Here is a 115,343-nt window from a genome sequence, read left to right as displayed (position 1 = left end):
GACCGTCAACGGCGCCCCCTACCAGGTCAAGGGCCTCACCTGGGGACCGCCCGCCGCCGAGGCCGCCGAGAAGCTGCCCGACGTCGCCTCGATGGGCGTCAACACCATCCGCACCTGGGGCACCGACGCCAGCAGCAAGCCCCTTCTGGACGCCGCCGCCGACAACGGCCTGCGCGTCATCGCCGGCTTCTGGCTCCAGCCCGGCGGCGGCCCCGGCTCCGGCGGCTGCGTCGACTACCTCACCGACACCGCGTACAAGAACGAGATGCTCACCGAGTTCCCCAAGTGGGTCGACACCTACAAGAGCCACCCCGGTGTGCTGATGTGGAACGTGGGCAACGAGTCCGTCCTCGGCCTCCAGAACTGCTACAGCGGCGACACCCTGGAGAAGCAGCGCGACGCCTACACCAGCTTCGTCAACGACGTCGCCCGGAAGATCCACGAGGTCGACCCGAACCACCCCGTCACCTCCACCGACGCCTGGACCGGCGCCTGGCCCTACTACCAGCGCAACGCTCCCGACCTCGACCTGTACGCCGTCAACGCCTACAAGGACGTCTGCGGCGTCCGCTCCGCCTGGGAGCAGGGCGGCTACGACAAGCCCTACATCGTCACCGAGGCCGGCCCGGCGGGGGAGTGGGAGGTCCCCGACGACGCCAACGGCCGGCCCGAGGAGCCCACCGACCAGGAGAAGGCCGAGGGGTACACCGACGCCTGGAACTGCGTCACCGGCCACGACGGCGTCGCCCTCGGCGCGACCCTCTTCCACTACGGCGAGGAGGACGACTTCGGCGGCGTCTGGTTCAACCTGCTGCCCGGCGGCGAGAAGCGCCTCTCCTACTACGCCGTCAAGCGCGCCTACGGCGGCGACACCTCCGGCGACAACACCCCGCCGGTCGTCTCCGCCCTCGACGTCGACGGCGACGCCACCGCCGTCCCCGGCGGCCGCGAACTGACCGTCGAGGCCCCGGCCACCGACCCCGACGGCGACGCGCTGGAGTACCAGGCGTACGCCAGCAGCATGTACATCGACGAGAACAAGGCCCTGATCCCGCTGGAGACCACCGACCACGGCAACGGCCGGCTCACCGTCACCACCCCCGACCGGCCCGGCGTCTGGAAGCTGTACGTCAAGGTCCGCGACGGCCACGGCAACATCGGCATCGAGACCCGTTCGCTCGGCATCGTCGCCCCGCCCGTCGACGGCACCAACGTCGCCCTCGGCAAGGAGGCCACCGCCTCCTCCTTCCAGGAGTCGTACGGCGACTGCCCGTGCCCCGCCTCCAACGCGGTGGACGGCAACGCCACCAGCCGCTGGGCCAGTGACTGGGCCGACCCCCAGTGGCTCAGCGTCGACCTCGGCGAGCGCACCGCCTTCCACCACGTCCAGCTCCTGTGGGAAGCCTCGTACGCCAAGGCGTACACGATCCAGGTCTCCGACGACGGCGAGAACTGGACCACCGTCCACGAGGTCACCGACGGCAACGGCGGCATCGACGACATCGAGGTCGAGGCCACCGGACGGTACGTGCGGATGCACGGCACCGAACGCGGCACCGGCTGGGGCTACTCGCTCCACGAGTTCGGCGTCTACACCTCCTGACGGCGGATCCACCGACAGCGGCCCGGGCCCCGGAGTCCTGACCCGGGACCCGGGCCGCGCCCCGTTCCTCCTCGCCGCCCGCACCGGCCCTCCCTCTCGTCGGTGCGGGCGGCAGGGGCGTCAGGCAGACTCCCGCACCACCAGCTCCGGATCGAAGACCGCCGAGGTCACCGGGGTCCCCGGGGCCTCGATGCGCTGCCGCAGCAGCCGCGCCATCTCCGCCGCCATGTCCTCCACCGGCTGGCGCACCGTCGTCAGCGGCGGCCGGCACGCCGTCGCCGCCGGACTGTCGTCGAACCCCACCACCGCCACGTCCTCCGGCACCCGCCGCCCCTGCTCCAGCAGGACCCGGCACGCCCCCTCCGCCATCAGGTCGTTGGCGGCGAAGACCGCGTCGAGGTCCGGATGGTCCGCCAGCAGCCGCGCCATCGCCTCCGCCCCGCTCCGCGCCGTGAATCCCCCCTCGGCCACCGGCACGTACGGTTGGCCTCCCCGCGCCATCGCGTCCCGGAACCCGGCCAGCCGCTCCTGCCCCGCCGGTACGTCCAGCGGCCCCGCGATCGTCGCCGGGCGCCGCCTGCCCAGCCCGAGCAGCCGCTCCGCCGCCAGCCGGCCCCCGTCCCGGTGGTCCAGGTCCACGTAGCTCAGCGGCACCGGACGCGCCGGACGGGCGAAGAGCACCGCGGCGAGCCCCGCCTCCGCCAGCATCGGCGGCAGCGGGTCCTCCGCGTGCGTCGACACCACCAGCGCCCCGTCCGCACTGCCCTGCCGCAGATACGCCACCACCTCGGCCCGCGCCGCCGCCGTCTCGGCGAACATCAGCACCGGGTGCATGCCGTGCGGACGCAGATAGCCGATCACCCCGCTCACCACCCGCCCGAAGAACGGGTCCCCGAACGCCCGGGCCGCGAAGGCGTCCTGCTCCTCGGGCGAGTCCCCGCCCGCCCCGGAGACCACCAGGGCGATCGTCTCGGCCCTCCGCGTCACCAGCGACCGGGCCGCACGGTTGGGCCGGTACCCCGTCGCAGTCACCGCCGCGCGGACCGCCTCCTGGATGGCCGGGTCGACGTTCCGCACCCCGTTGACCACGCGCGAGACCGTCGCCCGCGACACCCCGGCGACCCGCGCCACGTCCTCCAGCGTCGGCGCCGACGAGGAGGACACTTGCGCATCTTGGCTCATGAACGCACTGTACAACAGGGGGAGAGCGCTCTCAGGGCAGCTCGTCGGCGCCCTCCCCGGACGGCTCCGGACGTACCGTCAGCGGGTCTCCACCGTCCCCGTCAGCCGGAGGTCCCCCGCCGAACGCCCCGCCCGCACCGTGAACACCCCGGGCTCGCGCCGCCATCCGTGCTCCTCCACCGACCAGTGCTCCACGGCGCGCGTCCCCACCTGCACCACCGCCTCCACCGCCGCACCGGGCTCCGCCTCCACCGCCGCGTACCCGGCCAGCCACCGCACCGGCCGCTCCAGCGCCGACTCCGGCCGCTCCAGATACACCTGCACGACCTCCCGGCCCGGCCGCTCCCCGGTGTTGCGCACCCGCACCCGTACCGTGAACGCGCCGTCGTCCCCGGCCGGGCCGGCCTCCATCGACTCGTACGCCCACCGCGTGTACCCGAGTCCGTGGCCGAACCAGAACGCGGGCTCCGTCCCCGCGCGCAGCCAGGCGCGGTGGCCGAGGTGCAGCCCCTCCTCGTACACCAGGCGGCCGCCCGTCGGCCGGGTCTCGCGCACCGGGGTCCCCTCCAGCGACGCGGGCCAGGTCGTGGGCAGCCGGCCCCCCGGCTCCGCCGCACCGGTCAGTACGTCGGCGAGCCCGGCGCCCGCCTCCTGGCCCCCGAACCAGGTCAGCAGGAGCGCCGGAGCCGCTCCGCGCCAGGGCAGTTCCACCGGGCCGCCCGCGTTGACGCAGACCACCGTGCGTGGCTGGGCGCCCAGCACCGCGCGCACCAGCGCGTCCTGACTGCCCGGCAGCGCCAGCGTGCTGCGGTCCCGGCCCTCCGACTCGCTCTCCTCCGTCGTCCCGGCCACCAGCACCGCCACGTCGGCCGCCGCCGCGGCCCGCGCCGCCGCTGCCACCGCCTCGGCGGGGTCCCCCTCCGGCGGTGCCGCGCACAGCATGACCGCCCGCCCGTCGTCCCCGCCCAGCTCCCGGCGGGCCACCACCTCCACCGGGCGCCCCGCAGCCAGCCGCACCCGACCCGTCCGCAGCGGCGGCTTGACGTGCACCGCCGTCGGGTCGTCCGTGTCACGGGCGAACACCCCCTCCACCACGGCCCGGCCGTCCACCGTCAGCGACATCCGGCCCCACCCTGCGACCCCGAAGGTCCACACCCCCGCCTCCTCCGGCACCAGCCGGGCCGCCACCTCCACCGTGTGGGCCCCCGCGACCAGGCGTGGCTCCAGGATGCGGCCCGAGAGCCGGTGCTCCTCGTACAGCTCGCCACCGGCCGCGTCCAGCATCCGTACCCGCACGCCCGGTTCGTCCGTCCCCGGACGGCGGGCCAGCGGCGGGTCGAGCGGAACCGGCTCCTCCAGCACCCCCGGCCCCGGCACCGCCACGACGCGCACCCCGGGCAGCGCCGCGCGCAGCCCCTCCAGCGGGGACACCACCCGCTCCGGGAAGACCTCCGCGCTGCCGCCGCCCTGCACCCGGGGGCGTACCGCGTGCGGCCCGATCACCGCCACCGTGCGCAGCCGTCCGGGGCGCAGCGGCAGCGTCCCGTCGTTGCGCAGCAGGACCGCCGAGGAGGCCGCCACCCGCCGCGCCACCGCCCGGGCGCCGGGCGGGGGAGGGGGCGGCGCCGACGGCGCGGAGTCCTCCAGCGCCCCGACCCGCGAGGCCAGCCGCAGCAGCCGCGTCACCTTCTCGTCCACCGCCGACTCCGGCACCAGGCCCTCCCGCACCGCCGCCACCAGCGCCTCCCCCCACGGCCCGTCCGGCCCCGGCATCACCAGGTCCAGTCCGCCCGCCGCCCCTTCCAGCGGCTCCCGCACCGCCCCCCAGTCCGACACCACCACCCCGTCGAAACCCCACTCCGCCTTCAGCGGCTCCCGCAGCAGCCCGTTCGCCGCCATCGCCACCCCGCCGACCCGGTTGTACGCCGACATCACCACCCACACGCCGGCCTCGACGGCCGCCTCGAACGGCGCCAGGTACACCTCCCGCAGCGCCCGCTCGCCGACCCGTACGTCCACCGTCAGCCGCTCGGTCTCCGCGTCGTTGGCCACGAAGTGCTTGGCGGTGGCGGCCACCCCGCCTCCCTGTACGCCCCGGACCAGGGCCGCGCCCACGATCCCGGCCAGCCACGGGTCCTCCGAGAAGCACTCGAAATGCCTGCCGCCCAGCGGCGAGCGGTGCAGGTTCAGCGTCGGCGCCAGCACCACGTCGACCCCCTTGCGCCGCGCCTCGGCCGCCAGCACCGCCCCCACCTCGCCGACCAGCGCCTCGTCCCAGAGCGCCGCCAGCGCCGTCGGCGACGGCAGCAGGAGCGAGGTCAGCCGCTCGTCCCAGGCCGTACCGCGGACCCCGGCCGGACCGTCCGACAGCGTCATCGCCCGGAGCCCGAGCGCCGTCTCCGCGCCGGTCCGCCAGGTGTCGGCGCCGGTCAGCAGCCGGACCTTCCGCTCCAGGCCGAGCTTCTCCACCAGCCGCGCCGCCTCGTGGTCCGTCAGCATCCGCCACCGCCCCCACATCGATGGGAGAGCGCTCTCCCGTGAGGCTCAAGCGTCCAGCGCCCGCCGTCCCCTGTCAACCGGGCCCCGCACGTCAACGCCGCGTGTCCACCCCATGAACTCACTCGCCGCCCACCCGGCACGTGCGCGATCATCGAAGGCGACCGGAGCCTCACTCCGCCTGCGCCCCGCCCCCGTCCGCGCCGCGCCCCGGCGGGGCGGCGGCCCAGCACGTCAGCGGAAGGACAGGACGACACCCCATGCCCACGGCACACCCCGCCACCCCGGAGCGCCCCCACGCCACCCGGGAGCACACCGCATGACCACCACCCCGGCCCCCCACCCCCTGGACAACCCCGGCCACTCCTCCCTCAACGGCCCCCACGCCCACTTCGCCGAACGGCGTGGCCGCGTCGCCCGCTACCCCGTCGACGTCTCCCCGTGGCTGGCCCTCCCCGACGACGCCGGGCCCGAGGACTGGGCCGACCTCGCCGCCCTCGCCGGACCCGGCGGCGAACTCGCCCTCGCCGCCATCGACCCCGCCCTGCCCCCGGGCTGGGAGGCGACCTTCAGCATCCCCGGCGTCCAGATGACCGGCGAGGCCGTCCAGGGCGCCCACGACGAGGAGGCCGTCCGTCTCGGCCCCGCCGACGTCCCCGAGATGCTCGACCTCGTCGCCCGCACCCGCCCCGGTCCTTTCCTGGACCGCACCCACGAACTCGGCACCTATCTCGGCATCCGCCGCGAGGGTGTCCTCGTCGCCATGGCCGGCGAACGCCTCCACCCGCCGGGCTGGACCGAGATCAGCGCCGTCTGCACCGACCCCGCCCACCGCGGCCAGGGCCTCGCCCGCCGCCTCGTCGACGCCGTCGCCGCCGGCATCCGCGACCGGGGTGAGATCCCCTGCCTGCACGGCTCCGCCTCCAACACCGGCGCGATCCGCCTCTACGAGCAGATGGGCTTCGTCCTGCGCCGCACGACCGTCTTCCGGGGCGTCCGCGCCCCCGCGACCGTGCCGGGCGCGACCCGCACGCCGACGACCACCGGCTGACCGGCGCCGGGCCGCCCCGCGCCGCCCCGTTCGCCACCCGCCGTCCGCCGCGGGGGAGGGGCGGCGCCCGTCACGGACACCGGTTCACCCGTCCCACCCGGCCGCCGCCCGCACCGAGGCCACCGAGTCCGCCTGGTCCACCGGCTTGTCCTCCCGGTACCGCACCAGCCGCGCGAACCGCAGCGTCACCCCGGCCGCGTACCGCGAGGAGCGCTGGAGCCCGTCGAACGCCACCTCGACCACCAGCTCCGGCCGGACCTTCACCACGTGCCCGTCGTCGCTCTCCGCCAGCTCGCCCAGCCGCTCCGTCTGCCAGGCCAGCACCTCGTCCGTCATCCCCTTGAACGTCTTGCCGAGCATCACCAGCGAACCGTCCGGCTCCCGCGCCCCCAGATGCAGGTTCGACAGCTTCCCCGCGCGCCGCCCGTGGCCCCACTCCGCGCCCAGCACCACCAGATCCGCCGTCCGCACCGGCTTCACCTTCCGCCAGGCGGCACCCCGCCGCCCCGCCGCGTACACCGAGTCCAGCCCCTTCACCACCACCCCCTCGTGCCCGCGAGCCAGCGCCTCCGCCAGAAACCCCTCCGCCCCCTCCACCGCGCCCCCGGCCTCCGGATCGGCCACCACCGACCGCCGCACCCGCGCCACCTCCGGCACCAGCGCCGCCAGCGACCCAGCCCGCTCGGCATACCCCAGATCGAGCAACTCCCGCCCCTCGACCGCCAGTACGTCGAAGAAGGCCACCGACACCGGCAGCGTCTCGGCCGCCGTCCCCACGTCCAGCCGCGACCCCACCCGGCCCGCCGTCTCCTGGAACGACCGCGGCCGCCCCTCCCCGTCGAGCGCCAGCACCTCCCCGTCCAGGACGAACCTCTCCGCCGGCAGCGTCCGCGCCAGCTCCACCACCTCCGGCAGCCGCACCGTGATGTCGTCCAGCGTCCGCGTGTAGACCGACACCCGCTCCCCGACCCGGTGCACCTGCACCCGGATGCCGTCGAGCTTCTCCTCCACCGCGCACGGTCCCAGCGCCGCCACCGCCTCCGCGACCGACCCGGACGAGGACGCCAGCATCGGCTGCACCGGACGGCCCACCACCAGCCCGAACCCCGACAGGGCCTCCTCGCCGCCCGCCAGCACCGCCGCCGCGACCTCCTCCAGCGACCCGCTCAGCATCACCGCGCGCCGCACCCCGGCCACCGGCACCCCCGACGCCCGCGCCACCGCCTCCACCGCCACCGCGTCCAGCGCCCCCTGTCGTACCTCACCCGTCACCAGCCCGTACAGGAACCGCTGCTCCGCCTCGGTCGCCGCACCCCAGAGCCCCTCCACCAGCCGCCGCCGCCCGGCCTGCGACCCCGCCCCCTTCACCGCCGCCAGCTCGGTGAACGCCGCGTCCACCTGCCCCACCGTCAGCGAGGCCCGCTCCGCCGGAGCCACCGGCTCCCGCAGCACCCGCCACCCCACGCCCAGCCGGCCCTGCGGCAGCCGCCCCGACAGATACGCGATCACCACCGGCAGCTCCGCGGGCTCGGTCCGCGCGAACAGCTCCGCCAGCAGCTCCGTCTTCCGCGACCGCGACGACGTCGCCGCGACCCGCGCCGACACCTCGGCCAGCTCCTCCAGCACCATGCCCCCCATCGTCGGACCACCCCGCCCCGCCCGCACCCGCGTACCCGCCCGCAACTCACCCGAACGGACCCGCCACCGCACCGCGCGGCCGCTCCCCGAGTGGCCCGCCCTCCGCACGCGGGCGAGGCTGATCCTCCGGAACCGCGATGCGGAGGACACCTGATGGCCGAGACCGACGTGCTGCCACCCCTGCGAGACGCGGACGCCGTGGTCTTCGACGTCGACGGGGTGGTGACCGACTCGGCCCGCGTCCACGCCACCGCCTGGAAGGCCGCCTTCGACGCCTACCTCCGCGCCCACCCGCCCGCCGACCCGGACCAGCGCCGCCCCTTCGACGCCGAGACGGACTACCTGCGCTACGTCGACGGCAAGCCCCGCCTCGACGGCGCCGCCTCCTTCCTCGCCTCCCGGGGCCTGGACACCGGCCCCGACGCCGTCGAGGAGGTGGCCGCCGCCAAGGAGAAGGTCTTCGTCGGCCACCTGCGCTCCGGGGACATCGAGCCCTACCCCGGCACCGTCCGGCTGCTGCACGCCCTGCACCGCGACGGCGTCCCCCTCGCGGCAGCCTCCTCGTCCCGGCACGCCACCGAACTCCTCCGGCGGGCCGGCGTCGCCGATCTCTTCGCCGCCATCGTCGACGGCGGCGAATCCCGCCGCCTCGGGCTGCCCGGCAAGCCCGACCCGGCCCTCTTCCTGCACGCCGCCGAACGGCTGGAGCGGCCCCCCGCACGGACCGCCGTCGTCGAGGACGCCCTCGCCGGAGTCGAGGCGGGCCACCGCGGCGGCTTCGCCACCGTCATCGGCGTCGACCGCCTGGACGACGGCACCCACGGCCCCGCCCTGCGCGAACACGGCGCCGACACCGTCGTCCGCGACCTCGCCGAACTCCTGGCCCCCGACGCCCCGCCGCCGCACCCCGCCCACACCGCCGACAGCCCGCGCGAGGAGGCATCATGACGTCCTGGACCTGGGAGTACGACGAGTGGGTCCCCGCCGACGAACAGCTCAGGGAATCCCTCTGCACCCTCGGCAACGGCTACTTCGCCACCCGCGGCGCCTTTCCCGAGTGCGACGCCGACGACATCCACTACCCCGGCACCTACGCCGCCGGCGTCTTCAACCGCCTCACCTCGCACGTCTCAGGCCGCGACGTCGAGAACGAGGACATGGTCAACCTGCCCAACTGGCTCCCGCTCCGCGTGCGCCGCGTCGACGGGGAGAACAGCACCTGGTTCACCCCCGGCACGGCACGCGTCGTCGAGCACAGCCAGACCCTCCGCCTCGACGCCGGCGTCCTGGAACGCCGCACCCGCTACGAGGACCCCGACGGCCGCCTCCTGCTCGTCCGCCAGACCCGCCTGGTCAGCATGGAGAACCCGCACCTCGCCGCCCTGCGCACCGAGCTGACCGCCGAGAACTGGGAGGGTGAGGTCGAGGTCGAGGCGGCCCTCGACGGCACCGTCACCAACTCCGGCGTCGCCCGTTACCGCGACCTCGACGGCCGGCACCTCACCGCCCTGCGCACCGGCGCCGGGAACTCCGGCGACGTCGCCTGGCTGACCTGCTCCACCACCAACTCCGACATCGAGATCGCCCTCGCCGCCCGCTACGCCCTGCCGCCCGGCACGCAGGTCGAGCACGCCGACACCGAGGGCCGCAGCGTCCGCCGCTTCCGCCTGGACCTGCGCTCCGGCCACAGCCAGGTCGTCGACAAGATCGTCGCCCTGTACACCGGCCACGACCGGGCCATCGCCGACCCCCGCGACGCCGCCGTGGAGCACGCCCGCACCGCCCCCGCCTTCGACCAGCTCGTCGCCGACCAGCGTGCCGCCTGGCGCGACCTGTGGCGCCGCGCCGAACTGGACGTGCCCAACAAGGCCGGCCTCATCCTCCGCCTGCACCTCTTCCAGGTCCTGCAGACCCTCTCCCCGCACACCGCCGAACTCGACGCCGGCGTACCCGCCCGGGGCCTGCACGGCGAGGCGTACCGCGGCCACATCTTCTGGGACGAGCTCTTCGTCCTGCGCTACCTCAACCTCCACTTCCCCGAGGTCTCCCGCGCCCTGCTGACCTACCGCCACCGCCGGCTGGAACACGCCGTCGCGGCCGCCGAGGCGATCGGCCTCGCCGGGGCCATGTACCCCTGGCAGAGCGGCAGCGACGGCCGCGAGGAGACCCAGCAGCTCCACCTCAACCCCCGCTCCGGACGCTGGCTGGAGGACCACTCCCACCTCCAGCGCCACGTCGGCTCCGCCATCGCCTACAACGTCATCAAGTACTACGAGGCCTCCGGCGACGCCCACTTCCACCACACCAAGGGCGCCGAGATGCTGCTCCAGATCGCCCGGTTCTGGGTCCGTTCCGCCACCTGGGACCCCGACCTGAGCCGCTACCGCATCCTCGGCGTCATGGGCCCCGACGAGTACCACGAGGCGTACCCCGGAGCTGAACGCCCCGGCCTCGACGACAACGCGTACACCAACATCACCGCCACCTGGGTCATCACCCGCGCCCTGGAACTCCTCCGCAACCTCCCCGCCCCCCGCCGCGCCGAACTGGCCCTGCACACCGGCTTCGACGCCGAGGAGGAGGAGCACTGGGAGGAGGTCTCCCGCAACCTCCACATCCCCTTCCACTCCGGGGTCATCAGCCAGTTCGACGGATACGGCGAGCTCCAGGAGCTCGACTGGGACGGCTACCGCGCCAAGTACGGGGACATCCGCCGCCTCGACCGCATCCTGGAGGCCGAGGGCGACACCGTCGACCGCTACCAGGCGTCGAAACAGGCCGACGTCCTCATGCTCGGCTACCTCTTCTCCCCCTCCGAGCTGGCCGAACTCTTCGCCCGCCTCGGCTACACCTTCGACGACGCCCTCTGGGGCCGCACCGTCGAGTACTACCTGCGCCGCACCAGCCACGGCTCGACCCTCAGCGGCCTGGTCCACGGCTGGGTCCTGGCCCGGGTACGCCGCACCGACGCCTGGACCTTCGTCCTGGAGGCCCTGCGCGGCGACATCGCCGACCTCCAGGGCGGCACCACCGGCGAGGGCATCCACCTCGGCGCCATGGCCGGCACCCTCGACCTGGTCCAGAGCGGCCTCACCGGCCTGGAGACCCGCCCGGGCGGCCTGGCCCTGGACCCCGTCCCCCTCCCCGAGCTGTCCCACTACCGCTTCTCCCTGCGCTACCAGGGCCACTGGGGCGTCCACATCCAGGCCAGCCCAGGAACCCTGGACATCGCGGTCCCCGCCTCCGACCGCTTCCCGATCACCATCACCCTGCCCCAGGACAGCTTCGAACTGGCACCGGGGGAGTCCCGCCGCGTGCTCCTGGACCACTGACGCACGGGCACACCCGGAGGTGGGGAACATGCGCGGTCTGCTGCTCGTCGTCCTGGCACTCGCCGTCGGGGGCTGCGTCTGCGTGGTCTGGGCGGCCCGCGGCGGCCCCCGCTGGGTACGCGTCGTCTCCCGGCTGACCCTGGGCGCGGCCGAACTCGTCCGCCACCTGGACAAGAACCGCAACCGGAACCGGTCCGTCAGCGGCGACGATCAGCCCCGGCGGGCCCCTGCCGAGGTCCGTTCAGTCCCCGTCCGGATGGACCTTCGGGCCGGGAAGTTCCACCCCGGTGCAGTCGCGGCGTTCGGCCTGGTCGGCCGTGAACGCGCCGAGGAGGTGCCGCACCTGGCTCATCGGCAGGGCCGGTCCGTCGTTGTTCCGGGTGTAGCTGGTGGCGAGGAAGCTGGCGGGTTCTCCGGCGCACCGGGCCCTGGCACGCCCGAAGTCCGGGCCGAGCAGGGCGTCGTGGGGGCTGAGGTCCTCGGGGATCTCGACGTTGGCCGACAGCAGCCGCTCGAAGGGCTCCTCCGCCCAGTCGCCGTACCAGCCCGAGAGGTGGAGAGCCGTCTCTCCCGTCCCGGAGTCGACCAGCGCACACCGGGTGATCGAGGCGTCCGGGGCCGTCGGCGCGAGTACCTTCCACGCCTTGCCGGACGGGCTCCTCGGCAGGTTCCGGCCGGCGAGCCAGCCACACATCGTCCCCTTGGCACGGCCAGGGGACAGCTCCCGGGGCGGTTCGACCCGCTCCGGCAGCGGCAGCGGACCGGCGCCGCACCCGGTCTCGGCGTCGGCGGTGTTGGCGATCCGCACGGCGGTACGCAACGACTCCGGCGAGGCGTCGCTCTCGACGCCGTGCGTGTACACCTTGGTGACGAGGCGCTGCTTGCGCCCCTCGGAGTCCCGCCCCAGCTCCGGGCACTCCTGGACGATCACCGGACCGAACTTCCCGTAGAACCCCGGAACCGAGGCGGGGTACACGTCCTGGACATCCCTCGGGACCGTGAACTCCATCCCCAGCGGCCCCAGCGGCGCGCCGGTGTCGATCTCCGCCTCGACGTCGAGGACGAAGTGCCGGCCGTCGCTCTCGTCGACCCCGCACGTCAGCCGGGTCCGCCCCGAGCCGAAGGTGTCCTCGCTCGCCCGGAGCTGCTCGGCCGGCAGGAGTCCGGCGAGTTCCCCGCCGGAGAGGCTGCCCCCGCACAAGGTCGCCGCGTACCACCACGGCTGCCACAGCGGCTTGGCCAGCCACCCGGCGCCCGCGAGCAGCGCGAGCACCACCACCCCGACCGCGAACGCCCGCTTCCCGGGTATCCGCCGCCGTCCCCGTATCTCCGCCTCGACCTGCAGTTTCCCGCTCCCCCCGTGCTGCTTCCCGGCCGGACGGCAGCCTACGGCACGGGCCGTTCGGGCCGAACGGCCGTCAGATCCGGGCGGTGCCGGGCGAGGTGAGAGGCACGCCCTGGACACCTAGGTACGCGACGGAGGCCGGTCGTCCGCCCGGAGTGCCGCGGCGGCGTCGTGGAAGGCCCGGCGCACGCCGGTGACCGACTCGCCGGTCCGTGTCGGGTGGACCCGGTTGGTGAGCAGGACGGCGTAGCGGCCGGTTTCCGGGTCGACCCAGAGACTGGTGCCGGTGAAGCCCGTGTGGCCGTACGACTTCGGGCCGAAGGCCTGTCCGGCGGGGGAGCCGGCCGGGTCGCGGCCCTGCCAGGCCAGTGCGCGCCGTTCGTTCAGGTGGTCCGTGTGGGCGGCCGTCATCAGGGCGAAGGTGTCCGGCCGCAGCAGGCCCCGGCCGCAGGCCGCGAGCGCGGTGCCCAGCCTTTCCATGTCCGTGAGGGTCGAGAACAGCCCCGCGTGTCCGCCCACCCCGCCGAGGACGACCGCGTTCTCGTCGTGGACCTCGCCCACCACGAGCCGCCCCCGCCAGGGGCAGTACTCGGTGGCCACCGCGCGGGCCCGGCGCCCGGCGTCCGGCCGGAAGACCGTGTCCCGCAGGCCGAGCGGGGCGCAGACCAGCTCCTCCACCAGAACGTCGAGCGGCCGGCCGGCCGCCGCCTCGGCGATCAGGCCCAGGATGATGAGCCCCTGCGAGGAGTACTGGACACGGGTGCCGGGCTTCGCGGTCAGGGGCAGCAGGCGTACGGCCTCCAGCAGGGAGGCGCGGGTGGGGTGGTCGCGGTAGAGCGGCACCTGTCCCGGTATGCCCGAGGTGTGCGTGAGAAGCTGGCGCACCGTCAGCTCCGCCTTGTCGCCGCCCCGGTACTCCGCGAGGTGGGCGCCGACGGTGGAGTCGAGGTCCAGCGCGCCCCGTTCGACGAGGGCCATGACCACGAGTCCCGCGACCGGCTTCGTCACCGAGGCGAGGTCCCACACGTCGGTGCCGTCCAGCGGCGGGCCCTCCCAGCTGCGGGTTCCGGTCCAGCCCCGGTCCAGCGGCCCCCGGGCGTCCCCGACGGACCAGGCGGCGCCCGAGAAGACCCGCTGCTCCCGTGCGCCGGCGAGGAGTTCGGCCAGTGCGCTCATGACCGCTTCCCCCGCCCCTCGGCCGGCACCGCGCCGAGCACCGGTGTGCGGGCGCCGAGTTGGGTGGAGACGGTACGCGCGGCGGCCCGCACCATCGGCCCGTACACCTGCGTGCTCTCGGGGTCGAGGGTGAAGGTCAGGCCGGAGATGCCGATCGCGCCCACGACCTCCCCCCGGGCGTCCACAACGGGGGCCGCGACCGACCGTACGTCCGGCTCGTCGTACTCGTCGTCCACGGCGTACCCGCACAGCGCCGCCCGCGCCAGCACGGCTCGCAACGCCGCCGGGTCGGTGGGTGCCTGCGGGGTACGGGCCTCCAGCTCCGGTACGCCGAGGACGGCTTCGGCCTCCTCCGCGGGCAGGGCCGACAGCATGGCGAGCCCCACGCCGCAGGCGTGGAGCGGGGTGCTGTGGCCGGGCCGGGTGCTCACCCGGTACTCCCGGGCCGGCTCCGACTGCTCCAGGTACACGGCGTCGCCGGCGTGCCGCACGGCGTAGAAGGCGACATGGCCGGTGCGGGCGCGGAGGTCGGCGAGGACGGGGCGGATCAGCTCGATGGCGCGGCTGTCGTTCAGGGCCGCCGCGGCCAGACCCAGCAGGCGGGGACCGGGGCGGTAGCTGCCGCCCTCGGCGGGTTCCGCGAAGCCGTACTCGGTCATCGTTCTGAGGTGCCGGTGGACGGTGGGTTTGGTCAGCCCGGTGCGGCGCGCGATGTCCCCCAACCGGTGCGGACCGCCTGGGAGGACGAGGGCTTCCAGCACCTCCATCGCCTTGTCGACAGGGCCTTTCACGAGTTCCTGGTCCACCGACCGGGTGTTGACCGCTTTCACCATGTCGCTTAGCTTAACCCAACCGCATTCCATCTGACGGAACGGAGGTGTTTTTCAATGGAACGATCTCTGCGCGAGAGCCTCACCGGCCACAGCGGCCCCAGCCGCCGTCACGTCCTGCGGACCGGGGGCCTGCTGCTCGGCGCGCTCAGCGCTCCGGCGCTCCTCGGCGCCTGCTCCACGACCACCGGCGCGGACCGGGCCGGCAACGTCCTGCGGGTCTCCCAGCCGGGCGACCCCAAGACGCTGGACCCGCAGAAGCAGGGCGACATGGTCTCGATGAACGTCCTGATCAACATGTTCGACACCCTCACCACCCGCGGCCGGGACAACAAGCTGCACCCCAGGCTCGCCCTCTCCTGGAAGGCGACCGACGCGCGGACGTGGCGGTTCACGCTCCGCCCGGGGGTGACCTTCCACAACGGGGAGACGTGTGACGCGCGGGCCGTCGCCTTCAGCATCGAGCGCCTGCTCGACCCGGCCACCAAGTCGCCCATCGTCGAACTGCGCTTCGTCGAGGGCGTCACGGTCGTCGACCGGCTCACCGTGGACCTGCACACCACCGTGCACGACCCCATCCTGCCCGCCAAACTCTCCCTATTCGGCGGCGTGGTGGTGCCACCGCGCCACCTCGCCGAGGTGGGCGACGCCCAGTTCGCCGCGGACCCGGTGGGCACCGGCCCCTTCACCTTCGCCGGCTGGCAGCGCGACCACGAACTGCGCCTGCGCGCCTACGACGACCACTGGAACGGACGCCCGGCCGTCGACGGGGTGGTCTTCAGCCCCGCGCCCAACCCCTCGTCCTCCCTGGCCGCTCTCCAGAGCGGAGGCGTCGACCTCGTCGCCGGGCTCACGCCGGACGCCGCCCAGCAACTCGACGGCTACGGCGGCGTCTCACTCGACGGTCACACCGGCATCCGCACCGCCTACCTCTCCCTGAACACCCTGGAACGCGGACCGCTCCAGGACAGTCGCGTACGCCGGGCGCTCAACCACGCGGTCGACGTCCCTCTGCTGATCAAGGCCGTCCTCGGCGGCAAGGCCACCGAGACCCCCGCCCTCGTCCCGCGCGGCGCCTTCGGATTCGACCCCACCGTCAAGCCCTTCACCCGCTCGGTCAGCACGGCGCGCGAGCTGCTCGCCGAAGCCGGCTTCCCCCAGGGCTTCTCGACCACACTCACCGCCTCCAACGTCGACGCCAACGTCGCGGAGGCCCTGTCGGGACTGCTCGCCAGGGCAGGGGTGGACGCCCGCGTCAACCTGATCGACCCCGGCACCTACTCCGCCCGGCTCACCTCCGACAACCGGGGCGCCCTCGGCCCCGTCTACCTCGCCGCCAGCACCGTCTGGACGATGGACGGAGCCAGCATGGTCCAGTCCAACGTGCGCAGCGACCGCCGCCAGAGCCGCTGGCACTCCAAGGAGGCCGACCGGCTCGTCGACATCGAGGAACTGTCCGAGGACCCGGCCGAGCGCGAGCGGGCCTTCTCCGACCTCCAACGCCTGATGCGCGAGGAGGCCCCGTTCGTCTTCCTCTACCAGATCGACAACATCTTCGCCCGCAACGAGCGGCCCCGCTGGACCCCCGGATCGGCGGGCGTCCTCGCCATGGAGAGCGCGGAGGTGTCCCGATGAGCGCCACCACCCTCGACACACCACCCACCCCGACGCAGACACCCGCGCGCCGAGCCGACCGGGCGGGGGCGCTGCGCGGAGTCGCCCGGCGCCTCGCCACCGCCCTGTTCGTCCTCCTCTGCACGGCGACCGTCGCCTTCTTCCTCGTACGCCTCTCCGGCGACCCCGTGAAGATCCTGCTGCCGCCGGACGCCACCGCCGAACAGGAGCAGGTGCTGCGCCACTCGCTCGGCCTGGACCAGCCCCTCTTCGCCCAGTACCTCGACTACCTCCGGGGACTGATCCGGTTCGACTTCGGTGACTCCCTCGTCTACGGACAGCCCGTCGGCGAGATCCTCGCCGACCGGCTCCCGGCCACCGTCGAACTGGCCGCCGCCGCCCTCGCCGTGACCCTCGTGGTGGCGATCCCGGCCGGCATCCTCGCCGCCATGCGCCGCGGCCGGGGCACCGACCACACCGTGATGACCGGCGTCCTGCTCGGCCAGTCCGCCCCGCCCTTCTGGGTCGGCATCCTGCTCATCCTGGTCTTCGCCGTCTGGCTCAGGATCCTGCCCGCCTCCGGGTACGGCACCCTCGCCAACCTGATCCTGCCCGCCGTCACCCTCGCCGTGTACTCCGTCGCCGTCGTCGCCCGCCTGCTGCGCTCCTCGCTGATCGACGTCCTCTCCTCCGACCACATCCGCAGCGCCCGCGCCAAGGGCTTCGGGCCGTTCCAGCTGGTGCTCCGGCACGGGCTGCGCAACGCGTCCCTGCCGGTGGTGACCGTCATCGGCCTCGAAGTGGGCAACCTGCTCGGCGGCGCGATCCTCACCGAACGCGTCTTCTCCTGGCCGGGCGTCGGACAGCTCACCATCGAGGCGATCTCCAACCGCGACTTCCCCCTCGTCCAGGCCACCGTCCTCTTCTTCGCCGCCACTTTCGTCGTGGTGAACCTGCTCGTCGACCTCTCCTACAGCTTCCTCGACCCGAGGGTGAGGACGTCACGATGACCGTCATACCCCCCGCCGCGGCCGACCGGGCCCCGGCGAAGAAACCCCCCGGCGGCCCGCGCTCCGTCGTCCTGCGCGCCCTGCTGCGCAACAAGCTCGCCGTACTGGCCCTGGCCGTCCTCGCCCTGCTGCTCGTCGCCGCCCTGTTCGCCCCGCTGATCGCCCCCTACGACCCCAACACGCAGGACCTGCTGATCCGGCTGCGGCCCCCGGCCTGGCAGGACGGCGGCACCGGCGCCCACCTGCTCGGCACCGACCAGCTCGGCCGCGACATGCTCTCGCGCGTCATCCACGGCGCCCGCGTCTCCCTGCTCGTCGGCGCCGGAGCCGCGCTGCTGGCCGGCGTGATCGGCACCGCCGTGGGCCTGGCCGCCGGCTACTTCGGCGGCTGGGCCGACCGCACCCTCATGCGCCTGGCGGACGTCCAGCTCGCCTTCCCCTCGCTGCTGCTGGCCCTGGCCGTCGTGGGCTTCCTCGGCTCCGGCCTGTGGCTGGTGGTCCTGGTGCTCGGCTTCACCGGCTGGGTCTCCTACGCCCGGGTCGTGCGCTCCGAGGTGATGTCGCTGCGCACCCGGGACTTCATCACCGAGGCTCGCGCGATCGGCGTCACCGACGTCACCATCATGCGCCGCCACCTGCTGCCCAACGTCATGGCGCCGCTGGCCACCATCGGCACCTTGCACGTCGCCGCCGCCATCGTCGCCGAGGCCTCCCTGAGCTACCTCGGCCTCGGTGTCCCCAAGGAGACGGTCACCTGGGGCGCCATGCTCGCCGACGGCCAGCTCTACCTGGGCACCTCCTGGTGGGTCGCCGTCTTCCCCGGCATCGCGCTGATGCTCACCTCCCTCGCCATCAACATCACCGGCGACGCCCTGCGGGACGTCGCGGACCCGAAGGCCTACCGCCGATGACCACCGAACGAGCGACCACCGACCCGCACCCCGCCGACGCGCGGCCGCTGCTGGAGATCGACCGCCTCAGCGTCGACTTCCGCCTGGAGAGCTCCGTCGTCCACGCCGTCCAGGACGTCTCCCTGCACGTGCACGCCGGCGAGACCCTCGCCGTCGTGGGGGAGTCCGGCAGCGGCAAGAGCGCCACCGCCCTCTCCGTGCTGCGCCTCAACCCGAGCCCGCCCTGCGTCTACACCGGCGGCCAGATCCGCTTCGACGGCCGCGACCTGCTGACACTCTCCGAGAAGGAGCTGGGCCGGGTACGCGGCCGGGACATCGCCATGGTCTTCCAGGACCCGATGACCTGCCTGGACCCGCTCCAGCGCGTCGGCACCCAGGTGGCCGAGGTGCTCCGCCTCCACACCGGCCAGTCCCGCGCCGAGGCCAGAAAGGCCGCCCTGGCCGCCCTGGACGAGGTCGGCATCCCCGACCCGGAGGTGCGCTACCGCCAGTACCCGCACGAACTCTCCGGCGGCCTGCGCCAGCGCGTGATGATCGCGACCGCGCTGGTGACCCGCCCCCGCGTGGTGATCGCCGACGAACCGACCACCGCCCTCGACGTCACCGTGCAGCGCCAGATCCTGGACCTCCTCGTCAGCCTCCAGGACAAGCACGACATGGCCGTCGTCCTGATCACCCACGACCTCGCCGTGGTCGCCGAGACCGCCGACCGGGTCGCGGTCATGAACAAGGGCCGGGTCGTCGAGACCGGCGACGTCCTCGACGTCTTCGACCGTCCCGCCGACGCCTACACCCGCAGGCTCCTGGCAGCCACCCCGCGACTGGAGGCGGCATGACCACCGCGACAACCGCACCCGAGACCGGGCAGCCCCTTCTCGAACTGGACGGACTGCGCAAGGAGTTCGGCACCCGGCACACCAACGTCGCCGTCGCCGGAGTCTCGCTCCGGGTACACGAGGGCGAGACTCTGGCGCTGGTCGGAGAGTCGGGCTGCGGCAAGACCACCCTCACCCGCATGCTGCTCGGACTCCTCGACCCCACCGCCGGCAGCGTCCGCTTCGACGGACAGGACCTCGCCACCCTCACCGCGTCCCAACTACGTGCCGTACGCCGGCAGATGCAGGTCGTCCTCCAGGACCCCTACTCCAGCATGAACCCCCGCATGCGCATCACCGACATCGTCGCCGAGCCCCTCGTCACCCACGAGCCCGAGGCCCGCGGCCGGCGCGCCCGCGCCCGCAACCGGGAACGGGTGGGCGAACTCCTCGAAGCCGTCGGCCTGGACGCCGCCATCCAGGACCGCTACCCGCACGAGTTCTCGGGCGGCCAGCGCCAGCGCGTCTCCATCGCCCGCGCCCTCGCGCTCCGCCCCCGCCTGCTCGTGCTCGACGAGCCCACCAGCGCCCTCGACGTCTCCGTCCAGGCGACCGTCCTCGACCTGCTGGCCGACCTCCAGCGACAGCTCGGCCTGACCTACGTGTTCGTCTCGCACAACCTCGCCGTGGTGGCGCAGGTCGCGGACCGGGTCGCGGTCATGAGCCGGGGAAGCCTGGTCGAGGTGGGGGAGGCTACGACCGTACTGCGCACGCCGCAGCACCCCTACACGCGCCGGCTGCTGGACGCCGTACCGGTGCTCGACCCGCGCGAGGGCCGCCGGGCCGCACGGCGCGCCGCCGCCCAGACCGGCGAGGCCGGCCGATGACCCGCGGCCCGCTACAGACGGGACAGCACGAGCCCTGCCCCGCCGAGCAGCGCCACGTCGTCGACGGCGGCCGTACCGACCAGGACCCGCGGCTGCTCGGCGCCGGCGAAGGCGACCGCCTCGCGCAGCCGCTCCTCCACCAGGGTGCGGAAACGCTCACCGCCCTCCCGCGCCTCACCGTGCAGGATGAACAGGCCCGGCGCGAAGAGCTGCTGCACGTTCACCAGCCCCAGGGCGAGATTGTGCGCGTACTCCTCCACCACCTGCCCGGCAAGGGCGTCCTCGCTCCGCACCAGCTCCTCCAGAGACGCCTGCGCGAGCCCCGCGGCACGCGTCCGCGAGCGCAGCCAGCCGGTCGTGGCAAGCGTCTTCCAGCAGCCCCGGCTCCCGCACGTACAGCGCTCACCGCTGGCCGACACGGTCATGTGCGCGCCGCTGCGCCCGCCGGGCGGCGCCATCACCTCGCCGTCGTAGAGGACGCCCACGCCCAGCACCTCGCCGGTCGAGACCGAGGCGAAGGTACGCCGGCCCCGGCCCGCGCCGAACCAGCGGTCGCCGAGCACCTGCAGCCTCGCCCGCTGCTCCACCCGCACCACGGTCCCGGTGAGCGCGCCGAGCCGCTCCGCGACCGGATAGCCGTGCAGCGCCGGCACGTCGTTGACCTCCAGGATCAGCCCGGCCAGGGGGTCCACGAGCCCCGCGGCGGCCACCCCGACGCCCTGGAGGTCGTGGGCGGCGAGGAGCTCGGCGGCGGCGGCCAGCGCCCGGCCGATGTCCTCGCCCGTCGCCCCGGCCGCGTCGAACGCCACCTCGGTGCGGTCCAGCACCTGCCCCGTCATGGAGACCACGGCGGCCCTGACCAGCCCGGGAACCAGCTCGACGGCGCCCAGCCGCCGTGGCGCCGGGGGAGTGGAGGGTTGCGGCGCGGCCTCGGGGACCAGTCGCAACAGAGAACTTTTGTGGACCATGAGCCGACTCTGCCACGGCCCTGTTTCGGAGAGGTAGCACCGTGAGCCAATCGAGACTGACCGAACTCACCTGGCGCGAGGTACGCCGCGCCGGAGAGAACGGCATCGCCCTGCTGCCCATCGGTTCGCAGGAGCAGCACGCCGCGCACCTGCCGATGGGTACCGACACCCTGCTGGTCGAGGCGGTCGTGGACCGGGCCCTGGCCCTCCTCGACCGCGAAACCCCGGCGCCCGAGGTGGTACGGCTGCCCGCGCTGCCCTTCGGGCACAGCCCGCACCACCTCTTCGCCGCCGCCGTCTCGCTCTCCGCGCAGACCCTCGGCGCGGTGCTGGACGACGTCCTCGACTCCCTCGTGACCAGCGGCTACCACCGGATCATGGTGGTCAACGGCCACGGCGGCAACGACGAGATCATGCGGCTCGCCGTGAAGCGCCTCGCACTACGCGCCGAGGTGTCCGCCGCCGCCTGCTCGTACTGGACCGTCACCGACGGCGACCCCGGGACCGGACGGGAGGCGGAGGTCACCCCCGGCCACGCCGGCTGGTTCGAGACCTCCCTCATGCTGGCCGCCCACCCCGGCCTGGTGCGCACACCCGTGCCCGCCCGGACCCCGGTGGAGCCCCCGCCCCTCTTCGACCACCCGCCGCACCCCGGCCTGACCGTCGAGCGCCACGGCGAGTGGGAGCGGGTCGACGGCTCCACCGACGACGCCTCCGGCGCCGACCCCGACCGGGGCAGCCGGCTCCTGGACGGCCGGGCCCGGGGGCTGGCCCGCGCGATCCACGCCTTCGACCAGGCCACCAGGTCATCCCCACGAACCGAGGAGAAGATATGAAGATCACCGACGTCGACGTGTGGGTCGTCAACCTGCCACTCGTCAACCCCTTCACCAGTTCCTTCGAGACCAAGACCGGCGAGACCCGCACCGTGGTGCGCATCCGCACCGACGCCGGCACGGAGGGCTGGGGCGAGACGATGTGGGGCGCCCCGGTCGCCGCGATCGTCCGGCAGATGATCCCGGACCTGATCGGGACCAGCCCCTTCGCCCGCGAGAGCTTCTTCCGCAAGCAGCACATGGTCCCCTTCTTCTACGGCTACCTGGGCTACGCGGCGACAGCCGCCGTCGACGTCGCCTGCTGGGACGCGATGGGCAAGGCCACCGGCCAGTCCGTCACCGACCTGCTCGGCGGCGCCGTACGGGACGAGGTCCCCCTCACCGCGCTGATCACCCGCGCCGACGCCCCCGGCGCGACCTCCGCCGGCCTGCCCGCCGCCATGGCCGAGCACGCGGTACGCGTCGTCACCGAGGGCGGATTCACCGCCGTCAAGCTCAAGGGCACCCGCGACTGGGAGGGCGACGTCGCCATCCTGCGAGCCGTCCGCGCCGCCCTGCCCGAGGTCAACCTGCGCGTCGACCCGAACGCCGCCTGGTCCGTCCCCGACTCGGTCCGCGCCGGCATCGCCCTGGAGGAACTGGACCTCGAGTACCTGGAGGACCCGTGCACCGGCATCGAGGGCATGAGCCAGGTGAAGGCCAAGGTCCGCATCCCGCTCTGCACCAACATGTGCGTCGTCCGCTTCGAGGAGTTCGCCCCGGCGGTGCGGCTGAACGCGGTGGACGTCATCCACGGTGACGTCTACAAGTGGGGCGGCATAGCCGCGACCAAGGCGCTCGCCGCGCACTGCGAGACCTTCGGCCTCGGCATGAACCTGCACAGCGGCGGCGAACTCGGCATCGCCACCGCCGCCCACCTGGCGGTGGTGGCCAGCACCCCGGTCCTCTCCCGGGCCATCGACAGCATGTACTACCTGCACGCCGACGACATCATCGAGCCGCTGCACCTGGAGAACGGCCGGCTGCGCGTGCCCTCGGGACCGGGGCTCGGCGTGCGCGTCGACGAGGACAAGCTCCGCCACTACGCCGGAGTCAACGAGCGCGAGGGGGACCTGACCGGATGAGCGAGCACCACGGCATACAGGCCGTCCGTACCGGCGGAGCGCCCCGCCCCGCGGGCGCCTACTCGCAGGGGGTGGTGGCGGGCGGCTTCCTGTTCACCGCCGGTTTCGGACCCCAGGACCCCGGCACCGGCGAGATTCCGGAAGGCGTCGCGGACCAGACCCGGCAGGTGCTGCGCAACGTCGGCGCGGTCCTCGCCGAACACGGGCTCTCCCTCCGGGACGCCGTCAAGGTCACGGCGCACCTCCAGCACCTCAAGCGGGACTTCGCCGCCTACGACGCCGCCTACCAGGAGTTCTTCGAGGAACCCTGCCCCGTGCGGACCACCGTCGGCTCCGACCTGATGGACATCCTCGTGGAGATCGACGTGGTGGCGCTCCTGCCCGGCACGCGCACTCCCGGGTGACCTCCCCGTGCCCGCCCGGCCCCCGGGGCCCGGCGGGCACGCGCGGCGAACGGGTCCGGGCTCCCGCTCTCAGCGGCCGCCCAGCGCCCGCCGCAACACCGCCACCTGCTCGGCCGCCGCCCGGCGGGAGAGCGCGACCCGGGGGAGGGCCCCGTCGAAGCCGTGGAAGGCGCCGGGCCACAGGCGGAACTCGGCCGGTACGCCCGCCTCGGCCAGCCGCAGCGCGTACCGCGCGCACTCGTCGCGGAAGACCTCCAGCTCACCGACGTCCACGTAAGCGGCGGGGAGCCCGGACAGGTCGGCCGCGCGGGCCGGCGCGGCGTACGGCGGGACCGCCTCGGTACCGGCGAGCGGGCCCAGCAACGCGGACCAGCCGAAGAGGTTGTCGGCGCGCGGCCAGGCGACCGCCCGGCTGAACTCCCTGCTGGAGGGCGTGGTGTTCCGGTCGTCCAGCATCGGGCAGAGCAGGAGCTGGAAGGCGAGCGCGGGGCCGCCGCGGTCCCGGGCGAGCAGGGCGGTGGCGGCGGCGAGGCCACCGCCCGCGCTGATCCCGCCCACCGCGAGGCGGTGCGGGTCGATGCCGAGTGCCCGCGCCCGCCCCGCCGTCCACCGCAGCGCGCGGTAGCAGTCCTCGACGGGCACGGGGTGGGGGTGCTCGGGCGCCAGCCGGTACTCCACGGACACCACCACGCACCCCACCTCCCGCGCGTAGGCGGAGACCCGGGCGTCGTCCGCCTCCGGTGTGCCGAGCACCATGCCCCCGCCGTGGAACCAGACCAGGCACGGCGCGGGCACCGGAGCGTTGGCCTCCGGCCGGTAGATCCGCACCCGCAGCGCCTCGGGCCCCGGCAGCCGGTGGTCGCGGACGCGGACGCCCTCGACGGGGCGCGTGGCGTCGGACTCCGCGCGGGCGGCGCGCAGTTCGGCCAGACTCGCACGGCTCAGCCGGTCGAGGAGGGTGGGCCGGGGCGGGCCGGCGGCAAGGGCCGCCGAGATCTCCGGGTCGAGGCGGGGGTCCAGGGACATGGGCGTGGCCTTTCTCGAACGGAGCGGTGGCCTGGGCACGCCGGCGGCGGACCGGCGTGCCCCGGCCGGTGCCGTCAGCCGCGGGCGACCGCGAGGGAGCCGGCGAGCCGTTCCCCCGCCTCGTAGACCATGTACGGCACACCCCGGTCGGTGCCGAAACTGGGGGAGGCGGCGCGGCCGTTCTCCGGGGCGGCGCTGCCGGAGTCGTAGAAGACGCCGAGGTGGGCGCGGCGGGAGAAGTCGTTGCCGACCTCGCTGATCAGCATGTTCCCGCCGTTCTCCTTACCGGTGTGGTAGACGACGTAGGCGCTGCCTCCCCGGGTCAGCAGGTGGGGGCCGCTGAGGTTGTTCACGCCCACGTCCGAGTGACGGATCAGCGGCTGCTGGGCGAAGCTCCAGACGCGGCCGTCGGCGGACCAGCCCCAGCCGATGTCCCGGTGGTTCGACTGGTTGTTGATCATGAACAGCATCACGTACCGGGCGCCGCGTGCGGGCAGGTCGTGGCGGAAGACGCGGGCGTAGGAGGTCTCGTTGGTGCCCGCGGGAAGCATGTCCTTGGTGAGGACGGTGCGGTCGTAGGTGAAGGTGATGCCGTCCTTGGAGCGGGCGAGGCGGGTCGTGTGGTTCTCGCCGTGGAAGTACAGCCACAGCTCGCGCACGTCCTCGTTCCACAGGACGTGCGGCGAGGAGACGTGGCTGACCTTGTAGTGGGGCTGCCAGTCGTTGGTGACCAGCGGGTTGGCGTGGTACTCCGTGAACGGCCCCTCCAGAGAGTCGCCGTAGGCCAGGCAGATGCCGCCGGGCGCGTCGTGCGGCGCGTAGTAGAGGTAGTAGCGCCCCAGCGGGGAGGAGAGCCGGTCGTAGACGCCCCGGATGCACGGGAAGATGATCTCGCCGGTGGGGTTGTACTTCAGCTGCGAGGGCGTGAGGAGCGGCTTGAGGTGGCGGTAGTCCGGGAAGCCGCCGGGGGCCGCGGCGGCGCTGCCCGCCCACGCGCCGCTCATGCCGAGCCCGGCGGCGGCCGCCGTCCCGGCCACCGCGCCGCGCAGGAAGATGCGGCGGCCGGGCAGGGCCGGGCCGTCCCCGGTGTTCTGGTGCTGTGTCATGTCCTTCTCCGTCCCGAAGAGGTCGACGTTCACAGGTAGGTGGCGGCGGTGACGCAGAGACCGCCGAGGGCCACGGCCCACACGTAGGGCAGGGTCCGCAGCATCACCTGCTGCGGGGTGGTCCCGGCGTACTGCGCGCTCCACACGGTCTGGGTGCTGGTGGGGTCGGCGACGCCGAACACCTGGTTGTAGGAGGTGGCGAGGCCGAGCACGGCCACGGCCGGGTAGATGCCGGCGGCGATGAGGACGCCGGCGATGCCCGCGCCGAGGCCGTAGACGTTCAGCGGCCCCCGGTAGAGGCAGAGCGGTACGAGCAGGGTGAAGACCAGCACGAACAGCACCGGGTTCTGCGGGCTGACGGCCTTGACCAGCGGCTCCAGCGACTCGACCGCGCCGGGCAGCTTCACCGCGGCGAGCAGGATGCCGATGGCGACGAACAGGACGATCGGCGCGGCCGCGACCTCGAAGGAGCCGTACAGCGTGCGCAGCAGCCGCTTGTTCATGTCGCGCGGCTTGGTCGTCGTGACCAGGGCGAACAGCACACCCGCCAGCATCGAGGGGAGGATCGCCACCTCCAGGCCCAGGGCGAGGACCAGCGGCACGACCGGGGTCAGGAGCGCGTACCAGGGCGCGTCGCCGAGCTGCTCACGGCGCGAGGCGGGCTTCGCGGAGGCCGACTTGAGGGACCAGGCGTGCTCCACGCCCCGCCTGCGGGTCTCCACGAGCACGAAGAGGACGGCGGCGGCCAGCGCGAACGGGAAGAGCTTCAGCATGAACCCGCGCACCGTCGGCACCGGCAGTTCGAGCGCGGTGGAGAAGAACTGCCAGATCGGCAGCTCGAACGGCATGCCGGCGGCGATGCCCATCAGGATCGTCCCGGCGGCGGTCACCTTGGGGATGCCGACGGCGATCATGGCGGGGATGCCGATGATGCCGGCGAGCATCGCGGCGGGCGCGGACCCGGTGACCGTACCGACGAGGGTGGAGACCGCGAGGACGCCGAGGGCGACCACGACCGGGCGGTCACCGCCGAACTCCACGATCTTGCGCACCAGCGTCCCCGCGATGCCGGTCTCGTCCAGGAGCCGGCCCAGCCAGGAGCCGAGCAGGATCGCGATCATCGTGGCCGCGAGGGCCGGCGCGCCCTCCTGGAGCACCGTGTCCAGAACGCTGTTCTCACCGGTCAGCGGTGCGCCGGCGACGAAGGCGATGACGACGCCGAGGAGGACGAGCGCGAAGGCGGTGGGCAGTTTACGGGTGAGCATCGCGGCGACACCGGCCGCCATGACGAGAAGGATGACGACGCCCATGGCGTTACTTCTTTCTTCCGTGCGGGGAACCCTGCGGGCGGCCGGGGGGCGGTTCGACGGCGAGAGCCAGGGCCGCCGTCAGCAGCAGAGGGCTGCGGCCCAGTCCGCAGACGGCGCGGGCGTGGCTGTGGGCGGCGATCTCGTCGGCGCCGGCGACGTGGCCGTGGACGGTGTGGCGCCCGGCGCGCAGCACCACGTGGCCCAGAGCCCGCTTGAGCGACTTCTTCGCCGGGCCGTGGTGCAGCTGTTGGTGCACCGCCTCGTGCGCGACGGCCGCCGCCCGCACCGACCCGGCCGGGTACCAGTGCCGCCACCCGAGCCGGTCGACCAGCTCCTCGGCGAGGGCCAGCGTGTCGGTGAACAGCTCCACGGTGGGCACCGGCCGCGAGGAGTAACGGGCCAGCAGCCCGCGCGCCAGCCCGTCCTCGCTCTCCACGATCCGTGCCGACGCCTTGACCGGCGGCAGGGCCGCGCCGAACGCGTCGGCCGTACGGGCCCAGTGACGCAGCAGCTCCGCATCGCGTCCCGCGTGCGTCGGCGTGTTCACGAGCAGCCGGACGCCGAACTCGACGTCGTCCAGCTCCGCCAGCTCCCCGGCGGCCGCCAGGCCCGGCCGGTCCGGAAGGACGGCGCTCATGCGCGCACCTCCACCACGGCGACGACCGGCTCGTCCGCGGCCCGCGCCCGCAACTCGCTGCGGGCGAGCGCCAGCAGCGGGTCCGGGTCGAGCACACCGGACAGGTCGGCGATGCGCGAGCCGAGCAGCAGCCGCAGCGCGGGCGCGCGGATCCCGCCGTCCCCGTACGACGTGGCCTCCTTCACCAGCCGCGCCAGCGTCTCCGGGGCCTGGCCCACGGTGGTCTCCGCGACCCGGGCGTCCGGCGCGTGCAGCCGGACCACGCCGTCGGCGTCCACCACCCGCACCGGGTGCCGGTCCGCGCGGAAACGACGGTGCACCTCGGTCCCGTACACCGTGTGCGCGGGCGTCCCCGCGAGCACGCGCACCGCGGCGGGGTCGGCGTGCAGGCTCTCGGCGGCGGCCCGCAGCCGGTCCGCCTCACCGGCCCGGTGGGCGCGGTCCTGGGTGCGCAGTTCGGTGGCGCCGGTCGCCACCGCCCGGACGGTGTGGGTCTGCGGGTCGACCGTGACCTCCACCTCCACCCCCTCGGCGGCGGCCCCCTGCGCGATGACGGCGGCCTCCGCCTCCGCGCGTACGGCGAGGATCTGCTCCTGGCCGGCGCCGGGGACGATGCGCTCGACCTGTTCCCTGATGAGGGCCAGGGCCACGCCGATGGGGCTGATCACCTCGTTGTGGCGGGCGATCCTGCCCGGCAGGCCGGTGACGGCCGCCAGGTGCGGGGTGACCGTGGCCGCGCCGCCGCCCCCGCCGACGAGGAGGGCGGTGTCCTTGTCGAGGCGGTAGTCGCGCATCATCTCCTCGGCCACCGCCCGCACCTGGTCCGTCCCCGCGTCCAGCAGCCGCGCCGCCGCCGTGGCGACGTCGGTGCCGAGGACGGCGGCCAGCGGAGCGAGCGCCGCCTCGGCCGCCGCCGGGTCGCAGCGGGCGAAGTCCCCTTCGGGCACCCGGCCCAGCGCGTTGGCCGCGCAGGTCATGGTGATCGCGTAGCGGCCTCCGGCGGCGTCGAGCACCGCGTAGTCGGCCGGGTCGTCCGCCATCGGCCGGATCAGGGTCAGCCGGGCGTCGCGCAGCTCCTCCGGCTCGGCGAAGCAGGCGTAGGGGAGCCCCGCGATGTGCGCGCTGCGCGGTCCCACGCCGACGACCTTCCGGCCGTCGACACGGACCATCGAACCCCCGCCGACGCCGACGGTCCGCACGTCCAGCGCCGAGAGGTACGACGGGCGGCCCAGCATCGTCGCGTGCCGGACGGCGACCTTGCCGCGCCGGACCACGCTGATGTCGGTGGAGGTGCCGCCGGTCTCCAGGAAGAGTCCCTCGCTGACGCGTTCCTGCATCAGGGCCCCGGCGACGCCCGCCGCCGGGCCCGAGAGCACCGTCAGCAGCGGTCTGCGGCGCATCTCGTCCAGCGACATCACACCGCCGTCGCAGCGCATCACCATCAGCGGGGCGCTCACGCCCGCCTTGGTGATGGAGGCGTCGACCAGGTCGGCGGTGGCGAGCATGCGCGGCAGGATCGCCGCGTTCACCACAGCGGTCCGGGTGCGCTTGTGGAGCCCGTAGAGAGAGGTGATCTCGTGCGCCGCCGTCGTCGGCAGGCCGCGCGCCCGGGCGGCGGCCGCGACCGCGTCCTCGCCCTCCGGCCGGTCCACGCTGAACGGCTGGCTGGCGACGACGACCTGCGCCCCCTCCCGGGTGACCGCGTCGAGCGCCGCCGCCACGGCGGCCGTGTCGTCCGGGTCGTCCACGTGGGCGTAGGCGAGCGGCAGCCGCTTGCCGGGCGTCAGTTCCAGCTTGCGGAAGGCCGCCAGCCTGCGGGTCAGTGCCCCGCCGGGGCCGGTGCCGACGCCGATCAGGCCGACGGTGGCCACATCGCCCTCCAGCAGGGCGTTGGTAGCCTGTGTCGTGCCGTGGGCGAGGAAGGTCACGTCCTCGGGTGTGTGGCCGGTCTGTTCCAGCAGACGGCCGAGAGCTTCGACGATGCCGTGCGCGACACCGTCCTCGTGGTGGTGGCTGGTCGGTACTTTCACCTGCCCCAGCAGGTCGAGGCTGGTGGCGTCTACGGCCACGGCGTCGGTGAAGGTTCCGCCCACGTCTATGCCGACGCGGATGCGGTGGGTGTTCATGGCTGGGCACCTCCTTGTGCGGATGGCAGGGCGAGGGCGGTGGGTGCGGGTCTCGTGAGAGACCCGGCCCCGGGCCGGGCGGGCACAGGTGGAGCTGTGCCCGCCCGGCGCTCCGCGCCCGCCCCGGTGGGCCGTGCGGTGAAGCGGGGTGTTGCCGTGGTGCGGCGGGTTCAGTAGCCGCGCACGTCCGGCCAGTGGCGCTGCACGCCGTCGCGGTCCAGCAGGGCGGCGAAGACCTCGAACCGCTTGTCCTCGGCCTGGACCTGACGCGGTTCCACGTCCTCGGCGACGCAGTGGGCGGCCAGGGCACCGGCGACCTCGCCGATGTTCCATTCCACCGGGTGGAGCCGGTAGCAGCCGTTGGTGATGTGGGTCGTCCCGATGTTCTTCCCGGCCGGCAGCAGGTTGCGGACGCGGCGCGGGACGAGCGCGCCGAGCGGGATCTCGAAGGGCACCGAGCCGATGTCGACGTAGTTGTCGCCGCCGGTCGAGGGATGCAGGTCGATGCGGTAGTTGCCGACGCCCACGGAGTCCCGGTACCGGGTGCCGCCGTACGGGCCGACGAGGTCGATCGAGACGTCGTGCTCGGTGACGGTGGTGACCGCCTTGATCCGGCGCGACTCGCGCACGTACGGCGCCTTGGCCAGGCCGTCCGGGGTGCCGGTGACGTCCGGGCGCAGCCGCAGCCCCGGGAAGCCCCGGCCGCCGTCGGCGCGGGGCGCCTCGGTCTGGAGCCAGTACAGGACCGACAGCGAGAGCTGGCGTGCCTCCGCCAGTGCCTCGGCCGAGGTCTGTTCACCGCCGCCGATCAGCGGCTTCAGCCAGTAGTCGTTCAGCGGCCAGTTGACCAGCGTGATGTCGGAGTCGAAGGCGCCGGGCCTGTGCAGCTTGCGGGCGAGGATGCGCCGGAACCCGAACAGCTCCTTGTCGCCGGCGTCGGCGGACTGGTCGGCGTCGACGTCCAGCGGGTCCAGCTCCGGGTTGGGGACGAAGGTGCGCGGCACCGCCTGAAGGCTGCGCGGATCGGGGGCGAGGAAGCCGAGCAGCGGCCCGGGCCAGAACTCCGGCCGGTAGGACCGCCAGAAGTCGTAGTCGGCCGGGCGCTCGATGGTGTGGTCCTCGCCCTCGTGGTGCGAGAGCGCGAAACACACCGTGATGCCTTGCTGGTTGAGGGGCTGGGCCTCCTCGGGGGCGTGCGGTTCGCCGAACTCGCTCCGTGCCTCGGCGCCGGTCACGTGCTCCACCCCGGCCAGCTCCAGCAGTTCGCCGGTCTCGGTGGCGTCGACGACGTACCGAGGCCGGAAGGTGCGCCGGTCGCCGGAGCGGATGTCCGCCACCGTCACCGACCGCACGGTGTCGTCGTCGCCCGCCTCGGCGGCGACCGGCCGGTGCTCGGTCAGCAGCGTCAGCAGACCGGCGGAACGGTAGGGCGCGATCATGGCCTCCAGGACCGCGAGCGCCACCCGCGGCTCGTGGCAGAGCTTGCTGACCCGTCCCGCGCCCGGGTTGAGGTTGCGCAGGGCCAGGGCCTCGGAGCGCATCGGGTACCACTGCCGGTAGTAGTCCCGGACGGCCTCGCGCATCCTGCGGTACGAGGCGGTGGTGCCGAACTCCTCGACCCACGGGTGCTCGTCGGGCGGGACCGCCTGCGAGGTGAGCTGGCCGCCTATCCAGTCCGTCTCCTCGGTGAGGACGACGGTGCGTCCCGCCCGGCAGGCGGCGAGGGCGGCGGCCACGCCGCCGAGTCCGGCTCCCACGACGAGGATCTCGGGTTGGGATGTCACGGTTCTCCTTGAAGTGCTGTGCGTAGGTGTCGCGTCGGTGCGCCGCCCGCTCCTCACCCGGGCGGAGTGGCCGGTCAGGGGTGTCCGGGGGCCGGGCCCGCCGTCGCGCCGGTACGGAAGGCGCAGGCCACCAGGGGTTCGGTGGCCTCCTCCCCGGCCACCAGCGCGGCGAGCAGCCGGACGGCGGCCGCACCGAGCTGGGGCCGGGGCACGTCGAAGCCGGTGGGGACCGGATCGCCCGCCAGGTCCGGCGGCGGGCTGCCGAGGAGGGCGAGGGAGGCGTCGCGGGGGCAGTCGACGCCCGCGTCGCGAGCGGCGTCGCACAGGGCGCGCCAGGCGTCGCCGGTGTCGGTCTCCTCCGCGACGAAGGCGGTCACGCCCTCGTCGAGCCAGCCCCGCAGCCGCTCGGCGGTCAGCTCGCGCCGGGGATCGGCGGAACGGAAGACGGCGGCGGGCCCACCGGACAGCCCCGCCTCCTCCAGCCCCTTGAGGAAGCCGTGCTCGCGGTCGGTGGAGGCCGGGGCGTCGTCGTCCTCGCGTACGAGCACGATGTTCCGGTGCCCGAGCGCGGCGAGCCGTGCCACGACCGTCCGGCTGGCGCTGATGTAGTCCGCGCCGACCCAGGCCAGCCCCTCCAGCTCGTCCCGCCGCCCGAGGTGGACGACGGGGAAGCCGTCGGCGACCAGCCGCAGCAGCTCGTCGGCGGGGGCGTGGCGTCCCAGGAAGAGACAACCGTCGGCCAGCCGCACCCGGTTGAGGGCCTGGGGCCCGGCCGCGCCGGCGCCGCCCGTGCTGGAGCCGGTGAAGAGCACGAGGTCGAAGCCGCGGGCCGCCGCCTCCTGCTCGACGCCGACCAGGAACGGGTAGTACGAGTGCTGCACGTCGGTCGGGAAGGTCGAGGTGAAGCTGAAGACCCCGAGCAGGTTGTTCCGCGCGGCGGCCAGCCGGCTGGCCGCCGGGTCCGGGACGTAGCCCAGGGCCCGTACCGCGTCGAGCACCTTCTGCCGCGTCTCCTCGGAGATCGCCACGCCCTGCTTGCGGGCCCCCAGCACCAGCGAGACGGTCGCCTGCGAGACCCCGGCCAGCCGTGCCACCTCGGCCTGGCGCGGCCGTGACGTACGACCGGCGGGGGAGGGCGTCCGCCCCCGGCGAGCCCGCTTCCTGGCTTCTTCCACGGTGTTCCTCCGGATCGCTAATGCGTATTAGTAATGCGCATTAGCGAGTACTGTGAACCCGTGTTCGGCACCGGTCAAGGGATCGCGCAAGACTTCTTTTCGGCCGCGATGGCCGAAGCGGCGTCAACCTTCGTGGGCGGCGGGCGGTCTTCCCGGGTGACGTTCGGGACGAGCGGGGACGAGGAGGAGATGGTGGCTCTGCAGACCTCAGTGACCTGGGTCGACGTACGGGAGAGGTTCCCCGAGATCGGGATGCCGGTCGCGGCGGCGATCACCGGGCGGTACCCGGCGGAGGGCGACGACGGTGACAGGGCGTCGGGCGAGGAGTTCTGGCTGGTGAGACCGATGTACTACACCGACTGGTACGAGACGCGGGACGGCGTCACCCGCCACCACTGCTTCGTCGACTCCGACGAGGTCGTCCGCCTCCCCTACGACCGGGACAGCGACGACAGCGTGACGCACTGGGCGGAACTCCCCACGCTACCCGGCACCGAGACCCACTTCCTCGGCGGGCAGCACGTGGAGCCGGCGCTACGCCGCGCCTGGCAGAAGCCCGCCGGCGCCTGAGCCGTGTCGCCGCACGGCAACGGGTGCGGCCCCGTCAGCTCATGACGGGGCCGCACCTTTTGATGCCGGTCGGAGAGTTCGCTACCCGCAGTGGATCTCCGCCTGCGTCCGGGCCCGAAGGTCCTCGACGGAGACGTCCGGTGCCAGTTCGATCAGGCGCAGGCCCTCGGCGGTGACGTCCAGGACGCACAGGTCGGTGATGATCCGGTCGACGACGCCCTTGCCGGTGAGGGGCAGGGAACACTCGTCGACGATCTTGAAGCTGCCGTCCCTGGCCACATGCTCCATCAGGACGACCACCCTCCTGGCGCCGTGCACCAGGTCCATCGCGCCGCCCATCCCCTTGACCATCTTCCCGGGGATCATCCAGTTCGCGATGTCGCCCCGCGCCGACACCTGCATGGCGCCCAGAATCGCGGCGTCGATCTTGCCGCCCCGGATCATGCCGAAGCTGGTCGCGGAGTCGAAGAACGAGGCACCGGGGCGAACGGTGACGGTCTCCTTGCCCGCGTTGATCAGGTCCGGATCGACCTGGCCCTCGGCCGGGTAGGGGCCGGTGCCGAGGATGCCGTTCTCGGACTGGAGCACCAGTTCCACGCCGGCCGGGATGTGGTTGGGCACCAGCGTCGGCAGACCGATGCCGAGGTTGACGTAGTCCCCGTCGGACAGCTCCGCCGCCGCGCGGGCCGCCATCTGCTCACGGCTCCAGCTCATCGCACCATCCTCTTCTCGATCCGCTTGTCGGCGGCCTGCTCGGGCGAGAGCGCGAGGACGCGGTGCACGTAGACGCCGGGCAGGTGCACCTGGTCGGGATCGAGCGCGCCGGGTTCGACCAGTTCCTCGACCTCCGCGACGCAGATCCGGCCCGCCATCGCGGCCAGGGGGTTGAAGTTCCGGGCGGCCTTGTCGAAGACGAGGTTGCCGTGCCGGTCGCCCTTGGCCGCCCGGACCAGGGCGAAGTCCGCCACGACGGCGTGCTCCAGCACGTAGGCGCGGCCCTCGAACTCCTGGGTCTGCTTGGGAGGGGAGGCGATCTCGACGCCGCCCGCGCCGTCGTACTTCCAGGGCAGGCCGCCCTCGGCCACCTGGGTGCCGACGCCGGTGGCGGTGAAGAACGCGGGTATGCCGGAGCCGCCGGCCCGCAGCCGCTCGGCCAGCGTGCCCTGGGGCGTCAGCTCGACCTCCAGCTCCCCGGCGAGGTACTGCCGGGCGAACTCCTTGTTCTCGCCGACGTAGGAGGCGACGATGCGGCGGACGCGGCCCGCGTTCAGCAGCAGACCCAGCCCCCAGTCGTCGACACCGGCGTTGTTGGAGACGACCTGGAGCCGGTCGGCGCCCGAGCGGAGCACGGCGTCGATCAGCACGGCGGGTATGCCGCACAGGCCGAAGCCGCCCACCGCCAGCGTCGCTCCGGAGCCGAGGTCCTCGACCGCCCGGTCGGCGGAGGTGACCACCTTGTCCATCAGACCTCCCCGCCGTGGCGCGCGGGGAGGACGCGCCCGCGCGCCTCACCGAAACCGATACGGGTGCCGCCCGGCCCGGGGGCGGTGGCGCGCAGCACCACCTCGTCCCCGTCCTCCAGGAAGGTCCGCCGCTCCCCGGCGACCGTCACCGGCTCCGCTCCGCCCCAGGTCAGCTCGATGAAGGCACCGCGCTGATCCTTGGCCGGCCCCGAGACGGTGCCCGAGGCGAACAGGTCGCCGGTACGGGTGGGTGCGCCGTTGACCGTGAGATGGGCCAGCATCTGCGCGGGCGACCAGTACATCGCCGAGTAGGGCGGCCGGGAGACGACCTCGCCGTTCCACTCGACCTCCAGGTCGATGTCCAGGCCCCAGGGCACGTCGAGCGCGAGGTAGGGGAGGACCTCCGGTTCCTGGACGGGGGTGCGTACCCTGGCCTCCGTCAGGGCCAGCAGCGGCACGACCCACGGGGAGACGGTCGAGGCGAACGACTTGCCCAGGTTGGGGCCGAGCGGCACGTACTCCCACGCCTGGATGTCGCGGGCGGACCAGTCGTTGAAGAGGACGACGCCGAAGAGGTGCCGCTCCGCCTGCCCGGCCGCGACGGGCTCACCGAGCGCGTTGCCGGTGCCCACCACGAAGCCCAGTTCGGCCTCGATGTCGAGGCGCACCGAGGGTCCGAAGACCGGTGCCGGGTCGCTGGGGCCCTTGCGCTGTCCGGCGGGGCGGACGATGTCGGTCCCGGAGACCACGACGGAGGCGGCCCGGCCGTGGTAGCCGACCGGGAGGTGCTTCCAGTTCGGCATGAGGGGCTCGGGGTTGTCCGGACGGAACAGCCGGCCGAGGTTGGCGGCGTGGTGCTCCGACGCGTAGAAGTCGACGTAGTCGGCCACGTCGAACGGCAGGTGGAGGGTCACCTCGGCGGCGGAGTGCACTGCTTCGCGGGGGACCTCCCCGCGCAGCGCGGCGGCGATCGCGGACCGCACCTGGACCCAGCGGTCGTGGCCCTGGGCCATGAAGGGATTGAGCGACGGGCCCGCGAACACCTCGTCGCCGAGGAGCGTCGCGAGGTCGACGACGTGCTCGCCGTAGCGGGTCCCGACGCGCGGGGCGCGGCCGGGCAGCGAGTAGACCCCGTACGGCAGGTTGTGGAGGCCGAACAGGTCGTCCGGGGGCACGTCGAGGCGGAGGGTGGGGGATGCGGTCACAGGAGGTCCTTGGTCAGATCCGGGTCGAGCAGGCCGAGAGCCGCGAGCTCACCGACCGGCTCCGCGAGGGAACAGGTGCCGAAAGAGCGGAAGGCCGTCCGGACTTCCGGGGAGAGGGCGCGGACGAGCCCGGCGACCGTGGTCGCGTCGCGTTCGGCCAGGACCGCGACGACCTCCTCTTCACCGGCGCCGTTGAGCGCGGCGCCGGTGGCCGCCAGCAGGTTGAGGTGTCCGTGCTGCTCGAAGCCGGTTCGCGGGTCGGTGTTGCGCACCGAGTGATGCAGCCCCGCCGTGGCCTTGAACGGGACCTGGGCTCCTACCGCGAGGAGCACGGCGCGCGCCAGCTCCCGCTCGTCGGGGTACAGCTCGGCCCGTACCCCGCCGGTGCGGAACTTCGCCAGGAAGGGGGAGTCGGCCAGCGCCGCGATGAGTCCGGCCCGGCGTCGGTCGCGCGGCACCTCCACGTACACGGTCACCCCGGTGCGGTCGTCCGCGCCCTTCAGGGCCGTGGAGAGCCGGGGCACGATCTCCGCGGTGGGCACGTCCTCGGGAACGGCGACCTCCAGGCAGCGCGGCCGGGCCGCGGGCAGCGCGGTGACCGACGCCAGTGCCTGCCCCGCCGCCTCGGGGGAGGGGACCGTGACCGCGAGGTCCAGGGAGTCTCTCCCGAGGCCCGCCGTCAGCCCGGCCAGTTCGGGCAGCCGGGCCTGCGGCACCACGAGAGGTCCGACGAGCGGCGCGTGGGCGGCGGTGACGTGCCGGAGGTGGGCGGGGACGGCCCGGTCCAACGGCAGCTCGCCGGGCGGGAACACCGCGGCGTCGTCGCAGAACGCGGCGAACAGCTCCGCCGGGACCGGCCCGGCGCCGGGCGGTACGGTGGCCGTCACTTCCCGGCCTCCTTGCCGCCCTTGGCCCAGGAGTAGGCGTAGACGCCGTCGTCGCAGGCGCGGGCCGCCTCACCGAGTTCCAGCGGCCGGAAGGTGTCGACCATGACGGCCAGCTCGTCGAAGAACTCCGCTCCCACGGACCGCTCGTAGGCGCCGGGCTGCGGCCCGTGCGGGTGGCCGCCGGGGTGCAGGCTGATCGAACCCTGCCCGATCCCCGAGCCCTTGCGGGCCTCGTAGTCCCCGCCGCAGTAGAACATCACCTCGTCCGAGTCCACGTTCGAGTGGTAGTACGGCACCGGGATGGCGAGGGGGTGGTAGTCGACCTTGCGCGGCACGAAGTTGCAGATGACGAAGTTGTGCCCCTCGAACACCTGGTGGGCCGGCGGCGGCTGGTGGACCCGGCCGGTCAGCGGCTCGAAGTCGCGGATGCTGAAGACGTACGGGTAGAGGCAGCCGTCCCAGCCGACCACGTCGAAGGGGTGGTGCGGCAGCGTGTGCACGGTGCCCGCGATGCCGCCCGGGCCGTTGCCCCGGTGCTTGATGTACACCTCGACGTCCCGCTCGTCCACGACCCTGAGGTCCACGGGGCCACGGAGGTCCCGCTCGCAGAAGGGGGCGTGCTCCAGGAGCTGGCCGAAACGGGAGAGGTAGCGCTTGGCGGGGGTGATGTGGGAGTTGGCCTCGATGGCGTACACCCGTACCGGACCGTCCGGGACGATCCGGTAGGTCGTGGCGCGGGGGATGACGACGTAGTCGCCTTCGCCCACCGGCAGATCACCGAAGACCGTCTCGACCCGGGCCGTGCCGGCCTCCACGTAGAGGCACTCGTCGCCGATCGCGTTGCGGTAGTACGGGCTGGTGGTGTCGGCGACGACGTAGGAGAGCCGGACGTCGGCGTTGCCGAGCAGCAGCCTCCGGCCCGTCACCGCGTCGGTCCCCGGGACGCCCTCGCCGAACAGGTCGTGCGTGGAGAGGTGGCGGGGCGTCAGGGGGTGATTGGGGACGAGCGACTGGTCCGGCAGTTCCCAGACCCGGTACGCCGCGATCGAGGACGGGATGTTCACGTGGTAGAGCAGCGAGGAGTCGGAGGAGAAGCCCTCCTCGCCCATCAGCTCCTCGAAGTACAGCGACCCGTCGGGTGCCCGGTGCTGAGTGTGGCGCTTGGGCGGGATGTTCCCCGCCACGCGGTAGTACGGCATGCCTGTCCCTCTCCTGTCGGCGGTTCGCCCCCGGCGGTCGGTACCCGGAGCCGGACGCCGAAGGCGCCGGGTCGGGAGTCGGCCGCGGGGAAGGCGCGGCCCGCGCCGGGCGGTGGGCGCGGGCTCCGGCGTCCGGGGACGCGCCCGGCGGCTTCGTCCTGGAGGTGTCGTCGTCGCTCCGACCATGTGTGCGCCTGGCGCACACTTCTGTGCGGTGTCCGCAACCTGGGTGCAACATAGTTCGCGTCCCGGGTGTGGTCAAGAGCCGCCGTGGCGCGCGTCGGCCGAGGTGGGAGCCGTGTCTCCGTGGCCCGGCGGCCGGCGGAGGCCGGGAGCCGTCGGCGGGCCGCGCCGCCATGGTGGCTAACCTTCGAGGGGCCGCACCGGCGCCCGGAGGCGCGGTGCGTCACCACCCGCGGAGCAAACACAGGAGGAAGCCCCCGTGGCCACCTTGCAGAGTCTGGACCGTGGCCTGCGTGCCCTGAGCCTCGTCTCCCTCGCGCCCGAGGGGCTCACGGTCGCCGAGATCGCGACGCGGCTCGGCACCGACCGGGCGACCGCCTACCGCATCGTCGACACGCTGGAGCAGCACGCGCTGGTGACCCGGGGCGTGGGGAAGAGGGTCCGTCTGGGGGCCGGTGCGGTCGTCTTCGCCGGCCGATTCCAGCCCCAGCTGGTCCGCGCCGCCGGACCCGTCCTCCAGGAACTCGCCGACGCCGCCGGGGTGGCCGCCTTCCTCTCCCTGGCCCAGGGGGATGACGCGTGCGTCCCCGTGCTGTCCGCGGAACCCGCCCGGCAGACGATCTTCCAGGTCAGCTACCGCATCGGAGCCGGTCACCCGCTGGACAAGGGGGCCAACGGCATCGCCATCCTCGCGCTCCAGCCGGCGGCGGAGGGTGACTCGGCGGCCGTGCGGCAGGCGCGGGAGGCCGGGTACAGCGTCACCGCCGGAGAGCTTCAGCAGGGAGCCGTCGGGGTGGCAGCGGGCTTCGAGGTGCCGCACCTGCTCGGTGCCTCCGTCGGCACGGTCGCCATGGGGGAGGTCGACGTCGACCGTCTCGGCGAGCTGGTGCGTGAGGCGGCCGCACGGCTCGCCCGGCTCGGCCGCGCCTGAGCGACGGCCCGACGGAACGGCGAACGCCGGGGCCCTGGCCCCGGCGTTCGCCGTTCGTCCCCGGCGGAGAGGGTCCTCAGTCGAGCAGTTCGCCCAGGCTCCTCGCCGCGCGGGAGACCAGGGTGCCGAGCTGCCCGAGGTCGGTGTACTCGAAGACCGAGACGCCGATGCTGGCCGCCGCCGTCCCGTCGGCCGAGGGTACGGCGGCGGAGACGCCGGTGACGGCGGGGATGACCTCGCCGGTGGTGACCGCGTACCCCTGGGCGCGGGCCTCGGTGACCTCGGGGCGCTCCCCCTCGCGGTAGGGACCGTGGGCGAGCACGGCGACACCGCCGGAGCCCTGCTCGATGGAGTGGGTCTGCCCCGGCCGGAAGGAGACGTGGACCAGCGCGCCGCGCGGTTCCACCACCATCAGCGCGCGCATCTTGGTGTCGCCCTCCCGGACCAGCAGGTGCGCGGTGGCCCGGGTGCTCTCGGCCAGCTCGTCCAGGACCGGACGGGCCAGTGCGCGCAGGTCCTGCTGGACCGGTTCGGCCAGTGAGACCAGCCCGGTGCCCAGGACGATCCGGCGCTGATGGTCGCGGCGGCACAACTGGTGCGCCTCCAGCGTGCGCACCAGACGGTGCGCGACGGTGCGGTGGACCGAGATGGCGTCCGCCAGCTCACTGACGGTCAGGCCCTGCGGGTGCTCCGAGACGACTCTGAGCAGCAGCAGTCCGTGGTGGAGCGTCTTGGACATGCCCGCGTCGAGTTCGGGGACCGACCGGGTCGGCGGAGGTGAAGTCACGAATTCATCCCTTGACGGGTTTCAGCCAGCTCCCTATGCTCCCATTAATCGCACAGGTGGTGCGAATATCGCACACAGCCTCGGTGTGTCGCAAGCTCTCCTCTTCAGCGGCCGGACGACCGCCGGAGAAGGACACGAGCCGAACGGATCTCCGTATGCATCCTCACGCGCCCCCGCCTGCCCCCGGTGCCCGGCTGGCCGAAATCCACCAGCTCTACCACCTCCAGAGCCACCTCATCGACGGTGGCCGCGCCGCCGACTGGGCGGCGACCTTCACCGCGGACGGCAGCTTCACCTCACCCACCTATCCGGCCCCGGTGACCGGCACCACCGCACTGACCGCGTTCGCGGAACGGTTCGCCGCCGACTGCGCCGCCGGGCGGGTGACACGCCGGCACGTGGTCAGCAACGTCGCCCTGACCGGCGACGACGGAGCCGGGACACTCCAGATCCAGGCCTATCTGCAGATCGTCGCGACACCCGAGGGCGGCACCCCGCACACCGAGCGGTTCACCACCCTCACCGACCGGGTCGTCCACGACGGCAACGGCTGGCGGATCGCCGCCCGCGTCGTCCACCGAGACGGCACACCGGCCGCCCCCCGGGCCTGACGCCCCGGCCGCGCCCGCGCACACCTCTGGCCGTGGCACCGGTACCCGCCCGCCACCCCGACACCGCCCGATCCATCCGGCCGCGCCCTGCGCTCCCACGGTCGCCGATGACATCCGGCGCTCCCACTCAAGCTTCCGCGCGTTCTAAGGACCGATCCATGGCAGACCTGAGAGCCGAACCGACACCGTCGAACCCGTCAGGGGAGGCGTCGCCCAAGGTCGGCGAGAACCCCGTCGCCACACTGAAAGTCATCCGGGCGGCGATCCTCGGCACCGTCGTCGAGTACTACGACTTCGGTATCTACGGCTACATGGCCACCCTGCTCTCGGCGCACTTCTTCGTCGAGAGCGACCCGAACACGGCGCTGCTCTCCACCTTCGCCGCCTTCGCCGTCGCCTTCTTCCTCCGCGCGCCCGGCGGCATCCTCTTCGGCCACATGGGCGACAAGTACGGCCGCAAGAAGGCGCTCACCTGGACCATCCTGCTGATGGCGGTCGCCACCACCGGCATCGGACTGATCCCCTCGTACGCCACCCTCGGCATCTGGGCGACCGTCCTGCTGGTGCTGTGCCGCTGCCTCCAGGGCTTCGCGGCCGGCGGGGAACTCGGCGGCGCCAACGCCTTCGTCTCCGAGCACGCCCCGGCGCACCGACGGGCGTTCCACACCTCGTTCGTCAACACCGGCACCTACCTCGGCTCGCTCGTCGCCTCGCTGGTCGCCCTGCTGCTGACCTCGGCCGTCAGCGCGGAGACCCTGCACGACTGGGCCTGGCGCATCCCCTTCCTGCTCAGCGCGGTGATCGGCCTCATCGGCCTCTACATCCGCAGCCAGCTGCCCGAGACCGAGCAGTTCGAGGCCGTCCAGGAGAGCGACTCGGTCGAGGTCGCCAAGTACCCGATCGCCGACGTGTTCACCCACGCCTGGCGCCAGATCGTGCTGGTCATCTTCCTCGGCGCGCTGATCGTCGGCGGCTACTACGTGGCCGGCGTCTACGCCGCCAGCTACCTGCAGACCGAAGGCGGACGCTCGGCCGACTTCGCCTTCACCTCCACCTGCATCGCCATGATCGCCGCGGTGATCAGCCTCCCCATCGCCGGATACGTCGGCGACCGTATCGGCCGCAGGCCCGTGTTCTTCTTCGGCAGCGGCGTCACCGCGGTCATCTCCCTGCCGGCCTTCATGGTGATGCGCGACGGCAGCCCGCTGGCCGCCGTCCTCGCCCAGTGCTCGCTGACCTTCTTCATCGGCCTGGTCAACGGCGTCTCGTTCGCCGCCTACGCCGAGATCTTCCGGGCCCGCTACCGCTACAGCGGCATCGCGATGAGCAACAACGTCACCAACATGGCGCTCGGCGGCACCGCGCCCTTCATCGCCACCCTGCTCATCAGCACCACCGACAACAACCTGGCCCCGGCCGGCTACCTCATCGCCACCGCCCTGATGACCTTCGTCGCCACCTTCTTCCTCAAGGAGACGCGCGGAAAGGAGCTGGAACTGTGAGCCCCGCACAGACCGGCCCGCGCAGGTTCGCAGGCCGCTCCGTCCTGGTCACCGGCGCGGCCGGCGGCCTGGGAAGCGCCGACTGCCTGGCGCTGGCCGCGGAGGGCGCGCACCTCTGGGCCGCCGACATCGACCTGGCCGCCGCCGAGGCCCTCGTCCCCGCGCTCACGGAAGCCGGCGGGTCCGGCCAGGCCGTACACCTGGACGTCGCCGACCCCGACTCCTGGCAGGCGCTGGCCGCCCAGGTCGAGCAGGCAGGACCGCTGCACGGCCTGGTCAACAACGCCGGCGTCAGCCTGCGCGCGGGCATCGCCGACACCGGCATCGACGAGTGGCGGCGCGTCATGGACATCAACCTCTCCAGCGTCTTCTACGGCCTCAAGACCCTCACCCCCGCCCTCGCCCGAGGCGCCGGGGACGGCGGCGCCGCAGTCGTGAACGTCTCCTCCGTCGCCGGGATGGTCGGCTACTTCTCCGCCACCTACGGCACCAGCAAATGGGGCGTCCGCGGCCTGTCGAAGGTCGGCGCACTCGAACTCGCCGCGCACGGCGTCCGCGTCAACTCGCTGCACCCCGGCCTCACCTCCACCCCCCTGCTCCACCAGGCCCCCGACACCACCTTCGTGGACGAGAGCCTGCGGTCGGTGCCCGCGGGACGGCTGGCGACACCCCAGGAGATCGCACGCGTCGTCGCGTTCCTCCTCTCCGACGACGCCACGTACATCACGGGCGAGGAAGTCGTCGTCGACGGCGGACTGACCTCCGGCGGGCTCTACCACCGCATCCTCGCGGGCCTGGCCGGCAAGCCGTGAACCGGCCGGCCGGACCCGCCCGGAACCGGCCCCGGCCCGCCACCCACCCCACCCCACCTGAAGGAATCCCCATGACCACCACCCAGGCATCCGACGACAACCCCGGCCGCGTCAACCACGACGTCCTCCCCGCCATCAACCCCGAACTGGTGGGCCGCACCGTCGTCGTGACCGGCGCCGGCCGGGGCATGGGCGCGCTCTTCCTGGAGGAACTGGCCCGCCGAGGCGTCAACGGCGTCGGCGGCGACCTCGACCAGGAGGAGATGGCCTCCGTCGCCGAGCAGATCAACGCCCGCCTCGCCGGAACCAGCGGCGCGGGCCGCGTGGTCGGCGTCGGCGCCGACGTCACCGACCCGGCCGCCGGCGACGCGCTGGTGGCCACCGCCCTGCGCGAGTTCGGCCGCCTCGACCTCTGGGTCAACAACGCCGGCGTCTTCCCCCAGGCCGCCTTCACCGACATCACCCCCCAGCAGCTCGCCCTCACCTACGGCGTCAACGTCAACGGCGTCGTCTACGGCGGGCAGGCGGCCGCCCGCCACTTCCGGACCGTCGGCGGCGGCGCCATCGTCAACATGTCCTCGGTCGCCGCCGTCCGCGCACGGCCCACCCGGGCCACCTACAACTCCTCGAAGGCCGCCGTGCGGCACCTCACCACCTGCATGGCCGTCGAACTCGGCCCCGACAACATCCGCGTCAACTCCATCGCCCCCGGCTACATCGACACCGAGATGACCCGCTGGATCCGCGAGGACCAGGCGGCGATGGACCGCGCGCTCACCACCGTCCCGCTGCGCCGGATCGGCGCCCCCATGGAGGTCTTCGCCGCCCTCTACTTCCTCCTCTCGGACAGCGCCCGGTACATCACGGGCGTCAGCATCCCCGTGGACGGCGGTTCGCAGCATGTCTGAGCCCCACGACACGGCATACGACTACGACGTCATCGTGGTCGGCGCGGGCGGCGCGGGACTGGCCGCCTCCGTCTCGGCGGCCGAGGCGGGAGCACGCGTGCTGCTGCTGGAGGCCGAGGACGAGATCGGCGGCTCCACCCAGCTCTCCGCCGGACTGCTGACCGCCTCGGCCACCAGCGTCCAGGAGAGCCTCGGCGTCGACGACTCGCCGCTGCGCATGTTCCAGCACTACATGGACCTGAACGGCTGGCGGGTCCGGCCCGGCCCCGTCCGGATGTTCTGCGAGCAGTCCAGCGGCACCGTCGAGTGGCTGCTCGGCCTGGGGGTCGAGATACCCGCCCAGGTCTCCCGCAGCGCCCACGAACCCGGGCTGACCCGGGCCGGCGTGGAGGACGTCTGGCGCGGCCACGTCCCCAAGGACCAGGGCTACGGACTGGTCCAGGTGCTCGACAGGGCCCGCGCACGGCTCCACGTCGACCTGGCCCTCGGCAGCAGGGTGGAGGACCTGGTCGTCCGGGAGGGCGCCGTCCACGGTGTCGTCCTGGAGGGCGAGGAGGCCACCGCACCGGCCGTCGTCGTCGCCAGCGGCGGCCTCGCGGCCGACCCGGACCTGGTCCGCCGGTTCCTCCCCGACGCCGGGACCGCGGGCGACGCCCTCTTCGTGGTGGCCGCGCCCGGCGCCCGGGGCGACCACGTCGGCCTCGCCGAACGGCACGGCCTCGCCCTCTTCGGCCAGGGCTGGGGGCTGCTCCTGGTGACCGCCGAGTTCCAGCGGTACCACCACTGGCAGAGCGGATTCCCGCCCGCCTCCCGCATCCACGTCGGACCCGACGGGCGGCGCTGCATGGACGAGGACGCCCCGTACGCCGTCAGCCCCGGCATCCTCAAGGACCACGGCGGCTGGGTCTGGTCCGTCTTCGACGACGAGGCCCGCGCCTCGCTGCCGCCCGGCTACGCCGACTGGGACGCCGACCGCGTCCTGGAGGAGGCCGCCAAGGGCGTCGTCCTGCGCGCCGACACCCTGGAGGAACTGGCGGCCCTGATGGACGTGCCCGCCGACCACCTGACCGCGAGCGTCGCCCGCTTCAACACCCTGTTCGCCGACGGCACCGACGAGGACTTCCTGCGCCACGAGTCCCTCGCGGCCAAGGGCGTCGACCCGCACCTCGCCCCGATCGCGACCGGCCCCTTCCACGCGGTACGGATGCTCCCCGCCGAACTGGTCTGCACCCACACCGGCCTGGAGGTGGACGCCCGCACCCGCGTGCTCGGCACCGACGGCCGGGCCCTGCCGGGGCTCTACGCGGCGGGCGAGGCCGCCGGCGGAATCCTCGGCGAGCGCTACGTCGGCGGCGGCAACTCCGTGGCCCACGCGCTGGTCCTCGGCCGGGTCGCCGGCCAGGAGGCGGCCGCCCGCGCCGCCGCGCTGTCGCCCCGCCACGAGGAGGAGCCCGTATGAGCCGCGCCGACGACCGGTTCGAGATCCAGGACGTCCTGTTCCGGTACGCCAGGGCGGTGGACCGCCTGGACCACGACGCCATCGCCGCCTGCTACTTCGACGACGCGGTCGACGTGCACGGCGGGTACACCGGCGACGCCGCCGGGCTCGTCGAGGACATCCGCACCCGGCACCGCACCATCGACTCCTCCCAGCACTTCATCTCCAACGTGCTGGTGGAGTTCACCGGCCAGGACAGCGCCGACGTCGAGTCGTACTGCCTGTGCTTCCTGCGGCAGAAACCCGCCGAACCCGGCGGGGAGCAGGAGCTGGCGGTCATCCGCTGCCGGTACGTCGACCGGTTCGAGCGGCGGGACGGCTCCTGGGGCATCGCCGACCGGGTCGTCGTCTTCGACGAGTCGCGCGTCGTCCCCGTCGTCGACAGGCTGAATCCGGACTGGGTCGCGTCTCGACGGGACGGCACCGATCCCGTGTACAGCTGGGGGAGCCGGGGCGGCGCGTAGGGCCGTGGACAGCACGCCCGGGCCCGCGACCGACTTTCGTCGCGGGCCCGGGCGACGAAGGGCCACTGCGGCGTCCGGCGGGCGGGGCCTAGCGTGGGGGTGTGACTCGTGTGGACCCCATGCCCCCCGCAGCATCCGTACACCCCGCGCCGCCGGTGAGGCCGCCCCTGGCCTCCCGGCCGGCCGCGCTGTGGCGGGCCCTGACCGCCCCCGGGATGTGGCCGCCCCGGCGCATCGCGGGGGAGGCGTCGCTGGCCCTGTTCCTGGTGCTGCCGGCGCTCGCCTTCGAGCTGCTGGGACAACGCGGCGTGGCCGAGACCGCCGGCGTCGCGCTGGCCGTCGGGCTGCTGACACCGCTGCGCCGGGTGCTGCCCGCGACCGTGCTGCTGGTGGCCGCGGCCGGCTCCGCGCTGCTCCCGGGGGCGGGGGCGCTCGTACTGGTCGCCGCCTGGTCGGCGGGCCGCCGGATCGGCGGCCTCGGACGCGCGGCCGGGGTCTTCGCGATCGCCTACACGCTGTCCCTGGGGCTGTCCGTCCTGCGGGAGCAGTCGCTCCTGTCGCCCTCGATCCTGCTCTTCAGCGGCCTGTGGCTGCTGGTCTCACTCGTCGTGCCCGGCCTCGCCGGACGGTACTGGTCGCAGCGCCGCACCCTGACCGACACCCTCTACGAGTACAACTCCCAGCTCATCCGCGAGCGCGCGATGATAGCCGGGCACGCCAGGATCCGTGAGCGCCAGCGCATCGCGCAGGACATGCACGACAGCCTCGGCCACCAGCTCGCGCTGATCGCGGTCCACACCGGCGCCCTGGAGGTCGACCGGGAGCTGACCGGACGGCAGCGCGAGGCCGTCGGCGTGCTGCGTGAGGCGTCCGTGGCCGCGATGCACGAACTGCGCGACGTGGTGGGGCTGCTGCGGGACGGCACCGAGGCACCCGGCCCCGAGGGCGCGGACCCGGCCACGGCGCCGGAGGCCGGGCACCCCGGGGCGCCGTCCCGAGGGGTGGCCGGCATCGACAGCCTGGTGGAGACCTCCCGCAGGGCGGGGGTGACGATGGAACTCCGGCGCTCGGGCGAGATGCGCCCGCTCGCCCCCACCGCCGACCACGCCGCCTACCGCCTGGTCCAGGAGGGCCTGACCAACGCCCACAAGCACGCCCCGGGCGCCTCGATCACCGTCGCCCTGCGGTACGAGGAGGACTCGCTGGTCGTCGAGGTCACCAACAGCCCGGCCGCCGCACCGGTGCCCGGCAGTGTGGCAGGCGGCGGCCAGGGCCTGACCGGGCTGGAGGAGCGGGCCCGGCTCGTCGGCGGCATGGTGCACGCGGGCCGCACGGCCGACGGCGGCTTCCGCCTGGCGGGCGTCCTCCCGTACACCTCGCAGGGCGGCAGCCAGGCGACGTTCGTCGCCGCCCCCGACGACTTTCGGGCGCAGCGTCCGGCCGGTCCCTTCGGCGAGATTGACCCCGTCATCGAAGGACAGGGTCTTCCGAAGGAGCTGGCCAAGGCAATGAGCAGGAACAAGAGGGGCAGCGGCATAGCCATCGGCTGCGGAGTGGCGGTGCTGGTCGCCCTCGTGCTGCTGGCCGCGCTGATCGTCGGCGGTGTCTTCCTCTTCCGCGAGGCCGACGACGCCATGATCGAACCGAAGCAGTACGACGCGGTGAAGGTCGGCCAGTCCGAGGCCGAGGTCCGGGAGCGGCTTCCCCACGGGAACTCCTTCCTGACCAGCGACGTGGAGAGGGGGGCACCGCCCGTACCCGAGGGAGCCCGGTGCCTCACCCTGCTCTCCACGGAGTTCGGGACCACCTGGGACGCGGAACCGGTGTTCCGCTTCTGCTTCAGGGACGGCGTACTGGTGGAGAAGAAGTCCTTCGAGGTCGAGAGCTGAGGAACTCCGGCGGCCGGCGTCGAGGCGAACACGCGATCGGGGATGATGGTCCGATGCTCGCAGAGACGGCGCACGGCACGGACCGTGGGGGAGAGTCGTGATCAGGGTTCTGGTGACGGATGACGAGCCGCTGATCCGGGCGGGCATCCGGATGATCCTCTCCTCGGCCGAGGACATCGAGGTCGTCGCCGAGGCCGCGGACGGCCGCGAGGCGGTCGAGCTCGCCCGGACCCACCAGGTCGACGTGGCGCTGCTCGACCTCCAGATGCCGGTCATGGACGGGCTGACCGCCCTGGCCGAACTCCGGCGGGCGGCGCCCCGGGTGAGGGTCCTGATCCTGACGACCTTCGGCGAACGGCAGAACGTGCTGCGCGCCCTGAGCGGGGGCAGCGCGGGCTTCCTCCTGAAGGACTCGGCGCCCGCGGAACTCATGCGGGCCGTACGCGCGGCGGCGGCCGGCGAGGCGTACCTGTCGCCCGGCGCCACCCGGCACGTGGTGGACTCCCTGGCCTCCGGCGGCGCCGCGCAGCGCGAGGAGCAGGCCCGGCGGCGGCTGGAGAAGCTGACGGAACGGGAGCTGGAGGTGCTGGCCCTGCTGGGCGAGGGCCTGTCCAACGCGGACGCGGGGCAGCGCATCCACATGAGCGAAGCCACGGTCAAGGCGTACGTCAGCCGCATCCTCGCCAAGCTGGAGTGCGAGAACCGGGTACAGGCGGCATTGCTGGCGCGGGACGCCGGTCTCGGCGTGTGAGCGGGTTCCGGCCATCCGCTCAGCGGCCGGGTGCCCCCGCGCGGAGCCCGTCCATGACGAGGTCCAACAGGCGGGTGGCCCGTGGCTGCCAGTTCTCCCGGGGGTCGATCTGCCACAGACCGGCGACGGCGAGGAAGAAGTCGTCCGGGGTCACCCCGGGGCGGATGGTGCCCGCCTCCTCGTTGGCGCGCAGCAGGACCCCGGCCGCGTCCATCACGGGCGTGGGCCCCGGTTTCGCGGGGGCCCCGGGCGTGCTGGTGACGAGCCGGATGGCGTCCGCGAGACCGGCCTTGGTCAGGGCGAACCGGGCCAGGCGGTCCATCCACTCACGCAGCGCCTGCTCCGGCTCCCGGGCGGCGAGCAGGGCGTCTGCCGCGTCGGCGACCTGCTGCATCTCGTGGCGGTAGACCTCCAGCACGAGCGCCTCGCGGTGCGGGAAGTTGCGGTAGAAGGTGCCCTGTCCGACGCCCGCCTTCCTGGCGATCGCGCTGAGCGGGGCGTCCGCGCACCGGGTCAGTTCCGCCGCGGCCACCTGGAGGATGCGTGCGCGGTTGGCCCGGGCGTCCGAACGCCGGGGAGTGCCGTTGCTCGCTCCGGGCACGCGTCCTCCTCGCGGGTTCCTGGCCGAATCCCGTCCTTGTTGAGCGGACAGCTGTCCGTTACGTTCACCGGAGTGAGCGGACACCTGTCCGGTTAGGTTCACCTTAGCGCCGCATGCCGCCGGCCGTCACCCTACGCCCGCACCCGAGCCCTGATTCCTGTCCTCGAACACCGGAGAAGGCTGATCATGGCCCCAGAACCGTCGCCGACATCCAGCGCGATCACCCTGCACATCAACGGCGAGAAGCACCACCTCTCCGTCGACCACCGCACCACCCTCCTCGACGCCCTGCGCGAGCGCCTCGACCTCACCGGCACCAAGAAGGGCTGCGACCAGGGCCAGTGCGGCGCCTGCACGGTCCTCGTCGACCGGCGGCGCGTCGTCTCCTGCCTCACCCTCGCCGTCACCGCCCAGGACCGCGAGGTCACCACCGTCGAGGGCCTGGCCGACGGCGACGACCTCCACCCCGTCCAGCAGGCGTTCCTCGACCTCGACGGCTACCAGTGCGGCTACTGCACCCCCGGCCAGATCTGCTCCGCCATCGCCCTCATCGAGGAACACGCCGCGGGCTGGCCCAGCGCCGTCACCCCCGACGTGGACCCCGACGCCACCCCCGCACCGCTGACACCCGACGAGATCCGCGAACGGCTGAGCGGCAACCTGTGCCGCTGCGGCGCCTACGTCTCCATCGTCCAGGCCGTCGCCCACGCCGCCACGACCCACGGCCGCCGCCCGGCCCCCACCACCGAGGAAGGGGCCGCATGAGGGAGTTCGACTACCGCCGCGCCCACGACGTCCAGCACGCCCTCACCCTGCTCGCCGCCGACCCCGACGCACGGTTCCTCGGCGGTGGCACCAACCTCGTCGACCTGATGAAGACCGGCGTCGAGCGGCCCACCCGCCTCGTCGACGTCCGCGAACTCCCCCTGGACGGCATCGAGCCCACCGCCGAAGGCGGCCTGCGCATCGGCGCCACCGTCACCAACAGCGACCTCGCCGCCCACCCCGACGTCCGCCGCCACCACCCCGCACTCGCCCAGGCCGTACTGGCCGGAGCCTCCGGGCAGCTGCGCAACATGGCCACGGTCGGCGGGAACCTCCTCCAGCGCACCCGCTGCGGCTACTTCACCGACGTCAGCGGGCCCTGCAACAAGCGCGTCCCCGGCAGCGGCTGCCCCGCCGTCACCGGCGAGCACCACCAGCACGCCGTCCTCGGCGCCTCCGACCACTGTGTCGCCGTCCACCCCTCCGACATGGGCGTCGCCCTCACCGCACTGGACGCCGTCGTCGGGTACGAGACGGGGGAGGGGCCCGAAGAGAAACCGATCACCGACTTCTACCTCCCCGTGGGCGACACCCCGCACCGCGAGACCGCCCTTCCCCCGGGCGCGCTCATCACCCACCTCATCCTCCCGCCCCCGCCCGCAGGAGCCCGCTCCCGCTACCGCAAGGTCCGCGAACGCGCCTCGTACGCCTTCGCCATCGGCTCCGTCGCCGCCCGGCTCACCGTCGAGGACGGCCGCGTCGCAGAGGCCCGGCTGGCGCTGGGCGCCGTCGCCTCCCGGCCCTGGCGCGCCCACGCCGCCGAGGCCGTCCTGACCGGGGCACCGGCCGGCGGCGCCACCTTCGCCGAGGCCGCCGACGCCGAGCTGGCGGCGGCCCGCCCGCTGCCCCGCAACGGATACAAGGTGCCCCTGATGCGCAACCTCGTCGTCTCCGTCCTGACCGAACTCGCCGAGGAGGCCACCCGGTGACGACCACCCCACCCGCCCACCGGTCCGTCGGCACCGCCCGCACCCGCGTCGAGGGCCGCGACAAGGTCACCGGCGCCGCCCGCTACGCCGCGGAGATCCCCTTCACCGGCCTGGCCCACGGCTGGCTGGTGCTGTCCACGATCACCCGTGGCCGCATCCGCGAGATCCACACCGCCCCCGTCCTCGACATGCCGGGCGTCCTCACCGTCCTCCACCACGGCAACGCCCCCCGCCTGCACACCGACTACGTCGGGCTGCTCGGCGTCCCGCCGGACCCCGCCGCCTGCCTCTTCCAGCACGACCGGGTGCCGTTCGCCGGCTGGCCCGTCGCCCTGGTCGTGGCCGGGACACCCGAGCAGGCCCGCGAAGCGGCCGAGGCCCTCACGGTGACCTACGAGGAGGAACCGCACGACACCGCGCTCACCGCCGACCACCCCGACGCCTACGTCCCCGAGGGCGGGATGCCGGCCGAGACCTCCAAGGGCGACCTGGAGGCGGAACTCGCCGCCTCCGCCGTCGTCGTCGACGAGGAGTACACCACCCCCGAAGAGCAGCACAGCATGATGGAGCCCCACGCGGCGACCGCCCGCTGGGACGACGGCCGGCTGGAGGTCGTCGACTCCAACCAGGGAGCCGGCTGGGTCCAGGGCGAACTGGCCACCCTCTTCTCCCTCGACCCGGCCGCCGTCCGCGTCCGCTCCGAACACATCGGCGGCGGCTTCGGCAGCAAGGGCCTCCGCGCCCACCAGGTCGGCGCCGTCATGGCCGCCACCGCCCTGGACCGCCCGGTACGCGTCGTCCTCTCCCGCCGCCAGCTCTTCTCCCTGGCCGGCTACCGCAGCCCCACCATCCAGCGCGTCCGCCTCGGCGCCGGGGCGGACGGACGGCTGAGGGCCCTGGAACACCGCTCCCTCAACCAGACCTCCCAGGTCTACGAGTTCCTGGAGCCCAGCGCGGGCGTGGCCCGCGTGATGTACGACGCCCCCGCCCACCGCACCGCCCACCGACTGGTACGCCTCGACGTGCCCTCACCGACCTGGATGCGCGCACCGGGCGAAGCCTCCGGCTCCTTCGCGATCGAGGTCGCCCTGGACGAACTGGCCGAGCGCACCGGCACCGACCCCATCGAGCTGCGCCTGCGCAACGAACCCGACGCCGGCCCCGTCTCCGGACTCCCCTTCAGCAGCCGCAACCTGGCCGCCTGCTTCCGGGAGGGCGCCCGCAGGTTCGGCTGGCAGGACCGCGACCCCCGGCCCGGCCTGCGCCGCGAGGGCCGCTGGCTCCTGGGCACCGGCACCGCGGCCGCGTCCTTCGGCGCGGGCGCCGCCCCCTCCACCGCGCAGATCACCGCCGAGCCCGACGGCTCCTTCACCGTGCGGATCGCCGCCGCCGACATCGGCACCGGCGCCCGCACCGCCCTCACCCTGATCGCGGCCGACGCCCTGGACACCACCCCCGAACACGTCCGCGTCCGGATCGGCGACAGCGACTTCGGCCCGGCGATGATCGCCGGCGGCTCCATGGGCACCCGCTCCTGGGCCTGGGCGATCACCGCCGCCGCCCAGGACCTGCGCGAACGCCTGATCCCCGGCACGGCCGTCCCCCCGGACGGCATCACGGTACGGTCCGACACCACCGCGGCCCTGGGCGCACTGAGCCGCAAGGAACGGCACTCCTTCGGCGCCCAGTTCGCCGAGGTCGCCGTCGACACCGCCACCGGCGAGATCCGGGTACGCCGCATGCTGGGCATCTTCGCCGCCGGCCGCATCGTCAACCCCCTCACCGCCCGGGGCCAGCTCCTCGGCGGCATGACCTGGGGCATCTCCATGGCCCTGCACGAGGAGGCGGTCCGCGACCACCACACCGGCGCCCACTACGCCCCCGACCTCGCCGGCTACCACGTTGCCACCCACGCCGACGTCCCCCACCTCGAGGCGGACTGGGTCGACGACCACGACCCCGACGACCCGGTCGGCATCAAGGGCATCGGCGAGATCGGCATCGTCGGCGCGGCCGCGGCCCTCACCAACGCCGTCTGGCACGCCACCGGCACCCGCCACCGCCACCTGCCCCTGCGCCCCGACCGCATCCTGACAGCGGCCCCCGGCACGAAGGGCGAGCCCACGAAGAGGGCCTGACGCCGTCGCCCCCGGCACGTGAACGCCGGGTCCGGGAGGAGGCTTCCGGCGGGAAAGGCCCGCTCATCCCCTCGTACGAGGTCCTCTCCCGGACCCGGCGCGCCGCCGGGGCAGCCCGCAGCGGCACGCGGTCGCGGCGCAGCCACCCCCGTCGAGTGCCGCGACTCGACGGCCTTCGTGCCGAGTTGTTCCGCCGGTGGTAAGCCAGGGCTTCCGTCTCTTGTGCCGAGCTCGCCCGCGCGTCGAAGCTGGCGGGGCTGTTGCCACACGCATCCCCCCACCAACACGCGTCCGGGCCCTCGCCCCGAGCGACGGAGCGGTACGCCCCACGCGAGCACCCGGGCGCCGGCCGGCCACGACCGGCACAGCACGGGCGCACGCGCGTACCGCCGGCCCGGCGTCCTACTCCAAGGAGTGGCGTTGCGCACTTCCCGTTCTCTCTCCCCCCGCGCCGTGCTGGCCGCTGTCGCGGTCGCCGCCGGCGCGGTTCTCTCCGCGCCCGGCAGTGTCCAGGCCGCCGAATCGCCCGTCGCCTCCACGGCCGCGCCCGGCCAGGGCCTGGAGTGGTTCCAGGCCCGGCACGGCCTGCCCCGGACCGGGTCGGTCGACGGCGCGACCGCGAAGGCGCTCCAGCAGGCGCCGGACTTGGAGCTGCGCCGGACCTTCCGCACCGCGCAGGACCTCGGTCCGGAGGAACTGGCCAACGCCCGCACCGTCATCGGTGTCGGCAAGGGCGCGAACATCCCCGAACAGGGCCAGGTCATCGCGCTCATGACGGCCATGCAGGAGTCGAAGTTCGTCAACTACACGGTGCCCGTCGACCACGACTCGCTCGGCATATTCCAGCAGCGCCCGAGCACCGGCTGGGGCACGCCCGAGCAGATCACCGACGTCCCCACCTCGTCGAAGTCGTTCTACGGAGTCGCCCCCTTCGGCAGCAACCCCGGCCTGATCCAGATCGCCGGCTGGGAGACCATGGCGCCCGGCGACGTCTGCCAGGCCGTACAGCGGTCGGCCTACCCGGACCGGTACGCGCAGTGGGAGGGCTTCGCCCGCGACCTGCTCGCCCGCGAGAGCCCGACGGTGCCGCCGATTCCCTGACCGGGCCCCTCCCCGCCACCCGAAGCACGATCCCCCCACGGCCGGGCCCGGCCCTTGTGCCAGGCCCGGCCGGTCAGCATCAGGAGCTGCCCATGCGCAAGAGATTCGCCGCCACCGCCGTCGCCCTCGCCGCCGCCGGCTGCCTGCTCGCCCCCGGCGCCGCCCAGGCCGCCACCGGGCCGGGCCCAGTCGCCGTACTGGAGCATGGTTCGGCCGCCGGGACCGCCGTCGTCAGCGGGATGAACGAGCCCGGGACCCGGCTGCACGCCGACGCCGTCCGCACCAGCACGGTCCGCACCCTGGAGGTCGACTACCAGGTGCAGGAGACCGGCTACTGGTGCGGCCCCGCCGCCACCCGCATCGCCCTCTCCGCCCGGCTCGCCCCGCCGAGCCAGAGCGCCCTCGCCGCCGAACTCGGCACCCACACCGGGGGCACCGACCACATCGGCCAGGTCACCCGCGTCCTCAACGCCCACGTCGGCACCGGCTGGTACGAGACCAAGGAGATGCCGAACGACCCGCCGACCCAGGCCCAGAAGGACCTGCTCTGGCGGGACATCGTCCTCGACATCGACAACAACTACCCGCTGGTCACCAACATCGTCGCCCCGCCCGGCAACCAGCCCCCCGGCTACCCGCCCGGCGAGACGATCTACCACTACTTCACCGTCATCGGCTACGACGACGTCAACCGCACCGTCCTCATCGCCGACCCCGCCTCCTTCGGCGGCAACCAGATCTACTGGCTCTCCTTCGACCAGCTCGCCTCGCTGATCCCGCCCAAGGGGTACGCGGCCTGACGGCACCCGCCGGACGGGGCCCGCGAAGGCCCCGTCCGGCAACCCGCGAGGGCCGACAGGAAAATCCCCCGTGCGCGCGGGGCGATCCTGCACCCCGGAGCCGCCCCGGGGGAGCGGGGCCGATCTGCGGAATTTCCCTCCCCGAAACCTTCTCCACGCGGAAGATCCCCTGGTCGGGCGAGGGTCGTGCAGGATTCCACCGTTGACGCGTCTGGCGACCGGTGATTAACGTCCCTGCCATGAGACCCCGCGCCCACGCCGGCATGATCGACGAGCTGGACCGCCGCGTCATCGCCGCGCTCCAGCTCAACGGCCGTGCCTCGTGGAACTCCGTCTCCCGCTGGGTGGGAGCCAGCGAGACCACCGCGCAGCGGCGCTACCAGGCGCTGCGCGAGCGGCGGCTCGTCCACGTGGTCGGCGCGGTGGAACTGGACCGCACCGGAAGCGGCTCCTCCATGCTGGTACGGGTGCACGCCAAACCGGGCAAGGGCCTCGAACTCGCCGAGCTGCTGGCCGCCTGCCCGGAGACGCGGTTCCTCGCCGTCGTCACCGGCACGGCCGACCTGATCGTCGACTTCGTCGCCCGGGACAACGAGGAGCTGATGAGGCTGCTCTTCACCGACCTGCCCGGTGCCCACCTGATCACCAGCACCGAGTGTGTCGCCGTCATCCGCAGCTTCACCTCGGCCGCGATGTGGGACACCGGCCTGCTGCCCCCCGAGGCCGTCGCCGACCTGCGGCCCGCCACGCTCGCACCGTCGTGCGACCGTGACGACTGGGACCGGGCGCCACAAGCGCTCTCCACCCTCGAACAGGCCGTCACCGACGGCCTCGCCCAGGACGGCAGGCTGCCGGTCAGCGCCCTGGCGCGCCGGCTGGACCGCAGCGAGTCCAGCGTCTCCAGGGCGCTGGAGCGGCTCGTGGCGCGAGGAGCCCTGCACTTCCGCACCCTGGTCGAACCCGCGCTCCTCGGCTACCAGGCCGAATTCATGGTCTGGCTCTCCATCGAGCCGGACCAGCTCGACGCCGCGGGCCGGCAACTCGCCCGGCACCCCGGCACCAAGTTCCTGGCCGCCGCCACCGGCCGGTTCAACCTGGTGGGGCACATGGTCCTGCCCCGCCGCACCGATCTGTACCGCTACACCGGTGAGGTCATCGGCGCGCTGCCGGGGCTCAACGCCTCGGACGTCACCGTCCACCTCGCCACCCTGAAGGGCGCCTGGACCCGCCTGGACCAGGCCGCCTGACCCGCCCGCCGGGCGCCCTCGTACGACCGCCGCCCGCGCGGCCGCCGTACCCGTCCCGCACATCTGCACATCCGCATCCGCGCTTCGGCACCCCCGCGCACCCGCGCATCGGCACGTCCGGCGTACGCCGACGGCCTCCCCAGCCGTACCCGCACACCGAGCGCACCCCCTGAGCCCACCCCGGAGACCCCCATGTCCACCGACGAACCGGCGACCACCACCCCGAGCTGGCAGTGGCCCGAGACGACCTGGCGCCGCCACGTCGACGCGGTCCGCGCCGGGCGCCCGCTGCGGCCGGAGCGCTGGCCGGACGGCGCCCGCGCCGCCGTCGCCCTGTCCTTCGACTCCGACCACGAGACGATCCCGCTCAGGGACGGGCAGACCAGCCCCGGCCTGCTCGCCCAGGGAGAGTACGGCGCCCGGGTCGGCGCACCACGCGTCCTGGAACTCCTCGCCCGCTTCGGCGTACCGGCCACCTTCTTCATGCCCGCCGTCTCCGCGCTGCTCCACCCCGAGGAGGCCCGGGCCTACACCCGCGACGGCCACGAGATCGCCGTCCACGGCTGGATCCACGAACGCAACACGCTGCTCACGGCCGACGACGAGAAGGAACTGGTACGCCGGGCGCTGGAGACCCTCACGGAGATCACGGGGGAGCGGCCCACCGGCATCCGCACCCCGTCCTGGGACTTCTCCGACTCGACCCTGCGGACCATCCTCGACCTCGGCTTCGCCTACGACTCCTCACTCATGGCCGACGACGAGCCCTACGAGATCCTCGCCGAGGGCAGGCCCACCGGGCTCGTGGAGATCCCCGTCGACTGGATCCGCGACGACGCGCCCTACTTCACCATGGACCGCTACGGCGCCGTCCGCCCGCACAGCCGCCCCCGGGACGTGCTGGAGATCTGGCGCGACGAGTTCGACGCGGCCTACCGCTCCGGCGGCGTCTTCCAGCTCACCCTCCACCCGCACGTCATCGGCCACCGCTCGCGCCTGACCGTCCTGCGCGAACTGCTCGACCACATCTGCGCCCACCCCGGCGTCTGGTACGCCACCCACGCGGACCTGGCCCGGACCGTCCGGACCGCCCCTGCCGCCCACGAGACCCCGGAGCACACCCCATGAGCACCGAACCCCGTACACCCCCCGCCCCGGGTCCCGCGCACAAACTCACCGGCAAGCAGCGCAAGGCCATCGTCGCCGGGACCATCGGCAACACCGTCGAATGGGTCGACTGGGCCCTCTACTCGATCTTCGCCAAGATCATCGCCGACGAGTTCTTCCCCTCCGGCAACGAAGCCGTCGCTCTCCTCTCCACCCTGGCCGTCTTCGCCGTGGGCTTCGTCATGCGGCCCGTCGGCGCGGCCGTCCTCGGCGTCTACGCCGACCGCCACGGCCGCAAGAAGGGCATGACCCTGACGGTCGGCCTGATGGCCGGCGCCGCCTTCGTCATCGCCCTGACCCCCAGCTACGAGACCATCGGGGTGCTCGCCCCGCTGGTGCTGCTCCTCGCCCGGCTGGTCCAGGGCTTCTCCGCCGGCGGCGAGTTCGGCTCCTCCTCGGCCTTCCTCGTCGAGTCCGCCGCCCGGGGCCGCCGCGCCTTCGCCGGGTCGTGGCAGCAGGTCTCCGTCGCCGGCGGCGTCCTGATCGCCTCCCTGCTGGGCACGCTCACCACCTCCCTGCTCAGCGACGAGACCCTGCACTCCTGGGGATGGCGCATCGCCTTCGTCATCGGCGGACTCCTCGGCCTGGTCGGCCTCTGGCTGCGGGTCTCGGTCGAGGACACCGACTCCTTCACCCGCGCCCAGGGCTCGGGCCGCACCCGCTCCAACCCGCTGAAGGCGATGTTCGTCGAACACCCCGGCGCCGCCCTGCGGGTCGCCGGCATCACCATCGCCGGCACCCTCACCTACTACATCTGGGTCAACTACCTCCCGACCTACGCCAACCTCACCACCGGCATCCCGCTCAGCACCGCGCTGCTCTCCCAGACGCTGTGCCTGGTCGTCTTCGTCGTGCTGCTGCCCTTCGTCGGCCTGCTCTCCGACCGGCTCGGCCGCAAGCCCACCATGGCCGCCTTCGCCGGCGGGTTCGTGGTGCTGGCCTGGCCGCTGCTGCACCTGCTGGACAACAGCTTCCTCAGCCTCTTCCTGGTGCAGCTGACCGGCATGCTGCTGATCCTCGGCTACTCCGCCAACTGCGCCGTCATCATGGCCGAGCAGTTCCCCGCCGAGATCCGGGCCACCGGGATCGCCCTGCCCTACGCACTGGCCGTCGCCCTCTTCGGCGGCACCGCCCCGTACCTCACCACCTGGATGCACGAGAGCGGCCACAGCGACCTCCTGTGGCTGTACGTCGCCGGCGCCTCGCTCGTCTCCTTCCTCGTCTACGTGACGATGCCCGAGACCAAGAACAAGGAGTTCCACTGATGCGCCACGTCCTCGTCACGGGCGCGGCCGGCGGCATCGGCCGGGCGATCGCCACGCGGTTCGCGGCGCAGGGCGCCACCCTCACCCTCGCCGACCGCGAGCGCGCCCCGCTCGACGACCTCGCCGCCCACCTCCCCACCGCCACCGGGGTGCTGACCGCCGACCTCACCGCCCCCGACGCCCCGGCCGAGCTGGTCCGCCGGGCCTGGGCCGACCAGGGACCGGTGGACGTGCTGGTCAACGCCGCCGGCGTCTACCCGTCCCTCGACATGGCCGAGCTGACCGCCGAGGCGTGGGACCGGCTCTTCGCCGTCAACCTGCGCGCCCCCGTCCTCGCCACCGCCGCCTACGCACGCCTGGCCACCGAACGCGGCGAGGGCGGCACGGTCGTCAACATCTCCTCCGGCTCGGCCCTGCGCGCCCGCCCCGGCGGCGGCCCCTACGCCAGCTCCAAGGCCGCCCTGGAGATGGCGACCCGCGCCGCCGCCCTCGAACTGGGCGCCCACGGCATCCGGGTCAACGCCGTCAGCCCCGGATTCGTCCCCGTCGACAGCGCCTGCAACCCGGTCTCCGAGGAGTACGCCGCCGCCATCGGGGCCAACCCCCTCGGCCGGCCGGGCAGCCCCGAGGACATCGCCCGCGCGGTCTGCTGGATCGCCGGCCCCGAGGCCGCCTGGATCACCGGCGAGATCCTGCGCGTCGACGGCGGCTCCAGCACCGGCGCCCTCCACCTGCCCCGCATCTGGCCCGCCGCCACGCCCGCACCCGCCGACGCCACGAAGGGACACCCCGCATGAGCAGCACCGACACCTACACCGTGGTCGGAGGCGGGGCCATCGGCGGAACGCTCGCCTTCAGCCTCGCCCGGGCGGGCCACCGGGTCCGCCTCGTCGACACCGACGCCGCCCACGTCGCCGCAGTCCGCGAGCACGGACTGACCGTCGCCCGGGGCGAGCAGCGCGAGAGCGTACACGTCGAGGCGGTCACCCCCGACGCGTGCGACGCCACCCTCGGCCGCGTCCTGCTGGCCGTCAAGGCGCAGGCCACCGGCGCGGCCCTGGACTGGATCGAGCCCCGGCTCGCCCCGGACGGCTGGGTCGTCTCGCTCCAGAACGGCTTCAACGAGGAACTGATCGCCCGGCGGATCGGCGCCGGACGCACCGTCGCCGCCTTCGTCAACATCTTCGCCGACGTGACCGAACCCGGCGTGATCATGGACGGCGGCGCCGGGGCCCTGGTGATCGGCGAGTGCCACGGCGCCCCCGTCTCCGACCGCGTCGACTCCCTCGTCGCCGACCTGCAGAGCTGGGGACCGGCCCTGGCCAGCGACAACGTCGAGGGATACCTCTGGGCCAAGGCCGGCTTCGGCGCCATGCTGGCCGCCACCGCGCTGGCCGACGCCGCGATGGCCGAGCTGATCGACCGTCACCCCGCGACGATGGACGCCGTCGCCGCCGAGGTCTTCGCCGTGGCCGACGCGCTCGGCGTCACCCTGGAGGCGTTCGACGCCTTCGAGCCGCACGCGTTCCGCCGGGACGCGGCCGAGGAGACCCGCCGCGCCGCCACCGCCCGCCTCACCGCCTGGCTGCGCACCCAGGCCAAGGACCGCAGCGGCATCTGGCGCGACCTGGCCGTCCGCCGCCGCCCCGTCGAGGTGACCACCCACTACGCCGAGGTCTTCGCCGAGGCCGGACGCCACGGCGTCGCCACCCCGGTCCTGCGCGCCGTCATCGCCCAGCTGCGCGAGCTGGAGCGCGACCCCGGCCTCATGGCCGAGGCCCGCCTCGACGCCCTGGACCAACTCGCCTCCGGCAGCCGGCGCGAGTTCGCCGACACGGCCGCCCCCGGCCGGGACCAGGCGGCCGCCGTACGGGACTGGCTTGCGGCCCACCGCGAGGAGATGGTAGCCGACCTGGCCGAGTACACCTCCCAGGAGAGCGCCAGCGACGACCTCGAAGCCCTCGACGCCTGCCTCGCCTGGGTGCGCCACTGGCTCGACAACGCCCTCGGCGCCCCGGCGCACGAGGAGATACGGCCCCGCGCGGAGGCAGGCGACCTCATGATCCGCCGCTACCCGGGCACGGGCGCCCGCCCCGTCCTGCTGCTCGGCCACTACGACACGGTCTGGCCCACCGGCACCCTCGACCAATGGCCCTTCCGGCGCGACGGCGACCGGATCACCGGACCCGGCGTCTTCGACATGAAGGCGGGCCTGGTCCAGGCGGTGTGGGCGCTGAAGGCGCTGGACGCGCTCGGTCTGGCCCGCCCGGCCTGCACCCTCCTGCTCAACGGCGACGAGGAGACGGGCAGCCTCGCCTCCAGCGACGACCTCGTCGCCGAGGCGCGGGAGAGCCGGGCCGCCCTGGTCTTCGAGGCGGCAGCCGACGGTGCGGTCAAGACGGCCCGCAAGGGGGTCGGCCTCTTCACCGTGACCGTCACCGGCCAGGAGGCGCACGCCGGACTCGACCCGCAGGCCGGCGCCAGCGCCACCGAGGAACTGGCCCACCAGATCCTCCGCCTCACCGGACTGCGCGACCTCGCGGCGGGCACCTCGCTCAACGCCGGGGTGATCGAGGGCGGTACGCGCAGCAACGTGACGGCCGGCCGGGCGACCGCCCGCCTCGACGTCCGGGTGGCCACCGCCGCCGAGCAGGAGCGGATCGGCGCCGCGCTGGCCGCACTGCGGCCCGTCGACCCGCGCACGACCGTCGAGGTCTCCGGCGGCTGGAACCGCCCCGTCTTCGAACGCACCGACCAGGTGGCGGAGTTGGCGGGCCTCGCCCAGAGGTGCGCGGCCACGCTCGGCCTCGACCTGCGCGAGGCGGCGGTGGGCGGCGCCAGTGACGGCAACTTCGTCGTCGCCGCCGGCGTCCCCGTGCTGGACGGCATCGGGGCGGTCGGCTCCGGGGCACACGCCCGCTCCGAGAACACCTCCGTCAACGGCATGGTGGAACGCGCCGCCCTCACGGCGACGGTCCTCACCGCCCTGGCCGGGAGCTGAGCCGACAGCCTCACTCTCCCGAGTGGATTACGCAGAGCGGGAGTTGGAGAGCGACGGGTCCGCCAGGCGCGGACGCCGCAGCCGGGGGAGGATGCGGGGCGTTCGCCAGGAACGCCTCTCGGCCGAGGGGATCGCCGCCGGCCGCCGGGGCCCCTCCGCCGACGGGGAACCGGGGACCGGCACCCTCGCGCACGGGAGGACACTCCCGACCCGAAAGGAATGGGCCATGCGCGTCGCCCGTCCGCTCTCCCTCTTCGCCGCCCTCTCGATCGCCCTCGCGGGTGCCGCGGCCACCGCCACCGCGGCACCCGCCCCGGCCCCCAAGGCGGTGGCCGCCGGCAGCGGCTACGCCGCCCCGACCATGCTGCACTGCAAGCTGAACGTCCGCTCCGCCACCAAGTCCTCCGCGACCGTGCTCCGCACGCTCCGCAACCGCAACGGCAACTGCCCGGGCAAGGGCGGCCACGACTCCGTCCCCTGCTGGCTGAACAAGTGCGGCGGCATCACGGCGGGCGGCAGCTACACCTGCCAGTCGGGCGGCAAGTCCTACAAGAGCTGGCTCCCCGTGAAGCACCAGGGCAAGCGCGCCTGGGTCGCGATCAAGTGCGGGACGTACGTGACCCCCTGAGCCCGCCGTCCGGCCCCACCCCCGGTTGCCCGATGTCCCACAGGCCCCGAATGCCGGGAGATCCATCCTCCGCAACCGGGGGTTGACCGATGCGTCACGGCTCTCTAGGTTTCTCGCAACCTGCTGGTATATCGATTAACCAGCGTCGTCGCCCCTTGGTTGGAGACATCTCGCTGTGCGCTCACCTCTGAGTCGGCGCGGCTTCCTCGCCGCAGGCTCCGGCCTCGCCGCTGCCACCGCCTTCCCCGCCCTGGCCGGGTGTTCCTCCCTCGCCTCGGCCGATTCCGATCCGGGGACCCTCGTCGTCCACACCCAGCTCGGCACCACCGCGCCGGGGTCGCCCACCTACCGGGCGCTGGTCAAGGAGTTCCACGCGGAACACCCCGGCCTGCGGATCAAGAACCTGGTCAACGGCGACGACCTCCCGCAGGTGTACGAGACCTCGCGGCTGGCCCGCAAGGAACCGGACGTCGTCATGGTCAACCTCTACGACAAGACGCTGGCCTGGACCGAGCTCGGGGCGACCCTCGACGTCAAGGGATACCTGGACGACTGGGGCCTGCGCGAGCGGGTGCTGCCCGCCGCACTGAAGGAGTGGACCGACGACGAGGGGCGGCTGCGCGCCTTCCCCTACTTCGCCGCCAACTGGCCCGTCGCCTTCAACACCAGCCTGCTGGAGCGGGCCGGCACCGGTTCCGTCCCCACCACCGGCGACCAGCTCATCGGCGCGGCCCGCAAACTGCGCGCCAAGGGCATCGCCCCCGTGACCGTCGGCGGCAACGACTGGACCGGGCAGAAGCTCCTCGCCCAGATCATCCAGACCTTCCTCACCCCCGAGGAAGCCCGCAAGGTCTACGCGAGCGGCGACTTCGGCGGCCGCCGGGTGCGCGAGGGCATCGACTACTTCGTCGAGCTGCGGGATGCCGGCGTCTTCGCCGACAAGGCACAAGGACTCACCTCGGACACCATGACCACGCAGTACAACACCGAGGCCGCCGCGATCCAGTCCGCGATGTCCTCCGCGCTGGCCAAGGTCCCCGAGCGGACCGCCGCGCACAGCGAGGTCGGCGGCTGGCCGCTGGCTCCGGGAGCCGCCCACGCCCAGCCCACCATCATGCGGTCGTACACCCTCATCGGCTTCTGGATCAGCCCCAACGGGGCGAAGAAGATCTCCGCGGTCGAGAAGTTCCTGCGGTTCATGTACCGGCCCGAGTCCGTCTCGCGCTTCATCACCGAGAGCGGCCGGGACATGGCCCTGCGGACCGACACCGTCAGCAAGGACTTCCCCCCTGGTGGCCGCCGCGCAGCGGCTCGGCGACCAGGTCGGCCAGGTGCTCCTGCCCGACCTGTACGTCCCGCCGACCGCCACCCAGCCGCTGATCACGGCCACCAGCACCGCCTTCACCCGCGGCACCGGCGCGGCCACCGTGCGCTCCGCCCTCGAATCCGCCTACCGCACGGGCTGACCCCGCGCGCCCGAGTCCCGAGGGGATTCCCCATGACGTTGCTCTCCTCCGCCCCACCCGGCGCCCCCGCCACCCGGAGCGCTCCGCAGACCCCCGGCCGCACACCCCGCCGCAAGCAGGGCGGAGTCATCCTCGCCGTCCCGGCGCTGGCCTGGTACCTGCTCTTCATGGTCGGCCCGCTGGTCGCCATCTTCGTCATCGCCGCCCTGCACTGGCCCGGCATGCTCCAGCCGGTCTCCTTCGCCGGACTCGGCAACGTCCGCACCGTCCTGGCCGACCCGGTCTTCACCGACGCCCTCGTCAACACCGGCATCCAGCTGGCCGTCGCCCTGCCCGTGATGATCGTCGGCGCCTACATGCTGGGCTACTACGTCGCGCAGCGCCCACCGGGCCACCGGTTCCTGCGCTACCTCCTCTTCATCCCCGGCCTGATCTCCACCCCCGCCAAGGCGATGGTCTTCTACGCCGTCCTCTCGCCCGACGGCCTGTTCAACGGAGCCCTGGACAAGGCCGGCCTCGGCTCACTGACCGACGCCTGGCTCGCCTCGCCCTCCACCGCCCTCGCCTGCCTGATCGTGCTGGACGTGTGGAGCGGCATCGGCTTCACCGCCGTCCTCTTCGCCGCCCGGCTCGGCAGCGTGCCGGACGAGGTCGGCGAGGCGGCGCAGCTCGACGGAGCCGGACACTGGCGGGCCATGTGGCGCATCCACTTCCCGATGATCCGCGACTTCGTCGGCGTCGTGACGATGCTCCAGTTCCTGTGGACCCTGTTCGGCTCCGCGCAGAACGTCCTGCTGCTCACCCAGGGCGGCCCGGGCTCCTCCTCGACCACCCTCTCCTTCCTCGTCTACCAGAAGGCGTTCATCGCGGCCGACCTGGGCTACAGCCAGACCGTGGGCGTCTTCCTGTTCCTGGCCGGCCTGGCCGGGCTGCTGACCATCCGTCGCGTCTTCCGCCAGAACTACTGATCGGAGCGGTCCCATGAAGTTCGGAAGGTCCTGGCTGCCCGCCCACCTCCTCGCCTGGCTGTACGCGGCGCTGCTCCTCGTCCCCCTCTACTACCTGCTGGTCTCGGCCTTCAAGACCAACGACCAGATATTCGGCTCCCCCTTCGCCCTGCCGACCTCGCTCTCCCCGCACAACTTCACCGAGGCGTTCACCTCCGCCGACCTGGGAGCCGCGGTCGTCAACTCCGTCCTCGTGACGGCGCTCGCCCTCGCACTGACCCTGGGCCTCGCGATCCCGGCGGCCTTCGCCCTCGCCCGCTCGGACGGACGGCTCGGGGCATTCGTGGAACGCGTCTTCTCCCTCGGCTTCCTCGTGCCGACCTTCGCCGCGCTCTTCCCCACGTTCCTGCTCGCCGCCTCCACCGGCCTCTTCCACACCCGGGCCTTCATGGTGCTGTTCCTGCCCGCCACGGCGATGCCGCTGTCGGTGGTGATCCTGGTGCAGTTCATGCGGACCATCCCGCGCGAGATGGAGGAGGCGGCCCGGATGGACGGCGCCTCCACCTTCGCCGTCCTGCGCCACGTCTACACCCCGATGTGCATGCCGGGCATCGCGACGATCCTGCTGCTGAACTTCCTGACCTTCTGGAACGAGTACCTCTACTCACTCGTCATCATCGGTCCCGACCCCGGCCTGCGCACCGTGCAGGTCGCCCTGCCCACACTCAAGTCCCTCACCGGCACCGACTACGGCATCCTGACCGCGGGCACGGTCCTCACCCTGGTCCCCGTCTGGGCGGTGTACACCGTGCTGCAGAAACGTATGCAACAGGCACTCGTCAGTGGGGCGGTGAAGATGTGAAGGAACGTCTCGAGGGGCGACCGGGCCGAAGCGCGCCCGGCAACGGGACACGGCCGACCATCAAGGCGGTGGCCGCGGCGGCGGGAGTCTCCACCGCCACGGTCTCCCAGGCGGTCAACGACACAGGCCGGATATCGGAGGCGACCCGCCGCCGGGTCCTGGCCGCCGCAGCCGAACTGGGCTGGTCACCGAGCGCCCCGGCGACCGCGCTGCGCAGGGCCAGGACCCGGACGATCGCGCTCGTGGTGCGCCGCCCGACCGACGTCCTGGGCGCCGACCCCCACTTCAGCGAACTCATCACCGGCCTGGAGGGCCAACTGGCCCCCCGGGGCTACGGCCTGCTGCTCCACCTGGTCCCCGACATGGCCGAGGAGAGCGCACTGTACGAACGGCTCGCCGCCGAAGGCCGCATCGACGGCGCCGTCCTGACCGACGCCCGCGCCGACGACCCGCGCCCCGGACTCCTCGAAGGCCTCGGCCTGCCCGCCGTCCTGCTCGGCGCGCCGGACCCCGCCGCACCCGTGCCCGGGGTCGGCCTCGGACAGCAGGACGCGGGCGTCCGGGAAGCCGTCACCCACCTGCTGAACCACGGACACCGGCGCATCGCCTACGTCGCCGGCCCCGCCGACCTCCTCCACTCCGGCCTGCGGCGCGCGGCGTTCGAGAGCGCCCTGGCCGAGGCGGGGCTGCGCCCCCTGGCCGTACGGCACACCGACTTCACCGAGGAGGCCGCCGTCACCGTCACCACCGAACTCCTCGCCCGCCCGGACCGGCCGACCGCCCTGGTCTTCCCCAACGACTCCATGGCCGTCTGCGGCATGGGCGCGGCCCAGCGCGCCGGACTGCGCGTCCCCGAGGACGTCTCCGTGGTCGGCTACGACAACCTGCCGCTCGGCCGGTGGCTGCACCCCCGCCTCACCACGGTGGACCAGCAGGTCCAGCGAGTCGGCGCGGCCGCCGCCCTCACCCTCCTCGCCGGCTGCGGCGAAGAAGTCCCGGCCCCCCTCCTCGACGGCCGGCCCCGCCTGGTCGTCCGGGAGTCCACCGGCCCCGCCCCCGCCGGCCGGCCATGACCCCCACCTCCCGCACCACCCGCGGGCCGCCGCGCCCCTAGCCCCACCGACCCACCGAACGTGTACACCGAAAGCATCCGAGAAGGATCATGCGACGCCACAGCGCCCAGCTCACCCATGACCACGCCGTACTGCCCTGGCTCGGCGCCAACTTCTGGTCCCGCACCGGCGGCCCCCTGATGTGGCGCGACTACGACCCGAAGACCGTGCGCGAGGAACTGGCCGTCCTGCGCGAGCACGGCCTGACGATGACCCGCTCCTTCTTCTACTGGCCCGACTTCCACCCCGAGCCCTTCCGCATCGACGAGGAACTCTGCGACCGCTTCCGGGACTTCCTCGACGCCCACACCGAAGCGGGAATGGGAACCGTCCCGACCTTCATCGTCGGCCACATGTCCGGCGAGAACTGGGACCCCGTCTGGCGCGGGGGCCGGGACCTGTACGAGGACGTCTGGCTGGTCGGACGGCAGGCCTGGTTCGTCTCCCAGATGACCCGGCGCTTCAAGGACCACCCGGCCGTCACCGGCTGGCTCATCACCAACGAGATGCCCGGCTACGGCCGGATCTACCAGGAGAACCCGCCCTCCGGCGACGTGGTCACCGCCTGGGCCCAGTTCATGTGCGACGCCGTCCGCGCCGCGGGCGGCACCCAGCCCGTCTCGCTCGGCGACGGCGCCTGGGGCATCGAGGTCACCGGCCGCGACAACGGCTTCTCGCTCCGCGACACGGCCGAGTACGTCGACTTCGTCGGCCCGCACGTCTACCGCTCCGACACCGACCGGCCCCGCCAGCACTACCGCGCCGCCTTCGAGTGCGAACTCGCCGCCGTCACCGGCCAGCCGGTCGTCCTGGAGGAGTTCGGCCTCTCCACCGACACCGTCTCCGCCGCCAACGCCGGCATCTTCTACCGCCAGACCCTGCACAACTCCCTGCTCGCCGGCGCCACCGGCTGGATCGCCTGGAACAACACCGACTACGACGCCCTGTGGGACCGCTCGCCCTACGACCACCACCCCTTCGAGATGCACTTCGGCATCACCGACAGCGAAGGACGCCCCAAGGAGCCGCTGCGGGAACTCGCCGGCTTCGCCGAGGTGCTGGAACGCGTCGACTTCGCCCACTGCCGCCGCACCGACGCCGACGCCGCCCTGGTCGTCCCCGCCTTCCTCGAACGTGGCTACCCCTACAGCCGCCCCGCCGACCGCCCGCTGATCTTCACCTCCCTCCACCAGGGATACGTCGCGGCCCGCGGCGCCGACCTGCCCGTCGCCCTCACCCGCGAGGCCGACGGGCTCGCCGAGGACGCCGCGCTCTACCTGCTGCCCTCGACCCGCCAGCTCACCACCCGCACCCGCCGCGCCCTGGAACGCAGGGCCCGCGAAGGAGCCACGGTCTACCTTTCGTTCTGCTCGGGCGAACACCCCGGCACGCGCGGCCCCTGGTTCGACGACCTGGACGGCCTGTTCGGCGTCGAACTCCAGCTCTCCTACGGCGTCGCCGAGCCGATCGAGGACGACGTACTGGAGATGACCTTCACCGAGGAGTTCGGGACCATCAAGGCGGGCGAGACCCTGACCTTCCCCGTCGCCGGCAACGAGGACAGCCGCGCCTACCTGCCCGTGGTCCCCGACGGCGCCCGCGTGGTCGCCACCGACGCCCACGGCCGCCCGGCCCTGCTACGCCACGACACCGGGCGGGGCCGCACCGTCCTCGCCACGTACCCGCTCGAACACATGGCGGCCCGCACCGCCCGCGTCAACCCCGAGCAGACACACCGCCTCTACGCCGCGCTCGCCGAGATCGCCGGAGCGGCACGGCCCGTCACGGTGGACAGCCCGCACGTCGCCGCGGACACCCTCGTGCACGAGGACGGCCGCCGCTTCGTCTGGCTGGTCAGCCAGTCCGGCACGGAACTGACCGTCCGGCCGTCCGCCGACGGCACCCTGCACAGCCTGGACGACGGCGACCCGGTGCGGGACGTGACCCTGCCGCCGTACGGGGTGCGCGTCCTGGAACAGCGCTGACCCCTCGCCCCCTCTTCCCCCCCCCGTCACGCCGTGAGGTCAGGAGACCCAGCCATGGCCGACCCCCTCTACCGCGACCCCACCGCCCCCGTCACCGCCCGGGTACGCGACCTCCTCGCGCGAATGACCCTCACCGAGAAGGTCGGACAGGTCAACCAGCGGATGTACGGCTGGCACGCCTACGAGCGCACCCCGTCCGGGTACCGGCTCACCGAGGCGTTCCGCACCGAGGTCGCGGCGTTCGACGGGATGGGCGCGCTCTACGGCCTGCAACGCGCCGACCCCTGGTCGGGCGTGACGGCCGAAACGGGCATCGGCGCGGCGGACGGCGCCCACGTCTCCGACACCGTCCAGCGCCACGTCATCGACAACACCCGCCTGGGCATCCCGGTCCTCATGGTCGAGGAGATGCCCCACGGCCACCAGGCACTGGACGGCACCCTGCTGCCGGTGAACCTCGCCGTCGGCGCCACCTGGAACCCGCAGCTCTACGAGGAGGCCGTCGCCTCGGCCGCCGCCGAGCTACGGGCCAGGGGCGGCCACGTGGCGCTCGTCTCCGCACTCGACCTGGTGCGCGACCCACGCTGGGGGAGGGCGGAGGAGTGCTTCGGCGAGGACCCGTACCTGGCAGCACGGTTCACCGAAGCACTGGTGCGCGGCGCACAGGGACCACCGGCCGAGCGGATCGCGCCCGACCGCGCGGCCGTCGTGCTCAAACACTTCGCGGGCCAGGGCGCGACGATCGGCGGCCGCAACAGCGCGGCGACCGAACTGGGCATCCGGGAACTCCACGAGATCCACCTCGAAGCCGCGCTGGCGGGGGTACGGGCCGGGGCAGCCGGCGTGATGGCCGCGTACAACGAGTTCGACGGGCTGCCCTGCGCCGCCAGCCGCGACCTGCTGACCGGCATCCTGCGGGAGGAATGGGGGTTCGACGGGGTGGTGATGGCCGACGGGCTGGCCCTGGACCGGCTGGTGCGCCTGGCAGGGAACCCGGTCACGGCCGCGGCGACGGCCCTGTCGGCGGGCTGCGACCTGAGCCTGTGGGACGACTGCTTCCCGCGCCTGGCGGAGGCGGTCGACCGGGGGCTGGTCGAGGAGAGCGCGCTGGACGCGGCGGTGGGGCGGGTCCTCGCGCTGAAATTCCGGCTCGGTCTGTTCGAGCAGCCGTACACCGGCGAGCGACCCCACGTCGCCGCACCGCGTGAGCTGAGCCGGCGCCTGGCCCAGGAGTCGGTCACGCTCCTTGCCCACGACGGGGTGACCCTGCCGCTGCCGGGGCGGGCGCGGGTCGCGGTGCTCGGCCCGAACGCCGATTCCGTACCGCAGCAGCTCGGTGACTACACCGCGCCCCAGCGCCCCGGCGTGGGCCTCAGCCTCCTCGCGGGACTGCGGGCAGCCGCCCCCGCAGGTACGGAGATCACCTACGCCCGCGGCTGCGATCTCGTCGGCGCGGACCGGTCGGCCCTCCCGGCAGCGGTGGCCCTCGCGGCGGACGCGGACGTCGCGGTCCTCGTTCTCGGCGGGTCGAGCGCCCGCGCCGCCGAGACGCACTTCGACGCCAACGGCGCCGCCCAGGTCACCGGCGACCCCGACGGAATGACCTGCGGCGAAGGCGTGGACCTGGCCGAACTCGCGCTCCCGGAGGGCCAGTCGGCGCTGCTCGACACGATCACGGCCACCGGCGTACCCGTGGTGGTCGTCCTGGTCCAGGGACGCCCGCACGCCCTGCCGGACCTGACCGGGCGCGCGGCGGCGGTGCTCAGCGCCTGGTACCCGGGCCCCTGGGGCGGCCAGGCGGTGGCCGATGTCCTGCTCGGCACGGCGGAACCGACCGGCCGCCTCCCGGTGTCGGTACCCCGCACCGCCGCCCAACTCCCGGTCTTCTACAACGCGAAGGACCACGGCTACCGCGGCTACGTCGACCAGCCGGCCACCGCCCGCCACCCCTTCGGACACGGCCTCTCCTACACCACGGTCGAGTACGGCACGCCACGCCTCACACGCCCGGCCGCCACGCTCGCGGAGTTCGCCGAGGCCGATGAGGCGGGCGGCACGCCCCCGCTGGTGTGCTCGGTCGAGGTACGCAACACCGGCGACCGGCCGGTCCGCGAGACCGTCCAGCTCTACGTCCGCCGCGTGCTCGGCGGCACCTCCTGGCCCCGGGTACGCGAACTGCGCGGCTTCCGCCACACCCAGCTCGCCCCCGGGGAGACGTCCGAGGTCTCCTTCACCGTCGACGCCCGGACGCTGGCCTCGGTCTCCCGCTCGGGAAAGCGCGAGGTGGAGGCAGGCGAGTACGCCATCGAGACCGGCTCCTCCTCCGCCCGCACCCAGGCCGCCCCGCTCACCGTCCACGACGAGCGCGGCGCCGCCTCCCCGGGACCGTGACCGGCCGGACTGGACCTGGTGGTGGGGCACTACGGGGATGTGCCGCTCGGCACGGTCCACGAGCGCCCGACGGCACGCCCGGCCGCTCGGTGTTCCGCGGGCGGGCGCAGGTCAGAGCGGTGTCACGGCCATCGGGTCTGTTCGGATCGGCGACCGGGTTCATCGGAGACTGAAGTGACCGGCCGACGTGGTGGCGTGACCTCGTCTCGGGGTGCTCTTGCGGGCAGGGGGCGGCTGTCTGGGGTGTAGATCGTCCGGCGGGGCGGTCGCCGATGAGTTCACCGTCCTCGCACGGTCTACCCAGCGACCCCGGCCGTTCTCGACAGGAGTGCCATGTCCACCATCCAGCCCGTCATCCTGACCGCTGACCAGGACGTTCTGCTCGGCTTCTACGCGAAGTTGTTCGGCGCTGAGGAGATCTTCCGGGTACCGGAGGAAGGCCCGGCGTTCTACCTCGGCCTGCGTATCGGCGACACCGACCTCGGACTGGTGGCCAAGGAGGAGGCGGGGACCGGAGCGGGGCCGCGGATTCTGCTCAGCATCGGTGTCGACGACGTCGACGAGACGCTCGGCCGGGTGGAGGCGCTGGGCGGCTCGGTCAGCGGCGGCCCCAACGACATGCCGTGGGGGCAGCGCGTCGCCCACATCCAGGACCCCGACGGCAACCCGGTGAACCTCACCCAGCCGACTCCGCCTCAGTGAACCTCCTTCATCCACGACAGTGGCAGGCCAGCAGCGTGTGGACGGACCGGACAACGGTGCCGACGCGTCGGGCGGAACATCTGGTGTGCCCGGGACCCTGCTGTCCCTCAGCACCGCCGCCCTCCTGCACATCCGGTTCCAGCATCCCGGCATGGAGCGCCGACGCGTCTTCGAGCTGCACTCCCCGCGCTCCTGCCTGTGGCCGGGCCGCCACCTCGCTGAGGATCTGGTCCTGTGCGCGGGTCGAGTCAACGTGCCCTTCGCGATGCTCCGCGACGGCACCTTCTACGCACCCAGACCCCCACGCCTCGCTTGACGAATGACGTAAGGGGCGCCCCTCCCGCGCATCAGAGCCCCCGTCCCCCCGACCGGCAAGCCGCCGCAGCCACACGCCGGCAGGCCGCCTGCACCGAACACTCCGACGCCATCCGCGCTGAAGCCCTCCTTGAAGAAGGCAAGGACCGGGCTCCACGCGCGTCCGCCATTGGCCGAACGCTGCCCCAAGCAGCCTGAAGAACCGGCCCAGTTCGTGTGGGCGGCTGGGGCAGGGCCGTTGCCGGGTTCTCGCGTCCTGCAGAGGATCGCCGGCCAGGCGGTGACACCGCACCTCCGGCCTGGCCGGCATCCGAGAGGCTCAACCAATCGTCAGAGCGGCCACGGCGGCCACGGCGGCCACGGCGGCCATGCGGCGGGGCCGGTCGTGGCGGCGGTGCTCAAGGAGCGGTGACGGCCGGCCGTCGAGCGCGAGACATGGAAGACCGGGCCCTCAGCCTCAGGGGGACACGCTCCGGGTCCCGTCGGCCGTAGCGAGGCGGGCGAGCAACTCCGGATGGTCTGCCAGGCCCTTCTCGGCCGCCGACCTGATCACGGACTCCATGAACGCGCGGTCCACGCGGTCCCAGTCGATCGGGCCGAGCGGCGGCTGCGGGTCGTACTCGATGGCGGCCTGGATCATCCGGGCGGCATCCTCGCCCACCAGTTCGGTCACCAGGTGCAGGGCCATGTCGATGCCCGCCGCCACTCCGGCGGCCGTGAGCACGCGCCCGTCCGCGACCCAGCGCCGGGACACGGGTGTCGCGCCGAAGGCGCGCAGGATCGGCATGGCGGCCCAGTGGGTGACCGCCTCCCGGCCCTCGAGCAGACCGCCGGCCCCGAGGATCAGCGAGCCGGTGCAGACCGAGGCCACCACCTCTGCGCCGCCGGCCGCCTGCCGGACGTAGCCGGTCAGCTGTTCGTCCGCGAGGGCGGCGAAGGTGGGGGCACCGCCGCCCGGGACGACCAGGCCGTACGGCGCGGGCACCTGTTCGAAAGTGTGGGAGGCCGTTACGCACACCGGGCTGTCCGTCGGCAGCGGTTGGCGGGCCGCTGCCACCGTGACGGTCTCGAAGCCGAGTCCGAGTTCCTGCAAGCCGCTGATGACCTGGAGCGGTCCGACGAAGTCGAGGGCGGTCAGGCCGGGGTAGAGCACGAACGCAATGGTCCTGGTCGTTGTCATGCCACCAGCTTTGCCGGGGCGGGCGGCCGTCGCGCGGACCCTGTCTGGAATCCTGTGATCCATGTCTTCCGGACGCCAGGAGTCGCTGATGCGCCGTGTGGTCGTGATCGGTTACCCGGATACCGAACTGCTCGACATCTCCTGTCCGACAGGCGTGTTCGAAACGGCCACGCGCTGGGGCGCGGAACCCGGATACCGGGTCGAGCTGGTCTCGCTCGGAGGCCTGCCGGTGCGGACGAGCTGCGGCCTCACCCTCGCCGCCGACGCCCTCGAGCGGGTAGGCGGCCGGCTGGACAGCGTGGTGGTGGCGGGCGGGCCGGGGCATCGGAACGCTGCCGAGGACGCCCGGCTGCTCGTCCACCTGCGCCGGCTGGCCGGGCTCAGCCGCCGGGTGGTCTCGGTGTGCACGGGCGCCACCCTGCTGGCCGCGGCAGGCCTGCTGGACCGGCGCCGGGCGACCACGCACTGGGCATGGGCGGCGGAGCTGGCCGCCCGGTACCCGGCCGTCACCGTGGCCCCCGCAGCGTTGTTCGTCTCCGACGGCAATGTCCATACCTCGGCGGGCGTCACGAGCGCGATCGACCTCACGCTCGCCCTCGTGGAGCAGGACCACGGTCCGGCGCTGGCCCGCGAGGTGGCCCGGCTGCTTGTCGCGTACCTGCAGCGGCCGGGCAACCAGGCGCAGGTGAGCATGCACGTGGCGGCGCCTCCGCCCGACCACCGGCTGGTCCGGCAGGTCTGCGAACACATCACCGCCCACCCGGACGCCGACCTCGACGCTGCCGCGCTGGCACGATTCGCCGGGGTGAGCCCGCGCCACCTCACCCGGCTGTTCGCCGCGGAACTTGGCACCACACCCGCACGGCACGTACGCGCGGTGCGCGCCGAAGCCGCTGCCCAGCTGCTGGCCGCCACCAACCTGCCGCTCACCGCCGTCGCCCGCCGGTGCGGACTGCGAACCACCGAGACGCTGCGGCAGGCCTTCGCCGATCTGTTCGCGACCACCCCCTCGGCCTACCGGAGGGCGGTCCGGCAGGGCTGAAGCTGTTGCTCCTGGGCACGGGGCGCAGGGTTGCGTCGGCGGCTGGCCGGGTGTGGGGATTTACCGGTACACGAACGGCACGATGTCCAGGCGACCCGGACCCTCCTGGGCCTTGCCGCGGACGCCGGGGTGAGCAGGACGACATCGGTCGCGTCGGCCAGGCACAGCCCGGGCCGCTTGGGCGCGCGGCTCTGCCACGGTGACGGAGCCCGGGTCCCTCCGGGTGCAGCGGTGGGGTTCGACGTCCTTGTTCAGCGGCAGCGGCCCGTGCGAGGCGCTGAGGGTGAGAACCGTGCCTCCGCTCGCGAGCACTGCGTCGCGGCCTGCCGGGGGCCTGCGGCTTCATCTTCAGGAGAAGGGCCCGGCCCAGCCGATGGCAGCGACGGAGACGGAGGGCGAAGGCGGATGAGGTGGTCGATCGTGGCCGTGGGAGGAAGCTGCCGATGCCGAAGAGAACCGGACGTGTGAGTCAAGGGTGACGGCTCGCCGTTCGGCCGGTCAGGACCCGGCCGTGCCGTCAGACTTTTGGGAGGGAACGCTCCGGTGGGGCGTGCGTACGGGCGATACGGGGTGGGTGTGACCGAGCAGGACAGGGCCGACCGTGCCGCTCCGGGCGACACGGGGCCGGGCGTGACGGATCACGGCGCCCCTCGCGCACGCACGGCAACGGGGGGCGGGCCGGGTGCGCGACCGTACGGCAACGATCAGCGGCGCGACGACGGGCCGGCGCCTGCGGTGCCGCGGCACGTAGCCTGCGTGATGGACGGCAACGGCCGTTGGGCGCAACGGCGTTCGCTGCCACGAACGGCGGGCCATCGGGCTGCCGAGGCCACCGTCATCGACATCATCGAGGCGGCCCGGGCGGCCGGAGTCGAGTGGCTCAGCCTGTACGCCTTCTCCACCGAGAACTGGAACCGCCCCGGCACCGAGGTCGACTACCTGATGCGGCTGGTCCGCCGGGTCGTGCGCAAGCACGCACCGCTGCTTCTCGCCCGCGGTATCCGCTGCCGCTTCCTCGGGGCCGCCGACCCGCGCCTTCCCCGGGAGCTGGCCCAGGATTTCGACGATCTGGCGACGCTGACCGCCGGCAACCAGGGGATGACGCTCACCGTCGCCTTCGACCACGGCGGACGCCGAGACATCGTCGAGGCCGCCAGGTCGCTGATCCGCAACGGGATACAAGCCGACGAGGTGACCGAGCGGCTCTTCGCGGACCATCTGCCGTTCCCCGACACCCCTGACGTGGACCTCGTCATCCGCACCTCCGGCGAGCAGCGCATCTCCAACTTCATGCTCTGGCAGGTCGCCTACGCGGAGTGGGTCTTCCCCGACGTGCTCTGGCCGGACTTCCGGGCCCCTGACTTCCTCACCTGCCTGCACACCTACCGGCGCCGCGACCGCCGCTTCGGCGGCGTCCCGCCCCAGACGAACGGAGACCCGGCATGACGACCGGAACCACGGGAACAGCCGACGAGACACCCCTGTTCGCCTCGGAACCGCAGTTCCGCGCCTTCTTCGACGACCCGCGCTGGGCGCTGGCCATCATCCGCGCCACCGTGCTGGAAGCCGCCCACCCGCAGGTGGGCGCCGCCCTCGCCGACAACTCCACCTTCGTCGCCCACCCCTGGCGCCGGCTGCGCAACACCTTCCTCAGCATGCGGCGCATGTTCGACGCCGACCCAGCGGTACGCGAACGGGAGGCCGCCCGGCTCAACAGGCTGCACGCCCGCATGAGCGGCTCCGACACCCGCGGCCGCTCCTACGACGCCATGGACCGAGCGACCCGCGCCTGGGTGGTCGCCACCCTCTACGAGAGCGCCGTCACCATGTGCCGACTGAGCGGTCAGCCGCTCGACCAAGGCACCATGGAGCGCATGTACGCCGAGTACCGCGACTTCCTCGCCGCACTCGACGGTGACGCCGGGGAACTCCCCGAAGACCTGAACGACTTCTGGCGGTACTTCGACAGGGTCGTCGAGGACGAACTGGAGAACACCGAGGCAGCCCGCATCATCCTCTACCGACTCTTCGACCATCTGCCCGCCCCGGCGCTGCTCGGCGGCGCGCCGACACTGTGGGCGGCTGGCCGGGCCGTCGTCGGTCCACTCCTCGGCGCGATCACCGTCGCCTCGCTTCCCGAGCCGTACCGGCGCAAGGCCGGCTTGCCCGAGATGCCCGGCGCCCCGACCCTCATGCAGGGTGCCTACCTCGCCGCCGGGCTCACTCGTTTCCTGCCGGAGGACTGGATCGACGCCGAATCCATCATCGAGACCCTCTCCCTGTCGCCCGACAGCGATGACCCCCGCGCCCGGACCGCGACCGCGCTGCGCGCCCGCATGAAGCGGGCGTCGGCCCTGCTCCGCCTCCTCACGCCACTGAGCGGTGACACGGACCCCGACCCGGTTCCGCCTACCTCGGAGGCGGCAGAGGGCCGGCGCTCGGCGGAGGAGTTCTTCCGCCAGGTGCTGGACCAGACCGGCGACGGCCACCTCGACTGGCCTGACCTGGCCGCCATGGCACGCGAACTGGCCACCCGCCTTGACCTGGATGAACCCGAGGAGACCCGGCTCTACGACGCCTTCGCCGCCTGGTGGCGCGAGCTCCAGGCCGCCCTCGACACGGACGGTGACGGCCGTGTCAGCGCCGACGAGTACGCCGCCGCCGTCCCCTCCCTCGCCGGTCCCGCGCTCATCCGCGTCGCCGAGGTGCTCTTCGACGTCACCGACAAGGACGGCAGCGGGACCGTCGACGCGGACGAACACCGGGCGCTTTTCCGCACCGCCTTCCACCGCGACCTCACCATCACCGACGGCACCTACGACCGCAGTGCCTTCGTGGGCGACTTCCTCTCTTTCATGTCCGGCCGCCGAAGGAACACCGGGTACGACCCCCTTCTCGCGGATGCCTGACGCACTCGTGCAGGCCTTCAACGCCCGGCAGAGCAGGTCGGTCGGAGAGGTCGCCTTCTCCGCATGGATCGACCGGTACAGCTCACTCACCGGTCGTCCTCCTTCACGAAGCAGGCCGTCGTACCTTTCAGGATCTCGTTCGTCTGCTGTTGTTCGCGCGTCCCGCCGGAACTCCTCGGTGTTCCGCTTCGTGTACTTGCTTCCCGCCTGGTGCTCTTCCTCTGGAACTTCAAGATCGCAGTCTCCAGATGTGGCGGTCCGCAAGGGGCGGCCGTGGAGCCTTCCGCTGGAGGGCAGGGCACTGCTGGTCACGGCCTATTGGCGCACGAGGCAAGGTGGTCCTCACCCGGGGACCCCAGCATTGCCGTGCGGTTTCGAAGAGTACTGATACTCCACCAACCGCCCGGTCGTCATCGACGCCGACACCCGCCTGGTTGTCGTGGTCGGCCGACCGCCGCTCGCCGGGAACCGCAACGACTGCAAGGCAGGGGAAGAATCAGGGGCCAAAGCATCCGTCGGCAAGACCCTCACGATCGCCGACGGCGGCTACCCGGGCACTGGACGGGTCAGTCCGCACCGTCGGCTGCGCGGCCAGAGCGAACTTCCGGCCTGGAAGGAGGAACACAACAAGTCCCACAACAAGCAGGTCCGAGCCCGCGTCGAGCACGCCTTGCCGGTGGGTGGGTGGTTCTGGAGCCTGCGGCCGGGGGGGGGGCGGGGGAGTGGGGCCGGTGTTCGTGGGTGTCAGGCGGTGATGAGTTTCTGCTCATGGCTGGGTGCTTTGACGTTGGGCTTCTTGTTCGGCAGGGAGAGCCGGAAGACCTTGTGCCACGCGGAGAGCACTTGTCTGGGGAGCGGTCCGGTGACGTATTGCAGTTCGTACTTCTCGAACAGTGCGTGCACTTTCACCGCGACCTCGGCGTACCGGTTGCTCGGCAGGTCCGGGAACAGGTGGTGTTCGATCTGGTGGGACAGGTTGCCGGTCATGAAGTGCATGGCTTTGCTGCCGCTGATGTTCGCTGAGCCCATCATCTGGCGCAGGTACCACTGGCCGCGTGTTTCTCCCTTGATCGACCGGCGTTCGAAGACCTGTACGCCTTCGGGGAAGTGCCCGCACATGATCACGGAGTGGGACCAGATGTTGCGGACCAGGTTCGCGGTGAACGTCGCGGCGAGCGTGGGGAGGAACGAGGGGCCCGACAGCAGCGGGTGGATCACGTAGTCCTTGAGTACCTGCTTGCGGATCTTGCGGCCCACGGCCTTGGCGCGTGCGCGGAACTCCGGGTTCTTGCGGCGCCGCTTGTTCAGGTTCTTGCCGAGCTCCAGGTCGTACGCAGCGATGCCGTACTCGAAGAAGCAGGCGTTGAGGAAGTTCCACAGCGGCTGACCGAGGTGGAACGGGTGCCACCTCTGGTCCTCGTCGACGCGCATGATGCCGTAGCCGAGGTCGTTGTCCTTGCCGATCACGTTGGTGTACGTGTGATGCAGCTCGTTGTGCGAGTGTTTCCACTGGTCGGACGGCGAGACGTGATCCCACTCCCAGGTGGTGGAGTGGATCTTCGGGTCCCGCATCCAGTCCCACTGGCCGTGCAGGACGTTGTGGCCGATCTCCATGTTGTCCATGATCTTCGCCACGGACAGGCCGGCGGTGCCGAGCAGCCATGCCGGCGGGAAGACGGAGAACAGCAGCACCCCTCTGCTGACCAGCTCGAGTCTGCGCTGTGCCGCAATCACCCTGCGGATGTAGGCGGCGTCCTTCTCTCCGCGGTCGGCGATCACCTCGTCGCGGATCGCGTCCAGCTCACGGCCGAGTTCCTCGATCTGTTCGGCCGTCAGGTGGGCGGTGGGGTCGATGGCGGTCAATGTGTTCCTACCGTTCGATGTCGCAGGGGCCCGCTGCGGCGGACACACAGGTCTGGATGAGGACGCCCGGCTCGGCCGCGGTGATCTCGCCGGTGCGCAGGTCGCGGACGGAGCCGGCCCTGAGCGGGGTGACGCAGCCGAAACAGATGCCCATACGGCACCCGGAGGGCATGAGCACGCCGGCCTCCTCGCCGATGTCCAGCAACGGCGTGGCGCCGTCCGCGTCGACGGTCTTGCCGGTGGCGCTGAACGTGACCTCGCCGCCGTCGCCGGCCACGACGGTGCCGGGGCGGAAGCGTTCGGTGTGCAGGCGCTCTTGGACGCCGTGCCTGCTCCAGTGCTCGTCGGCGGCGTCGAGCAGGCCCGTGGGCCCGCATGCCCAGGTCTCGCGCTCGGCCCAGTCGGGCACGAGTTCGTCGAGACGGGAGATGTCGAGCATGCCGTCTGTGGCGGTGTGCACCTCGATGAGCCGCAGCTTCCCGGCCGCGGCCAGGCCGTGCAGCTCGCTGCGGAAGATCACGTCTCGCGGCTGGGGCGCGCAGTGGATCATGACGGCGTCGTCGAAGGCGGTGTCGCGCAGCATGCCCATCACGGGCGTGATGCCGCTTCCGGCCGTCAGGAGGAGCACCTTGGCGGGCTTGGTCTGCGGCAGTACGAAGTCGCCGGTCGCCTGGTCGAGCTGGATCAGCGTGCCCGGTTTCGCTCTGCGGACCAGGTGGTTGCTGACCTTGCCGTCCAGGATCGCCTTCACGGTGATCGTGACGCAGCCGTCCTGGCGGTTCGTCGGCGAGGTGATGGAGTAGGCGCGCCACAGGCGCACCCCGTCGACGTCGACCCCGATCCGCACGTACTGACCGGCGGTGTGGCCGCGCCAGCCCCGTCCCGGCCTGATCACGACGGTCGCGGCGTCACGCGTCTCGGGCCGCACGGCCTCGATGCGCCCACGCAGGTCAGCACCTGCTCGCAGCGGGCTGACCAGGTCGAGGTAGTCCGACGGCAGCAGGGGCGTCGTGACCATCTCCAGCAGTTTCCACGCCCTGCTGCGAAGGGCTGCACTCGTCATGGCTCCAGCTTGCTGCGTCTCAGGGCGTAAAGTCCTGACCGCAGGACGTGAATCTGGTGGGTAGAATTGTTCGCAGGGAACAAGAATGTGAGTCGTGTAACCCGGAGGGCCAGCGAAATGGCCCTGGATGAGGCGACGGTCACAGCGCTTCGGGCCGCGCTGAGGACCACCGCCGACGAGGTCGTCCAGGCGATCATCGACGAGGTTCCTCCCTATGCCAACGCCCTGTCGGGTCGCATGGGAGTCACCATTCGCCGGGCTGTCCGCACCGCCCTGGGGCATTACCTGGACCTCGCGAGCGGGAACGCCGCGGGCGGTGACGGCGGTGACGCGGCTTACGAACTGGGCCGTGGCGAGGTGCGCGACGGCCGTTCGATGGACGCCCTGCTCAGTGCCTACCGCGTGGGTGCGCGGGTGGCTTGGCGCTGCCTGGCGGCGGGCGCCGTGTCCGCCGGTCTGCCGGCCGCCGAGGTCGCCAAGTTCGCCGAGTTGACCTTCGCCTATATCGACGAGCTCTCCGCCGCGAGCGCCGCGGGCCACGCCGACCAGCTGGCCGCCTGGGGCAGGGCTCACGAGCGCCACCTGGAACACCTGGCCCGTGATCTCCTCGCCGGTGTGAGCCCGGACGCGCTGCTGGTCTCTGCTCAGCGGGCCGGATGGCAGCCTCCGGACTCCCTGACGGCGGTGCTGCTGCCTGCCGCCCAGGCCCGGCCCGTCTACCGCGCGCTCGACCCGGGCACCCTCGTCCTGGACGATCTGCCGGACGCCACCGGTGTACTGCTCGTCCCCGATGCCGACCGGTCACACCTCTTGCGGCAGCTGAGCGGCCGCACTGCGGTGGTCGGCCCGGCCCGGCCATGGACTCATGCGTCGGCCTCGTACGCACGAGCCGTGCGCGCGCGCTTGCTCTCCCCTGACATTCGCGACACCGAGGGCCACCTGCCCGAGCTGGTGCTGAGCGCCGACGCGGACGCGTTCGCGGACCTGCGTGCACGAGCCCTCGCACCGTTGCGCGCCCTGCCTGCCGCGACCGCGGGGCGGCTGGAGGGGACGTTGCGGGCGTGGCTGCTGCATCAGGGCAGGCGGGACGAGGTGGCGGCGGCCTTGTTCGTCCATCCCCAGACGGTCCGGTACCGCATGGCGCAGCTGCGGGAGCTGTTTCCGGATCTCGCATCGCCCGACAGGGTCCTGGAGCTGACGCTGGCGGTCGGTCTTCGGCCCAGCTGACGCGTATGGACGCGTACTCCGACCGTCCTCGCACTCCTGGCGGGTCCCGGCGTCGTGTCCGGTGTCGTGTGGAGCAGGGGTCGACTTCGACGTACGGGGGCAGCGAGGTGCGTGGTGCCGCGGGTAGTCGTTCGATTCCTTGGAGGGGGATGCCGCGTCCGGACGCGGTGATCGCGAAGCGGACTCGGGCCGGCCCTGGGGGGCGCCGCCGGCCCGGTAGAGCAGTACGGCCCATACGGCTGGGAGTACGCAGCTTTCGGTGGTGCCCCAGCGGGCCGCCCAGACGAAGAGTGGGCTCGATCTGCTTGACGGACATTCGGCTGCAGGGCCGGCACTGTGGACGACGGCACGTCAGTAGTACGTCAGTAACAGGGGACGCCGACCATGCCGATGGTCGCCAGTCCCATCGTCGCGAACGCCCAGGCTCAGTCCCGGCCCCTGAAGATGCGCCGTGGGAGCAGAGGGTCGACAGCGTGGTCCTGCCACCACACGAAGGCGGCGAGCAGGATCACGCCGGCCATGAGCGGTGTGAACACCCACGGGCTGGTCCAGCCGCGAGGTTCGGCCGCGCTGAAGCCGTACACGAGGGCGACGAGACCGTCGCTGCCCAGCCGACCGCGCCCCCGTCACCCCACACTGAACCTGCCAGCGTGGAGAAAGGCGTCATCAGGCCAGCGTCCTCAGCTGCCACTGCCGAAGATGCAGCTGAGGACCGGGTCCGCTGCTGAAGGAGTATCAGGAGGGCGACCGAAGAGGACGAGCATCGTTTCGACGGGCGGACGCGTGAGTGTGCCCAGCCTTGTGCAGCTGAACGCGCTCAGCTGATGAGCTGCCGATCACGGGCAAACGCGGCGGTCCGCAGTCGACGGTCGACAGCGTCAGAGGGCCGGCACGTCTCACGTCACCTTGATGACGACCTTGCCCGCGGTGTGACCGTTCTCGACGGTGGCGAGGGCGGCTGGAGCGCCGGAGAGCGGATGGACCGCGGTGATCACGGGTGCGAGGAGTCCGTCGAGCGCCAGCCGGGCCGATCGCTCCAGGCTTTCGCGGTCGGTGCGACGCTCGACGAAACGCCCACCGAGATCGGACACGGAGATATCACCCACGGAGATGACGTTGCGGGGATCCTGGGCCAGTGGGGCGACGGAACGCAGTGAGCTGCCTCCTGCCAGGTCGACGATCCAGTCGAAGCCGTCCGGAACCATTGCGCGAGCGGCGGCGGTGACGTTCTCGGCGGTGTAGTCGACGAACCGCACCCCGATGGCTTCGGCGTGCTCGCGTTTGGCGGTACTCCCGGTGCCGATCACGCGCAGCTCGCGCGCGACAGCCAGCCGGGCGACGGCGAGGCCGACCCCGCCCCCGACTCCGTTGACCAGGATCGTGGCACCGGGCGTGAGGCTGAGCTGGTCGAGCACGTCCACCGCGGTCGTCCCGGCCACCGGCAGCGTCGCCGCCACGGTCGTGGACAGACCCGCCGGGATGCGCGCGGTGTTCGGCGCGGAGAGCACGGTCGTCTCGGCGTAGGTGCCGCCACCGGTGAGTGCGAAGCCGAAGACCGCGTCACCCACCTCGAGCCCGATGACGTCCTCCCCCCGCGCGAGAACGGTTCCGGCCGCCTCCATCCCCAGCACGCGGGGAAACGGGCGCCCGCCGTCGAGCCCGTCGACCAGACCCGAGCGCAGCAGGTGGTCGAGGGGGTTTACGCCCGCGACATCGACCTGGATCAGTACCTCGCAGCGACCTGGGACGGGGTCGGGACGATCGAAAAACTCCTGCACCTCAGGCCCGCCATACCTGCCGAAACCCCACGCGTGACCCATCTTTCGCCGCCTCTCATATGGCCGACCCGGTGATTCCGGGCGTGTTGTCATCCTCACCTCTGACATTGATGTGAGGGGCAACAGGCTGAGACGCAGATCACAGTGTCAGGCCGGCTGTGTCGCCGGTTCTGGGGGCGTGGACAGCTCCGCCCGGTGCCGGCTGTTGGCCCTGATCAGAACGTCGAGCGCATCTCGGGTCTCGAGCAGGTGCGCGATGTCGGCGTCGATCCGGTCGCGCTCGTGCATCATCGCCGAGAACGTGTTCTCGGCGACGTCCAGGTCACGCGGGACGTCCACACACGGCAGCACAGTCGCGATCACCGAGCTGGACATACCCGCGTCGAACAACTGCCGGATGAGTGACACGCGCTGGACCGCGGAATCGGCGTAGTGCCGCTGCCCCGCCCCGGAGCGTGAGCTGGTCAGCAGGCCCTGCTCTTCGTAGTACCGCAGTGAGCGCGGACTCACGCCCGTGCGCTTGGACAACTCGCCTATTCGCATCCTTGAGACCCTACGCCCGCGTGCCCCAGGGGCGCCCTCGCAGTCCCATGACTGAGCACGTTCGTCTGTGCACGCCTGAGCGTTCTTCTCGGTATGCCGGCACCTCCGAACACAAGAACCTGACCGGGATAAGTCAAGCTCACGCCCGGCCGCGGCAGGCCGGCAGAGGAGGCCGTCTCGGGCCGCATCGTGCACCGCTCCGGCGAGTCCCGAGGAGGTCCCCTCCCGCTGCCAGGGCGCGGACCTGCGCCGTCGCCCGTCGAGGCCGGGTCGCCGGACGCATCGTTCGTTCCGGCCGCGGGCCTCGATCCCGTTCGCGGGATCCCGTTGTCGTTCTCGCGCGGCACAGCGTGACCGGGCCGATGGCGAGAGCCGGCGCCGACGGGGCCATGGAGAGCTTTCTGGCGCTGCTACAGAAGGACGGTTTTCGACCCGCGGTGATGCGTCCGGGCGTCGACTGCTCGACCCCGGGTGACGACTGATCCACGTCCACGCCGGCGGCCGGGGGCGGTGAAACTCGCCGGAAAAGGTGACAGCGGCTGTCCTACTTACTCTGCAGGGTGGGGGCATGAACCAGGACACCACCCCTTCGCACCCTGCCGGCAACGCCCCGTTGGCCGCCCGAATCGCACTTGTCGCCGGGGCCACACGCGGCGCCGGTCGCGCGCTGGCCGCCGAGCTCGGACGGCTCGGTGCCACGGTCTACGTAACCGGCCGCACCACTCGTACGCGAGCCAGCGAGGTCGGCCGGACCGCGGAATCCATCGAGGAGACCGGCGATCTGGTGACGGCCGCCGGTGGCATCGGCCTCGCGGTCCCCACCGACCACCTCGAAGAGGAACAGGTGCGCGCCCTGGTCGCACGTATCGAGCGCGAGCAGGGGCGGTTGGACATCCTCGTCAACGACCTGTGGGGCGGTGAGCACCTCCTCGTCAAGTCTGTGTCCGGCAAGAAGAGCCTGGGAGGCGCCCCTCGCCGACGGGCTTCGCATCCTGGAACTCGAGGTTCGCTCTCACGTGATCAGCGCGGCGTTGGCGCTCCCCCTTCTGGTGCGCTCCGAGGCCCCGCTGCATGTGGAAGTCACCGACGGCACGGCGGCCTCCCATCGCCGCTATCGCGAGAACGGGCTGGGGGAGGAACTGGCCGAGTACGGGGGCGCCGCCGTCGCCGTCACACCGGGCTTCATGCGCCCCGAACAGATGCTCGCCCACTTCGGCGTGAGCGAGGAGAACTGGCGTGATCCCGTAGCCCAGGAACCGGCCTTCGCCATCGCAGAGTCACCGCACTACCTCGCCCGCGCGGTTGCAGCAATGGCTGCGGATCCGGACCGGGCGGTCCGCTGGAACAGGAAATCCGTCCCCAGCGCGGACCTCGCCAGGGCCTACGGCGTACGCGACGTGGACGGCAGCCAGCCCGATGCCTGGGCGTACTTCGAAGACACGCGGTACGGCGGGATCAACGGCTCCGCCGACGAATACCGCTGAAGGAAACCCCAAGCGGCACACGGCCAGACGCCGCTGTCGCCAGCCCCGTAAGGAAGGAGCGACAAGTGTCCGAGCCCGCGGAGGACTTCGTGGATGCAGGGTACGGGACCATCGACGTGGTGGGAGCACGTAGCAACAACCTGCGGAATGTGTCCCTGAGCATCCCCAAGGGCCGACTGGTCGCCTTTACCGGGGTGAGCGGCAGCGGCAAGACCTCCCTGGCCGTCGACACCCTGCACAGCGAGGCTCAACTACGCTACCTGGAGGGGCTCTCGCCGTTCGTGCGGCAGTACATCACACAGCGCAACCGGCCCAAGGTCGATCGACTCCGGGGGCTCGGCGCCTCTCTGGCGGTCGACCAGCGCCGCACGAACCGCAACCCCCGCTCCACCGTCGCGACGATCTCCGGCATCGACGGCTACCTGGGTCTGCTGTTCTCGCGGCTGCCCGCCCTCGGCGTGGAATCCGAGGTGAAAGGCACCGCCGCCCACCTGAACAGCGCCCACTTCGACAGGAAGACGCCGGAGGGGGGCTGTTGCGACTGCCACGGCGCGGGCGGCAGCTGGCAGCCGCACGAGAAACTGATCATCCCCCACCCTGAACTGCCGCTCTTCGAGGGGGCCTCTCCCTGGTTCGCGAAATGGCGCTCGGGCGAGCACGCGTTCGTACCGGCGCTCGCCCGCAAAAGGGGCGTGGACCTCGCCCTGCCCTGGAAGGCGCTGCCCGAGGAGTTCCGCCACTGCGTGCTGCACGGCACAGGCGACGAGCCGGTCGAGGCGACCATCGACATGCCGAACAAGAACGAGACGGCACGCATGACCTACACCTCGAACCAGCCGCTGCGCGGAGCTCTCGCCGAGGTACGCCGGGTGTTCACCAACGCCCGGACCCCGGCCGCCAAGGAGCGCTACCTGCCGTATCTGCGCGAACAGCTCTGCCCAACCTGCGAAGGCAGCGGTTTCGGAGAGACGGCACGCCGCGTGCAACTCGGCGGAAGGACGTATCCCGGCCTGCTCGAGGAGGGGGTTCGGGAGGTGCTGACCTGGGCCGAGCACCTGAAGAACGGACTCGCAGCCGGGCAGCGAGACGTGGGTGAGCCGTTGCTTCAGGACCTGGGACGCAGGCTCGGGGTGCTCGACCGGCTGGGGCTGGGCCACCTGGCACTGTCCCGCAACGCTGCGACGCTCTCCGGGGGCGAGCTGCAGCGGACCCGGCTCGCCGCGCAGCTCAGCACCGAACTGAGCGGCATCGTCTTCGTCCTCGACGAGCCGGGCACCGGGCTGCACCCGGCGGACAAGACGCACTTGCTGGAGATCGCCCTCGAACTGACCGACGCCGGCAACACGGTGCTCCTGGTCGAGCACGACCCCGAGCTGATCGCCCGCGCCGACTGGGTCGTCGACATGGGCCCCGGGGCGGGCCGCCTCGGCGGGGATGTCCTGGTGGCCGGGCCGCCCGCCCGCGTGGCCGCCCATCCGGCCTCCCTCACCGGACGCTGTCTGGCCGGCGGGGCACCGCGCCAGCCACGGGAGCGCCGCCCGGTCGAGGACGGCATCCGCTGGGTTGAGTTGCACGATGTGGACACCCACCACGTGACGGCGGAACGCGTACGTTTCCCCGCCGGGCGCCTCACCTGCCTGACAGGGGTGAGTGGCAGCGGCAAGAGCAGTCTGCTCGCCGCGCTCGGAGCGGCGGCGCAGGCGGCGCTGCGCGGATCGGCCACCGACGCCGTGGGCAGGGTGACCGGCTTCGAGGACTTCGGCTGGGTGGCACTCGTGGATCAGGAACCGCTCGGCCGTACCCCGCGGTCCAACCCGGCGACGTACAGCAAAGCGTTCGACATCATCCGGCGGCTGTACGCCCGGACCGACAACGCCCGCGCACACGGGTACAGCGCCTCGTGGTTCAGCTTCAACACCGACGGCGGGGGCCGCTGCGAGTCGTGCACGGGCCACGGCCGCGTACTGATCGACATGCACTTCCTTCCGGATGTGTGGGTGACCTGCGACGCGTGCGAGGGGCGACGCTACGGACCCGAAGCCACGAGCATCGAATATCGGGGCCTGACCATCGACAGGGTGCTGGAACTGACCGTCGCGGAAGCTGTCGAACGGTTCTCCGCACCTCAGCGGCTCGCCGAGACACTGCGGAGCCTGGAGCGGGTAGGACTCGGCTACCTCCGGCTTGGCCAGAGTGCCACCGAACTCTCCGGCGGAGAGGCACAGCGGCTCAGGCTGGCTTCGGCGGTCCAGCGGGGCGAGGCGAGCCGCGAGGCCGGGCTGGTCATCCTCGACGAACCCGTCTCGGGGCTTCACCCCTCGGACGTCCAGTGCATGGTGGAGGCTCTCGACACGCTGCTCGACTCCGGCAGCACCGTTGTCGTGGCCGAACACGACATCGCGCTTGCGGCGTCCGCGGACTGGATGATCGACCTGGGCCCGGGCGCCGGCCCGGAAGGGGGCAGGGTAATCGCCCAGGGCACCCCGCAGACCGTGGCGAGGACGGACCACCCGACAGCCGCGTTCCTCCGTCGGCACGCGGCAGGGCTGCCCCTCCTGGGAGCACCCTCCGCGCTCGGCGCACGCGCCGCCGCACGCACGCCCGCACCACGGACGGAACGGTGACGACGACGTGCCTCACCCGTTCTCTGGTTGGAGCGAGTGCGAAGAAGCGCGGGACCAGGCTCTACGGATCAGCCGGCCTGCCCAGGGAGATCGATGAACGCTCTCAGGACCTGACCGGAGAACCGGCCGGCACCCGCAGCGCCTTCAGCAGGCGCTGCGGGTGCCGGCCGAACGCAACAACGTGACACTGACGTCTTGGTGCGTCCCGCGCGGGGCCCGCTGCACCCCGACCGCATGACGGCCATGGCCGCTGCCGCCCCTCACCCTGACGAGGCAGCGCTGAACACGTTCAGTGGCACCTGCCCCGGCTTGCTAAGAGGCAGCCGGAAGGGAGGCCACCGTGCTCGACCCCGTATCCGGAGGGGTTCCGCCAGGACGTCGTGCGGCGGGTACCTTCCCCTCCCGGAATCCCGGGGCTGTTCAGGGCGGCCAGCGCAACTGGTTGAGCGCCCTCTGGAAGTCGGCGGCGTGCCTGGCCTCGTCTGCGGCGGTGTCGCGCCAGTACGTCACCGGCCGGTCTGGCCAGCACTGGCCCCAAGGAGCGGGCCATCGGCCGAAGCGAGCACGCCGAGGCGGGTGACGGGGTTGCTGGAGAAGCGTGAACGCACTGCTCGGCAGCGGGTGCCGGCGCTTCAGGCCGAGCTGCTGGAGGCCGAGGCCGGGTGGAACGGTTCGGTGGTGCCGCACCGGCAGGAAGGGCTCGCCCCGACGTTTCTCGCGCCGGACTACCAGCAGGTCATGAATCTCTCGGCCAGAGGGGGGCAGGGCGCACGGGGCTGGCTGGTGGAGGCACGTCCGGTGCTGTTCGGCGTGGCCGGCCGACCGTCGGGCGAGGCCGCGCAGGTACCGCACATCGCTCGGGTCGTGCCAGGCGGCGGTCAAAGGCTCCTCAGTGCGGTGGCGCTGGCGCTGCCGGCTTCTGCCGTGTACATCACCAGGGAGAAAACTGAGCCGGGCAGGCTGAGGGTGTGCCGGTCGATTTCGAGCGCGCCCAGTGAGGGGTGGTGCAGGTTCTTCCGCACGATGGGTATGGGGCGCACAACGTGGTTGTGCCAGCTCCGCGCGAAATCTGGATCGTGCGTCGCGAACTCGTTTATCAGCTCGGCAAGCCCGTTGTCTGTGGGGTACCGAACGCTGGCCGCGCGCAATTGAGCGGCTGCTTGCAGAGAGAAATCGGACTCCGAACCGGGCGCGCCGGTGCAGAGGGTGCCACGGAATCTGGTTGCGATGCGAGTGAGGTTGCGCAGGCCGGGTGGGAGACGGGAGAAATCTGTGATCAGGGCTGTCGCTGCTGCGTTCCAGGCGACGATGTCCTGCCGCTCGTTGACGATGTAGGCAGGGATGCCGCCTAGTCTGCCGAGTAGCTGTTGGGCGTCCTCGGGCACGTGCTCCGGCGCGCTGCCGCTCTCTGTGGGCAGTACTTGTCCGGCCAAGCGGGCCAGGTGGTCACGCTCTGCTTCAGTGAGCTGGAGCGCCCTCGCGAGCGCGGACAGCACCTGCGGTGAGGGCCGGGGTGCTCGTGCCTGTTCCAGCCGTTCGTAGTAGCTCACCGAGACCTGCGCCAGGGCGGCTACCTCTTCGCGGCGCAGTCCGGGTGTGCGACGCGCACGCTGGCTTGGTGGAAGCGTCGCATGGGCCGGCGCATCTTCTGGTCGCAGACCCTCGCGGCGGCGGCGGAGAAAGTCCGCGAGGTCCTCCTGGCTGCTCACTCTTCCATGCTGTCACAGGAGAGACAGCCAAGCCTCGCACTGTTGGTCCGGGGCTTGGCTGTCCGTTCCGCGCCCACACCTCTGCTGTGCACGGTGGTCTGGTGGATCTGTTGGCTACGAGGAGGAATCTTGTCCAGCACGCCTGAGAGTATTTTTCGCCGCATGATCGACCTGATGCTGGCCAAAGACATGAATGCCGTGGCAGATCTGTGGGCGCATGACGGAACTGCGGAATTCCCTTTCGCAGTCGGAAGCTCCCCCCGCGTCCTCTGCGGACGTGAGGAGGTACGCGCCTACCTGGCTCACTACCCGGAGCTGATGGACATGAAGGAGATGGCTGCGCTCACCGTGTGGCCCACGGATCGAACCGACACCGTCGTGGTGGAGTGGACGGCCACCGGTAGCACCGTGGCCAATTCCCAGCCCTACAGCCTGGATTACATCGTGGTTCTCACGGTCCGCGACGGACTGATCGCTCGGTTCCGGGATTACTGGAGCCCGCTGTCCGCGGCCGCTGCTGCCGGGAGTCTCCCCGGACTGATCGCCTCGCTTGAAAGGGAGAACACCTGATGTCCGGAGTGCTCGTGACCGGAGGGACCGGCAAGACCGGCAGGACGCTGGTGCAGGTGCTGCGTAACGCAGGCGTGCAGGCTCGGGTCGCCAGCCGGAACCCTGCCGCAGCCGATCCAGACGCGATCCGCTTCGACTGGAATGACCCGACCACATACGGACCTGCGCTCGACGGGATAGACCGGGTCTTCCTGCTTCCGCCGGTGGAGAGCGTGGACCCGCTGCCGCTGGTCCAGCCCTTCCTGCGCCAAGCGCAGCTGGCCGGAGTTCAGCGCCTCGTGATGCTCGGCTCCGCGATCGTACTCCCGAACGCGCCCAGCGCTGTGGAGATGGCCGCTCAGGTCCAGGCTCAGCCCGGAGGTGTCGTACTCCGCGCGTCCGGTTTCATGCAGAACTTCCTGAGCCCGCACCCACTGGCCGAGCGTATCCGTCGGCTCGGTGAGATCCGTACGGCAGCGGGTGACGGCGAACTGGGGTGGGTCGATGCGCGGGACATCGCGGCCAGCGCTGCCGCTCTTCTTCTTGACCTGGAGATGGGCGCTCGAAGCGACTACCTGATCACCGGACCGTATGGGATGAGCTATCCACAAGCCGCGCAGATCATCACCGCGCGGACCGGAAGACAGGTTCGGGTGGAGCGCATCACGGAGAAGGAGCAGGCTGCTGCCTACCGTGCCTCCGGAATGCCGACCGAGTTCGCTGACGCCCTTGCCGCCGTCGAGCGCGGAATCAAGGAGGGACGCGAAGGCCAGGTCAGCACTGCGGTGCTCGAACTGACCGGCCGCCCGCCGCGGGCCTTTGCCGAATTCGTCTCTGATCACGTGTACGAGTGGACGCAGTGAACCTCTTTCATCCTGTGCTGGCGGGTGAAGAGGGCTGGTCAGTGGGCTTGATCCGCTTTGACGGACATTCAAGACCTGGGGTTCAGCACCGGGAGGATGTCCATCAGGGAGAGCGTGGGGAAGGAGAAGCCTTGCTGCCCTCGCCGTTCGTTCACGCCGGAGTTCAAGGCTGAGATCGTCGGTCTGCGCACCGTCTGGGTGCTTCCCCGGACAACCGCTCATCCCGAGGAGGTGCCCTTCGCTGTGCACCACCTGAGGCAAGACGAAGAGGACGACTCGTAGGCATTGACCACCAGCCACCAGCCACCAGCCGTTGGCCACCGTCGCTGGCTGACGAAACGAGCAGCGGGGCCGGACAGGATCGCCCTGCCCGGCCCCGCTGGCTGTTCCCGGCTGCTCGCTGGCTGAGGCGGATGCGCGGCCCATAGAGGTCCTGACGAGTCGTTGGACGTGGCGGTGGGTGATGGGGCAGGTGGCGAGTCCGAGGAAGGTTTCGTGGATGTCGTCGCGTCGTTCCCGGCGGATTCGCCGTCGGCGGAAGCCGTGCGGCCAGGCGATGGTGCGCTCGACCAGATAGCGGAAGACGCCCAGGCCGGAGCCGTGCTCGACGCCTCGTTCGGCGATGGCCGCTCGGATCTCGCGCCGCCGCAGCAGGCGGCGGTACTTCTCGTGGTCGTCGTGGCGGTCGGCGAGGAGTGCGTCCGGCCGGTGTCTGGGCCGGCCGACGGTGCCCGCCACGGCCGTACCCTTGTCCAGCAGCGGTAGTAGCTGGGTGATGCCGTTGGGGTTTCCGCCGTTCAGCGACGCCGCGAGGGGGATGCCCTGGCCGTCGGTGAGGACGTGGTGCGTGCGCGGCCGACCGGGCTGGGGCCGCTTCCGGGCCGCGCCGAGCGGTCCGGACGTGGGAGGAGCCGGTCACCGCCCGGGACCGGTCGAGCTCCTTCGGGGCCCGCAGCTTGTCCGGCAGCACCGGGTGCAGTGCGCCCCAGACTCCGGATTCGTTCCAGGCGGCCAGGCGCCGCCAGCCCGTCATCCCCGAGCCGAAGCCCAGCTCCTGGGGCAGGTACTCCCACTGGACGCCGGTGTGCGGCACGAACAGGATTCCGCACAGTGCCTGCCGGTCCGGGACCCGCGGCCTGCCCTCCATTTGCTCAGGTCCCGGCTCGGGCAGCAACCGGCTCGATGCGCTTGCCCGCCCGGGCAGCATGCGCCCCGCAGACCAGCCCTCACCGCGCGGACGCCTCTGCGTCGAGACGTCCGGTTGGGGCGTTACCGCACCCGCAGTAGGAGCGCGTGGGCCGCGGACTGCCGCGGTTGAGAGGCCGGGCCGGCCGCGGCGAGCCCGGGTGAGGGCGTCGGTCTACCGGGCGACCGCCCGGCGGTCCAGCGCGCTCTCGTTACCCCGCATCGATCATTTCATTAATTAGCAATTAATCTTGACCTTGCTCGGGTGTCTCTCACATACTCGGAGCACGCCGCGGCGCCGATCCGCGCCGAATGTGGTCGTACGTATCTTTTGCACGTGATTCGGAGTGATGTCATGAGGAACGGCAGGGAGCGGCGTCGCACCGCGGTCGTCGTGTGCCTCGGCCTTGCGCTGACGATGGTCGCGCTGACCGGGTGCATACCGCGGGCCGGGGACGGGGGCCGGGTCGGGCTGGTCTACATGGACGCACAGGGCTTCTACGCCGGTGTCCGCAAAGGCATGCAGGAGTCGGTCAGCAGCCTTGGGGACGAGGTGCAGCTGCTGGAGCTGAACGCCCAGGGCGACGCCTCCAGGGAGAGCACCTTCGTCGACACCGTGAGCGCCGCGGGGGTGAAGGCCCTGGTGCTCTCGCCCGTCTCCACCACGGCGTCCATCCCCGCCGTGCGCCTGGCGCACGAGAGCGGCGTCAAGGTCGTCTGCTACAACAGCTGCCTGACCGAGGAGGCGACACAGAAGTACGTGAGCGCCTGGGTGCTGGGCGATCCCCTGAAGTTCGGGGAACTGGCCGGGGCGGAGGCCGCCAAGTACTTCAAGTCCGAAGGCATCGACGATCCCCACATCGCCGTACTCAACTGCGAGACGGTCGAGGTGTGCATCCAGCGCCGGCTGGGCTTCGAGAAGGCGCTGTTCGCCGAGCTGCCCGAAGCGCGGATCGTCACTAACCAGCAGGGCACCACGATCGACCAGGCCGTCGAGGTCGCCGACCGCATCCTCAGTGCGCAGCCTCGGGTCGACGCCTTCTACGGAGAGTCGGGCGGCAGCACGATGGGTGCTGTGCGCGCCGTGCATCAGCGCGGCTTCGTCGGCCGGACGGTGGTCTTCGGCAGCGACATGACGGCCGACCTGGCCCGGGAGCTGGCCGACCACCGGGTGCTCAAGGCCGATGTGGACATCTCCGGGATCGAGGTCGGCGAGCTGGCAGCGCGCACCACCGCGCAGGTCATCGACGGGGAGGAGCTGGACGACCTCATCGTGCCGGCCCCGGTGAGGCTCTACTCCACCCCCGAGGACGCCCGCGAGTGGCTGACCACCCGCCCGGACGGCCTGCCGTGACGGCCGCCGGGTCCGCGGCCGAGGCCGTCAGGACCCCTGACGAACACCTTTCCCGTCCCTCCGGTCCCCCTGGAGCGAGTATGACGATCCCCTCACCGCCGCCCGACCGGACCGCCCCCGTGCCGGCCGCCGAGGCGAGCGGCCTGAACAAGCAGTACCCGGGTGTCCGCGCACTGTCCGACGTCGACTTCCGGATCGAACCCGGTGAGGTCCGCGCCCTCCTCGGACGCAACGGGGCGGGTAAGTCCACGCTCATCCGGATGCTGTCGGGTGTCGAGGTCCCCGACAGCGGTGAGGTACGCATCGGCGGTGAGACCCTGGGACACGGTGGGGTGCGCCGGGCGGTCGAGCTGGGTGCGGCCACCGTCCACCAGGAACTGAGCCTGGTCCCGGAGATGACGGTCGCCGAGAACCTGTTCCTCGGCGAGTGGCCCCGCAGCGGCCTGTCCGGGGTGGACTTCCCCCGCATGCGCCGCGAGGCCGCCGAGGTGCTGGCTGAACTGGACGTACGGGTCAGTCCCGAGGCCACGGTCGGCTCCCTTTCGCTGGCCGAGCAGCAGCTCGTCGAGATCGCCCGCGCGGTGCGCCGCCGGCCTCGGCTGCTGATCCTGGACGAGCCGACCAGCGCGCTGGCAGCCGGTGAGGCGCGCACCGTCCTGGAGGCGGTCGGCCGTATCTCCGCATCCGGTGTCGCGGTGATCTACGTCAGCCACCGGCTGGACGAGATCCGGCAGGTGGCGCGGAGCGTGACCGTCGTCCGGGACGGCAGCGTAGTGGACACTGTGGACGTCCAGGAGGCGACCACCACACAGATCGTCGCCCTCATGCTCGGCCAGGCCGCCCGTGAGCAGGAACCGTTCGCGCCACGCACGGTGGACCGCTCCAGCGCCCCGCTGCTGTCCGTGCGGGGCCTGACGCTGGCCCCGAAGCTGGAGGACATCGGCTTCGACCTGTACGCCGGTGAAGTGCTGGGCATCGGCGGCCTGCTGGGCTCCGGACGCAGCGAACTACTGCGCTCGGTCGCCGGGTTCGAGCCCGAGGCCGAGCGCACGGTGGCCTTCGAGGGGCGGCCGGTCGCGCGTCCCTCCGCGGCGGAGATGAAGCGGCTCGGGGTGGGCATGACCCCCGAGGACCGCAAGGGCGAGGGCATCGTCCCGCTGCTGGGCGTCGGCGAGAACATGACGATGGCCTGGTTCGCCGGGATCAGCGGCCGGGCCGGCCTCTCCTCCCGCCGGGCCGCTGAGGCCGGTGACGAGCTGGCGCGCCGGCTCGCGGTCAAGACGCCGGGCCTGGACACCCCCATCGTCAACCTCAGCGGCGGCAACCAGCAGAAGGCCGTCATCGGCCGCTGGCTGCACGCCCGCAGCCGGGTGCTGCTCCTGGACGAACCCACCCGAGGCGTGGACGTCGAGGCCAAGCAGCAGATCTACCGGCTGATCCGGTCCCTTGCCGACGAAGGCGCCGCCGTGGTCTTCGTCTCAGGCGAGCTGGAGGAACTGCCGCTCGTCTGCGACCGGGTCCTGACGCTGCAGAACGGCCGGTTCACCCGCGAGTTCCTCGCACCCGACATCACTCTCGACGACATCATGGCCGCCACCATGGCCGTGGAAGTGTGAGGCAGACAACCATGTCCTCGACCCTCGTGGCCGACAAGCCGTCCGGCCCCCCGTCATCACCGGCAGGCGCTGTCCGCTTCCGCAGGCTGCGCCACCTCAACGAACTCGGTCTGCTCGCCGCCGTCGTGGTGCTGTACATCGTGCTCGGCGTCGTCGCAGGCGGATTCCTCAGCGCCGACAACCAGCTCGGCATCCTGCGGGACGCCGCGACCGTCGGCATCCCCGCTCTCGGCGTCACTCTGGTGATCATCGCCGGGGAGATCGACATCAGTATCGGCCCGGCCGTGGCCTTCGCCTCGGTGCTCTTCGCCAAGGCCGCCTCCGAATGGGACTTCGGGCTGCCGATCGCGCTGCTGCTCACCCTGATCGCCGGTGCGCTCTGGGGGTCGGCGGCCGGCTGGCTGCGCGCCCGGTTCGGCGTGCCGTCCTTCATCGCGACGCTCGGACTCTGGAGCGCGCTGGGCGGCTTGGCCCTCTACACCACCAACGCGCTCCCCGTCGCCACCCCTGGTGGCGGATTCATGGAGGCGCTCGGCGGCAAGATTCTGGGGGTCCCGACCCCGGCGGTCGTTCTGGTGCTGCTGTTTCTGGTCTTCTGGTACGTCGCCCGCCGGACGGCCTACGGGCGGTCGGTCTACGCGGTGGGCGGCAACGCAGCCGCCGCACAGCTGGCGGGCATCCGGATCAGCAGGGTGCGCGTGGTGCTCTTCGCCACGACGGGAGTGCTCGCCGCTCTCACCGGCATCCTGATGGCGGCCCGGCTGGGCTCGGGCAACGGCGGCGCGGCGGCGGGCCTGGAGTTTGACGTGATCGCCGCCGTCGTCATCGGCGGCACCGCTCTCGCCGGAGGCCGGGGAAGCCTGGTCGGGACGATGCTGGGCGTCGTGTTCATCTCGGTGATCGCCAACGGGCTGGTCCTGCTGGGAGTCAACTCCTTCCTCCAGGACGTCGTGCGCGGCCTGATCATCGTCGGTGCCGTACTCATCAACGTCGTCATCTCCCGCAAGAGCCTCACGACGCGCACCACGTGACCCGTCAGCCATGACCCGCTCGACCCACGCGAAGGACACCCCCATGAGCGACACCACCGCCCCGCTGCCCGCCACAATGCGCGGCGTGTACCTGCCGGGCAACAGCACCGCCGAGGTGCGGAAGCTGCCAGTGCCCGTGCCCGGCCCGGGACAGGTACTGCTGCGGGTGGGCGCGGCCGGTATCTGCGGCAGCGACATCGGCTACATCTACCGGGAGCACAAGAGCCACCGCGGGGTGGACGGTCCCGCCTACCGGGGCGTCGTCGCCGGTCACGAGCCCAGCGGCACCGTCGTGTCGACGGGCCCCGGCGTGCGGCGGTACCGGACGGGCGACCGGGTGGTGGTCTACCACATCGCCGGATGCGGACTCTGCGACAACTGCGCACGCGGCTACCAGATCAGCTGCGCCGACCCCTCCCGCGCGGCTTACGGCTGGCAGCGAGACGGCGGGGCGGCCGACTTCCTGCTCGCCGACGAGCACACCCTGGTGCCGCTGCCCGACGAGCTGAGCTACGTCGACGGGGCACTCATCGCCTGCGGCTTCGGCACGGCCTACGAGGGCATCCGGCGGATCGGCGTGAACGGCGACGACGACCTGCTCGTCGTCGGCCTCGGTCCGGTGGGCCTGGCCGCGGCGATGACCGGCCGGGGGCGTGGCGCGCGGCGGGTCATCGGGGTGGAGGTCTCGCCCGAGCGCCGCGCTTGGGCGGACGGACTGGACGTCTTCGACGCGACGGTCGCCCCGGAGGAGGCGGCCGACACCGTGGCGGCGCTCACCGGAGGGCGGGGGGCCTCGACCGCGATCGACTGCTCGGGCACCCGCCCCGGCAGGTCCACCGCCATCGGGCACATCGCCGAATGGGGACGGATCTCACTGGTCGGCGAGGGCGGGACGCTGGAGACCGAGGTCTCCGACGCCCTCCTGCACAAGCAGGTCACGCTCTACGCCTCCTGGGTCACTTCGGTGCCGGTCATGGCGGAGCTGGCACGCAACCTGGTGCGCTGGGGCGTCAGGCCGGAGCGCATCGTCAGCGACCGCTTCGGACTCGCGGGGGCGGCCGAGGCGTTCGGGCTCGCCGCGGGCGCTGCCCGGGGCAAGGTCGTGCTCGAACCCGGTCTGGATGCTGAGCGGTGACCGCCGCGAACGACGCGGTGCGGGTACGCCGCACACCGACTGCGTACGGAGAGTTGATCACGCTGGACGCCGGCGCCCTGACGGTGACCGCCGCACCCGGGCTGGGCGGCCGGCTGCTCTCGGTGACGCTCGGTGGCTCGGAGTTCCTGTACCGCAACCCCCGCCTCCTGGACGACGACCTCACCCCGGTGCCGGGCGTGCGGGCCGGCCCGCACGACGGACCGATGGCCGACTGGCTCAACTGGGGCGGCGACAAGACCTGGCCCGCACCGCAGGGCTGGGACGGCCCCGGCCAGTGGGCGGGCCCCCCGGACCCGGTGCTGGACTCGGGCCCGTACACCGCACGGGTCGAACAGCGGGACGGCACAGCGGCGCTCGTGCTGACCAGTGGTGACGATCCCCGCACCGGCCTGCGGCTGACGCGCCGGATCGTACTCCGTCCTCGCAGCACGGCCTTCGGCCTGCACCTGACGATGACCAACACGTCGGCCGTGGAACGCCGCTGGGCGCTGTGGAACGTCACCCAGATCGCCGGGGCGCCGCCGGGGAGCCCGGCGGGTGCCGAAGGCGTCTACCTCGGCCGCGCCCGGTCCGGGCGGCCGTCCACCGTACCGCTGGTCGCCGGAACCGGTCGGCCGCAGGTGCGGGAGGCCGCTGCCGACGTGCTGCACGTACCGCACCAGGACGTCGTCGGGAAGGTGGGTTTCCCCGACTCCGCGGGATGGCTGGCGCACGTCGGGCCGGAACGCACCCTGGCGCAGGGCTTCACCGTCCATGAGGGCTCCTATCCCGACGAGGGGTCGCGCGCCGAGGTGTGGATGGAGTGCCCGCTGGCGGAGGGGCTGCCTCATCTGGGCGGGTTGCGGCCGCGTGACCACGTCGTCGAATGTGAGGCGCTGGGGCCGCTGACGACACTGGCGCCGGGGGCGTCTGCCGCGCTGGAAGTGGAGTTCGGCGTCGGGCCCTCGGCAGGCCCGGTCCGGGCGGTGACCCCGGCCGGCTACTGGGCGGGGCTGCTCCGTGACGGGGCGGAGGGCGTCTTCGTGCCGTACACCGCAGGTCGGCTGGAAGCGCACGGTCCGGCCGGGACGAAGCCGCTGGTGCTGGGCACGCTGGAGCCGGGGCGGGCCTGCGGCGTCCGCCTGCCGGAGGGACAGGAGCATTACGGAAGCTGGGAGTTGACGGCGCCGCTGCCCGGCGGCGGCAGGGCCCGAGTGGGCCGCATCACCGTCGGGGAGAGCGGAACGCGCACCCATTTTAATTCATAAATTATATAGAGTGGGGTGTACGCACCGCGCGGGGCGTGCGGTGCGAGAAGGGACGGAACATGGCCGAGTATGTAGGCAGGGGCCTGCACGGACAGATCGTGGAGAAGGTCGGCACCCGCATCGTGCAGGGACGCCTGCGGGTGGGGGAGACCCTCGACATGACCTCCCTCATCAACGAACTCGGCATAAGCCAGACGGTGCTGCGCGAAGCCGTCAAGGTGCTCACCGCCAAGGGCCTGGTCGACGCGCGGCAGAAACGCGGCACGTTCGTCCGCCCCCGGGAGGACTGGAACCTGCTCGACGCCGACGTCATCCGCTGGCAGTTCGACGCGGACACCCCGGAGCTGGTCCTGCGGGACCTCGCCGAGCTCCGCCTCATCGTCGAACCCGCCGCCGCCCGACTGGCCGCCGAACGGCGCACTGAGGAAGACCTCACCGCTCTGGAGACGGCCCTCGCCCGCATGGGGGAGACCTCCGGCGACCCGGCCGAGGCCGCCGAGGCCGACCTCGCCTGGCACCGAGCCCTGCTCCGGGCCACCCACAACGAACTGCTCCAGCGCATGGACGTCTTCATCGGACCGGCTCTGGCCGAACGAGACCGGCTCGTCCACTCCGCCGAGGCCGAGGACCCGGTCCCGGCGCACGAACCCGTCCTGCGCGCCGTGCGCGACGCGGACCCGTCCGCCGCCGAGGAGGCCATGCGGGCGCTGCTCGCCCGCGCCGACGCCGACCTCGCCCGCACGGCAGACCCCTCCCGTACCCGCACAGGGGCCGAGGCGGACGAGGACCGCACCGGCCGGGACAGCGGGCACGGCACCGAACCGGAGGACCGCGAAGCACCATGAAGATCACCCGCATCGAGACCTTCCGGGTACCGCCCCGCTGGCTCTTCTGCCGTGTCGAGACAGACGAGGGCATCGTCGGCTGGGGGGAGCCGGTGGTCGAGGGCCGCGCCGACACCGTCCGTACGGCCGTGGCTGAACTGGCCGAGTACCTCGTCGGGCTGGACCCCCGGCACATCGAGGACCACTGGCAGGTGATGACCCGCGGCACCTTCTACCGCGGCGGACCGGTGCTCTCCAGCGCCGTCGCCGGCATCGACCAGGCTCTGTGGGACATCCGGGGCCAGGCGCTCGGCATCCCCGTGTACGACTTGATCGGCGGCGCCGTCCGCGACCGGGCCCGGGTCTACTGCTGGGTCGGCGGCGACGAACCGGCCGAGATCGCCGACGCGGTCAACGCTCAGGTCGAGGCCGGGTTCACCGCCGTCAAGATGAACGCCACCGGCCTTACCGGACGCCTGGGCGGCGCCGCCGACATCGCCGCCGCGCACGCCCGCGTGGCCACCGCACGCGAGGTGCTGGGTCCCGGCCGGGACGTCGCCGTGGACCTGCACGGCCGTCTGGGTCCCGCCGGGGCGCGACGCCTGCTCGCCGCGCTGGAGGAACTGCACCCCCTGTTCGCCGAGGAGCCTGTCACCCCCGAGCACACCCGGCTGCTGGAGCCGCTCGTCCGCTCCACCACCGTGCCGATCGCCACCGGCGAACGCCTGTATTCACGCTGGGACTTCCTCCCCGCGCTGACCGCCGGGATCGCCGTCGCCCAGCCCGACCCCTCGCACGCCGGAGGCATCTCCGAACTGCGCCGGATCGCCGCCCTCGCCGAAACCTTCGACGTCCAGCTGGCACCGCACTGCCCCCTCGGACCGATCGCGCTCGCCGCCTCGCTCCAGGTCGCCTTCGCCACACCCAACTTCCTGATCCAGGAACAGAGCATCGGCATCCACTACAACGACGGCGCCGAACTCCTCGACTACGTCGTCGACCCGGAAGTCTTCCGCTTCACCGACGGACACGTCGCCCGCCCCACGGGGCCGGGGCTCGGCATCACCATCGACGAGAACGCGGTCCGCCGGGCCGATGCCGCAGCGGGCGCCCCCTGGCGCAGCCCGCTCTGGCGCCACCCGGACGGATCGTTCGCCGAGTGGTGACACGGCCCCCGCCGGATCGCCCGGCCCCGCACCCCCACCGCAGCCCCGAGGAGAGACCCGTATGAGCCTCACCGACCGACTCCGCCGTGAACGCGTGATCGCCATCATCCGAGGCACGGACACGAAGGCCGCCGAGCGGACCGTGCACATCCTCCGCGAGGAGGGCATCACCCTCATCGAGGTGTCCCTGACGACCCCGGACGCGGCCGGGATCATCGCGCGCAGCTCCCGGGAGGCCGGTGACACCCTCATCGGCGCCGGCACGGTACTCACGGGCGACGACGCCCGTGCCGTCCAGCAGGCCGGCGCCGCCTTCGTCGTCACGCCCGCGCTCGCCGAGGGGAGCCTCACCGCGCACGCGCTCGGACTGCCCGTCGTCGCCGGGGCGCTGACCCCCACCGAGATCGTCCGGGCGGTCAGCGAGGGCGCCTCCGCCGTCAAGCTCTTCCCCGCCTCCGTGGGCGGCCCGGCCTATCTGCGTTCCCTGCGCGAACCGCTGCCCGGGGTCCCGTTCGTACCGACCGGGGGCGTGGACGCCGACGCCGCCCACGCCTACCTCGAAGCCGGGGCCCTCGCCGTCGGCGTCGGGGCGCCCATCATGGGGGACGCCCCGCACGGCGGCGACCCGGACGCACTGCGGGAGCGGTGCCGCGCCTTCCTCACCGCCCTCACCCGCCACCGGGAGGGGGAATGAGCCCCGAGACGGCCCCCCAGGTGGTAACCCTCGGAGAGACGATGGCCGTCCTCCGAGCCTCCGGCCCACTTCGGATGGGGACCGACCTGCAGCTCTCGGTGGCCGGAGCGGAGTCCAACGTGGCCATCGGGCTGACCCGGCTCGGACACCGCGTCCGCTGGATCGGCCGGGTCGGTGCCGACGAACTGGGCACCCTGGTCCTGCGTACCCTGCGTGCCGAGTCCGTGGACGTCACCGGGGCCCGTACCGACCACGACGGACCGACCGGGCTGCTGCTCTCCGAACCGCGGATCGCCGACCTCACACGCATCCAGTACTACCGGGCGGGCTCGGCGGGCTCCCGACTGTGCCCCCACGACGTGCCAGCCTCCATGCTCAGCGACGCCCGAGTCCTGCACGTCACAGGCATCACCTGCGCCCTGGGGCCACAGCCGCTGGACGCGGTGCGTGCGGCCGTCCACACCGCCCGGGCCGCGGGCATCCTGGTCAGCCTCGACGTGAACCACCGCCCCCGGCTCTGGAGCGCGTCCGAAGCCGCCGAGGTCCTGCGCCCGCTGGCCCGGGACGCCGACCTCGTCATCGCCTCCGACGACGAACTCGCCCTGGTCGCCGACCCCTCGGCCCGCACCACCACCGACCGCGTCCAGTCCCTGCTGTCCAGCGGCCACACCCGGGAGGTGGCCGTCAAACTCGGCGGCGACGGCGCCGAACTGCATACCCTGCAGGGCCGGGAACGCACCCCCGCGCGCCGCGTCACGGTCCGCGACTCCGTGGGCGCCGGCGACGCCTTCACCGCAGGCCTGCTGTCGGGGCTGCTCGACGGCCTCGGTCCACATGACCGCCTGGAACGCGCCAACACCCTGGGCGCCTTCGCCGTCGGCTCGGTGGGGGACTGGCAGGGGCTGCCCGAACGCCACGAACTCACCCTGCTGGACAGGGAGGACGGCGCCACGCTCCGCTGACCACCCCGCCGCGCCCCCGCCCGGGGCGAGCCCCCGCTGACGCGCTCGCAGCCCCGCACCCGTCCCCGACCCGCGGAGGGTGCGGCTAACCGGAAGGAGAGAGCCCTGACCCGCCACCCGACCGGAGCGGCCGGCCCACCAGCGTTCCGCCCCTGGAGTACCCACCGGCGCGAACTGGGCGAGGGCCTTCGCCACACCGGAAACCACCTGGTAACCGTCGACATCCTTGACGGCACCCTCACCGCCCTCGACCCCGCCACCCCCGGCGACGGGGCCGTCCTGCTGCGCCTGGACGTCCCGCTGGGCGCTGTCGCACCCCTGGCCGGGCTGCCCGGACACTGGCTGGCGGCGGCTGGGACCGGCGCCGCCGTCATCGCCCCCGACGGCAGCCTGGCCTGGCTGGACCACCCCGGCGCCGCTGATCCCGTGCGCAGCCGCGTCAACGACGGATGCTGCGACCCATCCGGACGCTTCTGGTTCGGCACCATGCCCTACGGGCCGGAGCGCGGCGCCGGACGGCTCCACCGGGTCGGTCACGACGGGTCCGTCACCACCGTGCTGGACGGGCTGACCATCCCCAACGGTCCGGCTTTCACGGCCGACGGGACGCTGATGTACCTGGCCGACAGCGCCGAGGGCCGCATCGACCGCTTCCGGGTAGATCCCGAGGACGGGCGACTGCTCGACCGGACCGCGTTCGCCGCGTTCGCGCCGGGCGCCGGCAGCCCGGACGGCATGACGGTGGACGACGACGGCCAGCTCTGGGTAGCGGTCTGGGGTGCCGGAGCGGTCCACCGCTACGCACCGGACGGCACCCTCACCGCCGTTCTGCCGCTCCCCGCCGTCCAGCCCACCAGCCCTGCACTCGTCAACGGCACCCTGTTCGTGGCTACCGCAGCCATCGGTCTCACTCCGCAGCCCGACGACCGCCCCGACGAGACCCGGCCCGGCGGCGCCCCCCGGCACGACGGCCGGGTGCTGGCCGCTGAGGTCGGCGCATCGGCACCGCCCGCCCGCCCGGCCATCCTCCACCCCGGGGCCCCCGGGGTCCCGTCCACGACCATCGCCGCCCGTCCTTCCGGCGGCGCCACCCGCAGGGAGGCACTGTGAGCCCGTACCCGTTCCAGGACCGCACCGCCATCGTCACCGGCGGTGCCCAGGGCATCGGCGAGGCTGTCGTCGACGCCCTGCTGGCAAGGGGCGCCGCCGTCGCGGTGCTGGACCGCGACGAGGCCGCACTCGAACGCGCCGCCGACCGCCACGCCGCCCACGCGGACCGGATGCTGCCGCTGGCCGTCGACATCACCGACGAGGCAGGGGTCGCCGCGGCCACCGGGTCCGTCGCCGAACGGTTCGGCCCGGCGACGCTGCTGGTCAACAATGCCGGGATCAACGCCTACTTCGACCCCGCCGCGATGACCTCCGACGAATGGGACCGCGTCTTCGCGGTCGATCTCAAAGGCGCCTGGCTCGTCGCCAAGCAGCTGATCCCCGGCATGCGCGAGCGCGAGACAGGCTCGATCGTCAACGTCGCGTCCCTGCACGCCCGCCTCACCTCCGCCGGGTACTTCCCCTACGCGGCGGCCAAGTCCGGTCTGCTGGGGCTGACCCGCAGTCTGGCCCTCGAACTCGCGCCGCACGGAGTGCGGGTCAACGCGGTCAGTCCGGGCTGGACCCGGACGGCCCTGGTCCGGGACTACTTCGCCGCCCAGCCCGACCCCGAAGCAGCCCAGGCCGAGGTGGTGAACGTGCACCCGATGCGGCGGATGTGCGAACCCCGGGACGTGGCCGAGGCCGTCGCCTTCCTGCTGGGACCGGGCGCCCGTGGCATCACCGGCGCCGAGCTCCCCGTCGACGGAGGCCTCGGCGCCCGCTTCGCGGGCTGACCCGCGAGGTCGCGAGGCCGGGCCGCGGATTCGTGGGGCGGCCGGAATCCTGCGGCCCGGTGCCGCGGATCCCGTCCTCTCGACGGAACTGAACCTTTCGCTGAGGTGGCATCTATCCGTCACCTGCCTTCGCGTACCTGCCGGGTGATTTCTTCGCCTTCAGCTGAGGTAAGGGGGCCGGTACCGTCGGTAGGTGCGGTGCCGAACGTGACGGCGAGGATACGGTCGTGGACTCGCTCAGGTTGGTGAGTTCGGCAATCGCGGTCCGGGCCCGGGCCCATGCGCTGAGGCATGTGACCGATGCGATCAACAGAGCTGGCCACCACAATGCGCCGAGCACGAGATACGGCAGGGTCCAAGCGCCGGTGACGACGGCTGGCGCGAACTGGCTGCTGGCTTGGGCGTGTTCGGCCTGGACGTGTTCGGGAAGCACCAGCCAGAGGCGTGGCCAGTCGAAGCGGAGGCCGAGCCCGTAGCGGTCGACGCTGATCTGCTCGACGGCAGCGATGCGATCACCTATCCACGTCGGCCGGGCAGGTTCCGCCATGGATAGCCGGTTGATCTGGTGCGCAACTTCATCGATTACTTGCTGCTGCTCGGCTGTTCGGTCGGGTGGCGGGTAGCGCTGCTGGAGCTCGTGTCGGTGCTCGACCAGTCCTCGTAGTGCCGGATGGTGCGCAGGGGACAGTTCCAGTCCGGGCATCAATGCAGTTGAGGAGGTCCGCGTAGACTTGTGCCGGAGTGAGGTATCCGTGGATCTTGCGTGGACAACGGTTGCGGTCGTGGGTGATCGGGCGGCACGGCAGATGAAGAAGCTTCGGGGGCCCCGGGCTGGGGCAGCCGGTCGTGAGGCTGGCCGGCACCTTGTCCAGAGGCACCAGCCAGCCACGAGTACGGCGTTCAGGCAGCCTTCTTCAATGACGTGAGGTGGGCGAAGACCACCACGTTCGCCGAGTAGCCTGCCCTCTCGTCGAAGCGTCCGCCGCAGGTCAGCAGGCGGAGTTCTGGCCGGCCGGTCTCCCCGTACACCTTGTCGTCGGGGAACTTGTCCTTGGTATACGTCTTCACCGCGTCCACGGTGAACACCGCGGTCTTACGGTCTGCGCGCACCACGTTGACCTTGTCTCCCCGGCGAAGTGCGTTGAGGTTGAGGAAGATGGCGGGACCCGTCCTGGTGTCGCGGTGACCCACGAGCAGTGCTGTTCCGTCCTCGCCAGGTGAGGGCCCCTTCTCGTACCAGCCCGTCAGCTTGGGCTTGCTCAACGGCGGGGCTTCGAGCCGCCCTTTTGTATCCAGGCCGAGTGCAGTAACGGGTGCCTCGATGAAAATGGCCGGGATAGCGACCTTCAGCGGTCGTGACGGCACGAGGGGCGCGTGCGCGGCGGGCACGTGCTGAGCTGGTTCGTGCGGTGCCCGCCGGAACGGCTCCTGCCCGCCGCCCGCGGCGTCAGGGCCGTGGGCGGCGGTGACCGGCGAGGTGTCCTCGGAGGAGTCCGAGGACACCCAGACAATGCCGGCCACCAGCGAGAACGTCACGCACAGTGTCATAGAGAGGCGGCACGCGCGCGTCGGCCCTCGGCGTCGCCGTCGGGAGCGCGAGTTACGCCGCGCCACGGGCACGGCGACGGGCGGACCGGCGCATCATGATCAGGCCCGCTGCGCCTGCGGCCCCGGCGGCCAGCACCGCGGTAGCGGTTCCGGCGTGCGAGTCGCCCCCGGAGCTGACGGGCTGCATGTCCGGGACACCGCCTCCTCCCGCGGGTACGGCGCCGATCGGCCGCTGCGGCTTGCTGCTGCCGCGGTCGCAATCGACCTTGAAGCTCTTCTGCTTCGGGCCTGCCGGGACGACCCACACGAGCTGGTACGTGCCTTCCGGGAGCAGGTACGCCTCGCTGCGCGCACTGCCGTTGATGAGTGGGAGCCTGTCCATCAGGGTGGTGCCCGGCGGCACGGTCGGGGGCTGCTCCGTGATCGTCCAGGGGACCGAGGGGAACGACTCGAAGTTGCTCGCCGACAGCACGAACTTGCAGACCTCGACCCCCTCGCGGTCACTGCTCGAATGCCAGCTGACCGAGCGGATGTCGATGTTGCCGCTGTCGCCGGGGGCGGCGTAGGCGGTGGGTGCCGCAGCGGCCAGGGTGGCGCCGACGGCGGCGGCTGCGACGGCCACCTTCGCCCCTGCGCGGAGACGGACGGTGCTGGAGGTACGCATGAAGGCTCCTTAAGCCGAGATGATTGTCATACTTCTCACCTGTTCGCCTAAGAAGTGCACGAAAGATCGCGAAAGCCGAATACAGGCACGACGACATGCCGGAAATGCCCCGATTGGCCGACGGTGTGCCGAGTGGAAGCGGTCGCAGTAGCGCCTCGTCCCGATTGGGTGCGCGCCTACAGCGAGACCCACAAGGCCATCGAGGCCGCCGCGCGTCGGCTGCGGGTGACGGCGTTGTGGAGGCGCCGGAGCGCCGGCGGGGCGTTCGTCAGGGCGGCGGGGCGGAGGCGCTCGCGAACCGCGGGCCAACCTGCCGGGCGCTGTCGAGGTTGGGGCGGCGGCGCCGACCCCGGCAGGTCTTGCAGTCCGCCCTCGGCGGGATCAGGCGCACCTCTGGGTCCAGCCGCCGGCCGGCCTACGGCGGCCCCCAGCGCCTGCCCCGGCAGCGCCGATTCACGCGAGGCGGCCCGTCGTCTCAGTCGCCTTCCTGATCAGGTGCGGTCACATGATCGTCCCAGTGTCGCCGCCCCGCGGGCACTATGGTCAGGGGCACGCGGTGATGGGGTGCCAAAGTGCGTGCATGAGGGCCTGTTGACCTGGTCTACGGGCAACCGAAGAGGCGGCGGGCGGAACGTCTCCGCTCGACCGGATTCGCAGACGCAGCCGCGGGTGCCCGGCGAGCCGCTCCCGACGCAGGCACATCACCAAACGCCGATACGCCCGCCGCTTCCCCGCGCGCAGAATGCGCCGCAAAAGCGAACAACTCGGCATGAAGATCCTCATCGGCGCCCTGCCCGCCGCCGTCGCCATCCCCGTCGCGCGCTGGCTGCTGATCAACTGGTGGGTGCTCCTCACCCTCGCGCTGGCGGCGGCCGGGTTCGGCGGAGTGTGGTTGTACCGCAAGGCCGAGCACGCCCGGTGGGACCGGACCCGAGTCAACGCGCTGCGCTTCAACCTCCCGCAGATCGACGCCCTGCACCACCGCGAATTCGAGTACGCCGTTCGCGACCTCCTGCGCCGCGACGGATGCTCCAACGCCCGGCAGGTCGGCGGGGCCGGCGACAACGGGGCCGACGTCATCGCGACCGACCCGTACGGACGGGTATGGGTCATCCAGCGCAAACACCGGCGAAACGGCACCAGCGGCTCGGCGATCGGCGTCCCCGACCTCCAGCGCGTCAACGGCACCGCCCGCCCGCTTCACGGCGCCGACGTGGTCGCCGTCGTCACCAACGGCCGCTTCACCTGCCGGTGCCCCGAACTCGCCGGCGCCCTGCACATGCACCTCGTAGACCGCCGCGTCCTCGCTCGGTGGGCAGCAGGCCCCCAACCGCTCTGGGACCTGCTGCCGAAGATCCCCCCACCACGGAAGCCCGTCACCTGATCGTCTCCTCCGAGTCCGGGCGCGAGCGCGTCAAGGGCCAACCCGTAGGAGGCCGAGCCGACAACGGCCCCCGGGCAGCAGCTTCCTGGCTTCCGCTCTCCCGCGCGAGGAAGGCCGTCTTCGTTCAGCATCAGCACGACGAGCCTGACCGAGCCGCCGGTGCCCTTCGGAGGCGTGGCGGCAGACGAGCCCGAAGGCGCCATGCCGGTAACGCGCCGGCTGGACCGGGGGAGTGGCGTCCGGCCCCGGCCCAGCCGGGGTTCACTGGGGCCGGAGCGCCACGATCACCAGAGCGGCGAGCATGCCGCCCAGGAGCCAGGTCTGCCACCAGGCCCATCAGGGGAGTGCACGGCGACGGTGTTGGCGCGGGCTCACCGGGCGGTCGCTTTCGCTAGAGGAGCCAGGTGTAGCGGACATGCACGCCGTGGCCCCGGACCCACCGGGTCTCGCGGTCCTGGTACTCACGGACGACAACCGGCGCGATGGCGGCCGGCCACCGGACCAGCACCGCCTCGATGCCGCCAGCCGCCGCGAGCTCCCAGACCTTGAGCCAGCCCGGGCGCCGGCCAGGGTCGGGCTCGCCGTACCGGTCGGTGACCACCACGGCGATCGTCAGCTCATGCCGCTCCGCGAAGGCGCGGCCCTCGGCCAGCGCCCGCTCGGCGGCCAGGCTCGGCATCTGCCTGCCACGGTCCGCGCAGACGTACAGCACGGCCTTGGCGGCGGATTCTGGGGACCTTCCATCACTGATCATCGCTGCCCTCAGCAGGTAAATCAGGGGTCGGCGCCCCGTCGCACCCACCGGGGGAGATAAGAGCGACGGGTGTCCCGTCCCACTCAAGCAGCTCCCCGCGCGCCTCGGTGACCAGGGGATAGGCGAATCTCGGTGAGCACGGCAGCACAACATCCCACGAGACGTTGTCGCCGAAGCTGACGCGTGCGCAGGTGTCCCAGCATGCGTTGCCGGCGGCGTCCGGTTAGCCCCGGCGGGGGGGGAGTCAGTAACGTCCACTGCGCTGGCCATCAGCCACATCGAGCACGGCTATGGTGCTGGTTCCCGCCGTCTCTGCCGCCGTTCCGGCCCGCGGGATTCTCCTGCCGGCACTTCTCCGCGGCTTCCTGTGGAGGTGCGCCGCGGTAGAGGCGGAGTCCGCCGCGCTGTTCATCGACTTCGGCCTGAGGGAAGCCGTTCTCGCGCAGGCATCGTGCGTACCGCTCGGTGGCCTCCAGAGAGCCGGCGCCCGGTGCCGGCTCGTTGTTGCCGCCCTGCGGCTTGCCGCCGGACGTGGGGTAGGCGCCCACTCCACCGTTGCCGGGACTGTCATCAGCCTCGCCTTCGCACGCGCTGAGGGCCAGGGCCCGAAGCGGGGGCGCCATGAGGGCGTGGACCGCACAGCGCCGACCGCGGGAGGGGATACCGCGGCCGATGCCCGCACGGCCCGACTATCCGATGCCCGAGGAACGCTCTATGCGGCGGCGTCTTCGGTCATCTTGCCCTTGCGGATGGTCAGGACCCGGTCGGACTGGGCCGCCAGCTGCTGAGAATGGGTCACGACGATCACGCATTTGCCCTGCTCCTGGGCGAGTGCGCGGAACATGTCGATGATGCCCTGGGCGGTGTCCTCGTCGAGGTTTCCTGTGGGTTCGTCGGCGAAGAGGATATCGACGTCGCAGGCGAGTGCGCGGGCGATGGCGACGCGCTGCTGCTGGCCGCCGGAGAGTTGCATGACGTTGCGGCCGGCCGTCGAGCGGTCGAGGCCCACGTCTGCGAGCAGTTCAAGGGCGCGTGCCTTACGGCTGCCCGAGGCGGGCTTCACACCGGTGATCTCCATGGCGGTGGTGACGTTCTGGAGGGCGGTCATGTAGGTGAGGAGGTTGTACTGCTGGAAGATCGTGGCGGCGTGCTTGTTGCGGTAGCGGCCCAGGCCGATCGTGTTCAGGTCCTGTCCGTCGAAGCTGATGACGCCCTTGGTGGGGGTGTCGAGTCCGCTCGCCAGGGACAGCAGCGTGGTCTTACCGCTGCCGGAAGGGCCAAGGATCGTGTAGAAGGTGCCGCGCTCGAAGCTGTAGTCGATGCTCTTGAGGACGGTGCTCCTGCGGCGCTGACCGGTGTAGGTGTAGCTGATGCCGTCGAGGCGCAGGACTGGCCGGTGGGTGCTCGAGCTCGTGGTGCTGGTCATGTTGGCTTCACTTGCCCTTCGTGAGGATGAAGCGGGGGCTGAGCCGCAGGACGGACGCTGCGGGGACGGCGGTGGCCAGGAGGCCGATGCCGATGCCGATGCTGCCGACGACGGCGATGTCGGACGGGGCGAGGCCCACGGTGATCTTGTCGATGGGGTCGGCGTTGTCGACGGGCTGGTCGTTCATGTCGATTCCTTCGCTGAGGCCGGTGCTGCCGGGCGGCGGGGCCTTCCAGGAGTCGAGCTTGTCCTGGGCGGCGGCGGCCTGGCTGCTCAGCAGGGACTGGCCGACGCTCTGCGTCAGGCTCTGCGTGAACAGCGAGCTCAGACCGATGGCGAGCACCGCGACGACCACCGTCTCCAGAATCTGCTGGGCGATGAGCCTGCTCTTCTTCTCGCCCATGCTCAGCAGCACGCCGTACTCCTTGCGGCGCTGCTTGACAGCGAGATTGGCAAGCAGGGCCAGGACGGCGGCGCCGGCCAGGGCGATCAGCCACATGGCCAGGGTGGCACTGGAGCGGATGCTCTGCAGCGGTCCGGTCATCTGCTGGATGGCCTTGTCGTTGGTGTCCAGCTTGAAACCCTCCAGCTGACCGCCCGCGATCTTCGCCGCTTTCTTCTTGAACGCATCGAGGTCGTCGGCATCGTTGAGGAGGAAGGAGCCCGATCCGACCTGCAGCGCGCCGGATCCGGAGTCGGCGGAGACGAGTCCCGAGAAGCTGCCGATCGACGCGTAGAGGAGGTTGGAGCGGTTGCTGAAGAACTCCGGGTCCGGTTCGGTGCTCGGGCTCGGGTCACGGTAGATGCCGCCGACGGTGAACTCCTCCTCGCCCTTGCCCGAGACCGGGGCAAGGGCGATCTTGTCGCCCACCTTGAGGTTGTTCTTCGCGGTCAGCCGCTCCTCGACCAGGACCTTGTTCTTGTCCTTGTCCGCGGCGGTGATGTGCTCACCAGACAGGAGCTTGAACTTGCCGCTGCGGAAGTCGGGCAGCAGCCCGGAGTCCAGGACTCCCCTCACGATGGTCTGTCCCTCGCCCAAGCCCGAAGCCGCAGAGTCCACGCCGTCGGTGACGAGGTTGATGCCGCCCTTGAGGGAAGCGGCGTCGAACATCGCGTAGTTGAACTTTTGCACCTGGGGCAGGGCGCCGATCTTGTCGACGGTGCGGGAGTCGATCCGCGGTGCCTGGCCGGTGAAGGCCGCGGACGGGTCGTACTCCATGTTCACCTCGGCGCCGACGGAGCGTTTGGCCTTCTGCTCGGCCGCGGCGGTCGCGTCGTTTATGAGTACGCCGGCCAGCACCATCACGGCGATGACGAGGAATGTGGACAGGGTGAGCAGGGTCTTGCCCTTGCGCGACCACAGGCTGAGCCCTGCGCGCTTGATGAAGTTCATGAGGGTGAGTGCTTCCGTTCTGACCCGGTATCGGGGGTGTGTGCTAGTTCGCGTGCGGGTGGGCGGGTACGGGGCCGTGCCTGCTCGGCTACTCGCCGGAGGCGAGGATGGAACGGGGGTGCAGGCGCAGGACTCCGATCCCGGGAAGAGCGGTGGCGACGACGGAGATCCCCAGGCCGATCCCGGCGACCTTGCCCAGGTCGGCCAGGCCCACGGTCATCCGAGGCGCGCCTGTCCGGCCGCTGAGCAGCGCCTCGCCCACGAACGGGGCGGGCACCTGGCCGATCACAGCGGCGAGGAGCACGGCGGGCACGGCGATGGCCGCCACCTCCGCGGTGTGCTGGGCGATCAGCTTCCACTTCTTCTCTCCCATGGCGAGGAGCATCCCGAGCTCGTCGCGGCGCTCACGGATCTGCAGCGCCACGATCAACGCGAGGATCAGCGCACCGGCCAGCGCGATCAGCCACACGATCAGCCCGGCGAACGCACCGACCTGCTGGATCGGGCGCACCTGGTCGTTGTACGCCTTGTCGTTGACGCGGAATTCGAAGGACTCCGCGCCGAGCAGCTTCTCGACCTCGTCGTGCAGCTGCTTCGCCAGCTCGGGAGAGCCCACCTTGAACACGGCCTCCGCAAGGTGCCGCGTACCGGGGCTGAGCTCCCGCGCCGTCGCGACCGGAACGTAGAGCACGTTGCCGGGCAGCTTGCTGGGGTGCTCCCACTGAGCGGGACCGGGCATGGCGTCCTGATAGATCCCGACGATCTTCGTCTGGAGCGTGCGCTGACCGTCGGCGGACTTTACGCCGATGGTGTCGCCCAGCTTGAGCCCGTTCTTCTTGGCGAGGCGCTGCTCGACCATGGCGACCTTTCGGCCGGCGTCTGCGGAGGTGATGGCCCGACCAGTAAGGATCTTGTTCGAGCCGTACGAGAAGGGCAGCAGCAGACCGGAGTCCTTGACGCCGTTGACGGCCAGCGGGCCCTTGCCCTTGCCCTTGTCCTCGTCATCGCCCTTGCCGCCCGGCTGGGGAAGCTCGGATTCCAACGGCTTCAGCCCTTGCGCCCCAGCTGTCAGCACAAGCAGCGGGTTGTACCGGCTGACCAGCGGTGAGGCGCCGATCCGATCGGCGACCTCCGAGGTCAGTCCCGAGCTCTGCACCGTCACGTCCACGCCGATGTCCCGCTGCGCGTCCGCCTCCTGCCGGGCGGCCGTGCCCTGCAGCAAGAATCCGCCCAGCAGCAGTGTGCTGATGACGACGAAGATCCCCAGCACCACGGCTGTCTTGGATTTCCGTGCCCGCAGACTCCTGCCGGCACGCTTGACGAAGTTCATGAGGCCTACGAGACCAGAACGCCGTTTGCAGCAAGATAAGCGCGTTACGGCGGCATAAAGTCATCGCCGGAAACCGGACAAACGCTGCCGGGCGCACTCCGCTGCGGCCGGGTTTAACTCCCTGCAATCATGACCTTGTTTCCATGAAGGCATGAGAGTTCTGATTGCCGAGGATCACCACATCCTCGCCCGTTCCATCGTCACCGGTCTGCGCCGTCAGGGCATGGCCGTCGATCTCGCGGTCTCGGGCGACCAGGCCGAGCGCATGTGCCTGATCACGGACTACGACGTGCTCATCCTCGACCGCGACCTGCCCGTGATGACCGGAGACGAGGTGTGCAAGCGCCTGCGCGAGCTCACGGACCCGCCGCGGATCCTGATGCTGACCGCCGCCGGTGAGCTCACGGACAAGGTGTACGGCCTCACCACACTCGGTGCCGACGACTACCTCGCCAAACCCTTCGACTTCGCCGAACTGGTCGCCCGAGTACGGGCGTTGAGTCGCCGCGCGACCAAGCCCCCGCCGGTCGTCCTTCACCAGGGAGGCATCACCCTGGACCGGGCGCGCAGGGAGGTCACGGTGGACGGTCGGCCCATCGAACTGACGCCCAAGGAATTCGCCGTACTGCAATGTCTGATGGAGGCCCGCGGGGTGGCGGTCCCGCACGCCGAGCTCGTCCGTACGATCTGGGACGAGAACCTCGATCCGCGCACCAGCGCCGTACGGGCCACCATCAGCAGGCTGCGTGCCAAGCTGGGCGACACCGCCGTCATTACCATGGACGTGGGGCGGGGGTACCGGCTGTGCGACTGAACCCTCGCGCGTTCGTGCGCGCCCTGCCGTTCCGCGCCCGCCTGGCCGCGGCGATCTCGGCCCTGTTCCTCGTGGCAGGGGTGATCCTGCTGTCGTTCGTCGTGCTCCTCGCCCGGCACGGGACGGCGCAACAGGTGCAGGGTATCGAGGTCACGTACGGCGGCGACGAGCCGCCGAGCCAGGAGTCTTCCAGGGCGCCCGCGCAGCCCGTCGACCCCGGCACGCATCCCGAGCCGCGCCCGCCCGCCGACAGCGACACCATCAGTTTGCGGAAACTGGACCAGACCGTCCGCGCTGTCCAGGACGCCGCACTGCACCAGATGGTCCTCTGGTCGGCGATCGGACTGGTGATCATGGCTGTCGTCGCCGGTCTGCTCGGCTGGTGGCTGGCCGGGCGAGCCCTGCGGCCCGTGGCCTCCATGACGGAAGCGGCCCGCCGCATCAGCGAACAGAACCTGCACCAGCGTCTCGCGCTCACCGGCCCCGACGACGAACTCCACCGCCTGGCCGACACGTTCGACACCATGCTCGACCGCCTGGAGCGGTCCTTCGACAGCCAGCGCCGCTTCACGGCGAACGCCTCCCACGAACTGAGGACGCCGCTGGCCGCTCAGCGCACCACCCTCGAAGTCTGCCTGGCCGATCCCCTGTCCGAGGGCCTCGCGGAGGTCAGGGAGGACCTGCTCACGACCAACCGGGAAGCGGAACGGCTGGTCAACTCACTTCTCGTACTGGCCAAGGGAGACCAGGGCGTGGAAACGATCGCCGCTGTGGATCTCGGGGCGGCAGCCCGGCAGGTGCGGGCCGAACTCAGCTCTCTGGCCAAAGAGAAGAACGTCACCGTCTCCGTCCCCGAGCACGCTGCCCTGACGGTCCACGGCGACCCCGTACTGCTGCGCCACCTCCTGACGAATCTGATCCGCAACGCCATCCAGTACAACTACGAGGGCGGACAGGTCCGCGTAGACGTCGAGCCCCACACCCTGACCGTGATGAACACCGGCCCGCAGATCTCCGAGGAGCGGATCCCGGACCTGTTCGAACCCTTCCGCCGCCTCGGCCAGGACCGCACGAGCACCAGTGGACACGGCCTGGGGCTGTCCATCGTGCGCTCGATCGCTAAGGCCCACGGCGCTGACCTGCACGCCATTCCAGGAGACAGCGGCGGCCTCACGATCACACTGCGATTCCCATGACGCAGCGCGATTTCACCCCCTACATCATGGCGGCTGCCTACCTTCAGCGAGTGGCATACCCCGCCGCGGCGACGAAGGACCGCGCGGCACCTTTCGGTCAGAGCCAAGTACCAGACCCTCCCGGGCACATGGGGTGCCGAACTGAGCTTTCCGTGCCCAATGGCAGGTCATTGAACGGGCCTTTCCGGACTGGGCACTGCCGGCCAGCGTGGAGGGTTGTCGGCGTGGACTGCGGTCAACTCCGTGGCGGCGTCGATGGGCAACTCACAGGCCCGGAGATGGGCCAGGACCTTGGGCAGCAGGAGGCTTCGGTCAGCGGGCGCCGCCCGGGACGGTCCATCGTGAGGTCCGTGTGTGGTGGTTCTGTGGGACCACTGAGTCTTTTCCATCTTGATCAGGTGGCGAGTTCGAGGGCGACGATGGCTCGGACGACGGCGGTGATCCGGGTGGTGCTGCAGCGGAGTTTCCGCAGGAGCCTCCAGGACTTGAGGATGGCCATGGCGCGTTCGCCGAGGCTGCGGATCTTGGTGTGATCGTGGTTGTGGTGTCGGCGCCAGCCGCGCAGGTGCTTGCCCCGGATCGGCACGCGGATCGCAGGGCCGGCACCCTGATACGCCTTGTCGGCCCAGCACTTGATGTCGTTTACGGCGAGGGCTGCGGGAATGCCGTGGACCCGCGCCGCGGTCAGGTCGTGCGTGGCTCCCGGCAATGCGTCCGAGGCCCAGATCAGGCGTCCGGCGGGATCGGCGAGGACCTGCACGTTCATCCCGTGGTGCTTCTTCTTCCCCGAGTAGTACGGCCGGTCTGCGGCGATGCGGTCGATCGGCAGCACGGTGCCGTCAAGGATCACGTACGCCTTCTTCCGGACAGTCGTCATGGCCTGTTCTAGCGTAGGCGCGAGGGCGGCCAGGAGGTCGACGGCCTCGCGTATGTAGCGGTAGGCCGTGGCGATCCCGATGCGGAAGCCTGCGGCAAGGCGGGCGTAGGTGTCGCCGCAGCGCAGGTGGCCCAGAACGAGCAGGGCCTGCCGTCCACAGGTCAGTCGACGCCAGCGTGAACCGATCCGACGACGGTGACCTGCGAGAAGGCCGGAGAGATGCCTCAGAGTGCGGCTGTCGATGCCGGACGGGTAGACAAACACGCGAAAGCTCCTGGCGGACTGGTGATCTTGGTCGTGAACCCGTCTACCAGGAACTTTCTTCATGCCCGCCGCCGGGGCTGTCTGCCCAACCACCCGTCAGGTTGGAAGAGGCTAACTGATCATTTCAGAATGAGGTTCGCAGGCGGCGGAGGCATATGAGGCTGCAGGCCAGTTCGAGCAGGCCCTGGTGGAGATCGGCGCGTCGCTCGT

95 protein-coding genes and 7 pseudogenes (1 of these 102 running past the window's edge) are annotated in these 115,343 nt (G+C 72.2%); 64 read left to right on the top strand and 38 right to left on the bottom strand.

Annotation, left to right across the window (positions count from 1 at the left end; translation table 11 throughout):
* A protein-coding gene (locus IF45_RS0105380; RefSeq protein WP_030305847.1) for a discoidin domain-containing protein crosses the window boundary here: on the top strand, positions 1-1,603 show its 3' portion. The gene continues 185 nt to the left of window position 1, outside the view; only the last 1,603 of its 1,788 coding nucleotides appear in the window; its start codon lies off the left edge, out of view; its stop codon occupies positions 1,601-1,603.
* 120 nt (positions 1,604-1,723) lie between these two features.
* On the opposite strand, the gene IF45_RS0105375 is transcribed toward IF45_RS0105380, so the two are convergent.
* Positions 1,724-2,785 (bottom strand): LacI family DNA-binding transcriptional regulator, encoded by a 1,062-nt coding sequence (locus tag IF45_RS0105375; protein ID WP_026235064.1) that lies wholly within the window; start codon positions 2,783-2,785, stop codon positions 1,724-1,726.
* Positions 2,786-2,863: 78 nt separating this feature from the next.
* Positions 2,864-5,284 (bottom strand): glycoside hydrolase family 3 C-terminal domain-containing protein, encoded by a 2,421-nt coding sequence (locus IF45_RS0105370; RefSeq protein ID WP_030305845.1) that lies wholly within the window; start codon positions 5,282-5,284, stop codon positions 2,864-2,866.
* 316 nt (positions 5,285-5,600) lie between these two features.
* On the opposite strand from IF45_RS0105370, the gene IF45_RS0105365 reads away from it, so the two are divergent.
* Positions 5,601-6,332, top strand: coding sequence for a GNAT family N-acetyltransferase (locus IF45_RS0105365; protein ID WP_030305844.1), 732 nt, complete (start codon positions 5,601-5,603; stop codon positions 6,330-6,332).
* A gap of 84 nt (positions 6,333-6,416) precedes the next feature.
* Here IF45_RS0105365 and IF45_RS0105360 read toward each other — a convergent pair whose 3' ends face one another.
* A complete protein-coding gene (locus tag IF45_RS0105360) occupies positions 6,417-7,961 on the bottom strand; it encodes an ATP-dependent DNA ligase (RefSeq protein WP_030305843.1) in 1,545 nt (514 codons plus the stop codon).
* Positions 7,962-8,123: 162 nt separating this feature from the next.
* Between IF45_RS0105360 and IF45_RS0105355 the strand changes: the two genes are divergently transcribed.
* Together IF45_RS0105355 and IF45_RS0105350 are read left to right on the top strand one after the other, a co-directional pair.
* Positions 8,124-8,918, top strand: a complete 795-nt coding sequence (locus IF45_RS0105355) for an HAD family hydrolase (RefSeq protein WP_010640116.1) — start codon at positions 8,124-8,126, stop codon at positions 8,916-8,918.
* On the top strand, positions 8,915-11,302 hold the full coding sequence (locus IF45_RS0105350) for a glycoside hydrolase family 65 protein (RefSeq protein WP_030305841.1): 2,388 nt from the start codon (positions 8,915-8,917) through the stop codon (positions 11,300-11,302). The genes IF45_RS0105355 and IF45_RS0105350 overlap by 4 nt, the downstream gene beginning before the upstream one ends.
* A gap of 241 nt (positions 11,303-11,543) precedes the next feature.
* Here IF45_RS0105350 and IF45_RS0105345 read toward each other — a convergent pair whose 3' ends face one another.
* From IF45_RS0105345 to IF45_RS0105335, 3 genes are all read right to left on the bottom strand, one after another.
* Entirely contained in the window at positions 11,544-12,581 is a 1,038-nt protein-coding gene (locus IF45_RS0105345; protein ID WP_030305840.1) for a hypothetical protein, read from the bottom strand.
* A gap of 186 nt (positions 12,582-12,767) precedes the next feature.
* Positions 12,768-13,823 (bottom strand): serine hydrolase domain-containing protein, encoded by a 1,056-nt coding sequence (locus IF45_RS0105340; RefSeq protein ID WP_030305838.1) that lies wholly within the window; start codon positions 13,821-13,823, stop codon positions 12,768-12,770.
* Positions 13,820-14,656, bottom strand: a complete 837-nt coding sequence (locus IF45_RS0105335) for an IclR family transcriptional regulator (RefSeq protein ID WP_018894611.1) — start codon at positions 14,654-14,656, stop codon at positions 13,820-13,822. Before IF45_RS0105335 ends, IF45_RS0105340 begins: the two co-directional genes overlap by 4 nt.
* A 54-nt stretch (positions 14,657-14,710) precedes the next feature.
* On the opposite strand from IF45_RS0105335, the gene IF45_RS0105330 reads away from it, so the two are divergent.
* The 5 genes from IF45_RS0105330 to IF45_RS0105310 are packed head-to-tail and all read left to right on the top strand — an operon-like array spanning position 14,711 to position 19,890.
* Positions 14,711-16,288 carry an ABC transporter substrate-binding protein gene (locus IF45_RS0105330; protein WP_030305836.1) on the top strand — a complete coding sequence of 526 codons (1,578 nt, stop codon included), beginning with the start codon at positions 14,711-14,713 and terminating at the stop codon, positions 16,286-16,288.
* Positions 16,285-17,277 carry an ABC transporter permease gene (locus tag IF45_RS0105325; protein ID WP_008406766.1) on the top strand — a complete coding sequence of 331 codons (993 nt, stop codon included), beginning with the start codon at positions 16,285-16,287 and terminating at the stop codon, positions 17,275-17,277. The genes IF45_RS0105330 and IF45_RS0105325 overlap by 4 nt, the downstream gene beginning before the upstream one ends.
* Positions 17,274-18,188 carry an ABC transporter permease gene (locus IF45_RS0105320; protein ID WP_030305835.1) on the top strand — a complete coding sequence of 305 codons (915 nt, stop codon included), beginning with the start codon at positions 17,274-17,276 and terminating at the stop codon, positions 18,186-18,188. The genes IF45_RS0105325 and IF45_RS0105320 overlap by 4 nt, the downstream gene beginning before the upstream one ends.
* Positions 18,185-19,024, top strand: a complete 840-nt coding sequence (locus IF45_RS0105315) for an ATP-binding cassette domain-containing protein (protein WP_051720669.1) — start codon at positions 18,185-18,187, stop codon at positions 19,022-19,024. The genes IF45_RS0105320 and IF45_RS0105315 overlap by 4 nt, the downstream gene beginning before the upstream one ends.
* Positions 19,021-19,890, top strand: coding sequence for an ATP-binding cassette domain-containing protein (locus IF45_RS0105310; protein ID WP_030305833.1), 870 nt, complete (start codon positions 19,021-19,023; stop codon positions 19,888-19,890). Before IF45_RS0105315 ends, IF45_RS0105310 begins: the two co-directional genes overlap by 4 nt.
* Before the next feature lie 11 nt (positions 19,891-19,901).
* Here the strand turns inward: IF45_RS0105310 and IF45_RS0105305 are convergent, their stop codons facing one another.
* A complete protein-coding gene (locus tag IF45_RS0105305) occupies positions 19,902-20,837 on the bottom strand; it encodes an ROK family protein (RefSeq protein WP_030305831.1) in 936 nt (311 codons plus the stop codon).
* Between the two features lie 62 nt (positions 20,838-20,899).
* Here IF45_RS0105305 and IF45_RS0105300 point away from each other — a divergent pair, with 62 nt between their 5' ends.
* Genes IF45_RS0105300 through IF45_RS0105290 form a run of 3 tightly spaced genes read left to right on the top strand, consistent with a single transcriptional unit; the run spans position 20,900 to position 23,222 of the window.
* Entirely contained in the window at positions 20,900-21,694 is a 795-nt protein-coding gene (locus IF45_RS0105300) for a creatininase family protein (RefSeq protein ID WP_030305828.1), read from the top strand.
* Entirely contained in the window at positions 21,691-22,818 is a 1,128-nt protein-coding gene (locus IF45_RS0105295; protein ID WP_010640098.1) for a mandelate racemase/muconate lactonizing enzyme family protein, read from the top strand. The genes IF45_RS0105300 and IF45_RS0105295 overlap by 4 nt, the downstream gene beginning before the upstream one ends.
* Positions 22,815-23,222, top strand: a complete 408-nt coding sequence (locus IF45_RS0105290) for a RidA family protein (RefSeq protein WP_008406773.1) — start codon at positions 22,815-22,817, stop codon at positions 23,220-23,222. The genes IF45_RS0105295 and IF45_RS0105290 overlap by 4 nt, the downstream gene beginning before the upstream one ends.
* Positions 23,223-23,291: 69 nt before the next feature.
* Here IF45_RS0105290 and IF45_RS0105285 read toward each other — a convergent pair whose 3' ends face one another.
* The 7 genes from IF45_RS0105285 to IF45_RS0105255 form a co-directional block, all read right to left on the bottom strand.
* The gene (locus IF45_RS0105285) at positions 23,292-24,248 is read right to left on the bottom strand and encodes an alpha/beta hydrolase (RefSeq protein ID WP_030305824.1); all 957 of its coding nucleotides are present in this window, start codon (positions 24,246-24,248) and stop codon (positions 23,292-23,294) included.
* Between the two features lie 74 nt (positions 24,249-24,322).
* Positions 24,323-25,354: a glycoside hydrolase family protein gene (locus IF45_RS0105280; protein WP_030305821.1), complete on the bottom strand. Its 1,032-nt coding sequence runs from the start codon at positions 25,352-25,354 to the stop codon at positions 24,323-24,325.
* A gap of 29 nt (positions 25,355-25,383) precedes the next feature.
* Entirely contained in the window at positions 25,384-26,664 is a 1,281-nt protein-coding gene (locus IF45_RS0105275) for a TRAP transporter large permease (protein ID WP_030305819.1), read from the bottom strand.
* Positions 26,665-26,668: 4 nt separating this feature from the next.
* Positions 26,669-27,301 (bottom strand): hypothetical protein, encoded by a 633-nt coding sequence (locus tag IF45_RS0105270; protein ID WP_008406777.1) that lies wholly within the window; start codon positions 27,299-27,301, stop codon positions 26,669-26,671.
* Complete coding sequence (locus IF45_RS0105265) at positions 27,298-29,427, bottom strand: hydantoinase/oxoprolinase family protein (RefSeq protein ID WP_030305817.1); 2,130 nt, start codon at positions 29,425-29,427, stop codon at positions 27,298-27,300. The genes IF45_RS0105270 and IF45_RS0105265 overlap by 4 nt, the downstream gene beginning before the upstream one ends.
* A 170-nt stretch (positions 29,428-29,597) precedes the next feature.
* Positions 29,598-31,211, bottom strand: coding sequence for an FAD-dependent oxidoreductase (locus IF45_RS0105260; RefSeq protein WP_008406779.1), 1,614 nt, complete (start codon positions 31,209-31,211; stop codon positions 29,598-29,600).
* Positions 31,212-31,285: 74 nt separating this feature from the next.
* Positions 31,286-32,386 (bottom strand): LacI family DNA-binding transcriptional regulator, encoded by a 1,101-nt coding sequence (locus tag IF45_RS0105255; protein WP_086022157.1) that lies wholly within the window; start codon positions 32,384-32,386, stop codon positions 31,286-31,288.
* Between the two features lie 189 nt (positions 32,387-32,575).
* Here IF45_RS0105255 and IF45_RS0105250 point away from each other — a divergent pair, with 189 nt between their 5' ends.
* Positions 32,576-32,956: an AQJ64_40280 family protein gene (locus IF45_RS0105250; protein WP_030305814.1), complete on the top strand. Its 381-nt coding sequence runs from the start codon at positions 32,576-32,578 to the stop codon at positions 32,954-32,956.
* A gap of 81 nt (positions 32,957-33,037) precedes the next feature.
* Here the strand turns inward: IF45_RS0105250 and IF45_RS0105245 are convergent, their stop codons facing one another.
* Genes IF45_RS0105245 through IF45_RS0105225 form a run of 5 tightly spaced genes read right to left on the bottom strand, consistent with a single transcriptional unit; the run spans position 33,038 to position 37,710 of the window.
* Positions 33,038-33,670 carry a CoA transferase subunit B gene (locus tag IF45_RS0105245; RefSeq protein ID WP_008406782.1) on the bottom strand — a complete coding sequence of 211 codons (633 nt, stop codon included), beginning with the start codon at positions 33,668-33,670 and terminating at the stop codon, positions 33,038-33,040.
* A complete protein-coding gene (locus tag IF45_RS0105240; protein ID WP_030305812.1) occupies positions 33,667-34,419 on the bottom strand; it encodes a CoA transferase subunit A in 753 nt (250 codons plus the stop codon). Before IF45_RS0105240 ends, IF45_RS0105245 begins: the two co-directional genes overlap by 4 nt.
* On the bottom strand, positions 34,419-35,624 hold the full coding sequence (fahA, locus tag IF45_RS0105235) for a fumarylacetoacetase (RefSeq protein WP_030305810.1): 1,206 nt from the start codon (positions 35,622-35,624) through the stop codon (positions 34,419-34,421). Before fahA ends, IF45_RS0105240 begins: the two co-directional genes overlap by 1 nt.
* Positions 35,621-36,511, bottom strand: a complete 891-nt coding sequence (locus tag IF45_RS0105230; protein ID WP_030305809.1) for a hypothetical protein — start codon at positions 36,509-36,511, stop codon at positions 35,621-35,623. Before IF45_RS0105230 ends, fahA begins: the two co-directional genes overlap by 4 nt.
* On the bottom strand, positions 36,508-37,710 hold the full coding sequence (locus tag IF45_RS0105225; protein WP_008406786.1) for a homogentisate 1,2-dioxygenase: 1,203 nt from the start codon (positions 37,708-37,710) through the stop codon (positions 36,508-36,510). The genes IF45_RS0105230 and IF45_RS0105225 overlap by 4 nt, the downstream gene beginning before the upstream one ends.
* Before the next feature lie 442 nt (positions 37,711-38,152).
* Between IF45_RS0105225 and IF45_RS0105220 the strand changes: the two genes are divergently transcribed.
* Entirely contained in the window at positions 38,153-38,824 is a 672-nt protein-coding gene (locus IF45_RS0105220) for an IclR family transcriptional regulator (protein WP_008406787.1), read from the top strand.
* A gap of 76 nt (positions 38,825-38,900) precedes the next feature.
* Here IF45_RS0105220 and IF45_RS0105215 read toward each other — a convergent pair whose 3' ends face one another.
* A complete protein-coding gene (locus IF45_RS0105215; protein WP_008406788.1) occupies positions 38,901-39,563 on the bottom strand; it encodes an IclR family transcriptional regulator in 663 nt (220 codons plus the stop codon).
* Between the two features lie 203 nt (positions 39,564-39,766).
* Between IF45_RS0105215 and IF45_RS0105210 the strand changes: the two genes are divergently transcribed.
* From IF45_RS0105210 to IF45_RS0105175, 8 genes are all read left to right on the top strand, one after another.
* Positions 39,767-40,222: a nuclear transport factor 2 family protein gene (locus tag IF45_RS0105210; RefSeq protein ID WP_008406789.1), complete on the top strand. Its 456-nt coding sequence runs from the start codon at positions 39,767-39,769 to the stop codon at positions 40,220-40,222.
* A gap of 158 nt (positions 40,223-40,380) precedes the next feature.
* Entirely contained in the window at positions 40,381-41,724 is a 1,344-nt protein-coding gene (locus IF45_RS0105205) for an MFS transporter (RefSeq protein WP_008406790.1), read from the top strand.
* Positions 41,721-42,536, top strand: coding sequence for an SDR family NAD(P)-dependent oxidoreductase (locus tag IF45_RS0105200; protein ID WP_030305805.1), 816 nt, complete (start codon positions 41,721-41,723; stop codon positions 42,534-42,536). The genes IF45_RS0105205 and IF45_RS0105200 overlap by 4 nt, the downstream gene beginning before the upstream one ends.
* A gap of 71 nt (positions 42,537-42,607) precedes the next feature.
* The gene (locus tag IF45_RS0105195; RefSeq protein ID WP_030305800.1) at positions 42,608-43,444 is read left to right on the top strand and encodes an SDR family NAD(P)-dependent oxidoreductase; all 837 of its coding nucleotides are present in this window, start codon (positions 42,608-42,610) and stop codon (positions 43,442-43,444) included.
* Complete coding sequence (locus IF45_RS0105190) at positions 43,437-44,903, top strand: FAD-dependent oxidoreductase (protein WP_030305799.1); 1,467 nt, start codon at positions 43,437-43,439, stop codon at positions 44,901-44,903. The genes IF45_RS0105195 and IF45_RS0105190 overlap by 8 nt, the downstream gene beginning before the upstream one ends.
* Entirely contained in the window at positions 44,900-45,406 is a 507-nt protein-coding gene (locus IF45_RS0105185) for a nuclear transport factor 2 family protein (protein WP_018468604.1), read from the top strand. The genes IF45_RS0105190 and IF45_RS0105185 overlap by 4 nt, the downstream gene beginning before the upstream one ends.
* Before the next feature lie 215 nt (positions 45,407-45,621).
* Positions 45,622-47,295, top strand: a complete 1,674-nt coding sequence (locus IF45_RS0105180) for a sensor histidine kinase (RefSeq protein ID WP_030305797.1) — start codon at positions 45,622-45,624, stop codon at positions 47,293-47,295.
* A 97-nt stretch (positions 47,296-47,392) separates the two neighbouring features.
* Entirely contained in the window at positions 47,393-48,046 is a 654-nt protein-coding gene (locus tag IF45_RS0105175) for a response regulator transcription factor (RefSeq protein ID WP_008406796.1), read from the top strand.
* A 19-nt stretch (positions 48,047-48,065) separates the two neighbouring features.
* On the opposite strand, the gene IF45_RS0105170 is transcribed toward IF45_RS0105175, so the two are convergent.
* The gene (locus tag IF45_RS0105170; protein WP_008406797.1) at positions 48,066-48,647 is read right to left on the bottom strand and encodes a TetR/AcrR family transcriptional regulator; all 582 of its coding nucleotides are present in this window, start codon (positions 48,645-48,647) and stop codon (positions 48,066-48,068) included.
* 186 nt (positions 48,648-48,833) lie between these two features.
* Here IF45_RS0105170 and IF45_RS0105165 point away from each other — a divergent pair, with 186 nt between their 5' ends.
* From IF45_RS0105165 to IF45_RS34370, 19 genes and pseudogenes are all read left to right on the top strand, one after another.
* The gene (locus IF45_RS0105165) at positions 48,834-49,412 is read left to right on the top strand and encodes a (2Fe-2S)-binding protein (protein WP_008406798.1); all 579 of its coding nucleotides are present in this window, start codon (positions 48,834-48,836) and stop codon (positions 49,410-49,412) included.
* Positions 49,409-50,401, top strand: coding sequence for an FAD binding domain-containing protein (locus tag IF45_RS0105160; protein ID WP_030305795.1), 993 nt, complete (start codon positions 49,409-49,411; stop codon positions 50,399-50,401). The genes IF45_RS0105165 and IF45_RS0105160 overlap by 4 nt, the downstream gene beginning before the upstream one ends.
* Complete coding sequence (locus IF45_RS0105155) at positions 50,398-52,539, top strand: xanthine dehydrogenase family protein molybdopterin-binding subunit (protein ID WP_030305789.1); 2,142 nt, start codon at positions 50,398-50,400, stop codon at positions 52,537-52,539. Before IF45_RS0105160 ends, IF45_RS0105155 begins: the two co-directional genes overlap by 4 nt.
* 420 nt (positions 52,540-52,959) lie before the next feature.
* Positions 52,960-53,640, top strand: coding sequence for a hypothetical protein (locus tag IF45_RS0105150; RefSeq protein WP_030305788.1), 681 nt, complete (start codon positions 52,960-52,962; stop codon positions 53,638-53,640).
* A gap of 92 nt (positions 53,641-53,732) precedes the next feature.
* Positions 53,733-54,440, top strand: a complete 708-nt coding sequence (locus tag IF45_RS0105145) for a C39 family peptidase (protein ID WP_030305786.1) — start codon at positions 53,733-53,735, stop codon at positions 54,438-54,440.
* 263 nt (positions 54,441-54,703) lie between these two features.
* Complete coding sequence (locus tag IF45_RS0105140; protein ID WP_018468595.1) at positions 54,704-55,687, top strand: Lrp/AsnC family transcriptional regulator; 984 nt, start codon at positions 54,704-54,706, stop codon at positions 55,685-55,687.
* 192 nt (positions 55,688-55,879) lie between these two features.
* Entirely contained in the window at positions 55,880-56,815 is a 936-nt protein-coding gene (locus IF45_RS0105135; protein ID WP_030305785.1) for a polysaccharide deacetylase family protein, read from the top strand.
* Positions 56,812-58,119, top strand: coding sequence for an MFS transporter (locus tag IF45_RS0105130; RefSeq protein ID WP_030305784.1), 1,308 nt, complete (start codon positions 56,812-56,814; stop codon positions 58,117-58,119). The genes IF45_RS0105135 and IF45_RS0105130 overlap by 4 nt, the downstream gene beginning before the upstream one ends.
* Positions 58,119-58,916, top strand: coding sequence for an SDR family NAD(P)-dependent oxidoreductase (locus IF45_RS0105125; RefSeq protein WP_030305783.1), 798 nt, complete (start codon positions 58,119-58,121; stop codon positions 58,914-58,916). Before IF45_RS0105130 ends, IF45_RS0105125 begins: the two co-directional genes overlap by 1 nt.
* The gene (locus IF45_RS0105120) at positions 58,913-61,120 is read left to right on the top strand and encodes a 2-dehydropantoate 2-reductase (protein ID WP_030305782.1); all 2,208 of its coding nucleotides are present in this window, start codon (positions 58,913-58,915) and stop codon (positions 61,118-61,120) included. Before IF45_RS0105125 ends, IF45_RS0105120 begins: the two co-directional genes overlap by 4 nt.
* A 226-nt stretch (positions 61,121-61,346) precedes the next feature.
* A complete protein-coding gene (locus tag IF45_RS0105115; RefSeq protein WP_030305780.1) occupies positions 61,347-61,748 on the top strand; it encodes a hypothetical protein in 402 nt (133 codons plus the stop codon).
* Positions 61,749-61,923: 175 nt separating this feature from the next.
* Positions 61,924-63,214: pseudogene (locus IF45_RS31260) on the top strand (ABC transporter substrate-binding protein).
* A gap of 32 nt (positions 63,215-63,246) precedes the next feature.
* A complete protein-coding gene (locus IF45_RS0105105) occupies positions 63,247-64,182 on the top strand; it encodes a carbohydrate ABC transporter permease (RefSeq protein ID WP_030305778.1) in 936 nt (311 codons plus the stop codon).
* A gap of 13 nt (positions 64,183-64,195) precedes the next feature.
* Positions 64,196-65,023 (top strand): carbohydrate ABC transporter permease, encoded by an 828-nt coding sequence (locus tag IF45_RS0105100; RefSeq protein ID WP_008406812.1) that lies wholly within the window; start codon positions 64,196-64,198, stop codon positions 65,021-65,023.
* Complete coding sequence (locus IF45_RS0105095; RefSeq protein ID WP_030305776.1) at positions 65,020-66,096, top strand: LacI family DNA-binding transcriptional regulator; 1,077 nt, start codon at positions 65,020-65,022, stop codon at positions 66,094-66,096. The genes IF45_RS0105100 and IF45_RS0105095 overlap by 4 nt, the downstream gene beginning before the upstream one ends.
* An 89-nt stretch (positions 66,097-66,185) precedes the next feature.
* Positions 66,186-68,120 carry a cellulase family glycosylhydrolase gene (locus tag IF45_RS0105090; RefSeq protein WP_030305775.1) on the top strand — a complete coding sequence of 645 codons (1,935 nt, stop codon included), beginning with the start codon at positions 66,186-66,188 and terminating at the stop codon, positions 68,118-68,120.
* A 54-nt stretch (positions 68,121-68,174) separates the two neighbouring features.
* On the top strand, positions 68,175-70,511 hold the full coding sequence (locus IF45_RS0105085) for a glycoside hydrolase family 3 N-terminal domain-containing protein (protein ID WP_030305773.1): 2,337 nt from the start codon (positions 68,175-68,177) through the stop codon (positions 70,509-70,511).
* 333 nt (positions 70,512-70,844) lie between these two features.
* Complete coding sequence (locus tag IF45_RS0105080) at positions 70,845-71,213, top strand: VOC family protein (protein ID WP_030305772.1); 369 nt, start codon at positions 70,845-70,847, stop codon at positions 71,211-71,213.
* Between the two features lie 175 nt (positions 71,214-71,388).
* Positions 71,389-71,529 (top strand): annotated as a pseudogene (locus tag IF45_RS34370) (IS110 family transposase); the annotation flags it as partial.
* 456 nt (positions 71,530-71,985) lie between these two features.
* Here IF45_RS34370 and IF45_RS0105070 read toward each other — a convergent pair.
* Entirely contained in the window at positions 71,986-72,708 is a 723-nt protein-coding gene (locus IF45_RS0105070; protein WP_030305769.1) for a DJ-1/PfpI family protein, read from the bottom strand.
* 61 nt (positions 72,709-72,769) lie between these two features.
* Here IF45_RS0105070 and IF45_RS0105065 point away from each other — a divergent pair, with 61 nt between their 5' ends.
* From IF45_RS0105065 to IF45_RS32115, 4 genes and pseudogenes are all read left to right on the top strand, one after another.
* Positions 72,770-73,750 carry a GlxA family transcriptional regulator gene (locus tag IF45_RS0105065; RefSeq protein WP_226660178.1) on the top strand — a complete coding sequence of 327 codons (981 nt, stop codon included), beginning with the start codon at positions 72,770-72,772 and terminating at the stop codon, positions 73,748-73,750.
* Between the two features lie 735 nt (positions 73,751-74,485).
* Complete coding sequence (gene uppS, locus IF45_RS0105060) at positions 74,486-75,196, top strand: polyprenyl diphosphate synthase (RefSeq protein WP_256128585.1); 711 nt, start codon at positions 74,486-74,488, stop codon at positions 75,194-75,196.
* A complete protein-coding gene (locus tag IF45_RS0105055) occupies positions 75,193-76,659 on the top strand; it encodes an oxygenase MpaB family protein (protein WP_030305762.1) in 1,467 nt (488 codons plus the stop codon). The genes uppS and IF45_RS0105055 overlap by 4 nt, the downstream gene beginning before the upstream one ends.
* Before the next feature lie 196 nt (positions 76,660-76,855).
* A pseudogene (locus IF45_RS32115) lies at positions 76,856-77,326 on the top strand (transposase); the annotation flags it as partial.
* 77 nt (positions 77,327-77,403) lie between these two features.
* Here IF45_RS32115 and IF45_RS0105050 read toward each other — a convergent pair.
* Positions 77,404-78,522 carry a fatty acid desaturase family protein gene (locus tag IF45_RS0105050; RefSeq protein WP_030305760.1) on the bottom strand — a complete coding sequence of 373 codons (1,119 nt, stop codon included), beginning with the start codon at positions 78,520-78,522 and terminating at the stop codon, positions 77,404-77,406.
* A gap of 7 nt (positions 78,523-78,529) precedes the next feature.
* Entirely contained in the window at positions 78,530-79,585 is a 1,056-nt protein-coding gene (locus IF45_RS0105045; protein ID WP_078842838.1) for a ferredoxin reductase, read from the bottom strand.
* 87 nt (positions 79,586-79,672) lie between these two features.
* On the opposite strand from IF45_RS0105045, the gene IF45_RS0105040 reads away from it, so the two are divergent.
* Positions 79,673-80,812, top strand: a complete 1,140-nt coding sequence (locus tag IF45_RS0105040; RefSeq protein WP_030305757.1) for a PucR family transcriptional regulator — start codon at positions 79,673-79,675, stop codon at positions 80,810-80,812.
* Positions 80,813-81,166: 354 nt separating this feature from the next.
* Here the strand turns inward: IF45_RS0105040 and IF45_RS33745 are convergent.
* The 3 genes and pseudogenes from IF45_RS33745 to IF45_RS0105025 all read right to left on the bottom strand — a co-directional run.
* Positions 81,167-81,423, bottom strand: a pseudogene (locus IF45_RS33745) (MFS transporter); the annotation flags it as partial.
* A 285-nt stretch (positions 81,424-81,708) separates the two neighbouring features.
* On the bottom strand, positions 81,709-82,590 hold the full coding sequence (locus IF45_RS0105030; RefSeq protein WP_037637641.1) for an NADP-dependent oxidoreductase: 882 nt from the start codon (positions 82,588-82,590) through the stop codon (positions 81,709-81,711).
* Between the two features lie 147 nt (positions 82,591-82,737).
* A complete protein-coding gene (locus IF45_RS0105025; protein WP_030305748.1) occupies positions 82,738-83,133 on the bottom strand; it encodes a MerR family transcriptional regulator in 396 nt (131 codons plus the stop codon).
* Between the two features lie 568 nt (positions 83,134-83,701).
* Here IF45_RS0105025 and IF45_RS31255 point away from each other — a divergent pair.
* Positions 83,702-84,617, top strand: a pseudogene (locus IF45_RS31255) (SDR family NAD(P)-dependent oxidoreductase).
* A gap of 65 nt (positions 84,618-84,682) precedes the next feature.
* On the top strand, positions 84,683-87,241 hold the full coding sequence (locus IF45_RS0105015) for an excinuclease ABC subunit UvrA (protein ID WP_051720668.1): 2,559 nt from the start codon (positions 84,683-84,685) through the stop codon (positions 87,239-87,241).
* 878 nt (positions 87,242-88,119) lie between these two features.
* Here IF45_RS0105015 and IF45_RS32105 read toward each other — a convergent pair.
* A complete protein-coding gene (locus IF45_RS32105) occupies positions 88,120-88,950 on the bottom strand; it encodes a helix-turn-helix transcriptional regulator (protein WP_078842837.1) in 831 nt (276 codons plus the stop codon).
* 162 nt (positions 88,951-89,112) lie between these two features.
* On the opposite strand from IF45_RS32105, the gene IF45_RS0105005 reads away from it, so the two are divergent.
* Together IF45_RS0105005 and IF45_RS0105000 are read left to right on the top strand one after the other, a co-directional pair.
* On the top strand, positions 89,113-89,520 hold the full coding sequence (locus tag IF45_RS0105005; protein WP_051720671.1) for a nuclear transport factor 2 family protein: 408 nt from the start codon (positions 89,113-89,115) through the stop codon (positions 89,518-89,520).
* A complete protein-coding gene (locus IF45_RS0105000) occupies positions 89,520-90,362 on the top strand; it encodes an NAD(P)H-binding protein (RefSeq protein ID WP_030305740.1) in 843 nt (280 codons plus the stop codon). The genes IF45_RS0105005 and IF45_RS0105000 overlap by 1 nt, the downstream gene beginning before the upstream one ends.
* A 528-nt stretch (positions 90,363-90,890) precedes the next feature.
* Here IF45_RS0105000 and IF45_RS34365 read toward each other — a convergent pair.
* Positions 90,891-91,163 (bottom strand): annotated as a pseudogene (locus IF45_RS34365) (IS5/IS1182 family transposase); the annotation flags it as partial.
* A gap of 232 nt (positions 91,164-91,395) precedes the next feature.
* Positions 91,396-91,509: pseudogene (locus tag IF45_RS34360) on the bottom strand (transposase); the annotation flags it as partial.
* Between the two features lie 393 nt (positions 91,510-91,902).
* Here IF45_RS34360 and IF45_RS0104985 point away from each other — a divergent pair.
* The 11 genes from IF45_RS0104985 to IF45_RS0104935 all read left to right on the top strand — a co-directional run bounded on the left by IF45_RS0104985 (position 91,903) and on the right by IF45_RS0104935 (position 103,483).
* On the top strand, positions 91,903-92,901 hold the full coding sequence (locus tag IF45_RS0104985) for a substrate-binding domain-containing protein (RefSeq protein WP_030305735.1): 999 nt from the start codon (positions 91,903-91,905) through the stop codon (positions 92,899-92,901).
* Between the two features lie 80 nt (positions 92,902-92,981).
* Positions 92,982-94,517: a sugar ABC transporter ATP-binding protein gene (locus IF45_RS0104980; protein ID WP_030305734.1), complete on the top strand. Its 1,536-nt coding sequence runs from the start codon at positions 92,982-92,984 to the stop codon at positions 94,515-94,517.
* A gap of 11 nt (positions 94,518-94,528) precedes the next feature.
* Positions 94,529-95,548 (top strand): ABC transporter permease, encoded by a 1,020-nt coding sequence (locus IF45_RS0104975; protein ID WP_030305733.1) that lies wholly within the window; start codon positions 94,529-94,531, stop codon positions 95,546-95,548.
* Positions 95,549-95,591: 43 nt separating this feature from the next.
* Entirely contained in the window at positions 95,592-96,683 is a 1,092-nt protein-coding gene (locus tag IF45_RS0104970) for a zinc-dependent alcohol dehydrogenase family protein (RefSeq protein ID WP_030305732.1), read from the top strand.
* Complete coding sequence (locus tag IF45_RS0104965) at positions 96,680-97,951, top strand: DUF4380 domain-containing protein (RefSeq protein WP_030305731.1); 1,272 nt, start codon at positions 96,680-96,682, stop codon at positions 97,949-97,951. The genes IF45_RS0104970 and IF45_RS0104965 overlap by 4 nt, the downstream gene beginning before the upstream one ends.
* Before the next feature lie 59 nt (positions 97,952-98,010).
* Entirely contained in the window at positions 98,011-98,796 is a 786-nt protein-coding gene (locus IF45_RS0104960) for a FadR/GntR family transcriptional regulator (RefSeq protein WP_030305729.1), read from the top strand.
* Positions 98,793-99,941, top strand: coding sequence for a galactonate dehydratase (dgoD, locus tag IF45_RS0104955; protein WP_030305727.1), 1,149 nt, complete (start codon positions 98,793-98,795; stop codon positions 99,939-99,941). The genes IF45_RS0104960 and dgoD overlap by 4 nt, the downstream gene beginning before the upstream one ends.
* Positions 99,942-100,002: 61 nt before the next feature.
* Positions 100,003-100,635 carry a bifunctional 4-hydroxy-2-oxoglutarate aldolase/2-dehydro-3-deoxy-phosphogluconate aldolase gene (locus IF45_RS0104950; protein WP_030305725.1) on the top strand — a complete coding sequence of 211 codons (633 nt, stop codon included), beginning with the start codon at positions 100,003-100,005 and terminating at the stop codon, positions 100,633-100,635.
* A complete protein-coding gene (locus IF45_RS0104945; RefSeq protein ID WP_030305723.1) occupies positions 100,632-101,597 on the top strand; it encodes a sugar kinase in 966 nt (321 codons plus the stop codon). The genes IF45_RS0104950 and IF45_RS0104945 overlap by 4 nt, the downstream gene beginning before the upstream one ends.
* 36 nt (positions 101,598-101,633) lie before the next feature.
* On the top strand, positions 101,634-102,707 hold the full coding sequence (locus tag IF45_RS0104940; RefSeq protein ID WP_323139066.1) for an SMP-30/gluconolactonase/LRE family protein: 1,074 nt from the start codon (positions 101,634-101,636) through the stop codon (positions 102,705-102,707).
* Positions 102,704-103,483: an SDR family NAD(P)-dependent oxidoreductase gene (locus tag IF45_RS0104935; protein WP_030305716.1), complete on the top strand. Its 780-nt coding sequence runs from the start codon at positions 102,704-102,706 to the stop codon at positions 103,481-103,483. Before IF45_RS0104940 ends, IF45_RS0104935 begins: the two co-directional genes overlap by 4 nt.
* Positions 103,484-103,595: 112 nt before the next feature.
* Here IF45_RS0104935 and IF45_RS33100 read toward each other — a convergent pair whose 3' ends face one another.
* The 3 genes from IF45_RS33100 to IF45_RS0104920 form a co-directional block, all read right to left on the bottom strand.
* On the bottom strand, positions 103,596-104,186 hold the full coding sequence (locus IF45_RS33100; RefSeq protein ID WP_123985138.1) for a hypothetical protein: 591 nt from the start codon (positions 104,184-104,186) through the stop codon (positions 103,596-103,598).
* Positions 104,187-104,383: 197 nt separating this feature from the next.
* The gene (locus tag IF45_RS0104925; protein ID WP_030305714.1) at positions 104,384-105,031 is read right to left on the bottom strand and encodes a class F sortase; all 648 of its coding nucleotides are present in this window, start codon (positions 105,029-105,031) and stop codon (positions 104,384-104,386) included.
* Between the two features lie 52 nt (positions 105,032-105,083).
* The gene (locus IF45_RS0104920; RefSeq protein WP_030305712.1) at positions 105,084-105,695 is read right to left on the bottom strand and encodes a hypothetical protein; all 612 of its coding nucleotides are present in this window, start codon (positions 105,693-105,695) and stop codon (positions 105,084-105,086) included.
* 769 nt (positions 105,696-106,464) lie between these two features.
* Between IF45_RS0104920 and IF45_RS0104915 the strand changes: the two genes are divergently transcribed.
* Positions 106,465-107,079, top strand: coding sequence for a restriction endonuclease (locus IF45_RS0104915; RefSeq protein ID WP_078842836.1), 615 nt, complete (start codon positions 106,465-106,467; stop codon positions 107,077-107,079).
* A gap of 391 nt (positions 107,080-107,470) precedes the next feature.
* Here the strand turns inward: IF45_RS0104915 and IF45_RS0104910 are convergent, their stop codons facing one another.
* From IF45_RS0104910 to IF45_RS0104895, 4 genes are all read right to left on the bottom strand, one after another.
* Positions 107,471-107,833 carry a hypothetical protein gene (locus tag IF45_RS0104910; RefSeq protein WP_030305706.1) on the bottom strand — a complete coding sequence of 121 codons (363 nt, stop codon included), beginning with the start codon at positions 107,831-107,833 and terminating at the stop codon, positions 107,471-107,473.
* A gap of 712 nt (positions 107,834-108,545) precedes the next feature.
* Positions 108,546-109,259, bottom strand: coding sequence for an ABC transporter ATP-binding protein (locus tag IF45_RS0104905; protein ID WP_051701375.1), 714 nt, complete (start codon positions 109,257-109,259; stop codon positions 108,546-108,548).
* Positions 109,260-109,266: 7 nt separating this feature from the next.
* Positions 109,267-110,652: an ABC transporter permease gene (locus IF45_RS0104900; RefSeq protein WP_030305702.1), complete on the bottom strand. Its 1,386-nt coding sequence runs from the start codon at positions 110,650-110,652 to the stop codon at positions 109,267-109,269.
* An 88-nt stretch (positions 110,653-110,740) separates the two neighbouring features.
* Positions 110,741-111,982, bottom strand: coding sequence for an ABC transporter permease (locus IF45_RS0104895; protein WP_030305701.1), 1,242 nt, complete (start codon positions 111,980-111,982; stop codon positions 110,741-110,743).
* A gap of 151 nt (positions 111,983-112,133) precedes the next feature.
* On the opposite strand from IF45_RS0104895, the gene IF45_RS0104890 reads away from it, so the two are divergent.
* Both IF45_RS0104890 and IF45_RS0104885 read left to right on the top strand, forming a co-directional pair.
* On the top strand, positions 112,134-112,796 hold the full coding sequence (locus IF45_RS0104890) for a response regulator transcription factor (protein ID WP_030305700.1): 663 nt from the start codon (positions 112,134-112,136) through the stop codon (positions 112,794-112,796).
* A complete protein-coding gene (locus IF45_RS0104885) occupies positions 112,787-113,992 on the top strand; it encodes a sensor histidine kinase (RefSeq protein ID WP_030305699.1) in 1,206 nt (401 codons plus the stop codon). Before IF45_RS0104890 ends, IF45_RS0104885 begins: the two co-directional genes overlap by 10 nt.
* Before the next feature lie 394 nt (positions 113,993-114,386).
* On the opposite strand, the gene IF45_RS0104880 is transcribed toward IF45_RS0104885, so the two are convergent.
* Positions 114,387-115,133, bottom strand: coding sequence for an IS5/IS1182 family transposase (locus tag IF45_RS0104880; protein WP_030305697.1), 747 nt, complete (start codon positions 115,131-115,133; stop codon positions 114,387-114,389).
* Between the last annotated feature and the right edge of the window lie 210 nt (positions 115,134-115,343).

The organism is Streptomyces albidoflavus (assembly GCF_000719955.1).
Classification (GTDB): domain Bacteria; phylum Actinomycetota; class Actinomycetes; order Streptomycetales; family Streptomycetaceae; genus Streptomyces; species Streptomyces albidoflavus.
Note: the sequence above shows the minus strand (reverse complement) of the source record. Positions and strands in the feature narration are given on the sequence as shown.

Bases quoted from the DNA above. Each gene is read 5' to 3' on its own strand.
- IF45_RS0105375 (WP_026235064.1), bottom strand. From the start codon at position 2,785: ATGAGCCAAGATGCGCAAGTGTCCTCCTCGTCGGCGCCGACGCTGGAG.
- IF45_RS0105370 (WP_030305845.1), bottom strand. From the start codon at position 5,284: ATGCTGACGGACCACGAGGCGGCGCGGCTGGTGGAGAAGCTCGGCCTG.
- IF45_RS0105365 (WP_030305844.1), top strand. From the start codon at position 5,601: ATGACCACCACCCCGGCCCCCCACCCCCTGGACAACCCCGGCCACTCC.
- IF45_RS0105360 (WP_030305843.1), bottom strand. From the start codon at position 7,961: ATGGTGCTGGAGGAGCTGGCCGAGGTGTCGGCGCGGGTCGCGGCGACG.
- IF45_RS0105355 (WP_010640116.1), top strand. From the start codon at position 8,124: ATGGCCGAGACCGACGTGCTGCCACCCCTGCGAGACGCGGACGCCGTG.
- IF45_RS0105350 (WP_030305841.1), top strand. From the start codon at position 8,915: ATGACGTCCTGGACCTGGGAGTACGACGAGTGGGTCCCCGCCGACGAA.
- IF45_RS0105340 (WP_030305838.1), bottom strand. From the start codon at position 13,823: ATGAGCGCACTGGCCGAACTCCTCGCCGGCGCACGGGAGCAGCGGGTC.
- IF45_RS0105335 (WP_018894611.1), bottom strand. From the start codon at position 14,656: ATGGTGAAAGCGGTCAACACCCGGTCGGTGGACCAGGAACTCGTGAAA.
- IF45_RS0105330 (WP_030305836.1), top strand. From the start codon at position 14,711: ATGGAACGATCTCTGCGCGAGAGCCTCACCGGCCACAGCGGCCCCAGC.
- IF45_RS0105325 (WP_008406766.1), top strand. From the start codon at position 16,285: ATGAGCGCCACCACCCTCGACACACCACCCACCCCGACGCAGACACCC.
- IF45_RS0105320 (WP_030305835.1), top strand. From the start codon at position 17,274: ATGACCGTCATACCCCCCGCCGCGGCCGACCGGGCCCCGGCGAAGAAA.
- IF45_RS0105315 (WP_051720669.1), top strand. From the start codon at position 18,185: ATGACCACCGAACGAGCGACCACCGACCCGCACCCCGCCGACGCGCGG.
- IF45_RS0105310 (WP_030305833.1), top strand. From the start codon at position 19,021: ATGACCACCGCGACAACCGCACCCGAGACCGGGCAGCCCCTTCTCGAA.
- IF45_RS0105295 (WP_010640098.1), top strand. From the start codon at position 21,691: ATGAAGATCACCGACGTCGACGTGTGGGTCGTCAACCTGCCACTCGTC.
- IF45_RS0105290 (WP_008406773.1), top strand. From the start codon at position 22,815: ATGAGCGAGCACCACGGCATACAGGCCGTCCGTACCGGCGGAGCGCCC.
- IF45_RS0105285 (WP_030305824.1), bottom strand. From the start codon at position 24,248: ATGTCCCTGGACCCCCGCCTCGACCCGGAGATCTCGGCGGCCCTTGCC.
- IF45_RS0105280 (WP_030305821.1), bottom strand. From the start codon at position 25,354: ATGACACAGCACCAGAACACCGGGGACGGCCCGGCCCTGCCCGGCCGC.
- IF45_RS0105275 (WP_030305819.1), bottom strand. From the start codon at position 26,664: ATGGGCGTCGTCATCCTTCTCGTCATGGCGGCCGGTGTCGCCGCGATG.
- IF45_RS0105270 (WP_008406777.1), bottom strand. From the start codon at position 27,301: ATGAGCGCCGTCCTTCCGGACCGGCCGGGCCTGGCGGCCGCCGGGGAG.
- IF45_RS0105265 (WP_030305817.1), bottom strand. From the start codon at position 29,427: ATGAACACCCACCGCATCCGCGTCGGCATAGACGTGGGCGGAACCTTC.
- IF45_RS0105250 (WP_030305814.1), top strand. From the start codon at position 32,576: ATGGTGGCTCTGCAGACCTCAGTGACCTGGGTCGACGTACGGGAGAGG.
- IF45_RS0105245 (WP_008406782.1), bottom strand. From the start codon at position 33,670: ATGAGCTGGAGCCGTGAGCAGATGGCGGCCCGCGCGGCGGCGGAGCTG.
- IF45_RS0105240 (WP_030305812.1), bottom strand. From the start codon at position 34,419: ATGGACAAGGTGGTCACCTCCGCCGACCGGGCGGTCGAGGACCTCGGC.
- IF45_RS0105225 (WP_008406786.1), bottom strand. From the start codon at position 37,710: ATGCCGTACTACCGCGTGGCGGGGAACATCCCGCCCAAGCGCCACACT.
- IF45_RS0105215 (WP_008406788.1), bottom strand. From the start codon at position 39,563: ATGTCCAAGACGCTCCACCACGGACTGCTGCTGCTCAGAGTCGTCTCG.
- IF45_RS0105210 (WP_008406789.1), top strand. From the start codon at position 39,767: ATGCATCCTCACGCGCCCCCGCCTGCCCCCGGTGCCCGGCTGGCCGAA.
- IF45_RS0105205 (WP_008406790.1), top strand. From the start codon at position 40,381: ATGGCAGACCTGAGAGCCGAACCGACACCGTCGAACCCGTCAGGGGAG.
- IF45_RS0105195 (WP_030305800.1), top strand. From the start codon at position 42,608: ATGACCACCACCCAGGCATCCGACGACAACCCCGGCCGCGTCAACCAC.
- IF45_RS0105190 (WP_030305799.1), top strand. From the start codon at position 43,437: ATGTCTGAGCCCCACGACACGGCATACGACTACGACGTCATCGTGGTC.
- IF45_RS0105185 (WP_018468604.1), top strand. From the start codon at position 44,900: ATGAGCCGCGCCGACGACCGGTTCGAGATCCAGGACGTCCTGTTCCGG.
- IF45_RS0105180 (WP_030305797.1), top strand. From the start codon at position 45,622: ATGTGGCCGCCCCGGCGCATCGCGGGGGAGGCGTCGCTGGCCCTGTTC.
- IF45_RS0105165 (WP_008406798.1), top strand. From the start codon at position 48,834: ATGGCCCCAGAACCGTCGCCGACATCCAGCGCGATCACCCTGCACATC.
- IF45_RS0105160 (WP_030305795.1), top strand. From the start codon at position 49,409: ATGAGGGAGTTCGACTACCGCCGCGCCCACGACGTCCAGCACGCCCTC.
- IF45_RS0105145 (WP_030305786.1), top strand. From the start codon at position 53,733: ATGCGCAAGAGATTCGCCGCCACCGCCGTCGCCCTCGCCGCCGCCGGC.
- IF45_RS0105140 (WP_018468595.1), top strand. From the start codon at position 54,704: ATGATCGACGAGCTGGACCGCCGCGTCATCGCCGCGCTCCAGCTCAAC.
- IF45_RS0105135 (WP_030305785.1), top strand. From the start codon at position 55,880: ATGTCCACCGACGAACCGGCGACCACCACCCCGAGCTGGCAGTGGCCC.
- IF45_RS0105130 (WP_030305784.1), top strand. From the start codon at position 56,812: ATGAGCACCGAACCCCGTACACCCCCCGCCCCGGGTCCCGCGCACAAA.
- IF45_RS0105125 (WP_030305783.1), top strand. From the start codon at position 58,119: ATGCGCCACGTCCTCGTCACGGGCGCGGCCGGCGGCATCGGCCGGGCG.
- IF45_RS0105120 (WP_030305782.1), top strand. From the start codon at position 58,913: ATGAGCAGCACCGACACCTACACCGTGGTCGGAGGCGGGGCCATCGGC.
- IF45_RS0105115 (WP_030305780.1), top strand. From the start codon at position 61,347: ATGCGCGTCGCCCGTCCGCTCTCCCTCTTCGCCGCCCTCTCGATCGCC.
- IF45_RS0105105 (WP_030305778.1), top strand. From the start codon at position 63,247: ATGACGTTGCTCTCCTCCGCCCCACCCGGCGCCCCCGCCACCCGGAGC.
- IF45_RS0105100 (WP_008406812.1), top strand. From the start codon at position 64,196: ATGAAGTTCGGAAGGTCCTGGCTGCCCGCCCACCTCCTCGCCTGGCTG.
- IF45_RS0105090 (WP_030305775.1), top strand. From the start codon at position 66,186: ATGCGACGCCACAGCGCCCAGCTCACCCATGACCACGCCGTACTGCCC.
- IF45_RS0105085 (WP_030305773.1), top strand. From the start codon at position 68,175: ATGGCCGACCCCCTCTACCGCGACCCCACCGCCCCCGTCACCGCCCGG.
- IF45_RS0105080 (WP_030305772.1), top strand. From the start codon at position 70,845: ATGTCCACCATCCAGCCCGTCATCCTGACCGCTGACCAGGACGTTCTG.
- IF45_RS0105070 (WP_030305769.1), bottom strand. From the start codon at position 72,708: ATGACAACGACCAGGACCATTGCGTTCGTGCTCTACCCCGGCCTGACC.
- IF45_RS0105065 (WP_226660178.1), top strand. From the start codon at position 72,770: ATGTCTTCCGGACGCCAGGAGTCGCTGATGCGCCGTGTGGTCGTGATC.
- IF45_RS0105055 (WP_030305762.1), top strand. From the start codon at position 75,193: ATGACGACCGGAACCACGGGAACAGCCGACGAGACACCCCTGTTCGCC.
- IF45_RS0105045 (WP_078842838.1), bottom strand. From the start codon at position 79,585: ATGACGAGTGCAGCCCTTCGCAGCAGGGCGTGGAAACTGCTGGAGATG.
- IF45_RS0105025 (WP_030305748.1), bottom strand. From the start codon at position 83,133: ATGCGAATAGGCGAGTTGTCCAAGCGCACGGGCGTGAGTCCGCGCTCA.
- IF45_RS0105005 (WP_051720671.1), top strand. From the start codon at position 89,113: ATGATCGACCTGATGCTGGCCAAAGACATGAATGCCGTGGCAGATCTG.
- IF45_RS0105000 (WP_030305740.1), top strand. From the start codon at position 89,520: ATGTCCGGAGTGCTCGTGACCGGAGGGACCGGCAAGACCGGCAGGACG.
- IF45_RS0104985 (WP_030305735.1), top strand. From the start codon at position 91,903: ATGAGGAACGGCAGGGAGCGGCGTCGCACCGCGGTCGTCGTGTGCCTC.
- IF45_RS0104980 (WP_030305734.1), top strand. From the start codon at position 92,982: ATGACGATCCCCTCACCGCCGCCCGACCGGACCGCCCCCGTGCCGGCC.
- IF45_RS0104975 (WP_030305733.1), top strand. From the start codon at position 94,529: ATGTCCTCGACCCTCGTGGCCGACAAGCCGTCCGGCCCCCCGTCATCA.
- IF45_RS0104970 (WP_030305732.1), top strand. From the start codon at position 95,592: ATGAGCGACACCACCGCCCCGCTGCCCGCCACAATGCGCGGCGTGTAC.
- IF45_RS0104960 (WP_030305729.1), top strand. From the start codon at position 98,011: ATGGCCGAGTATGTAGGCAGGGGCCTGCACGGACAGATCGTGGAGAAG.
- dgoD (WP_030305727.1), top strand. From the start codon at position 98,793: ATGAAGATCACCCGCATCGAGACCTTCCGGGTACCGCCCCGCTGGCTC.
- IF45_RS0104950 (WP_030305725.1), top strand. From the start codon at position 100,003: ATGAGCCTCACCGACCGACTCCGCCGTGAACGCGTGATCGCCATCATC.
- IF45_RS0104945 (WP_030305723.1), top strand. From the start codon at position 100,632: ATGAGCCCCGAGACGGCCCCCCAGGTGGTAACCCTCGGAGAGACGATG.
- IF45_RS33100 (WP_123985138.1), bottom strand. From the start codon at position 104,186: ATGCCCGGACTGGAACTGTCCCCTGCGCACCATCCGGCACTACGAGGA.
- IF45_RS0104925 (WP_030305714.1), bottom strand. From the start codon at position 105,031: ATGACACTGTGCGTGACGTTCTCGCTGGTGGCCGGCATTGTCTGGGTG.
- IF45_RS0104920 (WP_030305712.1), bottom strand. From the start codon at position 105,695: ATGCGTACCTCCAGCACCGTCCGTCTCCGCGCAGGGGCGAAGGTGGCC.
- IF45_RS0104915 (WP_078842836.1), top strand. From the start codon at position 106,465: ATGAAGATCCTCATCGGCGCCCTGCCCGCCGCCGTCGCCATCCCCGTC.
- IF45_RS0104910 (WP_030305706.1), bottom strand. From the start codon at position 107,833: ATGATCAGTGATGGAAGGTCCCCAGAATCCGCCGCCAAGGCCGTGCTG.
- IF45_RS0104905 (WP_051701375.1), bottom strand. From the start codon at position 109,259: ATGACCAGCACCACGAGCTCGAGCACCCACCGGCCAGTCCTGCGCCTC.
- IF45_RS0104900 (WP_030305702.1), bottom strand. From the start codon at position 110,652: ATGAACTTCATCAAGCGCGCAGGGCTCAGCCTGTGGTCGCGCAAGGGC.
- IF45_RS0104895 (WP_030305701.1), bottom strand. From the start codon at position 111,982: ATGAACTTCGTCAAGCGTGCCGGCAGGAGTCTGCGGGCACGGAAATCC.
- IF45_RS0104890 (WP_030305700.1), top strand. From the start codon at position 112,134: ATGAGAGTTCTGATTGCCGAGGATCACCACATCCTCGCCCGTTCCATC.